The sequence below is a fragment of the Modicisalibacter tunisiensis genome, assembly GCF_020148005.1.
Taxonomy (GTDB): domain Bacteria; phylum Pseudomonadota; class Gammaproteobacteria; order Pseudomonadales; family Halomonadaceae; genus Modicisalibacter; species Modicisalibacter tunisiensis.
Map to the genome: position 1 here is coordinate 2006956 of NZ_JAGXFD010000001.1, position 114919 is coordinate 2121874.

The following is a 114919-nucleotide window of genomic DNA, read 5'->3' on the forward strand; positions in this document are numbered from 1 at the left end:
GCCCCGAGTTCCGCGCCGCCGAATTCCGCGAGGGGGTCGAGACGCTGAACGACCTCGAGCCGGGGATGATCCTCGAAGGCAGCGTCACCAACGTGACGCACTTCGGCGCCTTCGTCGACATCGGTGTGCATCAGGACGGCCTGGTGCATATCTCGGCGCTGTCGGACACCTTCGTCGAGGATCCGCGACAGGTGGTCAAGGCCGGCGATATCGTCAAGGTCAAGGTGATGGCGGTGGATATCGAGCGCGGCCGGATCGGCCTGTCGATGCGCCTGCACGATCAGCCGGAGCCCGAGACCGGCCGAAAGGAGACGGGCGGCGAGAAACCGGCGCGTCGCGGCAAGGGCGGCGGGCGACGCGGTCGCGGCGGTGCGGCGAGCGGCCAGTCTCAGGGCGGGCAGATGGGCGCGCTGGGCGAGGCGCTGCTCAAGGCCCGCGACAAGACGCGCTGAGGCGGGCTGGAATGATTCGCCTTGAAACGGCTGTTTCCGGCACCATAATCTGAGGTTTCACCGGCACGTCGGGCGTGCCGGCGGCGGTCTTCAACATGGGGTGTTCAACTTGTCCGAGCAATTCGTCAATGCCATCGCGAGGCTCCGTGGCGCGGCGCGCCAGGGCGCCATGGGACGCCTGCGGCGGGGTATCGAAAAGGAAGGGCTGCGCGTCGACGCCGGCGGCCGGATCGCGCAGACGCCGCATCCCCGGGCGCTGGGGTCCAAGCTGACCCATCCGCACATCACCACCGATTATTCCGAGTCGCTGCTGGAATACATCACCCCGGTCTACTGCCGCCCCGAGGACGCGCTGTCGTTCCTCGCCGACCTGCACCGCTTTTCCTATCGTCACCTCGGGGACGAGCGGATCTGGCCGGCAAGCATGCCCGGCCGGCTCGACGGCAACGACAGCGTGCCGATCGCCGACTACGGCCCGTCCAATGTCGGCTTCATGAAGCACGTCTACCGCAAGGGCCTCGACGTGCGCTACGGGCGGATCATGCAGTCGATCGCCGGGGTGCACTACAACGTCTCGCTGCCCGAGGATTTCTGGCCGGTCCTGCAGGAGCTGGAAGGGGCGACGGACACGTCGCTGACCCATTACCGCTCGGCGCGCTACTTCGACATGATCCGCAACTTCCGCCGCAACAGCTGGCTGCTGCTCTACCTGTTCGGTGCGTCGCCGGCGCTGGATCGCAGCTTCCTGACCGGGGCGGCGCCGAATCATCTGCGCGCTCATGCCCGTCACACCCTGGTGTCGCCCTACGCCACCAGCCTGCGCATGTCCGACCTGGGCTACCAGAACAAGGTTCAGGCCCAGCTCAAGATCTGCTTCAACTCGCTGTCCAACTACGTCGGCACGCTGCGCCACGCCATCACCACGCCGTGGCCGGCCTATCAGCGGCTGGGGGTCAACGAGGGCGGTGACTGGCGCCAGCTCAATGCCAACATCCTGCAGATCGAGAACGAGTACTACAGCGACATCCGCCCCAAGCGCGTGGCGCGCCATGATGAGACGCCGTCCCAGGCGCTCGAGTCCCGGGGCGTGGAGTACATCGAGGTGCGCTGTCTCGATCTGAATCCCTTCCTGCCCCTGGGAATCGACGCGACCCAGATGCGCTTTCTCGACATCTTTCTGATGTGGTGTCTGCTGGCCGAGAGCCCGTGGATTCCGGATGAGGAGTGCGACCGCCTGGACGACAATCGCCGCGCCGTGGTGGAGCAGGGGCGCAAGGCGTCGCTGGCCCTGGCCGTCGACGGTCAAGAGCAGCGCCTGGCCGACCGCGCGGCGGCGATCTTCGCCGAACTGCGCGAGGTGGCCGAGCTGCTGGACATCAACGAGGAGAGCGGCGTGCATGTCGCGGCGCTATCGGCCCTCGAGCCGTTGCTCGATAATCCCGAGCACACGCCGTCGGGGCGCCTGCTGGGGGAGCTGGAAACCAGCGGCAGCGATTTCGTCGAGCATGTGCTGGGGCTGGCCAATGCCCAGGCCGAGCAGTTCCGTGCCGAGCCCATGGATCCGGCACGAGAGGCCCTGTTCAACGAGCTCAGCGAGACCTCGCGTCAACAGCAGGCGGAGATCGAGGCGGGCGAGACCCGGGATTTTGCGGCCTTTCTCGATAGCTACTTTGCCCGGGCCCGCGAAGCGCGGCCGGCACCGACCTCGTAATGCCCACGGCGGCCCGGCGGGCCGCCATGAATCATGGAGTGATCAGCGATGTCCGTCAGCCTGAGCCGCCTGTCGGTTCGTCAATGGAGTCTGGCCGGTCTGGCCTTCTGCGCCCTGATGATGGGCGTCGCCCTGGCCCTGCAGTACGCAGCGGGGCTGGAGCCGTGCCCGTTGTGCATCTTCCAGCGCATCGCGGTGATCGCCGCGGCCGGGGTGTTTCTGGTCGCGGCGATTCACAATCCGCGCGGCTGGGGCGGCCGGGTCTACGGCGTGCTGGGCCTGCTGGCGGTGGGCGGCGGCATCGCCGTCGCCGGCCGGCATGTCTGGCTGCAGTCCCTGCCGCCCGATCAGGTGCCCAGCTGCGGGCCGGGGCTCGATTACATGCTCGAGGTGCTACCGCTGTGGGACGTGCTGTCCCGGGTGCTGTCGGGGTCGGGCGAGTGCGCGACCATTGACGGGTACTGGTGGGGCCTGACGCTGCCTCAATGGACGCTGATCGGCTTCGCGCTGCTGGCCCTGGTACCGCTCGGTCTGCTGCTGATGCCGCGCCGCGCCCGTCACACCTGACCCCACCTCCCTTCCCGGTAGTGGCCGCGAGCCTGCGCGCTTGCGGTCCTCTCTTTTCCCCACTGGCTGTCTTTCCGTGCCTGGCCGCTCACCTGCATCTTTAGTCGCAGGGGAAGTGTCGAAAGCTGTCGGCAGCCGCGTCGTGATTTCCTCATAAGCTCCTTTGAATCAGGCGGTTGGCTTTCCTCTTCCTGCATTGTCGCGCGGTCGCGACGCTTGGGAGTGGCAGGGGAGCATTTTGTCGCCCGGGTATTTTGGTATACGGTTTAGTCTGTTTATTGTGTACAAATAATCCAACAACACAACGGATCCGTAGCGCATGAACTCCGCGAGCCAACGTCAGTCGGTTTTCGACTTCCACGGCAAGCCGCCGCTTCTCAAGGCCTTGCCGCTCTCTCTCCAGCACATTCTGGCCATGATCATGGGCACGGTGACGGTGCCGATCATCGTGGTCGGGGCCGTGGGTGCCTCATTGGCGGACAAGATGGCGCTGATCCAGATCTCGCTGATCTTTTCCGGCGTCTCCACGCTCATCCAGCTCTATGCCATCGGCCGTTTCGGGGCCCGCCTGCCGGCGATCTTCGGGGTGGGCTTTGCCTATGTGCCGACGCTGACCGCAGTCGGCGCCCAGTATGGCCTGAGCGGCATCCTCGGGGCACAGATCGCCGGGGGTGTGGCGATGATGGTGGTAGGGCTGTTCACCCGGCACCTTCGCCAGTGGTTTCCGCCGGTGGTCGCCGGGGTCGTGGTGCTGGTGATCGGCCTGTCGCTCTATGACATCGCCATCAACTACATGGCCGGCGGGGTGGGCAGCGCCGACTTCGGCGCCCCGGTCAACTGGTTTCTGGCGCTGGCCACCTTGCTGGTGGTGCTGTTCGTCTCGCAGTTCTGCCAGGGCTTTCTCAAGCTGGCCTCGATCATCTGCGGCATCGGTGTCGGCTACGGGATGGCGCTGGCACTGGGGCGAGTCGACTTCACGCCGGTGCTGAACGCGCCCTGGTTCACCCTGCCGCAGCCACTGAGTTTCGGCTTGTCGTTCCACGGCCCGGCCATGGTGTCGATGGTGATCATCTGCGTCATCAACTCGGTGCAGACCATCGGCGATCTCTCCGCCACCACGGTCGGCGGCATGAATCGCGAGCTCGAGACTCGCGAGCTCTACGGCGGCCTGCTGGGCAACGGCCTATGCACGGCGCTGGGCTCGTTCTTCGGTGCGCTGCCGACCTCCTCGTACAGCCAGAATGTGGGCATCGTCGCCATGACCAAGGTGATCAGCCGGTATGTGCTGGCGCTGGCGGCGCTGTTCATGTTGGCGGCGGGCTTCGTACCCAAGTTCGGGGCGCTGATGACCACCATCCCGCTGCCGGTGCTGGGCGGGGCGACGGTCATGGTTTTTGGCATGATCACCGTGACCGGGATTCGCCTGATCACCAAGGACGAGATGTCCTCGCGGAACATCACCATCGCCAGCCTGGCGCTGGCGCTGAGCATGGGTGTCTATGCGGTGCCGGAGTCGATCGCCCGGTTTCCGGAGGTCGTGCAGCTGGTGATCGGCGGCTCGCCGATCGTGATCGCGGCGCTGGTGGCATTCACGCTCAACGTCATCCTGCCGCGCCGCTCCTTGGCCGACGAGGAGGCCGAGCGCGAGGCGGTCGAGGCGCGGCTGAGCGAAGGCTGACGTGCCGCAAGGGATTGCCTTGCCGGCGCGGGTAAAGATTGACAGGTGGCGCCGTTGGAGTGACGCTGGACCCTCGCTGCCGGACGACGACACAGGGAGGCGAACCGATGCTGGAAGACTGCAAGACCGCCCAGGAACGCTGGGGTGGTGTCCACCGTCTGATCGATCGCTGGCTCGAGGAGCGACGGGTGATGCTGGTCGTGTTCACGGAGCTGCGCCAGGCCTGCGAAGTGGACCCCGAGGCCATCGGTAAGTCACAGATCGACCGGTTCAGCGAGCTGCTGATGGACTACATCAGCGCCGGGCACTTCGAGATCTATCCCCAGCTTCGCGAGGAGGCCCGGCACTTCGAGGACGAGGCGGCGCTGGCCCTGGCCGGCCGGCTGCTGGAGCGCCTGGAGATGTCCACCGCGATGGTGCTGGATTTCGACCGCGACTTCTCGACGCCGACGCGCTGCCAGCACTTCGCCACCCGCCTGCCCGCCTGGCTCCAGCGGCTCGACCGCGGCCTCTCCGAACGCTTCTCGCTCGAGGATCAGCTGATCGCCCGGCTGCACGCCGCGCATTCCCCGCAGCTGGCGCCGAGCGCGGCGCCCCGCGCCACCCTGTAACGACCGTCGTCGCCCGACAATTCCCGCGCCTCGCCGAATGACTCGACGAGGCGCTCTGCTTTACTCCCCCTTACTTGCGACGCCACCGCGCGCCCATGCGCGCCCCCAGCTCCAGCATGCAGGGCGTGAGCAGCAGCGTCAGCCCGGTGGCGAAGGCCAGGCCGCCGGCGATGGCGCTGGAGAGCTGGGTCCACCACTGGGTCGAGGGCGCGTGCCAGCCCAGGCTGGGCGTCAGCAGGTCGACGTTGACCCCCAGCACCATGGGGATCAGCCCCAGCACTGTGGTGATCGCGGTGAGCAGCACCGGTCGCAGCCGTCGGCAGCCGGCTTCCAGCGCTGCCTGGCGGGCCGGCAGCCCGTCGCCGCGCAGCTGGTTGTAGGTGTCGATCAGCACGATGTTGTTGTTCACCACGATGCCGGCCAGGGCGATGATGCCCATGCCCACCATGACGATGCCGAAGGGCTGGGCGTTGAGCAGCAGACCCAGCAGCACGCCGGCGGTCGAGAAGACGATCGCCGAGAGCACCAGCGCGGTCTGGTAGAGGCTGTTGAACTGGGTGACCAGAATGATCGTCATCAAAAACAGGGCGACGCCGAAGGCGCTGACTAGAAAACGGCTGGTTTCGGCCTGGTCCTCGCGCTCACCGGCCAGGTTGGCGCGCACGCCCTCGGGCAGCTCGGCCAGGCTCGGCGCCAGGGCGCGCAGCCGTTCGTCGACCTGACGGCCGGGCTGCACGTCGGCTTCCAGGGTGATGGCGCGGTGGCCGTCGATGCGGTGCAGGATGCCGACCTTGGGCGCGGGCGTGAGCCGCACGAACTGACGGATCGGCAGCTGGCCCCGGTTGGTATGCACGGTCAGGCGTTCGAGCTGGTCGAGGCTGCGCCGTACCGCCGGCAGACGGACCCGGATGTCCACCTCGTCGTCCACCTCGGGCGGCCGGTAGGTGGCCAGGGGCAGGCCGTTGGTGACCAGCTGTACGGCGCTGCCGATGGTCGCCACGTCGGCACCGAAGCGGGCCGCCGCCTCGCGATCCACCTCGATGCGCCACTCCACGCCCGGCAGGCTGCGATTGTCCTGAATGTCCCGGAAGCCGCCCAGGCGCTGCATGGCCGTGCGCAGCTGTTCCACGGCCGCGTCCAGTGTGTCCGGCTGGCGGCCGGTCAGCTCGATCTGGATCGGCTTGCCGCTGGTCGGGCCGCGCTCCTGTTCCTGAAACGCCAGGCGCACGCCGGGCAGGTCGCGGGTGCGCGCGGCCATGTCGTCGAGAATGGCACCCGCGGAGCGCCGCTTGTCCCAGTCGATCAGCGAAAAGTTGAGCTGGCCGATCACGTCGGCGGCCATGCGGGTGTCCGGCGCGGCGAAGGAGCGCGCATAGAGCGCGTCGATTTCGGGCATGCCGGCGACCCGGGCCTCGACACGACGCACGATGGCGTCCTTTTCGTCCACCGACAGGTCGCCGCGGGCGTGCACCAGAATCTGCGCGTTGTCGGGTTCCACCTCGGGAAAGAACACCACGCCATGATTGAAGCGTGCATAAGCGGCATAGATCACGGCCATGATGCCCAGGGCGCCGAGCAGCGCCAGGCCCGGGCGAGCCAACAGGCGGTCGAGGAGTCGGCGATAGAGCCGGGCGCCGACGTGCAGGCTTTCGCGGGTGGCGGGCGCATTCCGGCGGCGCAGCAGGTTGCCCAGGGTGGGCAGGAAGATCAGGGCCATCAGCAGCGAGGCCAGCAGGCACAGCACCACGGTGGCGGGCAGGTATTTCATGAACTCGCCGACCACGCCGGGCCAGAACAGCAGCGGCACGAACACCGCCAGGGTGGTGGCGGTCGAGGCGATCACCGGCCAGGCCATGCGTCCGGCGGCTCCCGCCCAGGCGTCCCGTGATGACAATCCCCGGGCGAGGTTGTAATCGGCCTGCTCGCCGACCACGATGGCGCCGTCCACCAGCATCCCGGCGACCAGGATCAGGGCGAACAGCACGACGATGTTGAGGGTGTAGCCGATGCTCCAGATCAGCAGGATGCCGGTCAGAAAGGCGCCGGGAATGGTCAGGCCGATCAGCAGCGCCGAACGCAGGCCCATGGTGGCGAGAATCACGATCAGCACCAGTACCACCGCGGTTAGCACGTTGTTGAGTAGGTCATCGAGCAGGGAGACGACGGTGGTGGACTGGTCCATGATGGTGCGCAGCTGCAGGGTATTCGGCAGGCTGGGCCGGGCCTCGTCGAGCACGGCGTGGACGGCCCGGCTCGTGGCGATGATGTTGGCCCCGGCGCGCTTGGCGATCTCCAGCACGACGGCGGGCTGGCCGTCGATCCGGGCATAGCCCTGCGGGTCCTTGAAGGTGCGATGGATGACCGCGACGTCGCCGAAGGTGACCACCCGGTCGCCGTCCACCTTGATCGGCATGGACAGCAGGTCGTCGAGGTTCTCGATCAGCCCGGGCACCTTGATCGCCAGGCGGCCGGCGCCGTTGTCGATGCTGCCGGCGGCGACCAGGCGATGATTGCGCGAGACCAGGTTGAACAGGGTGTCGAAGTCGATGCCGTAGCCGGCCAGTACCTGCGGGTCGACGACGATTTCCATCAGGTCCTCGCGCTCGCCGGCGATATCGACGTCGAGTACCTGCGGCAGCCCCTCGATGGCGTCCCGGAGGCCACGCGCCGCCAGCATCAGCTCGCCGGCGGAGAGCGGGCCGGAAAGTCCCACCGAGAGCACCGGAAACCGCGAGACGTTGACTTCCATGACCCGCGGTTCATCGGCCTCATCGGGCAGCGAGCTGCGGGCGATATCGACCTTTTCGCGCACGTCGGCCAGCGCCTGGCGCGGGTCGAAGCCGGCATCGAACTCCAGGGTGATCGAGGCATAGCCCTCGGCCGCCTGGGCGGTCATCTTGCGTACGCCCTCGATGGCCTGCAGTTCCTGCTCCATGGGGCGTACCAGCAGGCGTTCGGCGTCTTCCGGGCTGACGCCCTCGAGTGTCAGCGACACGTAGATGGTGGGGATCGTGACGTCCGGGTTAGCCTCCTTGGGGATGGCCAGGTAGGCCACGCCGCCGCCGATCAGCAGGAAGAGCAGCACCAGCAGGGTGGTCCGGGTGCGGTCGATGGCGGCGTCGATCCAGCGGCGCATCAGGAGCCCTCGGGGGTGTCGGCGGGGACGGGGGTCACCCGCTGGCCGGCCTTGACGAAACCGCCGCCCAGCGTGATCAGCCGCACCGGATCGGGCAGGCCGCCGACCCAGGCGTGCTCGGCATCGGCGCTGATCAGCTCGACGGGGCGAAAGCGTACGCGATTATCGGCGTCGACGGTCTTCACCCCCAGACGGCCCTGCTCATCGAGCACCAGCCGGGCCGGCGACAGGCGGTGCGCCGGTCGGGGCGGCAGGGAAAGGGTCAGGGTGGCGCTGGCCCCGGCGACCCGCCAGCCTTCGGGGTTGGGCACGTCGGCTTCCAGGGCGAAGCGCCGAGTGGCCTCGTCGGCCTCGCTGGCCACGAAGCTGATTCGCCCCTCGAGGTGGCGGCCGTCGAGCAGGGCGAGACGCACGGGCATGCCGGCCGCAATGTCGGCGGCGCGCTGCTGCGGCAGCCAGGCGGTCGCCTTCAGGTGGCCGACATCCACCAGCCGGCCCAGCGTCTCGCCGACCTCGACGTAGGCCCCGGGGTCGATGTCGAACCGCTCGAGCGTTCCCGCGAACGGCGCGTCGATGCGGGTATCGGAGAGTGACTCCTGCAGGGTGGCCAGCGTGGCCTGACTGGCGGCCAGCTTGCTCTTCAGCCGCAGCAGTTCGTTGTTCGAGACCAGCTCGCGCCCGCGCAGCTGGCGCGCGCCCTCCAGCTCGGCGCGGGCCAGCGCCAGATCGGCCCGGGCCTGCTCGAGGCGGGCGGGCAGGTCGCCGGCGTCGAGGGTCGCCAGACGATCACCGGCGTCGACCCGGTCGCCCTGGGCGTGCGGCAGCGCCTCGACCCGTCCGGCGCGCCGCGCGCGCAGGACCACGCTGCGGCGAGGCTCGAGCTGGCCTTCCAGAATGACCTGCGGGGCATGGGGTTCGGCGTGTGACAGGCGAACCTCGACGCGGGGTGCCTCGGCGGTGGTCGTCTCGGTGGCGGAAGCGGGCGGTGTGTCGCGGAAATGCCGGCTGTCTCCGAAGGCGAGCCAGAGCAGCAGACCCAGGCTCAGCAGCAGCGCCAGCCAGGCGGGAGAGAGCATCGCTCGTATGCGCATGACGGGATCCTGGTAAGGCCAAGCGGCGGCCACATGACAGACCGCCCCGGCGCGAACGTCGAGGCGGTCAGTCTAACAGGTGGCGGAAGGCCCGAAAGCCTCCCGCCTGTCGGTAGGGATCAGCAGGCCGGTTCGGCCTCGGCGGGCGCACTGGCGGCCGTCCGGCGCGTGCGAAGCCCCAGGGCTTCATCACTGGCGGCACGGATGCGGCGCAGCAGGGCGGCATCACCGGCCAGGGCGTCGGCCCGGGCGGGGACCAGCCGCTGCAGCCGTGCCCGCCACTCGGGCGAGGCGAACTTCTCGGGGAAGCAGCGCTCGACCAGTTCCAGCATGATCGAGGTCGCCGTCGAGGCACCCGGGGAGGCGCCGAGCAGCGCGGCCAGCGAGCCGTCGCCGGCGGTGACGATCTCGGTGCCGAACTGCAGGACGCCACCCTTCTGCGGATCCTTCTTGATGATCTGCACGCGCTGGCCCGCCACTTCCAGCCGCCAGTCGCCGGGCTCGGCCGACGGGTAGAAGGCGCGCAGCTCCTCGACCCGCTCCTCGTGGGACAGCCGTACCTGATCGACCAGGTACTTGACCAGGCTGGCGTTGTGGCGGGCCACCGACAGCATGGGGCTGAGGTTGGACTTGCTGACCGACTTGACCAGATCGAAGACCGAGCCGTTCTTGAGGAACTTGGTGGTGAAACCGGCGAAGGGGCCGAACAGCAGCGAGGGCTTGCCATTGACGTGGCGCCGGTCGAGGTGCGGGACCGACATCGGCGGGGCCCCGATGGCGGCCTTGCTGTAGACCTTGGCCTGGTGACGCGAGACGATCTCCGGGTCGTCGCAGCGCAGCCATTGCCCGCTCACCGGGAAACCGGCATAGCCACGTCCTTCGGGGATGCCGCTCTTCTGCAGCAGGCGCAGCGAGGCGCCGCCGGCACCGAGGAACACGAAACGCGAGCGCAGCTCGCGGCGGTCACCGTTGCCGAGATGAATCGTCAGGGTCCAGGTGCCGTCGGCATTGCGCTCGAGGTTCTTGATGGTCTGGCCGGTGCTGACGCGCACCCGGTCGTTGTCCACGGCATGCAGGCGTGCCAGCAGCTGGTCGGTCAGCGCACCGAAGTTGACATCGGTGCCGCCCTCGGCCCAGGTGGCCGCCACCGGTTCTGCCGGGTCGCGGTCGGCCATCAGCAGCGGCGCCCACTCGGCGATGGTGCGGGCGTCCTGCGTGTAGTGCATGCCCTCGAAGCAGTGGTGCTGGGTCAGCGTCTCGTGGCGGGTCCGCAAGAAGCGCACGTTGTCCTCGCCACGCACGAAGCTCATGTGCGGGACAGGGGTGAGGAAGCCGGCGGGGTCGCCGAGATTGCCCTGCGAGGCGAGGTGGCTCCAGAACTGCTTGGATTCCTCGAAGAGGGTGTTGATGCGAATGGCCTTGGCAATGTCGACATCGCCATCGGCGGTCTCGGGCGTGTAGTTGAGTTCGCAGAGGCCGGCGTGGCCGGTTCCGGCGTTGTTCCAGGCGAACGAACTCTCGCTGGCCGTGGAGTCGAGTCGCTCGATGATCTCGATGCGGGCGTCGGGCTCCAGCTCGTGAAGGAGTGTCGCCAGCGTCGCGCTCATGACACCGGCCCCTACCAGTACGCAATCAACCGTCTCGTCCATAGTGGATATCAGCCCTTTGGCGATTCAGATGACGGGATTATATCATATTGCAATGCAAAAACGACCGGCGCAGAAGGGATGTATTATGCTGGGAGGCCTTTCCATAAGGGAAAGGTTTGTTCGGGATGAGCGAAGAAGCCCGTCTTCCCAGGCACTTATATTTAGTCTGCGAACATTTTGCGCGTAGTCCTGCGCCGGGTTTCAGGAGCATTTTCAGTCATCGCAGGCTGATGATCCGCCAGCCCCGCTCCCGGGCGACCTCGGCGAGGGCGGCATCGGGGTCGACGGCGACGGGGTGATCGACGCGCTCCAGCAGGGGGATGTCGTTGTGCGAGTCGCTGTAGAACCAGGCGTCGTCCAGGGTGACGTCGCGGGTGGCCAGCCACTGCTCGAGCCGGGTGATCTTGCCTTCGCGGAAGCTGGGCACGCCGCTCACGCGGCCGGTATAGCGTCCCCCGGCGGTTTCCGGTTCGACGGCGATCAGCTCGTCGACGCCCAGGCGGCGGGCGATGGGGCCGGTGATGAAGCGGTTGGTGGCGGTGATGATCAGCAGGGTGTCGCCCCGTGCCCGATGGCGGGCCAGCAGTTCCTCGCCCCGGGGCAGGATGTGCGGTTCGATCTTGCTGGCCATGAACTGCTGGTGCCAGGCGGCCAGCTGCTCCGGACTGTGCTCGGCCAGCGGCTTGAGCGCCAGGGCCAGGTAGGCGTGGATGTCCAGGGTGCCTTCCTGATAGGCCGCCAGGAAGCGTTCGTTGGCCTCGCGGTAGCTGATCGGGTCCACGGCGCCCTGTTCCACCAGGAACTCGCCCCAGGCATGGTCGCTGTCGATGCCCAGCAGCGTATTGTCGAGATCGAAGATGGCCAGGCTCAATGCGCTCTCCTCAGGTCTGGTTGGTCGCTCATCGGGCGGGTGGCGAAAAGGCGGCGGCGATTATTGCAGAACTCCGACAGGCTTGCACATCGCGGCGCCGCCAAGCGTGTATTGATGCGCTTTCAGCGTTTGTGGAAGAATGGCAGCAATACTGGATTTCATAAGGTGAAGCCCGTGATCGACGCTGACGGCTTCCGCCCCAATGTTGGCATCATCATCGCCAACCCGGAGGGCCAGCTGCTGTGGGCGCGTCGGGTGGGGCAGAACGCATGGCAATTCCCTCAGGGGGGCATCAAGGCCTACGAGACACCGCAGCAGGCGCTCTATCGCGAGCTGGAAGAGGAAATCGGCCTCACGCCCGATGACGTCGAGGTGCTGGCCTGTACCCGAGGGTGGTTGCGCTATCGTCTACCCCGACGCATGGTCCGTACCCAATCGCGTCCGGTGTGCATCGGTCAGAAGCAGAAGTGGTTTCTGCTCAAGATCCGCTGTCAGGACAACCGCATCTGCATGGATACCACGGCCAAGCCGGAGTTCGATGGCTGGCGCTGGGTCAGCTACTGGTATCCGCTGGGGCAGGTCGTGCCCTTCAAGCGCGAGGTCTATCGGCGCGCGCTGCGCGAACTCGCGCCCCGGGTGCAGCGCCTGGCCCGGGGGGGCGGCTGACATGCGGCCGCTGTCACACCGACAACAAGAAGAATGCTCATGCTCGATGTACTACGTCGTATCGTCCAGGAGGTAAACGGCGCGCGCAGCCTGGATGCCGCGTTGGCCACCATGGTCCGGCGGATCCGCAAGGCCATGCATACCGACGTGTGCTCCATCTACCTCTTCGACGCCGCTCAGGACCGCCTGGTCCTGATGAATACCATCGGCCTGCGCAGTCAGGCCGTTGGGCATGTCAGCCTGCGCCTGGGAGAGGGCCTGGTGGGCCTGGTCGGCCAGCGCGAGGAACCGCTCAACCTCGAGGACGCCCCGTCCCATCCCGGTTTCCGCTATTTCGAGGAAACCGGCGAGGAGCGCTTTTCCAGCTTTCTGGGGGTGCCGGTCATCCACCAGCGCCGGACGCTGGGCGTGCTGGTGGTGCAGCAGCAGGAAAAGCGTCGTTACGACGAGGGCGACGAGGCCTTTCTGGTGACCATGGCGGCCCAGCTGGCCGGGGTGCTGGCGCATGCCCTGGCGACCGGCACGCTCAACCGGCCGACCCGCACTCCCGGCATGGCGACCTTCACCGGCGTGGCGGCCTCGCCCGGCATGGTGATCGGCGAGGCGCGGGTGATCGCGCCGCCGGCCGACCTGGACAGCGTGCCGGACCTGGTACCCACGGATACCGACTATGAGATCCGCCGTCTGGGCGAGGCGATCGAGCGGGTGCGCGGCGAAATTCGTGCGGCGGGCGCGCGCCTGTCGAGCCGTATTCCCAGCCAGGAGCTGGCGCTGTTTGATGTCTACGAGCAGATGCTGGCGGATGCCGCCCTCGGTCAGGAGGTGGAGAAGCGCATCCGCGAAGGGCAGTGGGCGCCGGGCGCACTGGCCGACGTGGTGCGCCGGCATGCTCAGTATCTCGAGCGGGTCGACGATGACTACCTGCGCGAGCGGGCGGCCGATGTCCGTGATCTGGGCCGGCGGGTGCTGGCCCACCTGCAGCAGGAGACCAGCGACGGGCCCCACGAATACCCCGAACAGTGCATCCTGGTCGGCGACGAACTGAGCGTGACCATGCTCGGCGAGGTACCCCGCGAGCGCCTGGCCGGGCTGGTGTCGCTGAAGGGCTCGAGCACCTCGCACGTGGCGATTCTGGCGCGGGCCATGGGCATTCCCACGGTGCTGGGCATGGTCGACCTGCCGTTGCCCAGGCTCAACGGGGCGCCGGTGATTCTCGACGGGCATCGCGGACGGCTGTTCGTGCGCCCCGAAGAGGATCTGATCGGACATTACCGCAAGCTGATCGACGAGGAGCGGGCGCTGGCCGAGGTGCTCGAGCACGAGCAGCATCTGCCGAGCGTCACGCCGGATGGACACACCATGCCGCTGATGGTCAACACCGGACTGGCGGTCGACGCGGTGGCATCGCTCAAGCCGCGCATCGCCGGGGTCGGACTGTATCGCACCGAAGTGCCCTTCATGATCACCGAGCGCTTCCCCGGGGAGCAGGAGCAGTCGCGACTCTATCGCGACCAGCTCGAGGGCTTCGCGCCGCTGCCGGTAGTGATGCGCACGCTGGACATCGGTGGCGACAAGGATCTGCCGTACTTCCCCATCCACGAGGCCAATCCCTTCCTCGGCTGGCGGGGGATCCGGGTGACGCTCGACCACCCCGAGGTGCTGATGGTGCAGTTGCGCGCCATGCTGCGCGCCTCCGTCGGGCTGGACAACCTGCGCATCATGCTGCCGATGATCACCAACGTCGACGAGGTCGACATGGCCCTGCGGCTGCTTGATCGGGCGCTCAAGGAGCTCAACGAGGAGGGGGTGTCGATCCGGCGGCCCGAGGTCGGGGTGATGATCGAGGTGCCGGCGACCCTCTACCAGCTGGGCGCGCTGGCCGAACGGGTCGACTTCTTCTCGGTAGGCAGCAACGACCTGACCCAGTATCTGCTGGCGGTGGACCGCAACAACCCGCGAGTGGCCGACCTCTACGATGCCTGCCATCCCGCGGTGCTGTCGGCGCTGGCGCAGCTGGCGGCGGAATCCCGGCGCCTCGAGATGCCGGCCACCGTGTGCGGCGAACTGGCCGGTGACCCGTGCGGGGCGCTGCTGCTGACCGGCATGGGCTTCGTCGGGCTGTCGATGAACGCCCCCAGCCTGCCCCGGGTGCGGGCGGCCATCCGGCGGGTGCCGCTGTCCGATGCCCAGGCGCTGGTCGACGAGACCCTGGGCCTGCCGACCGCCAGGGCGGTGCGCGCCCACCTGATCGAGCGCTTCGCCCAGTGGCAGTTGACGCATCTGCTGCCGCCGCGCGACGAACAAGAACGCTGAGCCGACGTGCCGGGGCTACCGGGCGCGGTGCAGTCGCTCGGTGGGCAGGTGCTCAGTGTGGGTGTCTTCCTCGCGCCCCAGGGGGCCGAAACGACGCTCGACCAGCGTCAGCTCGCCCGTGGCGCGCCATTCCACCAGCGTCGTGGCGCGCGTGCCGTAATCGCGGCCGAGGATGAAGGGCGCCGACAGCCAGCGTTCCCGCTCCAGCCCCACGCCGGTGTCCGGCAGTTCGGCGTCCGGTGCCTGGCGGGTATCGGCCATCAATGCCCAGGCCCGGTGTTGAAACGTCTCCCACGGGGCGTCGTGCAGGGCGCTCACTCCGTGCCGCACGCGGCACAGCTTGGGCCAGGGGGTGTCGAGACTGGCGTTGGAGACGCCGTGCACGCCGGGCGCCACGCGCTGCAGGCGCGTTTCGTGACGGCCGTGGTGCACATGCCAGAGCGTCTCGCCGTCGCTGACCAGCAGGTTGAAGCCGGCGTAGGCCCCGGCCTCGTGATCGGCCAGGCGTGACAGCCAGGCCGGCAGGGACGGGCTTTCCAGTGCCTCCCGCACCAGATGTCCGCGGCTGGGGGCATTCGGCGGCGGGGAAAACCCCGGATCCCGGACATTGGTCAAGGCCGCCAGACGCCCGCCGACCCGAGCCGCCAGCCAGGTACCGCCGGCTTCCAGGTCACGGCCGCCGACGATGTCCGGGGCGTCCTTCCACGGGGCGAGCGGCGCGCTGGGGCGGTCGTGACGCTCGTCGCGGTTGGCCGCCAGGCGCAGTGGCACGGGCGCGTGCGGGCGCCAGTCGAGAACGATCAGGCACATGGCATCTCTCGTTGAATGGCCGGGGCCATGACAGGCCGGTGACCGGCGATGTAAACTCGCTCCATTGTCGACGGCAGGGACGCGGATGCAAGACCTCGAGGCGGAGCGCAGACACCAGCGAGGCCCCGGTCGTCGCCCCTTGTGGCTGGGGGCGGCGTGGGCTGTGCTGTGCCTGCTGGGGGCGCTGGGCGTGGCGCGCTTCCTGCCGGTATCGACGCTCTGGGTCGCCATCGTCGGCGGATGGGTCTGGCTGGTGGGCGGCCTGTTGCTGATGCTGGGCTTCTGCGGGCTGCCGCGTGAGCACTGCCGGGTCGTGATGGGACGGCGATTGCGACGCCTGGCCGACGTGCTCGAGAGGGCGGAGCGTCCCTCGGGCCTGGCGTCCGAAAAGCCGGGCGGGGCGCCGGCCGATGCGACTCGGCCGCGTGGCGGTGTTGCGCATCGCCGAATGCTGCAACAGTGCGTCCGGGAGCGGGATCGGGCCCGCGAAGAGGCGGAACTGCTGATGCGTTACCTGCGTCAGGTGCGTCGCGAGCTGGAAGCGCTGGAAGGGTGGTCGCCGGAGGTGGAAGCCGGGGCGGAGCGTCGCCTCGCGGACGTGCTGGCGTTGCTGCGGCAGTTCGATGGGCCGGACGGCCCGCGCGAACTGGCCCGCACGGATGGCGAGCCGCCGCGGGTGCTGATCGTCGACGACGGTCCCGTGAATGCGGCGCTGGCCCGGCGCGTGCTGGGCGCGGAAGGCTTGCAGGTCGATATCACCGCCGATGGCGAGGCGGCCCTGGCCCTGATGCAGCAGCACGATTACGCCCTGGTATTCATGGACATCTTCATGCCCACGCTCGACGGGGTGGAGACCAGCCGCCGCTGGCGCGCGCTGGAGCGCGAACGCCGGGCGGTGCCGAGCATCCTGATCGCGCTGACGGCCAATGCCAGCGAGGCGGATCGCCAACGCTTCTTCGCCGCCGGCATGGATGATTACCTCGCCAAGCCGTATCGTCCCCAGGCGCTGGTCGAGCGTGTGCATCGCTGGCTGCCCGGCCGATGGCCGCACGATCCCAGCGTTCCATGATCCCCTTTTCACCCTTGTTCAGGAATCATCATGCTTGAGTATCCGCAAATCGATCCCATCGCTGTGGCGCTGGGTCCGCTGAAGGTCCACTGGTACGGGCTGATGTATGTGGTGGGGTTCGTCGGCGCCTGGTGGCTGGGACGGCGGCGTGCCGCCCGGGTCGGCCTGACCGCCGATGATATCGGTGACTTGCTGTTCTATGGCGCGCTGGGGGTCGTGCTGGGCGGCCGCCTGGGCTATGTGCTGTTCTACGGCTTCGAGCGGCTGGCCAGCGACCCCCTGTGGATCTTCCAGGTCTGGGATGGCGGCATGAGCTTCCATGGCGGGCTGCTCGGGGTGCTGATCGCCGCGGCGCTGTTTGCCCGCAAGCATCGCCTGGCGTTCTTCCAGCTCACCGATTTCATCGCGCCGCTGGTACCGATCGGTCTGGGGGCCGGGCGCATCGGCAACTTCATCAACGCCGAGCTGCCGGGTCGGGTCAGCGATGTGCCCTGGGCGATGGTGTTTCCCGGCGGTACCCAGCCGCGCCACCCCTCGTCGCTCTACGAGTTCGCGCTGGAAGGCGTCGTGCTGTTCACCGTGCTCTGGCTGGTGTCGCACCAGCCGCGTCGGCGGGGTATGATATCCGGCCTTTTTCTGCTGCTCTATGCCCTGTTCCGCTTCGGCGTGGAATTCGTGCGCCAGCCGGACCCGCAGCTCGGGTTCATCGCCTTCGGCTGGCTGACCATGGGGCAGCTGCTGACCGTGCCGATGGCGCTGGCCGGCATCGCACTGATGCTGTGGTCGCGGCGTCAGCCGGTGGATGGGGCCGCAACCCCGCAGCCGGCCTGAGCGGCGTGTCACGCCGACATTCGATTTTTCTGGTGAGTATTCCCTCGACATGCAGCCCTATCTCGACCTGATGCGCCGCGTGCTGGACAGCGGCGTGAAAAAAGACGACCGCACCGGCACCGGCACCCTCAGCGTATTCGGCCATCAGATGCGCTTCGACCTGGCCGACGGCTTCCCGCTGGTGACCACCAAGAAGCTGCATCTGCGCTCGATCATCCACGAGCTGCTGTGGTTTCTGCGTGGCGACACCAATATCGCCTATCTCAAGGCACATGGAGTACGCATCTGGGACGAGTGGGCCGACGAGAACGGCGAGCTGGGGCCGGTTTACGGCTACCAGTGGCGCAGCTGGCCGCGGCCCGACGGCGGTCACGTCGACCAGATCGCCAATGTGGTCGAGCAGATTCGTCGCAATCCCGACTCGCGGCGACTGATCGTCTCGGCCTGGAATCCGGCGCAGGTCGACGAGATGCAGTTGCCGCCGTGCCACGCCCTGTTCCAGTTCTACGTCGCCGAGGGGCGGCTGTCCTGCCAGCTCTACCAGCGCAGCGCCGACATCTTCCTCGGCGTGCCGTTCAACATCGCCAGCTACGCGCTGCTCACGCAGATGATTGCGCAGGTCTGCGACCTGGCGCCCGGCGAGTTCATCCATACCCTGGGCGATGCCCACCTCTACCTCAACCATCTCGATCAGGCCCGCGAGCAGCTGACCCGAGCGCCGCGCCCGCTGCCGCGACTGGTGCTCGATCCGACGGTCGATGACCTGTTTGCCTTCCGTTTCGAGCACATCGCCATCGAGGGGTATGATCCGCATCCCCACATCAAGGCACCGGTGGCCGTATGAACGAATCGCAACCCCTCGACGCCCGGCACGAGACGCTGGTGCCGGTCGCCATGATCGCTGCCGTGTCACGCAACGGCGTGATCGGCGTGGACAATCAGCTGCCCTGGTACCTGCCGGAAGACCTCAAGTTCTTCAAGCGCATGACCCAGGGCAAGCCGCTGGTCATGGGGCGCAAGACCTTCGCCTCCATCGGCCGGGCGCTGCCGGGGCGGCTCAATATCGTCGTCACCCGCGACCCGGACTTCCGGGCCGAGGGCGTTCGCGTCTGCCACGACCTAGTCGAGGCGCTGTCGCTGGCCGACGACCAGGCGCTGATCGATGGCGTCGAGGAAATCATGGTCATGGGCGGCGGCGAGATCTACGCCCAGGCCATGCCGTGGGCCTCGCGGCTGTATGTCACCGAGGTCGACCGGGAGGTGACCGGCGATGCCCGCTTCCCCGACATCGACCCGACGCTGTGGGAAGAGGCGCAGCGACAGCCCGGCGAGCACAGCGGCGAGGCCGACCAGCCGGGGTACGCCTTCGTGGTCTACCGCCGCCGGCAGGCGGGCTCCGACGACGCCTGAGCCCGGTTGCCAAGGGCCGCGGGGTGACACAGACTGGGTGCAGGGTCGTTCACGGGGTGCCGTGACGGGATCGAGGGGTCGAGCCAGGGGAGAGCGTGCCTTGTTGTCGGAACGCACGGGAGCACTATTCGAGCGACTGGAACGTCAGGCCGGTGACGCGGTGGCGGAAGTGGCGCGTCTGCGCGCGCACCTGCGTCGGCTGGAAGCGGAAAACGCCCGGCTGCGCGAGGCTCTGAGCCGCGTGGAGGAGGGCATCGCCGCAGCCAGCGAGTCGGCTGCCGCATCGCGCCAGGCCGTTTCCGAAAGCCACGACCGGCACACGGCGACAGCCGTTCCCGCGGCAGGGCCATCCACCCATCTCGTGGACTCCGAGCCCCCCCCTTCGCCCCGTGCCCTGTTGAATCAATGGTACCAACGCTATCCGCAGGCCTTCTTCAAGGGGCACACCCGGCCCTTGAAGGTCGGCATCCATCAGGACCTGCTTGCCCGTGAGCCGTGGCCGGAGAAACTCGTTCGGCGCGCGCTGGCCTGCTATGTGCACCTGCCGCGCTATCTCAAGGCCGTGCGAGCCGGGGCCGAGCGGGTCGACCTCGACGGCCGGGCGGCCGGTGCCGTGGGTGACGAGGAGGCCCGGCACGCCCGCAGCAAGCTGGACGCCCTGCGCGCCGACAAGGCGGCCGAGCGCGAGGCGCGTCGTCGCGAGCGTCTCGATCGCAAGCTCGGCGATCTGCTGGCCAAGCACCATTCGTCGTGAGGGGCCACGGCCGGTGTGGCACCGGCAGTGGCCAGGCCTTCGTTCCTCCGTTAACCAGCCGTTGGCCACGGCCGCTTGCCCGCGGTTTCAGGGTGCTTGCAATGGTCGTGACCTCGACCCATCATGAACGCCGTTCGCGTTGGTCACGCTTTCGTCATACAGCGGCGTTAGGGTGCTTCGTGACGCGGTCTCGTGCCGTTGCGAGGCCAGCCGTATCGTAGGAGAGACGGCCGAGGAGACGCCTCGGGCGACAGGATTAAAAACAGTGTTTTTTCTTGTTGCGTTCGTGCAGAACCCGGTATAAGGTTCCTCCTGCGAGCATTGGATAATAACAAGGCTTGGCCGAGGCGGATCGCTCATGCATCCACTGGGCGCAGTCCGGCAAGCCGCTTTTAGATAACGATCGAAAAAGTAAGCTAGTTAAGGAACTATCGCGATGAAAAAGACGCTCCTAGCGACTGCTATTGCTGGTGCCCTGGGCGCCTCCGCTGCACAAGCCGCCACCGTTTACAACCAGGACGGCACTCAGGTCGACCTGTACGGCAACATTCAGATCGGTTACCGCTCTGTTGAAACTGCAACTGATGCTAACAACGACGGAACAGTTCAGCCTGGCGAAGGTGTAAGCTCTCAGGACGATATCTTCGATAACGGTACTACCCTGGGTGTCGCCGCCCAGCATCAGGTCAACCCGGGCCTGGTCGCCTACCTGAAGCTCGAGCTGGACGGTTTCCAGGCCGACGAGCTCAAGAAGCGCAACTACGACTCCGGTGACACCGCCTACGCCGGCCTGAAGGGCAACTTCGGTGACGTCAAGATCGGCTCCTACGATGTGCTGATCGACGACTGGGTCAAGGATCCGGTCGACGGCTCCTGGTATGTCGGTGTCTGGAACTCCAGCCACTACATCGGTGACGGCAAGACCAGCGCTTCGGCACAAAACGACACGTTCAATGACGACCGGGAAGGCGACCAGATTCGCTATCTGTCTCCGTCCTTCGCTGGTCTGCAGTTCTCCCTGGGTACCCAGTACAAGGGTGACGCCGAGGCCGAACGCAATGGCGACGGCAGCGCCGCATCCTTTGTCGGTGGCCTGAAGTACACCGTGGGCGCCCTGCAGCTGGCAGCCGTCTACGATGATCTGAACACCTACGACTACCGCAGCTACGATGCCGGCGATGCCTACGGTCTCTCCGCCATGTACTCCATGAACGCGCTGACCCTGGGCGCCAAGTGGGAGCGTTACGACGGCAGCAACGACACCGCGACCGACAAGTCCGACATGTATGCCGTCAAGGCCAACTATGCCTACGGCATGGGTAATGTCTACGCGACCTACCAGTACGTCGACGAGCAGAACAATGTGTCGTCGAACAATCCCAATGGTAGCGACGAGACCTACAACCAGGTCATGCTGGGCGCCGACTACAGCCTGACGCCGGCAGTGACCTACTTCGTCGAGTCCACCATGTACGACCAGTCTAAGGACGAAGATGACTTCGTCGCTACCGGTCTGGCCTACACCTTCTAAAAGCCCCCTGCGCTTTTGGATGGACAGCGAAGCCGGCCCCTCGGGGCCGGCTTTCTTGTGGGTGGATGCTTGATGCCCGGGCCGGGGCGGTGCAGACTCGTGATCACCGTCTTTAAAGACAACCCCCTCTTTTTCTTGTGAAACAGGACAAGCAGCTATGAATCATCGGCTTCTGGCTCCCCTCGTGATCGGGCTGGGCCTGTGTGTCGTCGTGCCGGCCGCACAGGCCGACATGCCGCCCAATTACGATAAATCGTCATCTCTGGACCTGAGCCAGTACCTTCAGCAGCGCACCGACGCGCAGAGCCAAAGCTTCAATTTCGGCGGCTGGAACGAGCACAAGTTCACCGTGAAGAAGGCCGGACGCTACCTGATCGAGAGCGCGTCGCGGGCGGGCATGTCCGATGAATATCGGATCAAGGCCCGGCTGCTCGATGCCCAGGGCAATGTCGTCGCCCGCAGCGAGGCACTGGGCACGAACGGTGGCCTGCACATGACAGAGCAACTGGAGCCCGGCGATTACGTGGTCAAGGTCTATGCCCGGGAATTCGGCAACACCAAGCTGAAGGGCAATCGCTACACCATTTCGGTATCCGGGCTGGGCGCGCAGGGTCAGCGCCTGAGTGGGTCCCAGAGCGGTATCGATAGCGGCAGCGGTATCCTCTTTGACAAGGATGCCGAGGCGAAGGGGCCGACGACGGCCTTCGTGCGCTCGCCGGAAGCCTCGGCAGCCCTGGCGGCACCGGCGGTTGCGGGTTCGTCGTCCAAGGCGTCGGCTGCCCGGCCGTCCGATACGAAGGCGGCCACGGCGAACGACAGTCAGTCGGCGAGCCAGGCAAGGCCGAAAGACGAGTCGCGTCGCTTCAAGGAGGTCGTCACCGACGTCGACATGAACTTTGAGGGCAAGGCGCTGAGCTTCGACGTGGTTCAACGCGGCACGGTGGCCGTCAATACGTCGACCATGGTCGGTGCTGAGGGGTCCTTCCAGATCGAAGCGCGGGTTCTCGATGACCAGGGCAATGTCGTGGCCAGCGACGAGGGCTCGCGTTTTGCCGGCAATGTTCACATCAAGCAAGTCTTGCCGCCGGGGCATTACACGGTCTGGGTCAAGGGGCATAACTACGGCAATGCCAAGGACTCGGCCAATAATTTTGCGCTGCGCGTCAAGCAGCTGGACACCCGCTGATCGTTCCAAGATCGTCCTCCTTCGAACCACGCCGGCCCGTCAATGACGGGCCGGCGTGGTTTAGGGCCGCATTTTGTTCCCGTCAACGCCTGGCAGGCTCAAGGTTGCCTTTCTCCGGCCGATACTGGATACACACCTCCTCCCAGGAGACCGACGGTTTTTAAACGGCCTTGTGGACGAGGCCACCTGGTCCTGACGGCCCGCAGGGGCGGGCAGAGTGAATCCCCACGGCGATTTGCATCTCGCGGAGCGCGACACCATGACACAAAGCGGAAGACGAACAGGTCGGCGCTCGCTGCGCCGCCGCCTGCTGATCGGCCTGGGCATGGGCTGGGCGGTGATCGTCTGCGTGTTGATGGTGGCGCTCTGGTACTCGGGGCAGGACCGGATTCGCGACGTCAATGACACCCATCTGGAGTATGAGGCCCGCCTGATCGCCCAGCAGATCGACCAGGAGGTCGAGCTGCGGCTGGCGGCGTTGCAGCAGCTGGCGGCGACAATGGCCCCGCGTGCGGTGCCGGACGCGGCGTCGCTGCAGGCGCGCCTGCGTAACGAGAGTGGCTTGCTGACGCTGTTTGACGGGTTGATCGTGACCGATGCCGAAGGCCGGGTGCAGGCGGCCTGGCCGCGTTCGTCGGGGCGACGCGGTACGGATGTCAGCGATCGGCTGTCGTTTCGCTTCCAGCAGCAGGTGGGGCGCCCCCACGTCAGTGAGCCGTTCACCGAACAGCCAGGCGGCACGCCCTGGATTCTGTTCAGCGTGCCGCTGGCGGATGCCTGGGGGCATTTCGCCGGCATGGTGGGCGGGCTGATCAGTGTCGAGAATGGCAGCCTGTTCGCCAAGTTGCGGCGTATCCGCCTGGGGCGGCAGGGCTTCGCGGTAGTGATGACCGCCTCGGGCAAGGTGCTGACCCACCCGCGGCAGGATCACCTGCTGGCCCCGGCGGCCTCGGTGGTGCCGTCGGCCTGGCGCGAGCTGGTGCTGGATGGCTGGCAGGGCACGCTCACCGGTGCGCTGCCCAGCGGTAAAACGGCGCTGCAGAGCTACCGTCAGATCTGGACGCCCGGCTGGATCGTGGGGGTGTTCCTGCCGGCCGATCAGGCCTTTGCGCCGCTGCGCACCTTCCTCAACCAGCTGTGGCTGGCGGGAGGATTGACCATCCTGCTGATGCTGCCGATGCTGGCGTGGCTGATTCATCTGCTGCTCAGGCCGCTTCGCCGCCTGACCCGCCAGATCGAGGCGGTGCGTCACGGGCACCGCGATTACCTGGACGTGCCTGACGCCAGCCACGAGATCGTCCAGCTGATCGAGGCGTTCAACCGCATGGTGGACACCAGCCTCGAGGCACGCCAACGGTTGCTCAATCGGCAGGCCTTTCTGGATGCCGTGCTGGATTCCTCGCCGGTGGGCATGTTCGTCTACGACATGCAGGGGGAGCTGCTGTACGTTAGTCCGGCACTCACGGAAATGACGGGGCATTCGCTGGTGGACTATCAGGCGGACTCGATGCATTCGCACATTCACCCCGACGACCGTCAGCGCGTGCTCGATTACTGGCTGGCGAGTCGCCTCAGCGAGCATGATTTCCAGTGCCAGTATCGGTATGTCACGGCCCGGGGCGAGAGCATCTGGATGGACGTGCACGCCAGTCTGGTCCGGCTCGAGACGGGCAAGGCCCTGGGCTTCGTCGGCACCATGAAGGACATCACCGAGCATCGGGAAAACGAGGCCCTGCAGCGCTGGGAGGCCGAGCACGATCCCTTGACTGGCCTGCTCAATCGGCGCGGCTTCGAGCGGCGTATGGAAGAGGCCCTGGCCGATTGGCTCAAGGGCGCGGTTCCGGCGGCACTGATCGCCTTCGACCTGGACCACTTCAAGCCGATCAACGACGAGGGCGGTCATGCCCTCGGGGACCGGATGCTGTCGCTGATCGCCCGGACGCTCGCGGCGCGGATTCGCCGCAGCGACTTCGCGGCCCGTTACGGCGGTGACGAGTTCGCGATCCTGCTGCCCGGCTGCGGGGTCGAGCAGGCACGCCGGACCGCGGAAGCCCTGCGCAAGGCGGTAGGGGCGCTGAGCGTCACTCACGAGGGACGCAGCTACCGGGTTTCACTGAGCCTCGGGGTGACGGCCCTGGCCCCCGGTGACGAGACGATCGGCCAGGTCATGCAGCGCGCCGACGATGCCAGCTACCGGGCCAAGGCGGCGGGGCGCGATCGGGTCGAGGTCGAGGCGGCGCCCGCCGGCTGACCGAGGGTTTCCTGATCGGCGTCAAGGCCGTTTCGCCGCCGGGGCGCTACACGGAAATGAGGACCGCCACCCGGAGCAACGAGCCATGAGCGATCGCCGTGCCACGCTGGAAGCCCTGCGGGCGACCTTGCAGACGCGCCTGCATGCCTATCGGGAGCACAAGACGCGCGCGCTCGACAGGGATGCCGACGAGCAGTCGCTTGAGATCGAGAACGACGAAGTGGTGGAGCGTCTGGACGAGGAAGCCTTCGCGGAACTGGAGCAGGTCGACCGGGCGCTCGCGCGCATTGCCGACGGCGAGGGCGATCGCTGCGAAGCCTGTGGCGAGGCGATCGACGCGCGGCGCCTTCAGGCCCTGCCCATGGCGACCCTGTGCATTGATTGCGCCGAGCTGGAACGCTGACTTTCAGAACGGGACAGGTCGGGTTGCGCCGGTCTGCAAGGCGTATTGCGCGCAGTTTATGCTCGTGTTACGCGACCTGTGTTTATCGATTTAATCCATTGTTTTTATTGGCTATAGCGCCAGGCTGGGGGTCAAGTTTGCCGACTCATTTTCCTTGGTTATCTTTCCGAGGATTATCGATAAAAAACCGTACAGGATAACGTGGGTTAATTACGCCGGCGGGAGGGCGTGCGACATTGTGCGCGTCGACTCAGGAAGGGGCGACACACGGGCGAACACCGTGACAGGGACGTTTCGGGCAGGGACGCCCGATGGCCAGGGATGGTCCGCTTGTGGGCCCGGGGCTCTCGTCAACAGGAGGTTGTGACTGCCAGGGAAGGGCCCGCTTCGACGTGTTGTCGGGTCGCGAGCCGGCGCCGCCTTCGGGGGGCGCCGGCTCGTTTCGTTGCGTGCTCGGCCGGGCCTACAGGTCAGGCGAGGTGGGCGGCTCACGGCCGACGAAGGCCGGGTTGAGGGTGTCGCTGAAGCGTTCGGGGCGGAAGTTGGCGATCCGGGCAAGCTCCTCGAAGTCGAGGATGTCGATGCTCTGTCGCTGGCGAAGCACCAGACGGCGTTCGGCAAGTTCCGACAGCGTGCGACTGACATGGACCTCGCTCATGCCCAGCAGCTGGCTGAGGCGCCGTTGCGTCAGGGGCAGGGTGAAGCGATTGCTGACCTCCATGCCGGTGCCTGCCAGGCGATGATGGATCTCCAGGGCGAAATGGGCGATGCGCGAGCAGGCATCGTTGCCCAGTACGTTGACGAGACGCTGGGTAATGTTGCGCTGCTGGCGTGCGGTTGCGGCCTGAAGGGACATGGCCACGCGCGGGGCTGCCTGGAAAAGACGATGGATGCCAGCGATCGGGATCGCGCGCACGACGCCGTCAGTCAGCATTTCCGCCGTGGTGTAATGGGTCGTGAAGGTGAAATCGAGCAGGCCCAGGACATCGCCGGGCAAGTGCAGGTCAAGCACCTGCTCGGCATCGTCTTCGGAGCGATGCAGCGTGCACGCCCATCCTCGATGCAGGGAATACAGGTGGCGGGGCACTTCGTCCGGGTGCCAGAGCGTGTCACCCCGGGCGACGGCGAAGGGTTCGCTTTCCAGAGCCGAGATGAGCCGGTGTTCGCGCTCCGTGAACGCAATATGTCGATCGAGATTCTGCATGACGCTTCGTACGGGTGAGGACACCGGCTCCATTCCCGGAACCCGGTCTTCAGCGCGAATGGGGGCCTTCCCTGGGGCAAAGACGCCTAATTTATTATCTTGTACCAGTATTGTTCAATAGCAACCGCGTGCAACTATTTTTGTAAAATTATTGTGCATGAAAGCCTTGTTGGTAAGCGGTCACTATAAGGCTCGCGACCTGCCACGGCAATGTGCACCCGCCACCGGACCGGGCGATGGTGGTTGCACAAGACGCGGGCGCCGAGTGCATCCCGGGCCGTGTGCCGCAGCCCCGGGGACGGTGGGAGTTGACGCGAAAATCACTTGCGGCCAGCCTCTTGGGGGGCCATCATCTGCGCCCTCTCGCCGGCCTCTCGAGGTCCGGGCGAGGCCAAGACCGGGGTGGCATCGGGTCGGGGGCGGCGTGCGCATCCCACCACCGATAAGACCCTTACCACTGTTGACTTTTCCCGATCTGGAAGCGAACCCATGAGCAAAGTCCTGATTATCGGCGCTGGTGGCGTCGGCGGTGTCGTCACTCACAAGTGTGCCCAGCATCCCGAAGTGTTCAGCGAAATCTGCCTGGCCAGTCGCAACGAAGCGAAATGCAAGGCGATCGCCGCCCAGCTGGATCGCCCCATTCAGACCGCTCAGGTCGATGCCGATGACGTCGAGGCGCTGGTCGCGCTGATCGAGTCGTTCACGCCGGACGTGCTGATTCACGTGGCCTTGCCCTATCAGGACCTGACCATCATGGAGGCCTGCCTGCGCACCGGCGTGCCCTATCTGGATACCGCCAACTACGAGCATCCGGACGAGGCCAAGTTCGAGTACAAGGAGCAGTGGGCCTTTCAGGAGCGCTACAAGAGCGCCGGCAACATGGCCACCCTGGGCTGCGGCTTCGATCCGGGCATGACCAACATCTACTGCGCCTACGCACAGAAGAACCTGTTCGACGAGATCCACACCATCGACATCCTCGATGCCAACGGCGGCGACCACGGCTATCCGTTCGCCACCAACTTCAACCCGGAGATCAACATTCGCGAGATCACCGCGAATGGCCGCTACTGGGAGAAGGGCGAGTGGAAGGTGACCGCGCCGCTGGCCGAGAAGCGCACCTTCGACTTCGACGGCATCGGCGAGAAAGACATCTACCTGCTCTACCACGAGGAGCTCGAGTCGCTGTCGCAGAACATCAAGGGGCTGCAGCGCATCCGCTTCTGGATGACCTTCTCCGAGAAGTACCTCACCCACCTCAAGGTGCTCGAGAACGTCGGTATGACGAGCATCGAGCCGATCAAGGTGGGCGACAGCGAGATCTCGCCGCTGGAATTCCTCAAGGCGGTACTGCCCGATCCGGCCTCGCTGGGCCCGCGCACCAAAGGCAAGACCAACATCGGCGTGATCGTCGATGGCATCAAGGACGGCAAGCGTCGCAAGGTGCACATCTACAACATCTGCGACCACCAGCAGTGCTACCAGGAAGTCCAGTCCCAGGCGATCTCCTACACCACCGGCGTGCCGGCGGTGACCGGTGCCATGCTGATGCTCGAGGGCGTCTGGAAGGGCGAGGGCGTGTTCAACGTCGAGCAGCTCGACCCGAACCCGTTCATGGAGCGTATCGGCGATATGGGGCTGCCGTGGCAGGTGGTCGAGCTCGACCCCGAAGCCGATCCGCTGGCCTGATCGATGGCGATGACGGACAACACGGGATACCCGTTCGATATCCATGCCTGCCCGTCGCCGGCCTACGTGGTCGACGACGCCCTGCTGCGCCGTAATCTGGAGTGCCTGAAGGCGGTTCAGGAGCGCAGCGGCGCGAAGGTCCTGCTGGCCCTCAAGGGCTTCGCCATGTGGGATACCTTCCCGCTGGTCAGCGAATACCTGGTGGGCACGACCTCCAGCGGCCAGGACGAGGCTCGCCTCGGCGCCGAGACTTTCGGCGGCGAGGTGCATGTCTATTCGCCGGCCTTCACCGCGCCAGAAATGGACGTGGTGCTGCGCTATGCCGATCACCTGAGCTTCAACTCGCCGGGGCAGTGGCGGCGCTTCCGCGAGACCGTCGCGGCGGCGCCGCGACGCATCTCCTGCGGGTTACGGGTCAACCCCGAGCACTCCACGGGCGAGGTTGCGCTCTATGACCCCTGCGCGCCGGGTTCGAGGCTGGGTACGCGGGCGGCCGATCTCGAGCCGGGTGATATCGACGGTCTCGAGGGGCTGCACTTCCACACCCTGTGTGAGCAGAACAGCGACGCTCTGGAGGAAACCCTCGACGCCTTTGAAGCGAAGTTCGGGCAGTATCTGGCGGGCCTGCGTTGGGTCAACTTCGGGGGCGGTCATCACATCACCCGTGCCGACTACGATGTCGATCGGCTGGTGCGGATCATTCGTGACTTCAAGTCACGTCATCCGCATCTCGAGGTCTACCTCGAGCCGGGCGAGGCGGTGGCGTTGAACACCGGCTTTCTGGTCGCCAGCGTGCTGGATATCGTCGACAACGATGGACCGATCGCCATCCTGGACACCTCCGCCACCGCGCACATGCCGGATGTACTGGAGATGCCGTACCGTCCGGAAATCATCGGTGCCGGGCGGCCCGGCGAAAAGCCGTACACGTATCGTCTAGGGGGCACCACCTGCCTGGCCGGCGACGTGATCGGCGACTACTCGTTCGGCAAGCCGCTCGAGATTGGTGACCGCCTGGTGTTCACCGACATGGCCCACTACACCATGGTCAAGACCACCACCTTCAATGGCATTCGCCTGCCGGCGATCTGCCGGGTCGACGAGACCACCCGGGCGGTGCGTACGGTGCGGACCTTCGGCTACGTGGATTACATGCAGCGCCTGAGCTGAACCTCCCCGTGACCGGTTCGTGGCCCGACGCCCCGCCCTCGCGCGGGGCGTCGTGTGTCGTGCCCGGTCGTTGTACCGGCCGAAGCCACCGTAGAGACTTTCCCTGTTCATCCCCGGACGCAAGGAACCGATGGCATGACTTCGAAGCGCCTGTTGCCACAGCCTCGGGCAGCTTCCGCCGTCAACGGCTCGCCGCGCCGAGTCGAGCGATGCCGGATCGATGGCGGTCGCCTCGGAAAAACGGCAACGTGTCCCCGCCGAGCTTGATACGGGTCATGTTTTCCATCGTGATTTTGGCCTAGCCTGAGATTGGCACGACATCCATGGAAAGGAGCAGCAAGGGACGGCTTTACCAGGGATGCATCCGCAGGGGGCGGGTGGAAGAATGCGACAGGACACAGCGCCATGCAGCCCGGCCGAGCGCCGGGCTTTTCTTTGTCGTTTCCCGTGGCCACGGTACTGACGGATTTGCGTACCATGGCCCTCCGGCTCAGTGCTGCACGTCTCCAGCCGTAGGAACCATAGGCCCTGTATTCGCCTGCTTCAGGCCCCTCCGGGCGTCGTCAGGGCGTTCATTCCGGCAACACCGCTTCTGCCTGTCTTCCTGACAGATAAACTTCCGACGTTTCCGCTCTTCTGCATGCCGTTATGCCTCGCCATGACCTCGGCGTTATTGCCGTTGACCCGGTCTCTATTGAGCTGGGTCAAGTCGCGGAATGAGGGTGATGGTACTATTTGGTTGTTGATTTATATTATTTTGATATAAATCGCATGAGAGCGTATCAACCTGCGTGTTGAATGCCTCATTAATGTGACTAGGAGCAGAGGTGCCTGATGGAAAAAGTCCCGAATCTTTCACTATGGCGTGGTGGAGTTGCCTTGCGTGCTTCCGCGATCTCCATGGGCTTCGTGTTCCTGATGGGCGGGTGGCGTCGATTCGTCAATGTACCCGCGAAGCACGATATCAATACGCCGGCTTCGCTGGCCAGCAAGCTGGTGGAAGCGGCACCGGGGTCGCCTATAGAGCCGGTTATTCACTGGGTCCTGGCGCATCCTGTGGTAGCGGAGTGGTCGATTTATGCCATGTCCACTGCCGAAGTACTGGTGGGGCTGGGGCTGATCCTGGGACTGCTGACGCGCCTCGCGGCCACCGGGTCGGCCTTGCTGAATATTGCACTGATGCTGATTTTCGGCTGGATGGGTTACGAGTGTCTTGACGAGTGGACGATGGCGGCCCTGGGTTTCGCTATTTCGGTCAGTGTCATGATCCATGGTGCTGATACGTATTCCCTCGATCATGCGCTGAAGCGCGACGATTTTTCGGGGGTGTTCACCCGAAATGTCTGTCTGGGACTTACAGTCATGTCCGTGATTTTCACCGTGGGATTCTACAGCTACTATTTTGGGATTTTCGACTTCGGAAAGCTTACCAGTACAGGAAGCTACCACATTTCCGTGGTTGAAAGTCCCGGGTCTGCCGGTCAAGAGCGTCTCTATGTGGATGCCGGTCCTTCCTCCGCCTTTGCCTACGTGACGTCCATCACATATACCCTGGATGGTGGCAGCAAGAAGACCGTCGATGCTTCGGATATCGACGTCCTGAAAAGTCACTTCGAACCTTGGGCGCACAACTCCGGAAGTCTGGTCGATGGCGTCATGAAGCTGCGCCTTGGCTCAATGGTCGATATTCGGGTCCCCGAGGCGGCGGTATCGGCAACGATTCATCTGCTCGACAACAAGGATTCCGTGGTCCGCTTCCGGCCATAGCCGGGGGCACCATCCTGCATGCGCCTTTGGCATGGCGTTTACCCGGGTCGGCGCACGGCCCGGGTAATGCGTTGGGTACTCCGGCTTTCATGCCCTCCCGGGGTTCGAGGCGTCCGGACGGCAAGTGGAGTCGGCGGTACGGAGCATCGATGGTGGTCTGACGCTGATATCTCCGAACACCCTGCACGGTCCGGGCGTCACGAGTCATGTCGGTATATTTCCGGGGGCGAGGCAGGGGGCGAAGTGTGGTTTCGGGTCGAACCGGAGAGGGAGGGTTGCTGCAAGCCATTGATTCCCTTGGCGCCCCCGATAGGATTCGAACCTATGACCTACCCCTTAGGAGGGGGTTGCTCTATCCAGCTGAGCTACGGGGGCGCGATGGAACGCGTCGCATTATAAGCGCCTGACCGGCCAAGATAAACCCGCAGGACGAGCCGCGCAGGCCGGAAGGTGTCAGGCGCGGACGGCAGGGCGGCGCTGCAGCGGGTAGTCGGGGCGAGCGGTGGGGTCGAGGTAACGCCGGGTCAGCTCGTCGGCGGGCATCGGCTCCCCCAGCAGGAATCCCTGGGCCAGGTCGCAGCGGCAGCGGCGCAGTTCGTCGAGCTGGGCCTGACGTTCCACCCCCTCGGCCAGCACCTTGCGCTGCATGGCGTGGGCCATGTTGATGATGCCGCCGACGAACTGGCGCTGGCTGGCACGCGTGTCGATGCCGTTGATGGCACTGTGGTCGATCTTGAGCGTGTCGATGGGCAGCTGGCTGGCGTAGGTGATCGAGGAGATGCCGGCGCCGAAGTCGTCCAGCGAGACGGAGGTACCCAGTTGCTTGGCCTCGAGGAGCTGGCTGCAGGCCAGGTCGAGGTCGTGAAACTGGCTGGACTCGAGGACCTCGATCGTCAGGTAGGGCGTGGACAGGCGCAGTGCTTCGCGGGACTCGCTGATGGCGCGCAGGAAGCTGCCCGTTTCGATCTGGTCCTGGGACAGGTTGATGCTGACGCCGACAAGGTACCCATGATCCTGCAGGCGCTTGGCCATTCGGCTGGCTTCCTGCACCAGCCAGCCTCCGAAGGGCAGGCTCAGCGACGAATGCATGATCACGTCGATGAAATGATGCGGTGCCAGCACGCCTTCCTGCGGATGCCGCCAGCGTGCCAGCGCTTCGAAGTACAGTGTCCGGTCGGAGGCCAGGTCGACGATGGGTTGGTAGTAGAGCTCCAGCTCACCTGTCTCGAAGGCCTGCCTGACGCGCTGGAAGGTATCCTGGGAGCGGGACTCGACGAAGCGCTGGGCCCGGGCGATGCGGTTCTTGCCGCTGAGCTTGGCGTCGTACATGGCCTGGTCGGCACTGTCGATCAGCGTCGCGGTACCCAGCCGGTAGTCGTTGGTGAATGCCACGCCGATGGACACCGAGATGCCCACCGACTCGCCGTTGTCGAGCTGGAAGGGCTGGACCAGATCATCGACGATCTTCTGGGCGACCTTGACCGCCTTGTCGCCATTGCCCATGCCGGTCAGGGCGATGACGAACTCGTCACCGCCGAAGCGGGCGACGATATCGGTGCTGCGCATCAGCCGCTTGAGGCGTCGGCTGATCTCGACAAGCAGCTCGTCCCCGGCGGCATGGCCAAATCCGTCGTTGATCGGCTTGAAGTCATCGAGATCCATGAACAGCACGGCGATGCCGCTTTCCGTGTACTGCAGGCTGACCAGGTGCGTCTCGAGCGTGGCGATGAAATGCTCGCGGTTGTACAGGCCGGTCAGCGGATCGTAGATCGCCATGCGCTCGAGCCGGGCCTGGTTGAGGCGCTGCTGGGTGATGTCGCGGAACACGCTGACATAGTTGAGGAGACGGCCGTCGTTGTCGCGCACTGCCGAGATGGTGGCATTGACGATCAGCTGGCTGCCGTCCTTGCGGGTATTCCAGATATCGCCGGACCAGTAGCCCTGCTCCGCGATTGTGGCAAACAGCGCCTGATAGAAGACGGCGTCGTGCTTGCCCGACGACAGCAGCTGCGGCTTGTGGCCCAGGGCTTCCCCGCGCGTGTAGCCGGTCAGCCGGGTGAAGGCCGGGTTGGTATCGATGATGATCTTGTCGGCGTCAGTGACGATGATGCCGTCGTGGGTGTTGTCGAAGACCGCCAGGGCCAGTCCCGAACGCCGGGCTCCATCGGCGTCGCGCTGCATGCAGATCAGGTAGCGGTGGCCGTCGTGGTTTTCCACCGGCGAGACCGTCATCTCGGTCCACAGGCGCGAACCGTCGCGGCGATGACACTCGACGGTGTCGGTCATGGCGGCGCCGTGTCGCAGTACCCTGGCCATCATGGCCGGCAGGTCTGTATCGCCGTCGGGGGCGGCCAAGTGGCGCAACGGCGTACCCGCCGGGGGAGCGTCCGGGCGCCCGAGCAGGCGCCCGAAGCCATGATTGGCGAACACGAGCGAAAGATCGGTGCGCTCGCCGTCGACAATGGCCACCGCCGTGCCGGGCAGGTCCAGCACCCGGGCGAGCGAGGCAATCAAGGGCGGCAGCGAATCCAAGGCAAGACTCCTGTGGCATCGGGCAGGGTGCAATTGAGTGAATATCGGCAGGCTGTCGTCAACCTTTAGCCGCGACCCGGGGCGGTGCCGGCTGGAGCCGGTGTCACGACGCGGCTAGACTGGGCACTTTTTCGTAGCGGGGGAAGGGTGAGCGCCGAAGACCGCATTTTCGACGGCCTGGCCGACAAGTTCGCCGACAGCCTTTACGGCAAGCCGCGGGGAGCGTTGCGCCTGGCGCTGCTGGATGCACTGTTGCCGCGTACCCTGCACCTGGCGGGCCAGCCGGCGCTGGATGTCGGCGGCGGGCTAGGGCAGATGAGTGTCTGGCTGGCCGAGCGTGGCCATCCGGTGACGCTGGCCGAACCCTCGGCGGAGATGCTAGCGCGGGCCCGTGAGTCGCTGGGATGCCGGCGGGCCACGCTGCTGCAGGCGCCGCTTCAGGCGCTCCCGGAGCGGGCGCCGGGGCCCTGGCCGCTGATCGTCTGTCATGCGGTGCTCGAGTGGCTGGCCGAGCCGCGCGAGGCGATCCGCATTCTGGCCGATCTGCTGGCACCGGGCGGTCAATTGTCGCTGATGGTCTTCAACCGTGATGCCCTGCGCTTTTCCAACATCATCAAGGGCAACCTGACCAAGGCGCTGGATGACCGGCTGGCGGGCACCGGCAAGCGCCGGCGGCTGACGCCGATCTCGCCGCTGACCCACACCGAGGTGGTCGCGTGGCTGGCCGAGGCCGGGCTGGTCGTCGAGCATGTCGCCGGGATCCGTGTCTTCCATGACTACCTGCGCGAACGCGAGCCCGACGCGACGACTCTGGCACAGCTCCTGGAACTCGAGCATCGCTACTGCGATGTGGAGCCGCACTGGCGGCTCGGCCGTTATCTTCTCTACAGCGTGACAAAGCCGGGCGGCAGCACGGGCGAGTGAGGGAGTTCGCGCGGCTATCGCCAGACCAGCGGATAGTCGGGCCGGGCCCCCGGCGTCAGGTAGTGCTCGAGCAGCGCTTCCTCGGTCATGGGGCGCCCCATGAAGAAGCCCTGGGCCAGGTCGCAGCCCAGCTCGCGCAGCAGCCGGAGCTGGCCCGCAGTCTCGACGCCCTCGACGACGACCTGACGCTGCATGGCCTGGGCCATCAGGGTCACGCCGCGCACGAATTCCCGCTGATCGCGGCGATTCTCCAGGCTCTTGATCATGCTGCGATCGATCTTCAGCGTGTCGATGGGCAGTTCGGACGCATACGTCACCGAGGACACGCCGGTCCCGAAGTCATCCAGCGCCACGCTGGCGCCCAGCAGACGCGCTTCATGCAGCTGGTTGGCGGTCAGGTCAAGATCGTGGAACTGGCTGGTCTCGTGAATTTCGATGGCGATGAAGGGGGAGGCGAGCCCCAGTTCGTCGCGTACTTCGCCCAGCGTTTGCAGGAAATCACCGCCCTCGATCTGCTCCTGGGTCAGGTTGATGCCGATGACGGCCTGGACGTGGCATCTCTGCAGCCGCCGGGCGAGCCTGCCGGCACTGCGTACCAGCCATTGGGCAAAGGGATGGCACAGCGAGGAACAGGTCAGGGTATCGATGAAGTGAGGCGGCCCGAGAACCCCCTGTTCGGGATGATGCCAGCGTGCCAGCCCCTCGAAGCCGACCGTCTTCAGGTCGGCGAGCCGGATGATGGGCTGGTAGTGCAGTCGAATTTCGCCGTTTTCGAAGGCATGGCGTAGGCGCAAAAAGGTTTCGCTGGAGCGCGTGACATGGCGGTCATGGGCGGTGGCGATGCGGTTCTTGCCCTGCTGCTTGGCATCGTACATGGCGGCGTCCGCTGTATCGATCAGCGTCTCGGCGGTCGTTTCGGGGTCAACCGTGACGACGATGCCGATCGAGGCCGATACCTGCACGCGTTGTCCGTTGCTCAGCTGATGGGGGCGCATGATCTCCTTGAGCATCCGCGCGGCGATGGATTCGGCCATCTCGAGGGAGGCGACGCCGGACAGGGCCACCATGAACTCGTCGCCGCCGAAGCGGGCCACCAGGTCGGTGGTGCGCATCATGTGCTTGAGCCGGTGGCTGATCTCCACCAGCAGCTCGTCGCCGGCCGCGTGACCGTGGCGGTCGTTGATCGGCTTGAAGTCATCGAGGTCCGTGAAGAGCACCGCCAGGCCGGTCTCCGTGTAGCGCAGGCCGTCGAGCAGGTTGTTCAGGGCGTTGGTGAAGTGCTCGCGGTTGAAAAGCCGGGTCAGTGGATCATGGATGGCCAGGCGCTCGAGGCGCGCCTGACTGAGCCGGCTCTGCGTCACGTCCCGAAAGAGGCTGAAGTAATGGCTGAGCCTGCCCGAACGGGTATAGAGCGCGCTGATGGTGGTCTGGGCGATGAAGTGGGTGCCGTCCCGGCGACGGTTCTTGATGTTGCCGCTCCAGAACCCCTGCTCGGCGACATCGAAGAAGACGTTCTGGTAAAACAGCGAGGCGTGCTTTCCCGAGGAGAGAATGTGAGGTTTCCTGCCCAGCACATCTTCGCGCGTATAGCCGGTAATCCGCGTGAAGGCCGGATTGGTGTCGATGATGACCTTGCGGGCATCCGTGATCAGGATACCCTCCTGGCAATGCTCGAATATCGCCCGCATCAACCAGGGACGAAGGGCATCGTCTTCGGGATGGCCGGGGAAGCATGTGTTTTCGAGAGGCTCCGGGCCTGGGTCGGTCACGTTCACGGTTCCTTGCGATAGAATCCGGGCCGTTCGCTGGCCGGTTTGTTGTCATGGGCGCCGGCTCTTCGTCGCCATGCTGTTGTTTGCGAGATATTTCACCACGTTACTCGGCGTTTCAATACTTGAGTCTGATTCAGATCATGGAGGAAGCATGAATTTCCCTGGAGCCATGCCATGAGTCCCGTCACCCCGACATGCCAGCTGCTGGATCGCCAGGCCCTCGACTATCGCGGCTGGCTATGGGTCGCGCCACCGGATGACCCCTGGCTGGGCGACGCCGGCGGCACGGTATGGAGTACCGATGCCGCGATCGCCGCGACCTGGCGGGCGCGCGGGGTGACGGTGCATGACGACCTGAATGCCGATCCGGGCGTGCCGCCGGGGGCGGTGCTGTTCTGGCCCAAGGCCCATGCGCTGGGGGAGTGGTGGTTGCTGGCGCTGTGCCGTGCGCTGCCGGCCGGCACGCCGCTGCAGGTGGTGGGCGAGAACCAGGGCGGCATCCGGCGGGTACTGAAGGTGCTGGCGGCGCTGGGGCTGGGCTGTCGCAAGCGCGACAGTGCACGGCGCTGCACCCTCTTCGAAACCCGGGTGGGGGCGGTGCCGCTCGACCCCGACGCTGTCTGGACGCAGTTCGAGGCGGCCGGCCTGACCCTTGCGAGTCATCCCGGGGTGTTCGGCCACGGCAAGCTGGATGACGGCACTCGCCTGCTGCTCGACCACCTGCCCGCCGGGCTGGGGCAGGACGGCGAGCGGCTGCTCGACGTGGGCTGCGGCGACGGCGTGATTGCAGCGTATCTGGCCCGCCGGGGCGGGGCGGTCACCGCGCTCGACGTCAACGCCTTCGCCGTCGAGGCCACACGACGCACCTTGTCGGCCAATGACCTGGACGGGCGGGTGCTGGCCAGCGATGTCTACACGGCACTCGGCGAGCAGGAGCGCTTCGCCGCGATCGTCAGCAACCCCCCGTTTCATCAGGAGCGGCGCATCGACTACGGGCCGACTGCCCGGCTGATCGAGCAGGCGCCACGCCATCTCGAGCCGGGCGGCAGTTTGTGGCTGGTGGCCAACGCCTTCCTGCCCTATGCGGATCGGCTCGAAGCCGCCTTCGGTGGCTTCAGTATCATCACCGACGACGGGCGCTTTCGGGTCTACCGCGCCGTGCGGCGCTGAGTCGCCGAGTCAGGGTGATACCTCAGCGCGACGGGTCGCGATAGTCGATGGCAGTGATGATATAGGTGGTCTCGCCGCCGGGGGCGGCCACTGTCACCTCGTCGTCGAGCGCCTTGCCCAGCAGGGCGCGGGCCAGCGGCGCATCGACGCTGATCCAGTGCTTGCCGGTGTCGGTCTCGTCGTGGCCGACGAGGCGGATGGCCATCTCTTCGCCGTCCTCGTCCTCGAGGGTGACGAAGGCGCCGAAGTAGACGCGCCCGGTATCGGCCGGCAGACGGTCGACCACCTGCAGCTCGTCGAGCCGCTTGCCCAGGTAGCGAATGCGCGCGATGACCCGGTTGAGCTCCTTCTTGTTGTAGGTGTAGTCGGCGTTTTCGCTGCGATCGCCCAGCGCGGCGGCCTCGCCGACCTTGGTCGACAGCTCGGGACGGCGTACCCGCGAGAGATGCTCGTGAATACCCTTGAGCCGGGCGAACCCCTCGGGGGTGATGAGGTTGCTCTTCTTCTCCTGGCGCGGGTCCTTGGCCGGATCCCGCCAGCGCGTCATGTTGCGACCTTTCATGGCGGCACTCTCTATGGGGACAACGGTGGCGATGGTGACAACCTGAGTACCCTACGCAACCGCGTGCGAGCGGCCAAGCACTTGTGACATGCGAGCGAGGCTGTCTGGCGAATCATTCAAACGTTCGTTACATTGCAGGGGTCATCCATTCACTGTCGGGAGCCGTTCATGCGACTGTCCTTTCCATGGCGCACTCTGTCGGGTGCCTTCGTATTGCTGCTGGCCCTGCCGGCCATGGCCGGGGAGGCTTCGGTATTTCCCCTGATGCATCGCTGGGCGCACATCAACTATCGTATGCACGGCGAGGCCCAGGAGACGGCTTTCGCCGCTCTGGCCGATGACGCTGCCGGCCTGGCCGAGACGCATCCACGCAACGCCGAGGTGCTGACCTGGCAGGGTATCATCCTCGCCTCCGAGGCCGGCGCGAGGGGAGGGTTGGGAGCGCTCGATCTGGCCAAGCAGGCTCGGGATGTGCTCGAGCGCGCGATCGACATCGATCCGCAGGGCGATAATGGGTCGGCCTATGTGACGCTGGGCACGCTCTATGCCCGGGTGCCGGGGTGGCCGATCAGCTTCGGCGACGACGAGCGGGCGGAGCGCCTGTTGAAGAAAGCCGTCGCCATCCGCCCCGAGGGCATCGATACGCGCTATTTCTATGCCGCCTTTCTGCATGGTCAGGGGCGCGATCCGGCGGCTCTCGACCAGGCGCTCAAGGCGCAGCAGGCGCCGGACCGGCCGGGGCGCGAGGCATCCGACAAGGGGCTGCGCGAGGCGATCGGGCGTCTCGTCGCCGAACTGCGCTGAGCCGCCTCGTCGGTCGGCGGCTTGGCAGGGGCCGAATGGCCCGGGATAATGAGGCGCATTGTGCCTGAACGGGGCGCCCAGCCGGCCAGCGGAGGAATCATGACCGACGAGATCGAAGCAGGGCGCGCGCAATTCGGCAGCGAGGATGTCGAGCGCGTGGCGACCGAGTCGCTGTACCAGGGCTTCTTCAGCCTGGAGCGACGCCGCCTGCGCCATCGTCTCTTCGAGGGCGGATGGAGCGACGTCGTGACCCGCGAGGTGCACGTGCGTCGCGATGCCGTGGGGGTGCTGCTCTACGATGTCGAACGCGACCACGTGGTGCTGGTGGAGCAGGTGCGCGCCGGCGCCCTGAACGACCCGGTCAGCCCGTGGAAGCTGGAGCCCGTCGCCGGGCTGGTCGAGCCGGGCGAGAGTCCGGCCGAGGTCGCCCGGCGCGAGGCCGTGGAGGAGGCGGGCTGCACGATCGACGAGCTGATCGAGCTGTATCGCTACTACCCGAGCCCCGGGGCCTGCGATGAGCAGGTCACGCTGTACTGCGGCCTGGTCGACAGCCAGGGCATAGGCGGCGTGCACGGCCTGGCCGAGGAGCACGAGGACATTCTGGTGCATGTGCTACCCTTTGCCCGCGCCTGGGAACTGCTGCAGACGGGGCGACTCGACAATGCCATGTGCCTGATCGCCTTTCTCTGGCTGTCCCGTGAACGCGCCTCACTGCGAGCAAGGAGGTAACCCGTGGCCAGGACCGCTTATGTCACCGACCTCAAGTCACTCCAGGCCGAGTGTTCGGCCAACTATCTGCGGCTGACGCGGCTGGTCGACGATCTGGAGGCCGGGGCGGTGCGCGAGGTGCCGCTGGCCGGTCACGCCGGGCGCTTCGGCACGCTGTGGCTCGAGGTGGCCGAGTGTGCCCCGTACACCACCATTCTGCGGGTCGCCCAGACCGGTGTGCTCGACGGCATCATCGACTCGCCGCGCATGACCGTGCATCTCTACCATGATGTGCGCATGGCCGAGGTCACCGACTTCCAGCGCCAGCGCCATTTCCACGGCCGCTACCGTTATCCCAATCCGCGCATGCACCAGCCCGACGAGAAACTTCAGCTCAACCGCTTCCTCGGCGAGTGGCTGGAACACGGCCTGGCCCACGGCCATGCCGCCGATCTGACTCCGCTGCGCTGAGCCCCTTCTCCGTCTGCCGGCAAGCCGGCCGGTGGTTCCCTTCGGCACGCCGTGCCGCCCGTCCTTCCAGGAGTTGATTGTCCGATGCGGCTGATCCAGGTCACCGATTGCCACTTGCACGCCGACCCCGAGGCCCGCTCGCGGGCGGGGGTGCCGTTCCGCCAGCTCGAGGCGGTGCTCGAGCGGGTGCGGGCGCTGCGTCCGGATGTGCTGCTGGTGACCGGCGACGTCAGCCAGGACGAGACGCCCGCCTCCTATGAACTGGCCGCGCGGGCCTTCGCCGGAGTGGACTGCCCCTGGTTCTGGCTGGCCGGCAATCATGACCGGCCCCAGTACATGGCCGAGGCGCACGCACTGCTCGACGAGGTGGATCTGGGCGACTGGCGCCTGCTGCTGCTGGATTCGCGGGTCAGCGGTCAGGTGCACGGCGAGCTGGGGCAGACACAGCTGCAGGAGCTGGCCCTGCGACTCGAGATGGACGACCGGCCGACGCTGCTGGCGCTGCACCATCCGCCGGTCGAACTGGGCTCAGCCTGGATGGATGCGATCGGCCTGCTGGATCGCGAGGCCTTCTGGCAGACCCTGGCGGCCTATGCCCAGGTGCGCGTGGTGCTGTTCGGCCACGCCCATCAGCCCTTCGCGGCGCGCCACGCCGGCACCGGTGGCGAGATCGCCATCTACGGCTGCCCGGCCACGGCGGATCAGTTCCTGCCCAGCTCGCCCACCTTTGCCGTCGACGAGGCGTCGCGCCCGGGATGCCGGGTGGTGGACCTGGAGGGCGAGGTAATGACCACCTGGATCGAACGGGTGACGCCCTGAGCGTTATTCCCTCAAGAAATTAAAGGATGTTTCTTAATTCTTGGACGTTATCCAAGGTCGCTCGGTAACGTACTCTCATCCTTGTTCCCCCGGTCCGGCGGGAATGCCACCGGTCATGAGAGGTTGCAAGCCGAGATGCTTTCTCCCGAGCGACAGACCCACCTGAAGCAGCTCGAAGCCGAGTCGATCCATATCATCCGCGAGGTAGCCGCCGAGTTCCGCAACCCGGTGATGCTCTACTCCATCGGCAAGGACTCCTCGGTGATGCTGCACCTGGCGCGCAAGGCCTTCTATCCGGGCACGCCGCCGTTCCCGCTGATGCACGTCAACACCACCTGGAAGTTCCGCGAGATGATCGAGTTCCGCGATCGCATGGCGGATGCGGTGGGCATGGAGCTGATCGAGCACATCAACGAGGAAGGCCGAGCCGCCGGCATCAACCCCTTCGACCACGGCAGCGCCAAGTACACCGACATCATGAAGACCCAGTCGCTGAAGATGGCGCTGGACAAGTACGGCTTCGACGCCGCCTTCGGCGGGGCGCGCCGCGACGAGGAGGCCTCGCGGGCCAAGGAGCGGGTCTACTCGTTCCGTGACAAGTACCACCGCTGGGATCCCAGGAACCAGCGTCCCGAGCTGTGGAATCTCTACAACGGCAAGGTCAACAAGGGCGAGTCGATCCGCGTGTTTCCGCTCTCCAACTGGACCGAGCTGGATATCTGGCAGTACATCTACCTCGAATCGATCCCCATCGTGCCGCTGTACTATGCCGCGCCGCGGCCGGTGGTCGAGCGCGACGGCATGCAGATCATGGTCGACGACGAACGGATGCCGCTCGAGGAAGGCGAGGTACCCGAGGAGAAGTGGGTGCGCTTCCGCACGCTGGGCTGCTACCCGCTGACCGGCGCGGTGGAGTCACGCGCCGCCACCCTGCCCGAGATCATTCAGGAGATGCTGCTCACCCGGACCAGCGAGCGCTCGGGGCGCGCCATCGACCACGACCAGGCCGGCAGCATGGAGCGCAAGAAGCGCGAGGGGTATTTCTAATGGCACACCAGTCAACGCTGATCGCCGACGACATCGAGCAGTACCTGCACGAGCACGAGACCAAGGACCTGCTGCGCTTCATCACCTGCGGCAGCGTCGACGACGGCAAGTCAACGCTGATCGGGCGGCTGCTGCACGACTCCAAGATGATCTACGAGGATCAGCTCGCCGCCATCACCCAGGCCTCGAAGACCAGCGGCACCACCGGCGACCAGGTCGACCTGGCGCTGCTGGTCGACGGGTTGCAGTCCGAGCGCGAGCAGGGCATCACCATCGACGTCGCCTATCGCTACTTCTCCACCGACCGGCGCAAGTTCATCATCGCCGATACGCCGGGACACGAGCAGTACACCCGCAACATGGCGACCGGCGCCTCCACGGCCAGCCTGGCGGTGATCCTGATCGATGCCCGTCACGGCGTGCAGACCCAGACCCGGCGACACAGCTTCATCTGTGACCTGCTGGGCATCCAGCACCTGGTGATCGCCGTCAACAAGATGGATCTGGTCGACTACTCGCAGGCGCGTTTCGACGCCATCGTCGCCGACTACCGCGCCTTCGCCGAGAAGCTCGGCGCCCGCGACATCCGCTTCGTGCCGATCTCCGCGCTGGAAGGCGACAACGTCGTCAACGCCAGCGACAACATGCCCTGGTACGACGGCCCGGCGCTGCTCGAGGGGCTCGAGACCGTCGAGATCGCCCGCGACAGCAACCTTTCCGACCTGCGTCTGCCGGTGCAGTACGTCAATCGCCCGAACCTCGACTTCCGCGGCTACTGCGGCACGCTGGCCGCCGGCATCCTGCGGCCGGGGCAGGCCGTCAAGGCGCTGCCGTCGGGCCGGCAGTCCCGCGTGGCGCGCATCGTCACCTACGACGGCGACCTCGAGACGGCCTATCCGGGGCAGGCGATCACCGTCACGCTGGACGATGAAATTGACGTCTCGCGGGGCGACTGGCTGGTCGCCGCGGATGCCGAGGTGGCGCTGTCCAACGCCTTCAGCGCCGACATCGTGTGGATGCACGACACCCCGCTGGAGCCGGGCCGGCTCTACGATATCAAGCTGGCGACCCGGGATCTCTCCGGGCGGATCCAGTCCATCGACTACCAGGTCGACGTCAACACCCTCGAGCATCACTCGGCCGATCAGCTGCCGCTCAACGGCATCGCCCGCTGCCGGGTGGAGCTGACCGCCCCGGTGCCGGTGGACGACTATCGTCGCAGCCCGGGCACGGGCAGCCTCATCGTCATCGACCGCTTGAGCAACGTCACCGTGGGCGCGGGCATGATCCGCGAGGCGCTCGAAGGCGATGACACCGCCGCCGGCCCGGTCGACTGGGAGGCCTTCGAGATCGAGCTGAATGCCCTGATCCGCAAGCACTTTCCCCACTGGGAAGCGAAGGACGTCAGCGAACTGTTGCGACGTTAACCTCCATTGCATCGGCATCGATCGTTGCTGGCCCCGCCGTTTTTCGGCGGGGCCTTTTTCGTTGGACGATCCCCGGCGCGCAGGGCTCCTGAGCGGACGGCCTGTCACCGTGGCGTCATCATTGCGTAACAGTACGGCGTTATTTTTGTTAGCAGACAATATTTTTACCTGTTAATTTTTAGTGGTATCATTATAAATACCCCTATCAACCAGGCTGGCGATGGGTGAAGGCGCGCAAAGCCGGCATCCGGAGTCCGGGCGCGTTGCTGCATGTCCGGCTCATGCCGACAGGGGCGCCTGGTTGATTGGCTGAAGCAGGGGAAGGGCAATGACGGGCCGGCGTGCCGGCGGGTGCTCGGCCTATAGCCTCCCCGATAACACGACGCAAAAAAGGAAATCATTCATGTCTTGCAAGTGGTCACATGTCGTGCCGGGTGTCATCGGCGCCGGTGTTCTGGCGTATTCATCTCTGGCGAGTGCTGAAATCACGCTGGTTGAGCCCGATATGAACGGTTCCGCCTGGAACCGGTTCGAGGTACAGGTCGGTGGCAGCATCCGTGAGCAGTACTTCAATCGTTCAGGCGGGGGCGATGACGGCAGCTACAAGCACAAGGGCTATGACGGCGGCACCCGTTTCCGCCTGCATGCCAACTACCACGTCAACGACGACCTGACGCTGCTGAGTTATTTCGAATATGGCGTGGACACCATGCATGTCGCCGGCTGGGAAGACCATTACGTCAAGGGCAGCAAGACGACCAACCGCCGTCAGGTGTACTTCGGCTTCGACAGCTCACGTTACGGTCGCCTGACCCTGGGCAAGCAGAACAGCGTCTATTACGACACCGTGGGTGTCCAGACCGACGTCTGGGACTACGACATGCTGGCTCAGGCCCCCAGCGTGGGCGTCAGCGGCGACTACGACGGTTCCTACCGTGCCCGCAAGAGCGCCAAGTACATCTACGATCTCGGCCGCACCAAGCTCTACTTCGGCTGGCTCATCCCCGATGACGACTATCATCTGGGCAACGGGTTGAACTACCGCCGCAAGAGCGGGGGTTCGGTGGGTGTCTCCTACGACTTCACCCCGACCCTGCAGCTGAACGCCGCCTACAGCAACGTCTCCTCCGAGGTGAACAACTACAGCGGCGACCAGAAGTCCTATCGTCAGGAGCTGACCGGCGCCGCGCTGACCTGGCAGCCGGGCCAGTGGTACCTCTCCGCGGGTGGCGGCTACTACCGCAACTTCGTGCCCAGCGGCATCGACACCATGAACGACTTCTTCACCGGCGATGCCTACGGTGTGGAATACGTGGCCAAGTACACCGTGCCGGTGAACGACCTGTTCGTGAAGACGGTGTCTCCCTACGTCGCCGGCGACCGCCTGAAGATGCTCAACGGCCCCGAGTACCAGAGCAACCACCAGGCCATCGGTGTCGCGACCAAGTTCGACTACGGCTTCCGCTTCGACCTGGAGCACACCTTCGCCAACACCTCGGACAACGAAGCCGACGCCACCCTGGCGCGGGTTCGCTACGACTTCTGAGTGTTCGGGCCTCGACCTGAAAAAACCGGCCGCCAGGGCCGGTTTTTTGTGCCCGGTGGTCGGATTAGCGCCGCGTGGCGATCAGCACCGCGCGACGCGGTGCCGGGTAGCCCTCGACGGTGCGCGAGCGGTCCTGCGGGTCGAGGAAGTCGGCTAGCGACTGGAAGGTCATCCACTCGGTGGCGCGCTGTTCGTCGAGGGTGGTCGGCGCCTCGTCCACCACGCGCACGTCCGTGAAGCCGCAGCGCTCGAGCCACAGCGCCAGGGCCCGGGAGGCCGGCAGGAAGTAGACGTTGGGCATGCAGGCATAGCGTTCCTCGGGCATCAGCACGGTGGTCGCGTCGCCCTCGACCACCAGGGTCTCGAGCACCAGCTCGCCGCCCGGACGCAGGGCATCGCGCAGTTGCAGCAGGTGATCGAGCGGCGAGGCGCGGTGGTAGAGCACGCCCATCGAGAACACCGTGTCGAAGGTGGCGAGGTTCGCCGGCACGTCCTCGATACCCGCCGGCAGGAAATGCGTGCGTCCGCCATCGGCGTCGCCGACGAAGTGGCGGACCGCCTGGAACTGGTAGTAGAAGCGCGGCGAGGGGTCGATCACCAGCGTGAAGGCCGCCCCGGCACCGGCCATCCGCCAGGCGTGATAGCCGTTGCCGCCGCCCACGTCGAGCACCCGGCGTCCGGCCAGCGGCGCGAGATGCGGCGCCACGCGCTGCCACTTCCAGTCCGAGCGCCATTCGGTGTCGATGACGGTTCCGCCCAGCCGGTAGGGGCCCTTGCGCCAGGGCATCAGCGCCTTGAGCAGATTGTGGCAGCGGCGCCGATCGGCATCGGACAGGGCGACGTCGACGCTCACCGTGTCCCGGTCCAGCGCAACCTGCCGGTCGGCAGGCAGTTCCGGCAGCTTGGCCACCGCCTTCTCCCAGCCGGGCAGGTCGCCGTGGCGCCGACGGTCGAGGCCGCGGGCCAGCTGATCGGGCAGGCGCGCCAGCCAGGTGTCCAGCCCCTGATCGACGAAGGCGTGATAGAGCGCCTTGCGGGCACGCGCGTCAGGCGTCATGGGGATGGCCTCCGGGACGGGCCTTGAAGGCGATCATCGAGGCGAAGTTGAGATACTGGAACCAGGTGGTGACGCGCTCGAAGCCGAGCCCCGCCAGGCGCGCATGGTGGGTCGCCAGGCTGTCCGGACGCAGCACGTTCTCCAGTGCGGTGCGCTTCTGGCTGATCTCCAGGTCGCTGTAGCCGTTGGCGCGCTTGAAGTCGTGGTAGCGCTCCACCAGCCAGGCGTTCTCCGCCTCGTCCTCGGCGACGATCTTCTCCGAGAGGATCAGCACACCGCCCGGTTCCAGGACCGAGTACAGCCGGCCGAGCAGGGCATCGCGATCGGCGGGATCGAGGAACTGCAGGGTGAAGTTGAGCACGATCAGGCTTGCGGGGCGATAGTCGATCGTGCGGATGTCGCCCTGCTCGATGATGATCCGGTGCTCGGGGCACTCGCTGGCCAGGGTCGCCCGGGCCCGCTCGACCATCGCCGGCGACAGGTCGATCCCGGTCAGGGTGAAGGCTTCCGGCGGCAGGCGAGCGGCCAGTGCCAGGCCCACCGCGCCCAGCGAACAGCCCAGGTCGTAGACATGGCCGCCGTGGCGCAGGTGGCGTTCGGCGAGCACGCCCAGCATGCCCAGGATCTGCCCGTAGCCGGGGATCGAGCGACGGACCATGTCGGGAAAGCAGGCCACGACCTGCTCGTCGAAGGAGAAGGACGCGACCCGGTCGAGGGGTGTCGTGAAGATCGCGTCACGGTAAGATGCATCACTCATGGACATTCGCCGTGGGTACTAGGCTTTGTCTGAAAACTGGCTGCGCTCGATCGTGCGGTGTTCAAAATCAGCTCAAAATGCTCGTTTACGTCTCGTAAACTCCGCTTTTTCGCTGATTTTTGCCTTGTCTGATCGTCGCTCGACGCCTTTTCGGACAAACCCGGGGTGGCATGACAGGGCGCGGCCGGGGCCGGGAAGGCGGTCGTCGCCCGGAACGGGGCACCAGTTTACGCATCGCCCCGGCGGCTTGCACCCGCCCGCGGTGGTCCAGGGCAAGGCAGCACGAGTGTGACTAAGGACGGTTAAAGGAGAGGCCGATGAGCACCACGATGATCGATCAGCACCCCGCCTGGCAGGCACTGCGCGAACATGCCGACACGATGCGCGACATCCACCTGGCGACCCTGTTCCGGGAGCCGGGGCGCTATCCCGATTTCAGCCGCCGGGCCGCCGGGCTGATGCTCGATCTGTCCAAGCAGCGCTGGCGCCACGAGACGCTCGACAAGCTGCTCGACCTGGCGCGTGCCGCGGGCGTGCCCGAGGCGATCGCTCGCCTGCTGGCCGGCGAGCGGGTCAACATCAGCGAGGATCGCCCGGCGTTGCACACCGCGCTGCGCCTGCCGGCGGAGGCGCGCCTGGTGGTCGACGGCGAGGACGTGGTGCCGGCCGTGCACGCCACCCTCGACAGGATGGCGCACATCGTCGAGCAGTGCCATGCCGGGCAGTGGCGGGGCGCCACCGGCAAGGCGGTGACCGACGTGGTCAACCTCGGGGTCGGCGGTTCCGACCTGGGACCCCTGATGGTCTCCCACGCCCTGGCCGACTATCGCCCCCGCGACATCCATCCGCTCGAGGTGCACTTCGCCTCGACCATGGACGGCTCCCAGCTCGCCGACTACCTGACGCGCTTCAACCCGGAGACGACGCTGTTCGTGCTGTCGTCGAAGTCGTTCACCACCGTCGATACCCTGTCCAACGCCCGCACCGCCCAGGACTGGCTGATGAGCCATCTGGTCAACGGCGACGGCGACCGGGACCTGGTCCAGCGCCAGCACTTCATCGGCGTCTCGGCCAGCCCCGAGAAGATGAGCGAGTGGGGCATCGCCGAGCGCAATCAGCTGGAGTTCTGGGAGTGGGTCGGTGGCCGCTACTCGCTGTGGGGCGCCATCGGCCTGCCGATCGCCCTGGCGGTGGGGATGGACAACTTCCGCGCGCTGCTCGCCGGTGCCCACGCCATGGACCGGCATTTCGCCGAGGCCGAGCTCGAGTCCAACCTGCCGGTGCTGCTGGCGCTGGCGGGTATCTGGAACAACAATTTCCTCGATATTCGCGCCCATTCGATTCTGCCCTACGACGGTCGCCTGGAGTTCTTCGCCAGCTACCTCGAGCAGCTGGAGATGGAGTCCAACGGCAAGTCGGTGACCAACCACGGCGAGCTCACGCGCTATTCGACCTGCCCGGTGCTCTGGGGGCAGCTGGGTCCCAATGCCCAGCACGCCTTCTACCAGCTGCTGCACCAGGGGACCCAGGCGGTGGAGTGCGATTTCATCGCGCCGATGCGCCGCTACGACCGCGTCGAGGACGAGGCGACCCGCCGGCATCTCAAGAACCAGCATCGTCTGACCCTGGCCAACTGCTTCGCCCAGTCGCGGGTGCTGATGCTGGGCGACGAGGCAATCGATGACGACGGCCCGCGGCCGAGTCACAAGCGTTACCGGGGCAACCAGCCGTCGACCACGGTACTGCTCGAGCGGCTGACTCCCGAGACCCTGGGGTCGCTGATCGCGCTCTACGAGCACAAGGTCTTCGTCCAGGCGACGATCTGGGACATCAACCCCTTCGACCAGTGGGGGGTGGAACTGGGCAAGAAGATCGCCACCCAGACCGAGCGTGTGCTGGCCTCCCGCGAGGGCGTCGAGGCCCTCGACGAATCCAGTCGTGGCCTGATCGAGGCGGTCTGGGAGGCGGAGTCGCGCAATTGATGCTGTTTATCCATCCAGGTTTTGGGTATGCTGAATGACCGCCTGACCACGGCGCCGGTCGACGGCGTGCTCTACCTTCACGGCTTCAACAGCGGCAGCGCCTCGCCCAAGGCGCAGTTGATGCGCGCCGCCTGCAAGCGCCTGCGCCACGGTGCCGACTCGCTGGCCTGTCGCACGCCGCAATTGTCGCATCGTCCGGACGCCGCCCTGGCGCGGGCCGAGGCCGAACTGGCCGAACTCGGCGACAACGTGCTGCTGGTGGGCAGCTCGATGGGCGGCTTCCTGGCCAGCGTGCTGGCCGAGCGCCACGCCCTGCCGGCGGTGGTGATCAACCCGGCGGTGGCCCCGGCCCGGCTGGTCGAGGCCTGGCAGGGGCAGGCGTTCGTCAATCCCTACAACGGCGAACGTTTTACCGTCGAGGCGGCGCACCGGGAGGCGCTGGCGGCCATGACGCCGGCGCGCCTGACGCCCGAGCGCTACCTGCTGCTGCTGGGCACCGCTGACGAGACCCTCGACTGTCGCGACGCGTTTCGCGCCTATCGCGGCTGCCGCATGCTGATCGAGCCGGGCGGCGATCACGGCTTCGGCCATCTGGCGGCCTACCTGCCCGCGGTGCTGGCGCATGGCGGGCACACCTTCGTCGGCCCGGTCGACGCCGTGGCGGCGCCCTGAGTCAGCGACATCATCGACAGCTTCATGGATACCGCATGACGCAATACAGTGCCTCTTCCATCGAGGTCCTCTCGGGCCTCGAGCCGGTGCGCAAGCGCCCCGGCATGTACACCGACACCACGCGGCCCAACCACCTGGCGCAGGAAGTCATCGACAACAGCGTCGACGAGGCGCTGGCCGGCTACGCTCGGGAGATTCGCGTCCGGCTGCTCGATGACGGCGGCATCGAGGTCAGCGACGATGGCCGCGGCATGCCCATCGACATTCATCCCGAGCACGGCCTGTCGGGGGTCGAACTGATCCTCACCAAGCTCCACGCCGGCGGCAAGTTCTCGCAGTCCAGCTACCGCTTCTCGGGCGGCCTGCACGGCGTCGGGGTCTCGGTGGTCAATGCGCTCTCCGAGCGCCTCGAGGTCGAGGTCTGCCGCGACGGCAGTCGCCATGCCATCGCCTTCGCCAAGGGCGAGAAGGTCGAGGAACTCAGCGTGATCGGCAGCTGTGCCAAGCGCGCCACCGGCACGGTGGTGCGCTTCTGGCCCGAGACCGCCTACTTCGATTCGCCCAAATTGTCGCTGCCGCGGCTCAAGCACCTGCTGCGCGCCAAGGCGGTGCTGTGCCCCGGCCTCAAGGTGGTGCTCACCGAGGCCGATGGCGCCACCAGCGAGTGGCAGTACGAGGACGGCCTGCGCGACTACCTGGCGCAGACCAACGACGGCTTCGCGGTGCTTCCGGAATCGCCCTTCGTCGGCCATTTCGCCGACGACGAGCAGGGCGTCGACTGGGCGATCCAGTGGCTGCCGGAGGGGGGCGAGCCGCTGATGGAGTCCTACGTCAACCTGATCCCCACGCCGCTCGGCGGCACCCACGTCAACGGCCTGCGCTCGGGGCTGCTCGAGGCGCTGCGCGAGTTCTGCGACTACCGCAGCCTGCTGCCGCGCGGCGTCAAGCTCACGCCGGACGACCTGTGGGAGCGGGTGTCCTTCGTGCTCTCGGTGAAGATGCTCGACCCGCAGTTCGCCGGCCAGACGAAGGAGCGGCTGTCGTCGCGCACCGTGGCCGGCTTCGTCTCCGGGGTGGTCAAGGATGCCTTCTCGCTGTGGCTCAACCACCACGTCGACCAGGCCGAAGCGCTCGCCGAACTGGTGATCAGCGCCGCCCAGCGTCGCCAGAAGAGCGCGAAGAAGGTGGCCCGCAAGAAGGTCACCGCGGGACCGGCCCTGCCCGGCAAGCTGGCCGACTGCTCGGGGCAGGACCCGGCGGCCAGCGAGCTGTTCCTGGTCGAGGGCGACTCCGCCGGCGGCAGCGCCAAGCAGGCCCGGCATCGCGAGACCCAGGCGATCCTGCCGCTGCGCGGCAAGATCCTCAACACCTGGGAGGTGGATTCCCACGACATCTACAACTCCCAGGAGGTCCACGACATCGCCGTGGCGATCGGTGCCGACCCGGGCAGCGGTGACCTGACCAAGCTGCGCTACCACAAGATCTGCATCCTCGCCGACGCCGACTCCGACGGCCTGCATATCGCCACCCTGCTGTGCGCGCTGTTCGTGCGCCACTTCCCGGCGCTGGTCGATGCCGGTCACGTCTACGTGGCGATGCCGCCGCTGTACCGCATCGACCTCGGCAAGGAGGTCCACTATGCCCTCGACGAGAGCGAGAAGGCGGCGATCCTCAAGCGCTTGGAGGGCAAGCGCGGCACGCTAAACGTCCAGCGCTTCAAGGGCCTCGGCGAGATGAGTCCGCTGCAGCTGCGCGAGACCACCATGGCGGCCGACACCCGGCGGCTGGTGCAGCTGACCCGGGCCGACGGCGACGGCACCGGCGAGATGCTCGACATGCTGCTGGCCAAGAAGCGGGCCGCGGACAGGAAGAGCTGGCTGGAAGACTACGGCAACCTGGCCGATATCGAGGTCTAGTCCCTTCGGGGAGCTGCAAGCGTTAAGCCGTAAGCTGTAAGAAAAGTCCGTCGATCATGGAGTGGCTTGCCGCTTCAAGCTTACGGCTTACCGCTCTTCCCGGACGTATCGTGCGGGCACCGCCCGCGAAGTTTCCATGATGGCAGACAGGGCCCCGTACCCATGACCATGGATATCCACGTGGAGGAAGGCGACGTCGAACGCCTTTCCCTGAAGGAATACACCGAGAAGGCGTATCTCGACTATTCGATGTACGTGATTCTCGATCGCGCGCTGCCGCACGTCGGCGACGGCATGAAGCCGGTCCAGCGGCGCATCATCTACGCCATGCGCGAGCTGTCGCTGACCGCCAACGCCAAGTACAAGAAGTCGGCGCGTACCGTCGGCGACGTGCTGGGCAAGTTCCACCCCCACGGCGACAGCGCCTGCTACGAGGCGATGGTGCTGATGGCGCAGCCGTTCAGCTACCGGTATCCGCTGGTCGACGGCCAGGGCAACTGGGGCAGCCCCGACGATCCCAAGTCGTTCGCGGCGATGCGCTACACCGAGGCGCGGCTGTCCAGGTTCTCCGAGGTGCTGCTCGGCGAGCTCGGTCAGGGCACCGTCGACTGGATGCCCAACTTCGACGGCACCCTGAACGAGCCGGCGGTGCTGCCGGCGCGCCTGCCGCACGTGCTGCTCAACGGCGCCACCGGCATCGCGGTGGGCATGGCCACCGACATCCCGCCGCACAACGTCCACGAGGTGGTCGAGGCGACCTGTCATCTGCTGCGCCACCCCGAGGCCACGGTCGGCGATCTCGTCGCCCACGTCCCGGCCCCGGACTTTCCCACCGAGGCGGAGATCATTTCCTCGCGGGCCGACCTCGCCAAGCTCTACGAGAGCGGCCGCGGCTCGGTGAAGCTGCGCGCCCGCTACAGCCTGGAGGAGGGCAGCGTGGTGATCACCGCGCTGCCCTACCAGGTCAGCGGGGCCAAGGTGCTCGAACAGATCGCCGACCAGATGCAGAAGAAGAAGCTGCCGATGGTCGCCGACCTGCGCGACGAGTCGACCCACGAGACGCCCACGCGGCTGGTCATCGAGCCGCGTTCCAGCCGTGTCGATATCGAGTCGCTGATGGCGCATCTGTTCGCCACCACCGATCTCGAGAAGAACGTGCGCGTCAATCTCAACGTCATCGGCCTCGACGGCCGCCCGCGGGTGCTGTCGCTGGCCGAGATGCTCGGCGAGTGGCTGCGCTACCGGCGGGCCACGGTGCGCCGGCGGCTCGAGCACCGGCTGGGCAAGGTCGAGGATCGCCTGCACATTCTCGAGGGCCTGCTCGCCGCCTACCTCAACATCGACGAGGTGATCCGCATCATCCGCGAGGAGGACGAGCCCAAGCCGGCGCTGATCGAGGCCTTCGGCATTTCCGAGCGCCAGGCCGAGGCGATCCTCGAGCTGCGCCTGCGCCACCTGGCGCGTCTCGAGGAGATGAAGATCCGCGGCGAGCAGGATGACCTCCAGGCCGAGCGCGAGCGACTCAAGGAGCTGCTCGGCAACGACGCGGCGCTCACCGACCTGATCGAGGAGGAACTGCGCGAGGCCGATCGCGAGTACGGTGACCCGCGCCGCTCGCCGATCGTCGAGCGCGAGGAGGCCCGCGCGCTGTCCGAGGTCGAGCTGATGGGCGCCGACCCGGTCACCGTGGTGCTCTCCGAGAAGGGCTGGATCCGCAGCGCCAAGGGCCACGAGATCGACCCGGCGGGGCTCTCCTACAAGGCCGGGGACCGCTTTCATCTGGCGGCGCGCGGCAAGACCAACCAGCCGCTGGTGCTGCTCGATGACAGCGGGCGCGCCTATACGCTGAGCGCGCACAACCTGCCCAGCGCCCGCAGCCAGGGCGAGCCGATCACCGGGCGCATCAACCCTGCCGCCGGTGCGCACATGGTGGGCGTGCTGCTGGCGCCGCCCGAGACCCGCTATCTGCTGGCCTCCGATGGCGGCTACGGGTTCTGTACCTCGCTGGAGGCCCTGACCGGCAAGAACAAGGCCGGCAAGGCGGTGCTCAGCGTGCCCAAGGGCTGCAACGTCCTGCCGCCGCGCCGGGTGCCGGAGTCGGCCGAGGGAGCCCGGGTCGCGGTGGTGTCCAACGAGGGACGGCTGCTGGTCTTCGAGCTCGATCAACTGCCGGAGATGGCCAAGGGCAAGGGCAACAAGATGCTCGACATTCCCGGTGCGCGTGCCGCGCGGCGCGAGGAGTTCGTCCGCGACTGGATCGTGCTGGCCCCCGGCGCGCCGCTGGTCGTGCAGGCCGGCAAGCGCAAGCTGACCCTGAAGCCCGACGATCTGGCGTATTATGCCGGTGAGCGTGGCCGGCGCGGCAGCAAGCTGCCCCGCGGCTTCCAGAAGGTCGACCGGCTCGAGACGGACGCCTGAGAGACGGGCCGCGGGGCTCGCCCGCGGCCCGGGGCGTGTCGCGACTCATGATGTGAGGATGCAATGACACAACGATTTCTGATCCGTGCCACGGGCAGCGCCACGCCCGGCCAGCTGGCCGGGCTGGGCAAGGCGCTGGCCACCTGCGGCGCGCGGCTGCTGGACATCAACCAGAGCGTGACCTTCGGCATCGTCGACTTCGAGGCGCTGGTGGGCCTCGATCACGACGCCAGCCTCGAGGCCACGCTGGCCGAGGCCGGCGACCACCTGGGGCTCGACGTCCAGGCCATCCAGGTCGCCGCCGAGGACTATCATCGCTGGAGCGCCCAGGCCAGCCGGCCCCGGCTGATTCTCACCCTGCTGGCGCCGCGCCTGCCGGCGGGGATTCTCGCCGAGGTCGGCGCACTGACCGCCGAGCACGGCCTGACCGTGGAACTGATCCACCGCCTGTCGGGGCGTGAGCCGCTGGGCGGCACCCCGCTGGACGGCGAGGTGCCCGAGCACGGTGCCTGCGTGGAGTGCTGGCTGCGCGGCGAGGAAGTCGATCTCGAGGCTCTGCGAGAGCGGGCGCTGGCGCTGGGCGCCATGCACGGCGTGGACATCGCCATCCAGGAGGACTCGATCTGGCGGCGGCATCGTCGGCTGATCTGCTTCGACATGGATTCGACGCTGATCCAGACCGAGGTGATCGACGAGCTGGCGCGACGCCACGGCGTCTTCGAGGAGGTGGCCGCGGTCACCGAACGCGCCATGCGCGGCGAGCTGGATTTCCAGCAGAGCTTTCGCGAGCGCATGGCCAGGCTCCGGGGGCTCGACGAGTCGGTGCTGGCCGAGATCGCCGAGAGCCTGCCGCTGATGGACGGCCTCGAGCGGTTGATGGCCCACCTCAAGCGGCTGGGCTATCGCACGGTGATCCTCTCCGGCGGCTTCACGTATTTCGCCCGCCACCTCCAGCAACGCCTGGGGTTCGACGAGATTCATGCCAACGAGCTGGTGATCGAGAACGGCAAGGTGACCGGCGAGGTGCGCGAGCCGATCGTCGATGCCGATCGCAAGGCGGCGCTGCTCGCCGAGATCGCCGAGCGCGAGGGGCTGCGCCTCGAGCAGACCATCGCCGTGGGCGATGGCGCCAACGACCTCAAGATGCTGGCCACCGCCGGGCTGGGCATCGCCTTTCGGGCCAAGCCGCTGGTGCGCCAGCAGGCCCGGCAGTCGATCTCCACGCTGGGCATCGATGCCGTGCTCTATCTGATCGGCTATCGCCACGGGGACCTGGAAGCCTGATTTCGTGGCCTGATCACCCACTCATCGGGAGCGGCCGCGTCAGGGAGGCCGGGCCGCTCCGTCCCGACGGGAAACACATCCATGGAGACACTCAGCGAGACACCGACCCAGGTGGTCGATCATCCGCGGGAAATCGCCGACATGCTCGAGGGGCTGACGCAGCCCGGCGATATCTCGCTGATCTTCGAGGACCGGGCGTCGGTGCCGCACTCCGTTCTGCTGGTCGAGTACCAGGAAGGCGAGCACCTGATACTCGACGTGACGGCGGTGCCGGAGGTGGCCAGCGGTCTGGTGGCGGAGCGTCCGTTCCGGTTGTCGGGGCAGGCAAGCGGGGCGATGGTCTCGACCCACCCGATGACGGCAAGCCCCATGAACGTCACGCCCGGACGCCTGCGCTTCTGGTGCCCGTACCCCGAAACGCTCGACGTCTGGCACCGCCGCCATGCCTTCCGGGCCGAACTCAGGTCGGGCATGCAGGTGCCCGTGGAGATCACGCTCGACACCGGCGAGACGACGCGCACGATCCGCGGTGAGCTGCTGAATCTCTCGCTGGGCGGCTGCCTGCTGCAGCTGCCCCTCGGTGCGGCGGTGCACCTGGAGCAGGGCCAGACGCTCGATCAGGTCGTGGCGATCTTCCCCAGCGGCCAGCGCCTCGAGGCACGCGGCGAGGTGCGTCACGTCACCTCGGATGATCGCTGGCAGCGGGCGCTGGTCGGCTTTGCCTTCGACGACACGGCACCGCGTTTCGAGCGTCTGGTGTGGTATCTGGTCAAGGAGATCGAACGCGAGAGCGCCCGGGACGCCGTCAACGGCCGCAACCTGGCGCCGTCGCCGCTGTTCCAGGCGCCCGCCGACAAGGCGGCGTCGCTGGCGGCCCAGACCGCCACCGAGACACGCTATGCCACGCCCATGGCGCGCCGTCTGGCCAAGGTGGCCGACCTGATCAATGCTCAGGTGCTCGAGCTCAAGCAGGGCCAGCGCGTGGACAGCGCCCGGCTGTCGAAGGCCAGCGACCTGCTGCTGAGCCTGCTGGAGCAGGACCGCGAGGCGGTACTGTTCGCGACCGGCTGCCTGCATCGCGAGCCGGTGATCGTGCAGCACGGCATCACCGTGGCCGCGCGACTGGCCGACCTGGTGGCCAGCCGCCAGGTCCCGCGCGAGCTGCTCAAGGCGGTCGTGGCCACGGCGCTGGTGCACGACCTGGGCAAGGCGCTGCTGCCCGATGCGCTGCTGGCCGCCCGGCAGCTCGACGAGGCGCAGTACCGGCAGCTGACGGAACACGTCGAGACGCTGCGCGAGCGCCTCGGCGAGTGTCGCTGGCTGGCGCCGGACGTCATCAGGAGCGTGGTCGTCGAGATCAACGAGCGCCTCGACGGCAGCGGCTATCCGCGGGGGCTGTCGGGCGAGGCGCTGTCGACGCTGGGCCGGGCCGCCGCGGTGGTCGACGTCATGGATGCCATGGCGCGGCGCCGCCCGGACCGCCCCGCCCGGGGCATCGAGGCCATCTATCGCCACCTGCTGACCCACGGCGAGCAGTTCGATTCCCAGTGGGCGCAGCGCTATATCCGCCGCTTCGGCCTGCAGCCGATCGGCAGCCTGGTGGCCTATACCAGCGGCGCGGTCGGCTGGGTCCATCGGCTCGACGAGAAGGGCAACCCGGCGCTGGTGCACGTGGTGCGCAACCGCTTCACGCCTGACCGGCGCCTGGACCAGTGGGCCCGGGGGCGCGAGATCGAGCGCCTGGGGCGCTTCGAGCAGCTGCTCGACCCGGAGGGCGAAGGCTTGACCCCCTGCTAAGGCGCGGTCGCGATGGGCGAACCGGGGACGAGCAGGCTACAGTGAAGGCATCGCCACAGACTTTCCAAGAGGCTGCCATGACCTATTCGCCCGATGTTCTCGATGCGCTCAATCTGCTCTGCCTGTTCAATCTCGACACGCGCCAGGAGGGCCTCAAGGTCCACGGCTCGGCGGATCCGGACCGGGTGGCGGCGGCGCGTCGCCTGTACGATCAGGGGCTGGTGACCCAGGCCGACGGCGGTTACCTGACCGAGAGAGGGCGCGAGGCGGCGGAACAGGCGCAGGCGCTGTGGCGGTTGCTGGTGGCAGAGCCGGTGACCACGGGGTGAGGCCGGGCTGCCCCCCGACGCCCTCGTCAGGGCCGGCCGCGATTGCCTTGGCTGGGCGGGGTGGAGTTGACAAGCCCCGCGGGAATTGATTTCTTGAGGCCATGACACACGGTATTGCGACTTTCTCACTAGCGTCACGACTACGCCTGCGCGCCGGCCTCTGAAGCCGAAGCGAGGCGTGTTGCCGTCCGGACGTTCAGCCAATCACGAGAAAGCCCCATGCCGCTCCATCCTTTCCGATACCCCATGACGACCGTCACCCCGACGCCGAGCGCGGCCCCTGTCGCGCGCGTCGCCGGCCGGTGCGCGGAACGTGTCGAGCCCGCCAGCCACGCCCCGCCGACGATGCCGTCGGCGGGGCGTTGCCGTTGTGGCCCGGCTCGCGCGTCCCGTCGTCGTCACGCCGAGGAGACTACGCCATGATGTTGCCCGATCCGTCCGTCAAGTATCGTCCCTTCGAGGCCGTCGATCTGCCCGATCGCCAGTGGCCCAGTCGCCGGCTGACCCAGCCGCCGCAGTGGTGCAGCGTCGACATGCGCGACGGCAATCAGGCGCTGATCGATCCCATGGACCTGGAGCGCAAGCGGCGCTTCTTCGAGCTGCTGGTGCAGATCGGTTTCAAGCAGATCGAGGTGGGCTTCCCCTCGGCCTCGCAGATCGACTTCGATTACGTGCGCGAGCTGATCGACAACGACCGGGTGCCCGACGACGTGACCATCCAGGTGCTGACCCAGGCGCGTCCGCACCTGATCGATCGCACCTTCGAGGCGCTCAAGGGGGCCAAGCGGGCCATCGTTCACGTCTACAACGCCACCGACCCGGTGTTCCGGCAGGTGGTGTTCGGCGTCGACAAGGCCGAGTGCATCCAGATCGCCACCGACGCCACCACGCTGATCAAGCAGCGCATGGCCGAGCATCCGGAGACCGAGTGGACCTTTCAGTACTCGCCGGAGCTGTTCACCTCCACGGAGCTGGACTTCGCCGTGCAGATCGTCGACGCGGTCAGCGCCACCTACGGCCCGACGCCCGACAAGCCGATGATCGTCAACCTGCCGGCCACCGTGGAAATCGCCACGCCCAACCATTACGCCGATCAGATCGAGTGGTTCTGCCGGCATGTGGCGCGGCGCGACAGCCTGATCGTCAGCCTGCACCCGCACAACGACCGCGGCACCGGCGTCGCCGCGGCGGAGCTGGGGGTGATGGCCGGCGCCGATCGGGTCGAGGGTACGCTGTTCGGCAATGGCGAGCGGACCGGCAACGTCGACATCGTCACCCTGGCGATGAACCTCTATACCCAGGGCGTGCATCCGGGGCTCGACTTCTCGAACATCACGCCGGTCATGCGCGAGGTGGAACACTGCAACCAGCTGCCGGTGCATCCGCGCCACCCCTATGTGGGCGACCTGGTGTTCACGGCGTTCTCCGGCTCGCACCAGGATGCCATCAAGAAGGGCATGGCCGAGCGCCGCGACAACCCCGAGGGCATCTGGGCCGTGCCCTATCTGCCCATCGACCCGCTCGACGTGGGCCGCACCTACGAGGCGGTGATCCGCGTCAACAGCCAGTCGGGCAAGGGCGGCGTGGCCTACCTGCTCGAGGAGGAGTACGGCATCGAGCTGCCGCGCCGGCTGTCCATCGAGTTCAGCCAGGTGGTGCAGGCGGTGGCCGAGCGTACCGGCCGCGAGATCACCGCGGAGATGATCTATCAGGCCTTCGCCGATGAATATCTGGCGGCGGATTCCCACTACCGCCTGCTGCATCATCGCCTGAGCTCCGAAGGCGACGGGCCGCGCCTGCAGCTCGAGGCGACGCTGGCCGTCGACGGTGACACCCGCGAGGTGCGCGGCATCGCCAATGGGCCGCTGGATGCCTTCGTCAAGGCGCTGGCCGCCGACGGCCGCGACATCGAGATCATCGATTACCACGAGCACGCCCGTGGTCAGGGGTCCGACGCCGAGGCGATCGCCTACGTGGAGGTACGCATCGCGGACCGGTCGGTGTTCGGCGTGGGCATCGACGAGAGCATCACCAGCGCATCGATGAAGGCCGTGCTGGGGGCGATCAACCGCCACCTGACCGCCGACCAGGCCGTGGCGCCCAACGTCACCGCCGAAACGCTGGCTTGAACCGAGTTCAGGCAGCAGTAAGCGGTAAGCGATAAGCTGGCAGTAATAACCCCCAAGGCCTCGCCTGGGGGTTCTTGTTGCTCACGGCTCACAGGGGCGTCTTGCTTGCCTCGCCGGGGATTTCTCGCACCAGCCGCGGCAGCAGGAAGCCGGCCAGGCGATCGCGCAGGGCGCGGTGCAGGGCACGCGCCTCGCCGTCGGGCACGTCGAAGTGCGCCGCGCCGGCCACCGGGTCCAGCACGTGCAGGTAGTAGGGCAGGATGCCGGCGGCGAACAGCGCCTCCGACAGCTCGGCGAGCACGGCCACGTCATCGTTGACGCCGCGCAGCAGCACGCTCTGGTTGAGCAGGGTCACGCCGGCGTCCTTCAGCCGTGCGCAGGCGGCGATCACCGCGTCGTCGATCTCGGCGGGGTGGTTGATGTGCAGCACCATCACCGTCTGCAGGCGCGTGGCGGCCAGCCAGTCCAGCAGGGCGTCGTCGACCCGGTCGGGAATCACCACCGGTAGCCGGGTGTGGAGACGCAGCCGCTGCAGGTGCGGAATCGCCGCCAGCTCCTCGACCAGCCATGCCAGGCGCGCATCGCTGGAGGCGAGCGGGTCGCCGCCGGAAAGGATTGCCTCGCGAATGGTCGTGTCGGCGCGCAGGTAGTCGAGGCTTTCCTGCCATTGCTCGCGGGACGGCGAGTTCTCGGCATACGGGAAGTGGCGGCGGAAGCAGTAGCGGCAGTTGATCGCACAGGCCGGGCTGGTGATCAGCAGCACGCGCCCGACATACTTGTGAATCAGCCCGCGCCGCGGGGTATGCTCCGCCTCGGCCAGTGGGTCGGTGACGAAACCCGGCGGCGTGCGGGTCTCGGCCGTTACCGGCAGTACCTGGCGCAGCAGCGGGTCGGCCGGGTCGCCGAGGCGGATGCGTCGCAGGTAGGCCTCGGGCACGCGCACCGCGAACAGCGCGTGCCCGGCGTCGGCCCCGGGCAGCCAGGCCGCGTCGAGGCCGAGACGCTCGAGCAGCTCGTGCGGGTCGCGCACGGCGCGGCTCAGCTGGGTCTGCCAGGATTCGGTCCGGTGAATCGGGTTGGCGGGCACGGCGTCCGTGCGCTGCAAAAGACGCGGGCTTCGGGTTATCATTCGGGGCACCATTCGATGGGGCGAGGCCGTGCGGCCTGGCCGAAAACATTACGTGCGTGGCCGCCAGGCGGCGCGCCGAGATCATCAGCGAGGAATCATGGCGAGCTATTCTACCAACGAATTCAAGGGCGGTCTGAAGGTGATGCTGGACGGCGATCCCTGTGCCATCGTCGACAACGAATTCGTCAAGCCGGGCAAGGGCCAGGCCTTCAACCGTGTCAAGCTGCGCAACCTGATGACCGGTCGTGTCTGGGAGCGCACCTTCAAGTCCGGCGAATCGCTGGAAGCTGCCGACGTTCTCGAGCTGGACATGGAGTACCTCTACAACGACGGCGAGATGTGGCACTTCATGAAGACCGACGGCTCCTTCGAGCAGTATGCGGTCGACAAGCGGGCGCTGGGCGACACCGAGAAGTGGCTCAAGGAGCAGGTGGCCTACACGGTGACGCTGTGGAACGACAACCCGATCAGCGTCTCGGCGCCGAACTTCATCGAGCTGGAAGTCACCGAGACCGATCCCGGCCTGAAGGGCGATACCGCCCAGGGCGGCTCCAAGCCGGCGACGCTGTCCTCCGGCGCGGTGGTGCGGGTGCCGCTGTTCATCAACGAGGGCGAGGTGCTGAAGGTGGATACGCGCTCCGGCGAGTATGTCTCTAGAGCGTAATCGGCGCTATTGCGCTCGATGATACGGCGTTGAAGCCGGGCTCGGGCGCGAGTCCGATCGGCTTGCTCATTTACTGGAGTAAATTCCGCCGACTCGCCCGGCTTCGCCTTGTCTCATCGTCGCTCATGATGCGCCTGCCCAGGGGCGCTTCTCTGGGATGAGGTCTCCCGGTCATGAACAGTTATTGCCACGCTTACGGGCGTGGCTTTTGCGTTAGAGGAAGAGTATGGCAAGCGATTGGCAGCCCACAGCAGAGATCGCGACGCTGCGCGAGCGGGCGCGGCTGCTGGCCCGGGTGCGGGCGTTCTTCGCCGAGCGCGACGTGCTGGAGGTGGAGACGCCGGTGCTGGGCCGCGGCGGCAGCACCGACGTGCATCTGGATTCGCTGTGCACCGAGGCGAGGACGCCGGCGGGGCGCGAGCGGCTGTGGCTGCAGACCTCGCCGGAGTTCGCCATGAAGCGCCTGCTGGCGGCGGGCAGCGGCCCGATCTTCCAGCTGGCGCGCTGCTTCCGCGACGGCGAGACGGGGGCGCGGCACAACCTCGAGTTCACCATGCTCGAATGGTACCGGCCGGGCTTCTCGCTGGCGGCGCTGATCGACGAGACCGAGGCGCTGGTGAGAACCCTGCTGCCCGGGCGCGGCGCCTGTCGCCGGCATCGCTATCGGGCCCTGTTTCGTCAGCGGCTCGGCGTGGACCCGTTCACCACGCCGCTGGCCGAGCTGCGGCGGCTGGCGGGCGAGCGCGGCGGCCTGGACATGCGCGATGCCGATCGCGACGGCTGTCTGGATCTGCTGATAAGCTTCGCCATCGAGCCGCACCTGGGGCGCGAGGGCATCGACGTGGTGGTGGACTACCCGGCCAGCCAGGCGGCGCTGGCGCGCCACGGCGTCGACGACGAGGGCGACGCCGTGGCCGCGCGCTTCGAGCTCTACGTCGACGGCCTGGAGCTGGCCAACGGCTACGATGAACTCGTTGATGCCGACGAGCAGGCCGCCCGCTTCGCCGCCGACAACGCCGCCCGCGAGGCCGCCGGCAAGCCCGCGGTGGACGTCGACCAGCGCCTGATCGCCGCGCTCGAGGCGGGCATGCCCGAGGGCAGCGGGGTGGCGCTGGGCATCGATCGGCTGATCCAGCTGGCGCTGGGCCACCGCGAGCTGGCCGAGGTGCTGGCCTTCCCCGCGTCGCGCTGCTGAGTCTGATTCAGAACGCTTCTCGCTCCGGCAACAAGGCCTGGCGCGGGTGCCGTAACCCCCTCCCTGGGCGCTACCCTTGCCATCTACCGCCATGACGAGTGGCAATGCCGAATGGAAGGAAGTGCTTCAGCCCGAGACTGCCGGGCTGGCTCACTGGCATGGCCGGTCAGATGGCTTTCATGAGCGGCGCCTCGATGAGACGGGGCTTGCCGAGCGGGCATCCACATGCCTGCGGAACTCGGGCAATGCCTGTACGCCCAGATCGGCAGCCTCAACGGCGCCGGCGAGGTAGCCCGGGAACCCGGGTGACCACTCGCTGGCGATACCGGTCAGGCGTTCATGCCAGGGCCCGGTCGCGGCCGTGGCGGTGGGTGCCGCGGCGTGCTGGGCGACAGGTTGCCGGTCGGCGGCGGTGGCCGTGCAGGAATCCTGAGCCCAGTCCTTGATGAAGTCGACTGCCGGTGTCGCGGCCCGAGGACCGAACAGGCGCGCCATCTGCACGCGACAGTGCAGGCGAAGCTGGTCATCGGGAATGCTTTTGCGGGTCTGTGCAGGCATCCCAAGGAAGCCGAACAGCGCCGCATGGCCGCCTGGCACGGATGCGTCGTGGATCTCGCCCAGCGGGCCGAGGGCGCTGCGGGCCTCGCCGGAGAGTCCCTGTTCGCGCCAGAACGGCTGATCGTAGAGGGCGATGTATTTGGCGTGGGGCGCCATCCAGGTGGGCGTCCCGCGCCACTGTCGGGCAAGTGCCCGCGGCAGGGAGGGGGAGAAGGTGATGTTGCCCTCGGCCAGTCGTGGCGGCACTGCCAGCAGTACCCTCTCGGCGCGCTGGATCATGGTTCGCCCGGATGCGTCTTCGCTGTCCAGCTCGATGTGCGATGCTGTCGCGCGCAGGTGATGAACCCTCTGGCCGGTGAGGATACGTGTCGTATCCAGGTGCCGGTGGAGGGCATCGGCCAGCGCGCCCATTCCACCGATCAGGCGCATCGAGGGGGGTGAGTTCGCGAAGCCTTGCAGCCGTGTGGGAGGCTCATCGGGCGAGCGCTCCATCAGCATGTCTCCGGTCTCGAACTGCGCGAAACGCTCCAGGCCCAGCTCCTCGGCGAGACAGCCCAGCCGATGCTGGAAGCCGGGCCAGAACCAGGTCGGTCCGAGATCGAAGTGGTCGACCGTTTCCGGCGATGTCCCTGATGCGGATGCCGATTCAATGCGACCTCCAAGGCGATCACGGGCCTCGAGGAGCAGGTAGTCTCGAATGCCTGATTTCTCGAGCCGGAAAGCGGCATACAGGCCCGCCAGTCCCGCCCCGACGATGGCTATACGCGTGGTGCGCATTCAGAGGCCTCTGCTGTTATCCGGCTCAGATGACCGGTCTTCAAATAGAAGGTGGCACCCTCCGGGCCGGCGATTAGCCGTGGCTGATCGCCGATGGGCAGGCGGATCCAGCTATCCGGCGGATGGCCTTGCCCCTCGATGACCAGTTCACCTTTCAGTACCAGCAGCTCGGCGCCGCCCGCTGCCTCGTCGGGAAAGGCGGCGTTCGGCGCCAGGCGCTGCAGGCTGACTCGCTCGGTGCCACGGGAGAACAGAGGGCAGACGTCGCGACCCTCTTGACGGTGCCAGTTCGTCGAATCGCCTGTATCGATGCGCACCTGGCTGTCATCATCCGGCGACATCTGCCGCAGCTTGACGAAGATAGTGGCTCCCTCGTGGCTGAAGGGCTGGTGGGATGAGCCTGGCGGATTGCGTATATACCAGCCGGATGGATAGTCGCCACCCTCATCGGAGAAGATGCCGGTAAGCACCAGGATTTCTTCGCCACCGGGGTGCCGGTGAGCCGGGAAGTGGGAGCTGGCGGCGTAACGCACGAGGCTGGTGGCACGGGCCTGCTCGGCCCCGATGCGGTCGAGCATCACCCGCTCGACACCGCCCTGGGGCGAGGTGACCCACCGGTGCTGGTCCGGAGTCACGTTGACGCGACGCGTGAAGTCGGCATTGACGAGCATGATGGTTCCTCCAGGCATGGGAAGAGGGGCGGCCCCCGGCGATTCGGGAAACCGGTCGCACTACCACTGGCTTTTGGTGGCGGCGGCCATGACGCCGCCATCCACGTTTCAGGTAGCTTCGGCGGTTCAACCTGTCCAGTCTGACAGCAGGCAGGCGACCACCTCGGCGACGTCCTGCGGGGTGCCGATGCGGCCGACCGGGAGACGGGGCGGGCTTTCCCGGCGTCAAGCCCCGAGGGATCTACGCGCTGACTTCTCGTGCCGCCCCTGGCCTGGTGCAGGCTCTCAATCCGCGGTGCCGGGCAGGCGCTCGGCTTGATCGGCGGCGGCCGGCGTGCCCGGCAGCTCGCCCATTGACTGGCCCATGCGCACCAGGCTGGCATCGGCCTGCAGGTCCTGGCGGAATGCCACCGGCTCGGCGGTGCACAGGATGACCGTCGAGCCCAGCTTGAAGCGGCCCATCTCCGCGCCGCGGGCCAGCTCCACCGGGGTGTCGAAGCGGGTGCTCTGGATGCGTCCGGCCAGGGGCGTGATCTGCCCGGCCCACACGGTCTCGATCGCCGCCACGATCATCGCCCCGACCAGCACCATCGCCAGCGGCCCCTGGGGCGTGTCGAAGAAGCACACCAGGCGCTCGTTGCGGGCGAACAGGTCGGGGACATGCTCGGCGGTGGCCAGATTGACCGAGAACAGCCGGCCGGGGACGTAGACCATCTCGCGCAGGGTGGCGTCCAGCGGCATGTGCACGCGGTGGTAGTCGCGCGGCGAGAGGTAGATGGTGGCGAAGCTGCCGCCGCGGAAGGCCGCCGCCCGGTCGGCGTCGCCGCCGAGCAGCGTGGTCAGCGAGTAGTGCCGTCCCTTGGCCTGGACCAGGGTGCCGTCCTCGAGGCGCCCGGACTGCGAGAGCAGGCCGTCGGCGGGCGAGACCAGCCCCTCGCCGAGCGGCCGGGCATCGTCGCGCAGCGCACGGGTGAAGAAGTCGTTGAAGCACGGGTAGGCGCGCGGATCGGGTTCGCGGGCCTGGCTCATGTCGACGTCGAAGGTGCGGATGAAGCGCCGGATCAGCCGGTCCTTCAGCCACGGCGTGCGGCATTCGGCGACGCGGCCGATCAGGCGCGACAGCCCGTGATGGGGCAGAGGGTACTGGCTCAGGGCGAACAGCTGGGCGCGATCCACGGCAGGCATCCACGGCTGGAAAACGAAGCCGCCACGATAGTCGTGGCGGCCGGGGAGCGCAATATGCGGGCTTCGGGCTCAGGGTGTCTCGACCGGGGTGTCGTCGCGGTTCCCCCATTCCTTCCAGGAACCGGCGTAGCCGCGCATGTGTTCAAACCCCAGCGCCTTGCCGACCAGCCAGGTGAAGCCGCTGCGGTGATGGCTCTGGCAGTGGGTGGCCACTTCCATGTCCGGGGTCAGCCCCAGGGCTTCGAGTTCGGTGACCAGCTCGGCGTAGTCGCGGATGCGCAGGCCGCGGTCGGGGTCCATGGCGCGGGTCCATTCCAGGTTGACCGCGCCGGGGATATGCCCGAGGCGGCGATTCTGGCCCTTCTCACCACGGTATTCCTCGGGAGAGCGGGCATCCCAGACGGCCAGCGTCCGGTCGCCGAGGCGTTCGAGAAGCTCGTCGCGAGTGATCAGTACCTCGGGGTGGCGGATCTCGGCCTGATAGTCACTGGGGTGCGGCAGGCTCGGTTCGCGGCTGGTCTCGAGCCCGTCGGCGCGCCAGGCCCGGATGCCGCCGTTGAGGTAGGAGTAGCGGGTGTGGCCGATCAGCTCGAGGGTCCACAGCAGGCGTCCGGCCCAGCCGCCGCCCTCGTCGTCGTAGGCCACGACATGGGTGTCGCGGGTCAGGCCCAGCGACGCGAACAGCTCGGACAGCGCGGCCTCGTCGGGCACGTCGTTGGGCACGTCGCCGCTGCCGGCCATCAGCCGGCGGTGATCGAGGAAGACCGCGCCGGGCACGTGTCCCTCGTCGTAGCTCTCGGCCTTGAGCGGCACGTCGATGATCAGCAGCTGGGGGGCGTCGAGCTGCTCGGCGAGCCGGGCAGGCTCCACGATCAGCGGCAGCAGGTTGTCTTCAGAGCTCATCGGCGACTCCTTTCGGTCAGCGGATGTCCGGATGATGTCACAGCCGCCGGCGGCTGGCGACCGCCGTGGCGCGGCGTGCCGTCGCGGCTCAGCGACCGGCCTGTTCGTCGAGGATGCGGCGGTAGCTGGCGAAGCGCTCGGCGCTGATCTCGCCGGCGTCGATCGCCGCCTGCAGGGCGCAGCCGGGTTCGTCGCGATGGCGGCAGTCGCGGAACCGGCAGCGGCCCAGGTAGTCGCGAAACTCGACGAAGCCGTCGGTGATCTGTGCGGCGTCGAGGTGGCCGAGACCGAACTCGCGGATGCCCGGCGAGTCGATCAGCTCGCCGCCGGCGGGCAGGGCGTAGAGCCGGGCGGTGGTGGTGGTATGGGTGCCCTTGCGCGAGTCCTCGGAGAGCGCGCCGATGCGCAGCGCCTGGTCCGGCAGCAGGCGGTCGATGAGCGAGGACTTGCCCACGCCGCTCTGGCCGACGAACACCGAGGTGCGTCCGGTGAGCTGAGCGTGCAGGGCGTCGAGGCCGGTGTCGCCCCGGGTAGTGGCGCGTACCACCGTGTAGCCGAGGCTGCGGTAGCGCTCGAGCAGGTGCGCGAGGGCGCCGCCGTCCTCGGGCAGCAGGTCGGTCTTGTTGAGCACCAGCACCGGCGTGATGCCGGTGGCCTCGGCGGCCACCAGGTAGCGGTCGATCAGGTTGGCGAAGGGCGCGGGCTCGACCGCGAAGACGATCAGGATCTGGTCGATGTTGGCCGCCACCGGCTTGAGCAGGCCGCGGGCGTCGGGGCGCTCGAGGACGTTGTCGCGTGAGTCGCGGGCCACCACCACGCCGCTGTCGTCGGCGGCCCGGCGCCAGACCACCCGGTCGCCGGTGACCAGGCCCTCGAGGTTGGCGCGCAGGTGACAGCGATGCAGGCTCGCCCCGGTGTCGCCGCGAACGTCCAGCGTGCGGCCGAAGTGGGCGATCACGCGCCCGGGCTGTTCCGGACCGTATTCGCCGGCCTCCAGCGACCGGGTCTCGCGCTCGGCCTGGCGCTCGGCACGGGCCGCGCGTTCGGCCTGGATCTTCTCGACGCGCCAGCGCTGCTGACGGGATAGCTTGCGTTTGCTCATGGGGCCTCGGCGAAGCGTACAATGGCAGGCATTGTAACCAGCCACGCCGCCGCTGTCCGACCCCTTCGCCGGATCGGGCAGCGCCGCCACCGATCAAGGAGTCCCCGATGGCCGACGCCGCCGCCCCGCGCAACGATTGCCTGGTATGGATCGATCTCGAGATGACCGGGCTCGACCCCGATCGGGAGCGCATCATCGAGATCGCCACCCTGATCACCGACAACGAGCTGAACCCGATCGCCGAGGGGCCGGTGATCGCCGTCAGGCAGTCCGATGCCCTGCTGGCGGGCATGGATGACTGGAATACCAAGACCCACGGCGACTCGGGGCTGATCGACCGGGTCAAGGCCAGCACGGTGGATACCGCCGAGGCCGAACGCCAGACGCTGGCCTTTCTCAAGCAGCACGTGGAAGCCAGCTCCTCGCCGATGTGCGGCAACAGCATCCATCAGGACCGGCGCTTCCTGGAGCGGGAGATGCCCGAACTGCTGGCGTTCTTCCACTATCGCAACCTCGACGTCTCGACCCTCAAGGAACTGGCCAAGCGCTGGAATCCGGCGGCGCTCAAGGGCTTCGAGAAGCGCGCCAGCCATCAGGCTATGGACGACATTCGCGAGTCGGTCGCCGAGCTGCGCCACTATCGGCGCACCTTCCTCAACCTCGAGGCGCCGAGGCACGACGAGGAGGAGTGAGGGCTCAGGTGTCGCGGGAGTGCGTTTATTCGCGATGAGTCGACGGCGGAAACGCCGTTGTCGGGAATGAATCCCCTCCCACAAGGGCAAGGTGGCTACTGGCTGTCTCGGAGAGTCGATCCTTGTGTGGGAGCGACTTCAGTCGCGACTGAGTGGAATCAGCCGCTGGCGATCCGTGCCTGCCGCTTGTCGCGCTGGCGCGCGAGGGCCCAGCGCACATGCTCGCGAACCAGCTCCGAGGGGTAGGCGAGCCGGGCGCGCAGCGCGGCCTCGACGGCGCGGCTCCAGGGCGCGTTGCCCAGCCCCACGGCGAGGTTGCGCAGCCAGCGTTCATAGCCGATGCGGCGAATCGCGCTGCCCGCGGTCCTGTCGAGGAACTCCGCCTCGCTCCAGGCGAACAGGGTCAGCAGGTCGGCGCGGTCCAGGTCGTGGCGGGGGGCGAAGTCGCCCTCGCGGCTGACCCGGGTGAAGCGGGTGAAGGGGCAGACCAGCTGGCAGTCGTCGCAGCCGTAGACGCGATTGCCGATCGCCTCGCGGTACTGCTCGGGAATGCTGCCATGCAGTTCGATGGTCAGGTACGAGATGCAGCGCCGCGAGTCGACCACCTTGTCGTCGACGATCGCCCCGGTGGGGCAGGCCGTACGGCAGGCGCTGCAACTGCCGCAGTGCTCGCCCTCGAAGGGCGCATCCACCGGCAGCGGCAGGTCGGTGTAGAGCTCGCCGAGGAAGAACAGTGAGCCGGCCCGGGGGTTGAGCAGCATGGCGTTCTTGCCGAACCAGCCCAGCCCGGCCTTCTGGGCCAGGGCGCGCTCCATTACCGGCGCCGAGTCGACGAAGGCACGGTAGCCGAAGGCGCCGACCTCGGCCTCGATGCGTCTTGCCAGCTCGGCCAGGCGCTTGCGAATCAGCTTGTGGTAGTCGCGACCCAGCGCATAGCGCGAGACATAGGCCTTCTCGGGTCGGCCGAGCATCTTCGTCGTCTCGACCTCGGGCGGCAGGTAGTCCATGCGCGCGCTGATCACCCGCAGCGTGCCGGGCACCAGTTCGGCCGGGCGAGTGCGCTTGGTGCCGTGCCGGGCCATGTAGTCCATCTCGCCGTGATGGCCGGCGGCCAGCCAGCGCTCGAGATGGTGCTCGTGGCTTTCCAGGTCGGTGTCGGTGATACCGACCTGCTGGAAACCCAGTTCGCGGCCCCATTGCTTGATGCGTGCGGCCAGATCGCTCGGGTCGGCCAGGTCGCGGGCGTCGGGCTGTCGGGGATGGCTGACGGTCATGAGTCCACGTCGGGTCGCTGGTGCTGCAGGAAGGCTGCAGGTGCAGGAAGAAAGAGCCGCAGCCTACACTATTCGCCAGATTCGCCAAACCATGGTCCTACCGCGGAGGAGACAATGTCGAGCCATTCCTGTCGTTCGCTCTATCTGGCCGATCAGGTGCGTGAAATCGATCGGCGGGTGATCGCTGCCAGCGCCGAGCCCGGTGATGACGCGGCGGGCTTCGCGTTGATGCGCCGGGCGGGGCAGGCCGCCTATGCCGAGCTGCGTCGCCGCTGGCCCGAGGCGCGACGGTTGAGCGTCCTCTGTGGTTCCGGCAACAACGCCGGCGACGGCTACGTGATCGCCGCGCTCGCCGCCTGCGAGGGGCTTTCGGTGCAGCTGCTCGCGGTGCGCGAGCCCGAGGCGCTCAAGGGCGAGGCGGCCCGCGCCCACGAGATGGCGGTGCTGGCCGGGCTGCGCGCCGAGCCGTGGCAGGCCGATACCTCGCTGGACGGCGAGGTGGTGGTCGATGCCCTGCTCGGCACCGGGCTGGGCGGCGAGGTGCGCGAGCCCTATGCCGGGGTGATCGAAGCCATCAACGCCAGCGGCCGGGCGGTGATGGCCGTCGACATCCCCTCGGGGCTGGCGGCGGATAGCGGGGCGGTGCTGGGCTGCGCGGTGCGGGCCGATCTCACGGTCACCTTCATCGCCGACAAGCTGGGGCTGCACACCGGCCAGGCCGCGGATCAGGTCGGCGAGCTGGCCTTCCGCGATCTGGGCGTGCCGGCCGAGGCCCACGAGAATCTGACGCCGGCCGCCGAGTATCTGGGCGCCGGGATCGTCGGCGAGGCGCTGCCGCCGCGTGCGCGGGGCAGCCACAAGGGCGATTTCGGCCATGTGCTGGTCGTCGGCGGGGCGCCGGGCTTCGGCGGCGCCGCCCTGCTGGCCAGCCAGACCGCGGCCCGGCTGGGGGCCGGCAAGGTCAGCCTGGCCACCGCGCCCGAGCATGTTGCGGCCAGCCTAACCCGCACCCCGGAGGTGATGGCCCGGGGCGTGCGTGGCGTCAGCGATGCCCGCCCGCTGCTCGACGGCGCGGATGTGATCGTCGTCGGTCCCGGACTGGGGCAGGGCGCCTGGGGCCAGGGGTTGCTGCAGGCGGCGCTGGAGGTCGGCAAGCCACTGGTGGTGGATGCCGATGCGCTCAACCTGCTGGTGACGTGCTGGCCGGGCACGCGCCGCGACGACTGGCTGCTCACGCCGCACCCCGGCGAGGCCGGGCGCCTGCTGGACTGTTCGGGTGGCGAGGTGCAGGCCGACCGGCTGGCGGCGGTGAAGCGCCTGCAGGCCGAGCGCGGTGGCACGGTGATCCTGAAGGGCGCCGGCAGCCTGGTGGCCGGTCCTTCGGGGGTCGGGCTTTGCCCCTTCGGCAACCCTGGCATGGCCAGCGGCGGCATGGGCGATGTGCTTTCGGGACTGCTCGGGGCGCTGGTCGCCCAGGGGCTGACGCTGGAGTCGGCAGGGCGGGTCGGCGTGGTGCTGCATGCCCGCGCCGCCGACCGGGCGGCGGCCGGGCAGGGCGAGCGTGGCTTGCTGGCGGGTGATCTGGCATCCTATGCGCGAATCTTGGCGAATGGCTGAACCCGTGACGACGATGGATATCTCACTGCCCGATGAAGCCGCCCAGGTCGCCTTCGGCGAGGCCCTGGGGCGGGCCCTGGCCGGCCGGGGGCGCCTCTACCTGGAGGGTGAGCTGGGCGCCGGCAAGACCACCCTGACGCGGGGTATCCTGCGGGCCTACGGTCACCAGGGGGCGGTCAAGAGCCCCACCTATACCCTTGTGGAGCCCTACACGCTGCCCACGGCCCGGGTGAATCACTTCGACCTCTATCGCCTGGGCGATCCCGAGGAGCTGGAGTTCATCGGCGGGCGCGAGTTGCTCGACGACGCGGGTCTGAGCATCGTCGAGTGGCCGAGCCGGGGCGAGGGTTTCCTGCCCGTGGCGGATCTCGTCGTCACGCTGAGTGTGGTCGCGGCAGGGCGCCGAGCCCGGTTGCAGGCGGGCACCGAGCGCGGGAGGGCGGTGCTTGCCCGGCTCGGGGATGACGAGGTCGAGGGCCGGCAATCGTCATGAGGGAGCGTGTCGCCACATTCCGTGCCCGCCTGTCTCGTCTGGCCATGACGCTGCTCGTCGGCGCCCTGGTGCTGGGCGCCATGCCCGCCGAGGCCAACACGCTCGACAACCTGCGCCTGTGGGCGGCACCCGACCACGTGCGTCTGGTGTTCGACCTCAGTGCGAAGCCCGATGCCAACATCTTCTCGCTCGACAACCCGCGGCGACTGGTCGTCGATCTGGATGACACCCGGCTGGCCTCGGGGGCGGGCACGCCCGACGTCAGCGACAGCGCCATCGACGACATCCGTACCGGCGTCCGCCACGGCAAGGACCTGCGGGTCGTGCTGGATCTCAATCGTCGGGTCGAGCAGCGTCACTTCATACTGCCGCCCAACGAGCAGTATGGCCACCGTCTGGTGGTGGATCTCGAGTATCCCGGCGAGAGCGCGGTCAAGGATCCGATCGACCCCATCGAGGCGATGATCCGCGACCAGGAAATCTCCGCCGGGCTGGCCAAGACCCAGGCCAAGGCACGGGGGCAGGAAGCCTCGCAGACGGTCAGCGCCCGTGAGAAGGCCAAGCCGCATCCCAAGCGCGACATCATCATCGCCGTGGATGCCGGGCACGGCGGCGAGGACCCGGGGGCGATCGGCGCGGGGGGCACGCGCGAGAAGACCGTCACCCTGGCCATCGCCCGACGGCTCAAGCAGATCATCGATGCCGCGCCGGGCTTCAAGGCGGTGCTGATCCGCGACGGCGACTACTACGTGGGGCTGCGCCAGCGCACCCTGCTGGCCCGCGAGCAGAAGGCGGACTTCTTCGTCTCGATCCACGCCGACGCCTTCAAGAGCCCGCGGCCCCACGGCAGCTCGGTCTTCGCCCTGTCGCAGAGCGGGGCGACCTCGGAGACCGCCAAGTGGCTGGCCGCCAGCGAGAACCGCTCCGATCTGATCGGCGGCGTCGACGGCAACCTCAACCTGGCCGACAAGGATCGCGTGCTGCGCGGCGTGCTGCTGGACCTGACGATGACCGCCACGCTCAATGACTCGCTGGCCGCCGGCAGCCAGGTGCTCGATCGGCTCGACCGCATCAACGACCTGCACAAGTCGCGGGTCGAGCAGGCCGGCTTCGTGGTGCTCAAGTCGCCGGACATCCCCTCGCTGCTGGTGGAGACCGGCTTCATCTCCAACCCGGGCGAGGCGCGGCGGCTGACCAGCGGCGCCTATCAGCGCAAGCTGGCGCAGGCGATCTTCACCGGGCTCGACGCGCACTTCCACCAGAATCCGCCGCCCAACAGCCTGCTGGCCTGGCAGCGTGACCAGCAGCGTGGCCGGCAGGCCAACGAGTATCGCATCCAGCCCGGCGACACGCTGTCCGAGATCGCCTCGCGCCACCAGGTGTCGCTCAGCGCCCTGCGCGAGGCCAACTCGCTGAAGGGCGACGCGATCCGGGTCGGGCAGGTGCTGCGGATTCCCCGGGGGTGACGAGGCCATGATGACTGTCGAAACGCCACGACGCATACGGATTCTCGACCCGCGTCTGGCCAACCAGATCGCCGCCGGCGAGGTGGTCGAGCGGCCTGCCTCGGTGCTCAAGGAGCTGGTCGAGAACGCCATCGATGCGGGCAGTCGACGCATCGAGATCGAGCTCGAGGCCGGTGGCGCGCGGCTGATCAAGGTGCGCGACGATGGCGGCGGCATCGCCGAGGACGACCTGCCGCTGGCGCTGTCGCGGCATGCCACCAGCAAGATTCTCTCTCTCGAGGAGCTCGAGGGGGTGGCCAGCCTCGGCTTCCGCGGCGAGGCGCTGGCCTCGATCAGTTCGGTGGCGCGCCTCGAGCTGGTGTCCAACGTCACCGACGACCCGCGCGGCGGCTGGCGGGTGGTCGCCGAAGGGCGGCAGATGGAGCCGCGGGTGTCGCCGGCACCGCACCCCCGCGGCACCTCGGTGACGGTCCGCGACCTGTTCTTCAACACTCCCGCACGGCGCAAGTTCCTGCGTACCGAGAAGACCGAGTTCGGCCATCTCGAGGAGACGTTCCGGCGCCTGGCGCTGTCGCGCTACGACATCGGCTGGGTGCTGCGCCACAACCAGAAGACCGTGCATCAGCTGCGTCCCGCCGCCGACGGCGAGGCCGGCGAGCGGCGCGTGTCGGCGCTGCTGGGCGGCAAGTTCCTCGACAACGCCCTGCACCTGGATATCGAGGCCTCGGGCATGCGCCTGTGGGGCTGGGTCGGCCTGCCCACCCATTCGCGGGCCCAGGCCGATCAGCAGTACTTCTTCGTCAACGGCCGGGTGGTGCGCGACCGACTGGTGGCCCATGCCATTCGTCAGGCCTACCGGGACGTGCTCTTTCACGGCCGCCACCCGGTGTTCGTCCTCTACCTGGAGCTCGATCCCGCGGTGGTCGACGTCAACGTCCACCCCACCAAGCACGAAGTGCGCTTCCGTGACGGTCGCCTGGTGCACGACTTCCTGTTCTCGAGCCTGCACCGGGCGCTGGGCGAGGTGCGTCCCGAGACCGCCGGCGAGGAGGGCGAGCCGGCGACCGCCGACGACCCAGGCGCCGCCACGGCGCCGGCGGCCGATACCCGTGGACAGCCGGCCACCGAGCCGGCCTGGCGGCAGCAGCCCATGGCGCTGCGGGGCGCCGGCGAGCATGCCCGGGAGTCGCGCCCCGGGGCCGACCGGGTCCGCGAGTTCATGGCCGGCTACCGGGCGCTGCATCCCGACCACGAGGCGCAGCTGCTGACCCCGCAGGCCGAGCCGGAAGTGGGCGGGGCGGCGGCCGGCGTGGCGCTCGACGAGCGGCGTCAGGCCGCGGATGCCCGGCAGGCGCTGCCCGAGGACGACCCCACCGGAACGCCGCCGCTGGGCTACGCCGTCGCCCAGCTGCACGGCGTCTATATCCTCTCGCAGACCACCCGCGGGCTGGTGGTGGTGGACATGCACGCCGCCCACGAGCGGATCACCTACGAGCGCATGAAGACTCAGGTGCACGGCGGGGCCCTCGACGCCCAGCCGCTGCTGGTGCCGGTGTCGCTGGCGGTGAGTGCCAACGCGGTGGAAACCGCCGAGCAGTGCCACGAGGCCTTCCGGCGGCTGGGGGTGGAGCTCGACGTGGCCGGACCGGAAACCCTGCTGGTGCGCCAGGTGCCGGCCCTGCTGGCCCAGGCCGACGTCGAGCCGCTGGTCCGCGACATGCTCGGTGACCTGGAGCGCTACGGCCGCTCCGACCGTCTCGAGGCCCATATCAACGAGCTGCTGGCGACCATGGCCTGCCATGGCAGCGTGCGTGCCAACCGCCGGCTGACGGTCCCCGAGATGAATGCCCTGCTGCGCGACATGGAACGCACCGAACGCAGCGGCCAGTGCAACCACGGCCGGCCGACGTGGACCGAGATGTCGATGCACGATCTGGACAAGCTGTTCTTGCGGGGACAATGACACGCATGCATGAGCCACACCCGGCGGTGGAGCGCCGCCCGACGGATCGCCGCCCGACGGAGCGCCGCCCGACGATCCTGCTGCTGATGGGGCCCACCGCCTCCGGCAAGACCGACCTGGCGATGGCGCTGCGTGAATGCCTCGATGCCGAGCTGGTCAGCGTCGATTCGGCGATGGTCTATCGCGGCATGGACATCGGCACCGCCAAGCCCTCGGCCGAGGAGCTGGAACGTGCCCCGCACCGGCTGATCGACATCCGCGACCCGGCCGACCCCTATTCGGCCGCCGAGTTCCGCGACGACGCCCGCCAGGCCATCGACGAGATCCTCGCCGCCGGCCGACTGCCGCTGCTGGTCGGCGGCACCATGCTCTACTTCCGCAGCCTGCTCGGCGGGATGGGCGAGCTGCCCGCCGCCGATCCGGCGGTGCGTGCCGAACTGGAGGCCTGGGCGGCGCGCGACGGGCTCGGGGCGCTGCATGCCGAGCTGGCGCGCGTCGATGCCGAGTCGGCGACACGCATCCACCCCAACGACCCGCAGCGCCTGCTGCGGGCGCTCGAGGTCCAGCGCCTGAGCGGGCGGCCGATGAGCGCGCTGTGGCGCGAGCAGCAGGCCGAACCGCTGCCCTGGCGCGTGATCCCCATCGGCCTGGCGCCCGCCGACCGGGCGGTGCTGCACCGGCGCATCGCGGCGCGCTTCGAGGCGATGCTCGCGGCCGGGTTCCTCGACGAGGTGCGTGCGCTGAAATGTCGCGGCGACCTGCATGCCGATCTTCCGGCGATCAAGAGTGTCGGCTATCGTCAGGCCTGGATGTATCTCGACGGCCGGCTGAGCGCCGCGGAGCTGCATCACCGCGGGGTCGTGGCCACCCGCCAGCTGGCCAAGCGGCAGCTGACCTGGCTGCGCTCGTGGCCGGGGCTGCAGTGGATCGACGCCACGGCCGCCGACCCGCTCGGCGAGGCCTTGAAAATCGTGCGCCGGTGCAGCACTTAGCGTAGTATGGAGGCTTGTTCTGATGCTGGCGGCGTGCCCATCGTCAGACGCCGGCCCCGCGAGGCCAACCATTAAAATGACATCAACGAGAGACAGTTAGGGAGAGCAAAATGTCCAAAGGACAGTCCCTCCAGGATCCGTACCTGAACATCCTGCGCAAGGAGCGCATTCCGGTGTCCATCTTCCTGGTCAACGGCATCAAGCTGCAGGGCCAGATCGAATCCTTCGACCAGTTCGTCATCCTGCTGCGCAACACGGTCAGCCAGATGGTCTACAAGCATGCCATCTCTACCGTGGTGCCGTCGCGCAACGTACGCTTGCCGGCCCAGGATCCCAACGCGGCCCAGGAAAGCTGATCGCGAGGCATTGATTGTTTTTCGAACGTCCCGACGCCGGTGAAACGGCGGTACTCGTCCATATCGACTTCCAGGACGAACAGGAGCGCGAAGACCCGGGCGAGTTCCTGGAGCTGGTGCGTTCCGCGGGGGCCGAGCCGGCGACCCTCTTGCAGGGGAGCCGGCGGCGTCCCGACCCGCGTACCTTCATCGGCAGCGGCAAGGTGGAGGAGCTGCGCGAGCGGCTCGCGGTCCATCACGCCGAGCTGGTGATCTTCAACCATGGCCTGAGTCCCTCCCAGGAGCGCAACCTCGAGCGCGCCCTGAAGTGTCGCGTGCTCGATCGCACCGGCCTGATTCTGGATATCTTCGCCCAGCGCGCGCGGACCCACGAGGGCAAGCTGCAGGTCGAACTGGCCCAGCTGGAATACATGTCCACCCGCCTGGTGCGCGGCTGGACCCACCTCGAGCGCCAGAAGGGCGGCATCGGCCTGCGCGGGCCGGGCGAGACCCAGCTCGAGACCGACCGCCGCCTGCTGCGCGGTCGCATCAAGGCGATCCACAAGCGCCTGGACAAGGTGCGCAGCCAGCGCGAGCAGAACCGCCGTGCCCGCGCGCGTGCCGAGATTCCCAGTGTCTCGCTGGTGGGCTACACCAACGCCGGGAAGTCGACGCTGTTCAACGCCCTGACCGCCTCCGAGGTCTATGCCGCCGACCAGCTGTTCGCGACCCTGGACCCGACCCTGCGCCGGCTGGAGATTCCCGACGTGGGCCCGGTGGTGATGGCCGATACCGTGGGCTTCATCCGTCATCTGCCGCACAAGCTGGTCGAGGCCTTCCAGGCCACCCTTCAGGAGGCGGCCGAGGCGACGCTGCTGGTGCATGTCATCGACTGTGCCGATCCCGACCGCGAGCAGAACGTGGCCGAGGTCAACAAGGTGCTCGCCGAGATCGGCGCCGACCAGGTGCCCTGTCTGCGTGTCATGAACAAGGTCGATCTGTTCGACAGCGCGCCGCGCATCGAGCGCGACGGCCACGGCATGCCCGAGGAGGTCTGGCTGTCCGCCCGCGACGGTCAGGGCCTCGAGCTGTTCGCCCAGGCGCTGTCCGAACGCCTGGCCGAGGATCTGCTCGAGCTGGACCTGACGCTGGCGCCCGAACAGGGTAGGCTACGGGCGGGGCTGCACGCACTGGACGCGGTCCGGGAGGAGCGCTTCGACGAGCAGGGGCACACCCTGCTGTCGATTCGTCTGCCCCGGCGCGAGTTCCTGCAGCTGCTCGCCCGCCAGGGCGAGAACGCCGAGGATTACCTGCCACCGGAGGAGCTCGCGCCGCCGGCCTGGGCCGACGGCATCCGGGACTGATTCGATTGGGCGGCCGGAGCCGACCGACCATCGATGCCTATCGCAACCTTGCTTAGTGGAGACGACGTATGGCTTGGAACGAGCCAGGTGGGGGCGGCAATCAGCATGACCCCTGGAGCGGTGGCGGCCGACGCGGAGGCGGCGGCGGCAACGGCAATGGCGGCAACAACCAGGGGCCGCCCGACCTCGACGAGGCGCTGAAGAAGTTTCAGGACAAGCTCAACCGCATGCTCGGCGGTCGCGGCAAGCGCGGTGGCAGTGGCAGTGGCGGGGGGGGCGGCGGCAAGCGCAGCACCTTCGCCCTGCCGGGCCTGCTGGCGGTGGTCGCACTGGCGATCTGGGCGGCCTCCGGCTTCTATCTGGTCGACCAGTCCGAACGTGGCGTGGTGCTGCGCTTCGGCAAGTTCCAGGACGTGGTCAATCCCGGCCTGCACTGGAACGCGCCGATCGTCGATGACGTGCGCATGGTCAACGTGACCCGGGTCCGCTCGATCTCCCAGACCAAGTCGATGCTCACCAAGGACGAGAACATCGTCCAGGTCGAGATCTCCGCCCAGTACCAGGTAGCCAACCCGCGCGACTACCTCCTCAATGTGCGCACGCCGGAGCTGTCCATCGAGAACGCCCTCGATTCGGCGCTGCGTCACGTGGTCGGCGGCACCGAGATGGACGATATCCTGACCTCGGGCCGCGAGCTGCTGGCGGACACCGTCTCCAGCCGGCTGCAGTCGTATCTCAACAACTACGGCATCGGCGTGCGCATCCAGGCGATCAACGTCGAGTCCACCTCGGCGCCGGATGCCGTCCAGGATGCCTTCGACGACGTGATCAAGGCGCGCGAGGATCGTCAGCGCATGATCAACGACGCCATTGGCTATGCCAATGCCATCATCCCCGAGGCTCAGGGCCAGGCCCAGCGCATGATCGAGCAGGCCCAGGGCTATCGCGAATCGGTGGTGGCCAAGGCGCAGGGCCAGACCAACCGCTTCAACTCGCTGCTCGGCGAATACCGCCAGGCGCCGCAGGTCATGCGCGATCGCCTGTACCTGGACACCATGTCCGAGGTGCTCTCGAAGACCAGCAAGGTGCTGGTGGACATCGACAAGGGCAGTCCGCTGATGGTGCTGCCGCTGGACAAGCTGGGACTCGACGGCGGCAAGGCGGCATCGAGCGATGCCAAGGTCGATGTCTCGCCGTCGCTGCTCGAGCAGATGCGCAATGACGACACCGGCAGCCGTTCGAGCCGCAGCACCACCACGCAGTCGCAGGGTATCCGCAGGGAGGGCCGCTGATGATCAATAACCGTTCCCTGCTCATCGTCGCCGGCGTCGCCGTACTCGCCTGGGTGGGCAGCAACAGCCTCTACATCGTCGACGAGACCCAGCGGGCCATCAAGCTGCGCTTCGGCGAGATCGTCGAGGCCAACATCCAGCCGGGGCTGCATTTCAAGGTGCCGGTCACCAACACGGTGCGCACCTTCGACGCCCGGGTGCTGACGCTGGACACCGACACCAGCCGCTACCTGACGCTGGAGAAGAAGGCGGTGATCGTCGACTCCTACGTCAAGTGGAAGATTGTCGACCCGGCCCGCTACTATGAGGCGACCTCCGGCAACGAGCAGAGTGCCGAACGGCTGATTTCGCCGCGGGTCGACGAGGCGCTGCGCAACCAGTTCGGCAAGCTCGAGCTCCAGGAGATTATCGCCGAGAAGCGCGACCAGCTGATGTCGGAGCCCACCCACGAGCTTGACCAGATCATGCGCAAGGAGCTCGGGGTGGCGATCCTCGACATCCGTATCAAGCGCATCGACCTGCCCGACGAGGTGACCCAGGCGGTCTACGAGCGGATGCGTACCGAGCGCCACCGCGAGGCGCGCGAGTACCGCGCCCAGGGACAGGAGCAGGCCGAGAAGATCCGTGCCAATGCCGAGCGTCGCCGTCAGGTGTTGCTCGCCGAGGCACAGTCCAAGGCCGAGACGCTGCGCGGTCAGGGCGATGCCGAGGCGGCGTCGATCTACGCCAAGGCCTATCAGCAGGACACCGAGTTCTTCCGCTTCTATCGCAGCCTCAACGCCTACAAGGACAGCTTCGATGGCAAGCAGGACCTGCTGGTGCTCGATCCGAACAGCGACTTCTTCCGCTACCTGAACAGCCCGACCCCGTCCGGGGCCGGGCAGGCCGGCGGTTCCTGAGGCCGCGGCCGCCCCCCGGGGTACACCCGGGGGGCAAACATGGTAGAATCCATCAACCGGGCGTGGCCCGGTTTTTTTGTGGCCATTCATCTCTGGCAGGACAGGCAAATGACCATCGCAGATCGCTGGCTGCTACCTGACGGCATGGACGAAGTGCTCCCGCCGCAGGCGAGTCGCATGGAGGAGTTGCGCCGGGCGCTGCTCGACCTCTACCACCGCTGGGGCTATGACCTGGTGGTACCGCCTCCCGTCGAGTTCCTCGACTCGCTGCTGACCGGCACGGGCACCGACCTGGATCTGCAGACCTTCAAGCTCACCGATCAGCTCACCGGCCGCATGATGGGCGCCAGCGCCGACGTCACGCCCCAGGTGGCGCGCATGGACGCCCACTCCCTGAAGCGTCGCGGCCCCGCCCGGCTGTGCTACTGCAGCCATGTGCTGCGCGCCAAGGCGGACCCGTATCAGGGCGGGCGCAGTCCGGTGCAGGTCGGCGTCGAGCTGTTCGGCCACGCCGGGCTCGAGGCGGATCTGGAGATCCTGCGCCTGGCGCTGGACAGCCTGGCGACGGCCGGCGCCGACGAGGTGCACCTGGCACTGGGGCATATCGGCATCTATCGCGCCCTGGTGCAGGCGGCGGACCTGTCGCGCGAGGCCGAGGCGGCGCTGTTCGAGGCGATCGAGCGCAAGTCGCCCGCGGAAACCGAGGCGCTGGTCGCCGCCCAGATTCACGATGGCGCGGTCGCCCGCATGCTGCGGGCACTGCCGCAGCTGCACGGCGACGTCGAGATGCTCGGCGAGGCCCGCCGGGTCTTCGCCGAGTCGCCGGCGGCGGTCGGTGACGCCCTCGACCAGCTCGAGGCGCTGTGCCGGGGTGTCGCCGATGCGCATCCGGATGTCACCCTGTACCTGGACCTGGCCGACCTGCGCGGTTACCAGTACCACACCGGCATGATGTTCGCCGCCTACGTGCCCGGTTACGGCCAGGCCCTGGCCAAGGGTGGGCGCTACGACGACACCGGTCAGGCCTTCGGTCGGGCGCGGCCGGCCACCGGCTTCTCGATGGACCTCAAGCTGCTGGCTACGCTGGTCACCGACGAGCCGGCGGTGGACGGCATCTGGGCGCCGGCGGTGGCCATCGACGACGCCGCGGCGCGCAGCCGGCTCGATGCGGTGGTGACGCGCCTGCGGGCCGACGGCGAGCGCGTGGTGCGAGCCCTGCCGGGGCAGTCGACGGGGCCGGCCGAGCATCGCTGCAACCGGCAGCTGGTACGCATGGGCGACGACTGGCAGGTATCGCCCCTGGCGTGACGATGGCCGGGGAGGGCATCGCCACGCCACGGTCAGCGGATTCTTCGATCAAGAGACGAGAGTAATGGGCAAGAACGTAGTCGTACTAGGTACCCAATGGGGTGACGAGGGCAAGGGCAAGGTCGTCGACCTGCTCACCGAGTCGGCGTCCGCGGTGGTGCGTTTCCAGGGGGGGCACAACGCCGGCCACACCCTGGTCATCGACGGCGAGAAGACCGTCCTGCACCTGATCCCCTCGGGGATCCTGCGTGACGACAAGACCTGTGTGATCGGCAACGGGGTGGTGCTGTCCCCGGAGGCCCTGATCAGCGAGATTCGCGAGCTGGAGGCCAAGGGCGTGCCGGTCCGCGAGCGCCTGCGCCTGTCGCCGGCCTGCCCGCTGATCCTGTCGTATCACGTACGCCTCGACCAGGCCCGCGAGAAGGCGCGTGGCGTGGCCAAGATCGGCACCACCGGCCGCGGCATCGGCCCGGCCTACGAGGACAAGGTCGCGCGCCGTGGCCTGCGCCTGGGCGACCTGCTGCACCGCGAGCGCTTCGCCTCCAAGCTCGGCGAGGTGCTCGACTATCACAACTTCGTGCTGCAGCACTACCACGGTGAAGCCCCCGTCGACTTCCAGCAGGTGCTCGACGAGGCCATGACCATGGCCGAGGAGCTGCGGCCGATGGTCTGCGACACGGTGAGCCTGGTTCACGAGATCCGCAAGGCCGGCGACAACATCCTCTTCGAGGGCGCCCAGGGCTCGCTGCTCGACATCGACCACGGTACCTACCCGTACGTCACCAGCTCCAACACCACCGCCGGCGGCACGGCGACCGGTTCCGGTGTCGGCCCGCTGTACCTGGACTACGTGCTGGGCATCACCAAGGCCTACACCACCCGTGTGGGTTCCGGGCCGTTCCCCACCGAGCTGTTCGACGAGTTCGGCCGTCACCTGGCCGAGAAGGGCCACGAGTTCGGCGCCACCACCGGCCGGCCGCGCCGCTGCGGCTGGTTCGACACCGTGGCCCTGCGTCATGCCGTGCAGGTCAACTCGGTCTCCGGCATCTGCCTGACCAAGCTGGACGTGCTCGATGGCCTGGAGAACATCCGTGTCTGCGTGGGCTATCGCAGCAAGGATGGCGAGCACCTCGACACTCCGGTGGACTCCGAGGGCTACGAGGCGGTCGAGCCGATCTACCAGGACCTGCCGGGCTGGAGCGAGTCGACGCTGGGCATCAAGCGCGTCGAGGACCTGCCCGCCAACGCTAGGGCCTACATCAGCTTCCTCGAGGAGCAGACCGGCACGCCGATCGACATCATCTCCACCGGCCCGGATCGCAACGAGACCATCGTGCTGCGCAACCCGTTCTCCGACTGAACTGCTCGACGAACCACGCGCGAGTCATGAACCCGCCATCCTGCGATGGCGGGTTCTTTGTATTCCGGAGCCCGGCGTCGGTGTCAGTCGCTGCCGCCCGCACCGCGCCGTGAACGAATCAGGCTTGCCACGGTCGTGACCACCAGCGTCGTGACGATGATGGTCAGTGACAGCCAGATAGGCACTTCCGGCACTCCATGCAGCGGCTGCCCATCGTTGATGAAAATCAGCGTGTTTTCGTGCAGGGCGTCCAGAATCAGCTTGATCCCGATGAAGCCGAGAATCACCGACAGGCCCAGTCCCAGATAGACGAGGCGGTCGAGCAGGCCGCCGAGCAGGAAGTAGAGCTGCAGCAGGCCGAGCAGGGCGAAGGCGTTGGTGGTGAAGACGATGTAGGGTGCCTTGGTCAGCCCGTAGATGGCAGGGATCGAGTCCAGGGCAAACAGCAGGTCGGTGAAGCCCAGCGCCAGGACCGCGAAGAACAATGGCGTCACCACGGGCTTGTCCTCGACCCGGGCAAAGAGCCGATTTCCATGATACTCGCGAGTCGAGGGCAGGGTCTTGTGTGCCCAGCGCTCGAACCAGGTTTCGTGGTACTGGGGGGCGCCGCCCTGCGACTCGTCCTGGAAGCTCTCGCGGGCGAGCTTTGCTGCCGTGTAGAGCAGGAAGGCGCCAAACAGGTAGAACACCCAGCTGAACTGGGCGATGGCGGCGGCACCGAGGGCGATGAAGATACCGCGCATGACCAGGGCGATGGCGATGCCGATCAGCAATACCTTTTGCTGGTAGCGACGGGGTACCGAGAACTTGCTCATCAAGATGACAAACACGAAGAGGTTGTCGACCGACAGGCTCTTTTCGGTGATGAAACCGGCGAAGTACTCGGTGCCGTGCTGAGCGCCCCAGACGATCCACACACCACCGCCGAAGAGCAGGGCGATGGTGATGAAGAACAATGACCAGCCGGCCGCCTCCTTGAGCGTCGGTTCATGGGGCTTGCGGGCATGAAAGAGGAAGTCGAAGAAGAACAGGGCGATGATGCCGGCGATGGTCGCCAGCCAGACCCAGGTCGGGACGGACATGTCGAGAGTCTCCGTATCGATGCGATGACGTGATCGAAGGTCTCTTCCGTCTCATTCCGGCCGCCCTTTTCAGGGGCGAGCGGGGGGCGAGAAGGCAGCGCCGGGGTGGCGTCATGCCCGGCCCGTGTTGACGACGCTACCGATGCGATCTGCCATGTAGCGGCAGACCCATCAGGAATACTCCCCTTCCGTTGGTTCAGCGAGTTTGACGGTGGAGAAAGCGACAAGCAAGACGGCGAGTTCGCTTCAAGAGAAAAACCGGGGCCACACGGCCCCGGTAGGGAAAGGCCGGGTCAGCGCGGGGTGGGCGGGACCTTGCTGGCGGCCTGGGCGGCCTGGTCATTCTGCAGCAGGTCGCGCATGGTGCGCAGGGCGGCCTCGCCACGGCTCTCCAGGGTCTGGTCGAGCCACAGCAGGGCCTGATCCTGGTTGGCGTCTTCCAGCCCCTGCTGCCAGAGGTAGGCCTTGGCCAGCGCCAGCCGGGCCGTGGGGTGGCCCTGGCGCGCCGCGCGAAACAGGTATTCCGCGCCCTTGGCGGCATCCTTCTCGACGCCTTCGCCACGCAGATAGGCGCGTCCCAGGGCGGCCTGGGCGCCGGCGTGGCCCTGGTCCGCGGCCCGGGTCAGCAGCTTGATGCCCTTCTGTTCATCCTGGGTGAGGCCGTCGCGGCCATAGAGCAGCGCGCGCCCCAGGTTGGCCAGCGAGGAGAGGCTGCCGGCGTTGGCGGCGCGGGTCAGCCACTGCTTGGCCTCGGCCGGATCCTTGTCGACGCCGGTGCCGTTGAGGTATGCCTCGCCCAGCACCTGGGCGGCATAGGCGTTGCCCTGGCGCGCCGAGCGCTTGAGCAGGGCGATGCCCTTCTGCGGCTGGCGCGACACGCCCTTGCCCTGCAGGTAGGCCTGCCCCAGGGTCTGCATGGCACCCAGGTTGCCGCCGCGGATGGCCCGCTGGAGCAGCTGCACGCCCCGCTGCGGGTCGGCACTGACATGCTCGCCCCTGAGCAGCATGCCGCCGAGGTCGGCCATGGCGCCGGTGTGGCCGCGGGCGACGGCGGTCTTCAGGTAATCGAGCCCCTTGTCGACGTCCTTCGGGAAGGGGTTGCCCTTGATGTAGGCCCGTCCCAGGCTGGCGGCGGCACCGCCGTGGCCGGCGCGGCTGGCCTTGGACAGCCAGCGGTAGGCCTTCTGGACATCCATGGGCACGCCGTTGCTGCCATCGAGGTAGGCCCGCCCGAGGTCGGCCATTGCCGCGGGATCGCCGAGCCTGGCGGCGTGGATGATGGCGTCGATGTTGCCGGCGCCCTTGCCATGCTTGCGGTAGAGCCGGGCCAGTGCCAGTTCCGCGGAGTCATGCCCGGCATCGCGGGCTTTTTCCAGCCAGCGCTTGGCCTGACGAAAGTCCCGCGGTACGCCCGTGCCGTCGCGATAGGCGCGCCCCAGCACCACCATGGCGTAGTCGTCACCCTGGCTGGCGGCCCGGGTCAGCAGGGAAACCGCCTTCTCGCTCTGGCCGCGATCCGCCAGGGGCCCGTCGAGGTAGGCCTTGCCGAGCGCGGTCATGGCGGTGGTGTCACCGGCCACGACGGCCTTGCGCAGCCAGCGTTCGGCGGCGTCGGGGTTGGCGGGCAGGGTCTGGCCTTCCAGATAGGCCTCGCCGAGCAGACGGGCGGCGTAGTCCTGCCCCTGCTGTGCCGCCTGCTTCAGCAGCGATTCGGCCTTCCGGGCATCCGGTGCGACGCCGATGCCCTTGAGATAGGCCTCGCCGAGTTGCGCGGTGGCGTAGCTGCTGCCGGCCTGCTGGCCGCGCTTCAGGTAGTCGATCGCCTTGCCGGGCTGGGCCGGGAAGTCCTCCTTGCCGTTCAGGTACAGGTCCCCCAGTACGGCCAGTGCCAGCGGGTCATTCTTCTGCGCGGCACCCTGCAGCAACTGGATGCCCTGTCGGCGCGCCGGGGGGAGAACGTCACCGGCGATGTAGGCGCGCCCCAGGGTGACGGTGGCGTTGGTCGAGCCCTGATCGGCGGCCTTCGCCAGCCAGGACTCGGCCTCCTTGGGACGGGGCGTGACCGCCTTGCCGTCGAGCAGCGCCGAGCCCAGGTGGTACATGGACTCGACATCGCCGGCCTTGGCGGCCTGCTCGAGCATGGCCAGGCCACGCTGAGTCTCGCCCTGCTCGAGCAGGGCCTCGCCGACCTTGCCCAGTGCATCCGGGTCGCCCGAGTCGGCGGCCTTCATCAGCCAGCGGCGCTGCTCCTCGGGCCGGTAGCCGAGCAGGCCGTCCCGGGCATAGAGGCTGGCCAGGTCGGTCATCGCGCCGACATCGCCCTTCTGGGCCAGGGCCCTGGCATACTCGGCATAGCGCTGGGCGTAACCCTTGGCCTTGGCCGGGGCGGCCTGATACCAGCCGCCGGGCCGGTAGGCGTCGGCCAGCTCGCGCAGGGCGCTGCCGTCGCCGGCCTCGACGGCCTTCTGGTAGAGCGCGACCGCACGCTGGGGGTTGCGCTTGATCCCTTCGCCCCGCGCCAGCATGCCGGCGAGCTTGGCGGCGGCCTGGTCGGCCTCGCCGGCTTCGATGGCCTGGCGATAGAGGTAGAAGGCCAGGGTGGGGTTGCGCTCGACACCGTCACCGTCGAGGTAGAGATCCCCCAGCTTCACGGAGGCATTGCCCAGCGACGAATTGGGCCGGTGCAGGGCCTTGGCGTAGTACTTGGCGGCCAGTGCCGGATCCCGGGGCACGCCCTGGCCCTTGTCGTAGAGCTTGCCCAGGTCGTAGTAGGCAGGCAGCATGCCCTCGCGTCCCAGGGCCTTGAAGCTGGCGATGGCCTTCTCGTACTGGCCCTTTTCGGCGGCCTGGCGGGCGAAGTCCATGCGTCCCCAGTCCATGCCGCCCATGTCGACGGGGCGGCCGCCGTCGAACCAGTCGACGTAGGCGGCCGGCACCGGTGGTACCGCAGCGTCGCGCTGTACCTCGTGCGTGGCGCAGCCGGCCATCGCGAGCAGCAGCGGCGATACGCGCATCAGGTGCCGCCATGGGCTGGCCCGGCGATCTCGGCGAAGCGGATGTCCAAGCATGTCAGATTCCTCCGTGATTATGGGCGTCGCGAGTTCGTCGGGACGTCATTCCTGGTCCCGGGACGCCCGGGCCCGGCGCTTCTGGGCGGCGGTGAACGCTTGTTGCTGGGCCGCGGGATCCATGAAGTACAGGGTCACGTAGCCGCCGGCGCCACGGTTTTCGATCGGGCGCATGGTGCGCAGAAACGGCTCCAGGCGCGGCTCGTCGAAGTGGCTGAGGTAAATCTCCATCCAGGCCAGGTACTGGTCGTCCTTCAGGAAGCCCTTGTACTGCTCGTGAGGCGCCAGATCGCCGAGCGCGTCGGGATCCTCGAGGATATCGATGGCGAAGTTCACGGCATCCTTGATGGTGTGGCCATCGACCTCGAGGTTGAAGACGTCGTAGCCCTGCCGCGAGACGATCTGCAGATTGGGGATCAGGTAGAGCAGGGCATAGTTCTGATAGTGGCTGGCGCGCCGGCCGCGCTTCATCTCCAGCGGCAGGGCGCCTTCCTTGGTCAGGTCATGCAGGGCCGAATAGATGGCGCTGACGCCGAAGCGAAACAGCTCGTCGTCGTCGGTCAGCACGCCGACCATCGAGGCATACAGGGCGCGTCGATAGAAGTGGTTGTTGCAGCAGCTGTTGTTGGGCTGACCGGGAATCGCCTTGTGCTTGTAGGCCAGGTCCTTGAGCCATTGGTCCACGCGCTGTTTTTCCGCGTCCATCCCCTTCACCGCCGGACGCACCACGGAGTAGGCCTCGGCCGCCGAGAAGATCATCGACTCGGTCGAGAACCAGGCCTGGGGCTGGGACGACTCGTAGTAGAAGTTCAGCAGGGCGTCGTGACGCGCCCACTTGTCGAGAAAGCGGATCATGCACCGGCCATAGTAGACGTCACCGCTGGTGACGTAGGCCCCGGCCAGCTTGGCCACGGCCTTCTCGAACTGGAACAGCGGCCCCGAAATCTTCCGCCAGGCCTTGGGGCTGGGATAGAAGCCGGGGATGCGGATCTTGGTATCCAGCGGGGGAATGGCCAGCAGCTGCTGGCAGCTGGGCCCGGTGGAGAGCTCCTCCACCTGGGTCAGCAGCATGGGGTTTTCGGTCTGCTGCAGCAGCTTCATGCGCGCCGGGACGTCGAAATAGGAGGCGTTGGGATCATTGACCGTGTACTTCGACAGGTCGAGCTGGTTGCGCTCCTTGATCGACATGCCCATGGCGGGCAGGGCCAGGGCCGCGATCAGCAGGGCAGCGAGCGCCTGGCCGATGGCGCGGCGCAACCCGATGCCCGAGAGGATTCCGGTAATGTTGGTCATGGCGACTCGTTCACGTGCAGTGGGCGGTCAGACGCCGGCCGGTCACGGCCGGTCGGCGTAGAAACGAAAGTCGGCGAAGTCGACGTGCTGGTCCTTCGGGGTGCGCCAGCTCTTGCCGTGCCCGCCGAAGAAGGTCGAGAACATCAGGCCGTCGGCGTAGACCGTCGGCAACTTGCGGTAGACGATGCCGCGCTGCTCAAGAATCGGCCGGCCGTCGACCCAGACGCGGGCGATGCCGTTGCGACGCTGCGGGTCGTTGAGCACGATTTCCTGCTCGATGGTGACCCACTTCCCGGTGGGGAAGTGCCAGAGACCGCGCCCCACGGACTTGCCGTATTGCTTCTTCTTGTTGACCACGTATTCATAGAGCTCGCCCTTGCCGTCGCGACGCCACATGAAGCGCATGGAGTAGCCGTCACCGGTGACGGCATCGCCGCCGCTGGGCGCGTCTCCCCCGTAGAGGCCGGGCAGCTTGCCGCCCTTGACGAAGTTGAAGCCCTCGGGAAAGCGAACCCGGTAGCTCAGGCAGGCCCGCTCGGCACCATGCAGTGCGGGAATGGTGGCGTAGAAGCCGGCGCCCCCTTCCGCCTGGTCGCCGGGCGAGGAGGTGCCCGCGGGATAGGCGATGCGCATGCCGGTTTCGCCGATGCCGGTCTGGGCGGGAGAGAGAATGGTCACGTTCTTGTCGGTGGCCCAGTCGTCGTGGGTGCCGAAGGCCTGACGAATGGCTTCCTGGGTGTCGGCCAGCTGCGGCGGCGCGGGGTCGGCGACCTCGGTGTAGCGCTCGGAGCAGGGCGACAGCTGCGGGATCGGCAGGTCGGATTTGCCGGCCACGGCCTGGACCGCGAAGATGCTCAGGGATAGGCCGAGCGCCAGGCTCAGGCCGGTACGTTGCCGAGGATGGAATGCGGTCTTGCTGCTGTGATGTTCCAGCATGAGAGGCTCTCCTGGCCCGGGCGCGCCGTGGCGGTGGCCCGGGCGTTGGCAATGGCTCGATTCAGCTCGATGTCTGTGTGGCGGGCTGGCCGTTGGCGACGCTGCCGACCGGCTTGCCGGTCTCGGCGTCGTCGCCCGAACCGGTCACCGCGGCGAACAGGTCGGCGAATTCCTGGTATACCGCGCGGCCGCCCTGCCAGATCCATTCCACTGTGGTGTCGATCACCGGGGCCTCGCTGAAGCGTACGTCCACGGGCACCCCCACGGCGCTGGCCGGCAGCGGCGACTCCGGCACCAACAGCACGCTGGCGACGTTCTGCTGCTGGCGCACCCACTTCGGGAAGCCGGCGCGCGGCTGGCGCTCGACGTCCAGCGAGACGCTGCGCACCTGGGCGGCGATCGGCTCGGAGGCGTTGGGCAGGGCGATGTAGGCGCGCTGGTGCGGCTCGATGCGGTCGATGTCGTCCATGTGCACCAGGGCTTCCACCATGACGTCGTTCTCACCGGTCTGGATGAGCGTCATGATGCGTTCGCTCTGGTTGATGAAGGTCTCGCCGGCGCTGCTGCGGGCCCAGGCGACGAGACAGTTGCAAGGGCTGTAGATGGTGTTTTCCGACGCGCGCGCCTCGAGCGCATCGATACGCGAACGCTGGTAGTCGTTGGCAGTCTCGAACTGCTTCATGCGCACCCGCGCGACTTCCGGCGGCACGCTCTCGAAGTTGGTCGGCGTGCCGCTGGCGCCGCTGTCGCCGGACGGGATGTAGACCTCCTTGGTACCGGGCGCCTCGATGCGCTCCTTGAGGTTCTTGATCAGTTGGCTGTTGTAGTTCAGCGAGGCCTTGGCCAGGATCAGGTCGGTCTTGAGCTCGCTGTTCTTGACGCGGACCAGCTCCTGGTCGCGTTCGACACGGTCGCCGGCATGAAAACCGTGCTCGGCGAGAATGCCCGAGCCGGGCGCACGGATGTCGATGCGCGGGGCCGTCACCGCGGCGAAATCAGGCTCGATGAGCATGAAATTGCGGTAGGCGGTGGCGGCGACCACCGCCAGCAGGGTGAAGGCAGCCAGCGCCAGCGCGGCGTAGCGGCCCCAGGGGCGGCGTGTCTTGCTCTGCGCCTGGGGAGCGGTGGCAGCGGTCCGGCGCTTGCGGGGCGTCTGCGGGTCCTCGCTGCTGACCAGGCCTTCCACCGTGGCGTGGTTGCCGCTCAGGTAGGCGCGAATGATCCGCCGCAGCAGCTCCCGGTGGCGCCGTTCGATGCGGGCGATCTCGAAGGCTACCTCGTGCTGGCGGCCGCCGCGCTCGCCATGGTCGCGCAGCACCTTGGCATCGACGGGCACGATCAGTTCGGCGGTGCCGGCCGAGAGCAGCAGCGAGACCGAGATCACCTGATCGGCCTGCATCGGGGTGTCGCTGTAGACCGAGAAGCCGCCCATGGAGAGGTCATGGCCGACCAGGGTCGTGCCGTCGGCGAAGCGTACCTCGAAGGGCACGTCGACGCGCACGTGGCGGCGCTCGTCACGGCGTTCGTGATGGAGCTGGTCGCCGGTGGCGGGGCGCGAGGCATCGTCGCGTCGCTCGTCGCGCGGGCGACCGGCGAGGGTCGGTTCGGTCCGGCCCGGGTCGTGATTGTCGTCGTGGCTCATTCGGGGATCCTCCTTGTCCTGTAGATCCATGTCCGGTTACTGGCGGCGCTCGGGAGAGGCGCGACGGACGTCCATATCGTCGAGGGTGACCGTGCCGGAGGCGGTGTCCAGGCGGCAGGGGTTGTCGCTGCGGCAGGTCAGTGTCCGGGTCTCGCTCAGGGTGTTGCCCTGGGCATCGTGAAGGCGGCCGGCCAGGCTGGTGTTGACATACCAGGTGGTGGGCCGTTTGCCGCCGTGGCCGCGGAAGGTCCGGGCGCGCACGTCGCCGACCTCGAAGAGCTTTTCGGTAAAGCGCTTGCCGACCCGCATGTTGCCCGCCGGCAGCTGTACGGTGCCGCCTTCGGGGGCGTCGGCCAGGGCCAGGGCAAGCCAGTAGCCGTCGTCGCGTTCGGGCCCGGGGCCGTCATCGGTCAGCATGGCACTCTGATTCTCGAGCACGGCGAAGGCCACGCGATCGGGCGGTGCCACCACGCCGACCACCAGAGCCAGGGTGAGGATCAGCGAGCCGACATACACGGCATGCATGAAATGCCCCATGCGGCGTTGGCGACGGGCCGCCTTGGGGTCATTGGGCTCGCCTGCCGAGATCCCCTGGCGCGACCAGGACTGGCGGTTGAAACGGAAGCTGACGTAGGTCTTCAGCAGGGCGCCGCCCACCTGGTTGTAATACAGCATGGGAATCCACAGCAGGCTGAACCGGCCGTGCTGCAGGGCCAGCACGGTAGCGGTGACACTGCGCGTGAAGAGGATCCACAGCAGATAGGCGAAGATGAACGAGGGGCGCACGAACAGCGTCAGCATGATCGCCACCGAGGGGCCGATCAGTGTGGTCCACATCGACAGGCGCTGGTCGACCAGGCTCCACCAGGTGAACAGCCCCATGGTCTTGGGGCCCAGCGCAATGGCGCGTCCGCTGGTGCGCAGCATGTTGCCGTACCAGCGCTTCATCAGGTCGAGACTCGACGCGAAGAAGCGGTCCTTGTCGGGCAGCTCCTCGAATCCGGAGACATAGACGTCCGGAATGTAGAGCATCTTCCAGCCGTTCTTGAGCAGCCAGAACCAGGTCGACTTGTCGTCCCCGGAGAGGAACTTGAAGTTGCCGAAGCGCCAGTGCTCGATATGGTCGTTCTCGACCAGCTCGATGAAGCCCGGTTCGGTGGCCAGCTCGGCACGGAAAGCGCTGTAGCGGCCGGTCAGCACCAGCAGGCGCTCGGAAACCGACATCGAGCTCATCACCAGGTGACGCTGGGCATAGCGCAGGTCATACCATTCCTTGGTGACGTCGCCGCCGTTGACGATGGCACTGTTGTTGGTGGTCAGCGCGCCCAGATCGTCCTTGGCGAAGAAGAATGACAGCGAGCGGGCGAGGGTACCGGGCTCGATGCGGATATCGCCGTCCATGGAGACCAGCAGCGAGCGATGGCTGGGCATGCGCCGCGAGATGGCGCGCAGCACTTCGGCCATCGCCGAGCGCTTGCCGTCGCCCTTCTGGAACATGTAGGTGATCTCGACGTTGGCGGGCCAGCCGTTTTCCGCCATGACGTGATCAATCACGTCGACGTCACTGCGATCGGAGATTGCCGCGAAGATGGTGGTGGGCACGCCGTAGTCGGCAGCGTCGCGGATCAGTGAATCATAGACGGCGAAGCTGACCTCGGGCTCGATGCGAAACGAGGTACACAGCACATACAGGGCATCGGGCTTTTCGCGGGCGTCGGCGGCGTCGGCCTGCCGGCGCAGTCGAGGAAACACGCGGCGGTTGTACCACACGGAACGGATCGCGATGGTAAACCACCAAGAATAACGCCAGGCGCCGATGACCCCGATGGCGAGAATGAAGCTCTTGGAGCTGGGCGAGAAGACTTCCGGCGGCAGCTCGAAGACGAGAACGACGATCAGCGACAGCAGGAACAGCAGCGTCGTCAGCTCCGTGATCCGGCTGGCACGTGAGCCGCCGGTAAGCTCGTTCAGCGACATGACGAACCTTCCTCATCGAACGGTGGCGCGACGCGAGATGCCTGATGGTCTCGCGCGGCCCCGTTGTCTGATGGGGCGCCGCCGTGGCGGCGCCGTGACAACATGTGATCATCCGCGGTGGGTTGCCGGCCGGTTAGGCCGGCAAGCGCGGGAAGACCGGGAGCGGCGGGCCACGCCATGCAGGGCCCGCCGAAGACGGCGGCTCAGGCGGCCGCGCGTCTTGCCTGTTGCCGGTTCAGGGATTCGCCGCGGCCGATGGCGTAGTAAAGCAGGCCGGCGTCCTTGACGATCTCGGGGTCGAAGAGGTTGCGCCCGTCGACGACCACCGGGGTACGCAGCGTCTGGCGCAGGTTGTCGAAGTCGATCGCGCGGAAGATCTTCCATTCCGTGCAGATGACCAGGGCGTCGGCGCCTTCCAGGGTGTCGTCACGCCGGTCGACCAGCACCAGATCGTCGCGTTCGCCATAGATGCGGCGGCACTCGCCGGCAGCCTCGGGGTCGAAGGCCTGAACCCGGGCACCGCTGTCCCACAGCGCTTCCATCAGCTCGCGGCTGGGCGCCTCGCGCATGTCGTCGGTGTTGGGCTTGAAGGCCAGGCCCCACAGGGCGATGGTCTTGCCCTTGAGGTCGCCGTCGAAGGCCTGGTTGAGCTTTTCGAAGAGGCGGGTCTTCTGGCGCAGGTTGACGGACTCGACCGCGCCCAGCAGCTGGGCGTCATAGCCGATATTCGTGGCGGTCTGGGCGAGCGCCTTGACATCCTTGGGGAAGCAGGAGCCGCCGTAGCCGCAGCCGGGGTAGATGAAGTGATAGCCGATGCGCGGATCCGAGCCGATCCCGTGGCGCACATGCTCGATATCGGCCCCCAGGCGCTCGGCCAGGTTGGCGATCTCGTTCATGAAGCTGATCTTGGTGGCGAGCATGGCGTTGGCGGCGTACTTGGTCAGCTCGGCGCTGCGCACGTCCATGAACATCAGCTTTTCATGGTTGCGGTTGTAGGGGGCGTAGCATTCACGCATCGCCTTGCGCACGGCTTCCGAGTCGGTACCGACGATGATGCGCGCCCCCTTCGAGAAGTCCTCGATCGCCGCGCCTTCCTTGAGGAATTCCGGGTTGGAGCAGACATCGAAGTCGATGTCGGCGCCGCGGGCCTCGAGCGTGCGGCGCAGGGTGTCGCGGACCTTGTCGGCGGTACCCACCGGCACGGTGGACTTGTCGATCACCACCTTGTATTCGCCCATGTACTGGGCGATGGTTTCAGCGACCTTGAGTACGTACTTGAGGTCGGCGCTGCCGTCCTCGTCGGAAGGGGTGCCCACAGCGATGAACTGCAGCTTGCCGAAGCGAACCGCTTCCTCGGCATCGGTGGTGAAGCGCAGGCGCCCGGCGTCGCGATTCTCCGCGATCATCGCGTCCAGGCCGGGTTCATAGATGGGAATCTCGCCGCGGTTCAGTCGCGCGATCTTGTCGGCGTCGACATCGACGCAGACGACGTCGTGGCCGACATCGGCCAAACAGGTGCCGGTGACCAGGCCGACATAGCCTGATCCGAAGATGGTAATCCGCATTGTTCACCTCTCCATGGTGGTTGTCTGGTATCACGTTCTGCAATGCGTCTGGCCACGAGGCCAAATGCCACACGAGCGTGCCGGGCTGCGACTGAAATCCATTCCTTGGGGCCCGGGGCGAGAGCGGCTGCCTGCCTGAGTCTCGCCGGTAGTCTGTCATTATCGGGCAGCATCGTTACCGGGGGGTGACATACTGCCGCGACCTGATGATCTTTTCTAAATTAGTAAGGTTAATTTATGTAATCACCGGGTAACGCTGAATAGCCTAGAGGCTCCATCGCCAAAGGTCAACCTGTCATCGGGTGAATTTTTGCACACTGTTTTCTTACTCGTCACCGATGCCCGCGTCAAGGGAACTTCACATGGCCGATATAGAGGACTAAAATGGTCCTCAATGCCGACAGGCTGGAGGTTCGCGATGCTCAAGCTGTCCAAGCTGACCGATTACGCCGCCGTGGTGATGGCGCAGATCGCGCGTCATCCGGAGCGGGCGCATGCCGCGGCCGACCTGGCCGACGCCGTGCAGCTGCCGCATCCCACCGTGAGCAAGACGCTGAAGATGCTGGTGAAGGCCGGGTTGCTGACGTCGCGGCGTGGCGCGCAGGGCGGGTATCGTCTGTCACGCGCGCCCAGCGAGATTACCGCCAGCGACATCATCGCCGCCATCGAGGGCCCGGTTGCCATGACGGAGTGCAGCCAGGCCGACGGCGATTGCGACCTGGTCAGCAGCTGTGGCGTCGCCGACAACTGGCAGCGAGTGACGCTGGGCGTGCGCACCCTGCTCGACAGCGTGACCCTGGCGCACCTGGCGCGCGCCGAGCCGCTCAAGTTACCGGTGCAGTTACCCATACAAAGCGTGACCCTGGCCGCCATGGCCGAGGGCTGAGACGCCGACCAAGGCTTGATGACAGGGTGCAGTGCGATGCGCCCGGAGGGGAGGATCATGGCTACAGAGGAAATGGAGCGACTCGTTCGTCGCGAGTATACCCAGGGCTTCGTGACCGACATCGAGAGCGATACGGTGCCGCCGGGGCTCGACGAGAGCGTCATCGCCTTCATCTCGCAGAAGAAGGGCGAGCCGCAGTGGATGCTCGACTGGCGGCTCGAGGCCTATCACCAGTGGTTGAAGATGAAGACGCCCAGCTGGGCACATCTTGACTACCCGCCGATCGACTACCAGGCGATTTCCTACTATAGCGCGCCCAAGAAGCCCGAGGACCGCCCCCAGAGTCTCGACGAGGTTGATCCCAAGCTGCTCGAGACCTACGAGAAGCTGGGCATTCCGCTTCACGAGCGGGCGGCGCTGGCCGGGGTCGCGGTCGATGCGGTCTTCGATTCGGTCTCGGTGACCACCACCTTCAAGGAGAAACTCGCCGAAGCGGGCGTGATCTTCTGCTCGATCTCCGAGGCGATCCGCGATTACCCGGAGCTGGTCAAGCAGTACCTGGGCAGCGTGGTCCCGCAGGGCGACAACTACTTCGCTGCGCTCAACTCGGCGGTGTTCACCGACGGCTCCTTCGTCTACGTGCCCGAGGGCGTGACCTGCCCGATGGAGCTGTCGACCTATTTCCGCATCAACGCCGCCAACACCGGCCAGTTCGAGCGCACCCTGATCGTCTGCGACAAGCGCGCCCAGGTCTCCTACCTGGAGGGCTGCACGGCGCCGCAGCGCGACGAGAACCAGCTGCACGCCGCAGTGGTCGAGCTGGTGGCGCTGGAAGACGCCTACATCAAGTACTCCACGGTGCAGAACTGGTACCCGGGCGACGAGGACGGCAAGGGCGGTATCTACAACTTCGTCACCAAGCGCGCCGACTGCCGCGGCGATCGCTCGAAGGTGTCCTGGACCCAGGTCGAGACCGGCTCGGCGATCACCTGGAAGTACCCGTCGTGCATGCTGCGCGGCAAGGACAGCGTCGGTGAGTTCTACTCCGTGGCGGTGACCAACGGCCGCCAGCAGGCCGATACCGGCACCAAGATGATCCACATCGGCGAGAACACCAAGTCGACCATCGTCTCCAAGGGCATCGCCGCCGGGCGCAGCGACCAGGCCTATCGTGGGCTGGTCAAGGTCGGGCCGCGAGCCAGGAACGCCCGCAACTTCACCCAGTGCGACTCGCTGCTGATCGGCGATCGCTGCGGCGCGCATACCTTCCCGTACCAGGAGATCGGCAACAGCACGGCGACCGTCGAGCACGAGGCGACCACCTCGAAGATCGGCGAGGATCAGCTGTTCTACTGCCGGCAGCGCGGTATCGCCGAGGAGGACGCGGTGAACATGATCGTCAACGGCTTCTGCAAGGATGTCTTCCAGGAGTTGCCGATGGAGTTCGCGGTGGAGGCGGAGGCACTGCTGAATGTGACGCTCGAAGGTGCCGTGGGATAAGGCGCTATTGCGCTCGGTCATCCTGCGTTGGAAACCTGGCTCGTGCGCGAGTCCGATCGACATGCTCATTGAGCAACAGTCAACTCCGCTGACTCGCCAGGTTTCCGCCTTGACTGACCATCGCTCATGACGCGCCTGACGCAGTGGAAAGGTGACAACGAATTCGTCGGAGGGCGCGATGGCGCCCTCGAATCCAGATTGAAGGTGGCAACACATGCTCGAAGTCAAAGATCTGCACGTGTCGGTGGACGGCAAGGAAATCCTCAAGGGGCTGAGCCTGACGGTCAACGCCGGTGAGGTGCATGCCATCATGGGGCCCAACGGCGCGGGCAAGTCGACGCTGTCCTCGGTGATTGCGGGCAAGGACGGCTACGAGGTGACGGCCGGCTCGATCACCTTCGAGGGCCGGGACGTGCTGGAGATGGAGATCGAGGAGCGCGCCCGGGCGGGGCTGCTGCTGGGCTTCCAGTACCCGGTCGAGATTCCCGGCGTCAAGAACATCTATCTGCTCAAGGCGGCGCTCAATGCCCAGCGGGCGGCGCGTGGCGAGGGCGAGATTCCGGCGCCGGAATTCATGAAGTTGGTCAAGGAGAAGCTGGCGTTCATGAAGATGGACCCGAGCTTCCTGCAGCGCGCGGTCAACGAGGGGTTCTCCGGCGGCGAGAAGAAGCGCAACGAGATCCTGCAGATGCTGGTGCTCGAACCCCGGCTGGCGATGCTCGACGAGATCGACTCCGGTCTCGACATCGACGCCCTCAAGGTGGTGGCCGAAGGCGTCAACTCGCTGCGCAGCGAGGAACGTGCCGTGCTGATGGTGACCCACTATCAGCGTCTGCTCGACTACATCGTGCCCGACAAGGTCCATGTGCTGCTCGACGGCCGTATCGTCAAGTCCGGTGACAAGGACCTGGCGCTCGAACTCGAGTCGCGTGGCTATGAATGGGTGCAGGAGGAGTCTGCGGCGTGAGCGACAAGACCCAACCGAGTGCAGGACAGCGCTTTCTCGACCGCCTGAAGGCGCGCGATGCCGTGCGCGGGGCCGAGCCGACCTGGATCGCCGCGCGGCGTCAGGCGGCGGCGGCACGTTTCGAGGCGATCGGCTTTCCCGACAAGCGGGTCGAGCAGTGGAAGTACACCGATGTGCGGCGCATTCGTGACGGCGAGTTCGCGCTGGCCGACGACGCCGACTTCTCGCCGGCTCAGGCCGCCGCCCTGACCCTGCCGATCGAGGCGGTCCGCCTGAGCTTCGTCGATGGCGTGTTTGCCCCGGAGCTCTCCGATACCGGCGCGCTGCCTGCCGGCGCGAGCGTCGAGCCGCTGACTCGCGCGCTGAGCGACAACCACGAGGCCGTGGGCGCCGTGCTGGGGCGCCTGACCGGCGTCGAGTTTTCACCGTTCGCCGCGCTCAACACCGCCTTCGCCGAGGAGGGGGCCATCATCCGCCTGGCGCCGGGCACCGTCGTCGAGACGCCGATCCTGCTGCAGTTTCTCTCCCGGGCCGGTGAGCAGCCGGTGATGAGTCATCCGCGGGTGTTGATTCAGGCCGGAGCGCGCAGCCAGGCCACGGTACTCGAGCATTACGTCGGTGAGCCGGCGGCCGCCAACTTCACCAACGTGGTGGCCGAGGCCGTGCTCGAGCGTGGCGCCCTGCTGACCCATTACACCCTGCAGGAATCGCCGCTCGACGACCTGCTGGTGCGCAGTCTGCAGGTCGAGCAGGGGCGCGACAGCCGCTTCACCTCGTTCACCGTCAACCTGGGCGGTGCCCTGGTACGCAACGACCTGGTGGCCGATCTCAACGCCCAGGGGGCCGAGGCCAACTACTACGGGCTGTTCTTCGCCCAGGGTCGCCAGCATGTCGACAACCACACCCTGGTCAACCACAACGCACCGCTGACGTTCTCCAACGAGAATTACAAGGGCGTGCTGGGCGATCGTGCCCGTGGCGTGTTCAACGGCAAGGTGGTGGTCAAGCGCGACAGCCAGAAGATCGAGGCGCATCAGAGCAATGCCAACCTGTTGCTGTCCGATCGCGCCGAGATCGACACCAAGCCGGAGCTGGAGATCTACGCCGATGACGTCAAGTGCTCCCACGGGGCGACCACCGGGCAGCTTGACGAGGATGCCGTGTTCGCGCTGCGTACGCGCGGCATCGACGAGCAGACCGCGCGGGGCCTGTTGACCCTGGCTTTCGCCGGCGAGGTGATGGAGCAGGTGGGGCTGGATGCGGTGGCCGAGCGTGTCGAGCTCACGGTGGCCGGCAAGCTGCCGGAACGCTTCAACCTCGGTGGGCTGGTCGAGGCGGCCCTGCTCGACGAGCAGGCATTCGAGGAGGTGCCGGGCCATGACCGCAATGACTGATCTGACCCTGGATGTCGTCAAGGTACGTCGCGACTTCCCGATCCTCGAGCGCCAGGTTCACGGCCATCCGCTGATCTATCTGGACAATGCCGCCACCAGCCAGACGCCGCGGCAGGTGATCGAGACGCTCGATCACTACTATCGGCACTACAACGCCAACATCCATCGCGGGCTGCACACCCTGGCGGACGAGGCGACGGTGGCCTACGAGACCACGCGCGAAACCGTGCGCGGCTTCATCGGCGCCCGCGAGACCCGCGAGATCGTCTTCACCCGCGGCACCACCGAGGCGATCAATCTGGTCGCCAACAGCTGGGGGCGGGCCAACCTGGGGCCGGGCGACGAAGTGCTGATCTCGCGGCTCGAGCACCACTCCAACATCGTGCCGTGGCAGCTGCTCGCCGCGGAGCGCGGCTTCACCATCCGGGTGATTCCGGTCGATGAGCGTGGCGCGCTGGACATGGCCGCCTATCGCGAGCTGATCAATGAGCGCACCCGGCTGGTGGCCGTCAATCACGTCTCCAATGCCTTCGGCACCATCAATCCGGTGGCCGAGATGGCGCGCATCGCCCACGAACACGGCGCCCTGATCCTGGTCGACGGTGCCCAGGCCGCGCCGCATGAGATCGTCGATGTCACGGCCCTGGATGCCGACTTCTATGCCTTCTCGGGCCACAAGGTCTACGGCCCGACGGGCGTCGGCGTGCTCTACGGCAAGGCGGCGCTGCTCGAGGCCATGCCGCCCTGGCAGGGTGGCGGCGAGATGATCCGCACGGTGTCCTTCGAGGCTGGCACCACCTATGCCGAGATTCCCCACAAGTTCGAGGCGGGCACGCCGGCCATCGCCGAGGTGATCGCTCTGGGGCGCGCTCTGGAGTGGGTGGGCGAGATCGGCATCGGCCTGATCCGCGCCTGGGAGCACCGGCTGCTCGAGCACGCGCACCACGAGCTGGCCGCCATCGACGGGCTGCGCCTGCTGGGGACCGCGCCGCACAAGGCCGGGGTGGTCTCGTTCGTGGTGGAGGGCGCGCACGCTCAGGATATCGCGCTGCTGATCGACCAGCTGGGCGTGGCGATCCGTACCGGCAACCATTGCGCGCAGCCGCTGCTCCAGCAGTTCGGCGTCGACGCCACCTGCCGAGCCTCGTTCGCCGCCTACAACACGCCCGAGGAGATCGACATCTTCGTCGCGGCACTCAAACGCGCCATCGAGATGGTTCGCTAGGGGAGGGAGGACGCGTGTCGATGGAGCAACTGGAGAGTCTCTACAAGGGGCAGGAAATGCCCCTGCAGCGGGACGTGAACGCGATCTCGATTCCCTTCGGCAAGAGCGTCACTCTGGTCGAGGATTCAGTGGTCGGGGTGATGCAGGCCAAGGGCAGCACCGTCAGTGTCACCTACGAGGGGCGGCTGTACCTGATCGAGGGCAGTGACCTGGATGCGCTGGGCCTCGAGCCGCTGCCACGGCCGACCCTGCCGGAAGACGCCGACGATGCCGCGCTCGAGCAGTTCGTCTGGGACCAGCTACGCACCTGCTTCGACCCCGAGATCCCCGTCAACATCGTCGATCTCGGCCTGGTCTACGGGTGTCGCATCGAGCACCTGCTCACCGGCGAGCGGGTGGTCACCGTGCGCATGACCCTGACCGCCCCCGGTTGTGGCATGGGGGATGTCATTGCCGAGGATGCGCGGCGCAAGATCCTCGGGGCGCCGCAGATCTCGCGGGTACATATCGAGATCGTCTTCGACCCGCCGTGGAGCCGCGAGATGATGACCGAGGAAGCCCGGCTCGAGCTGGGGCTGTTCTGAGGCGCCCCCGGACGCCGGCGTCGTGCCCGCTTGAGGCGGGGGGAGCCCCCGGGTAGGATTCGTGCGCTGATGACTCCTTCGGATGGAGAGACGATGGCGCCGAGGCGTGCAAGGGGCTGGCTGAAACGTGCGACACTGCTGGGCGCGGTGCTGCTGCTGGTGGCGGCCGGCCTGGTGCTGGCCGCCAACCTTTGGGTGCTCGCCCGTACCCGCGATCGCATCCAGGAGGACCTGCTGCTGTGCCCCCCGGCGCCGATCGGCATCGTCTTCGGCACCTCCTACTGGTCCCGCGACGGGGAGCGCAATCCGCACTATGCCGCCCGGCTGCACGCCGCGGCCCGACTGATGCGCCTGCACCGCGTTCGGCACCTGCTGCTGTCGGGCGACAATCGCACGCGCTACTACAACGAGCCCGTGACCATGTGGCGCGACCTGCGCCGTGCCAACATTCCCGATGCGGCCATGACGCTCGACTATGCGGGGTTCAGTACCTTCGACACCCTCGTGCGGGCGCACGAGGTCTTCGGGGTCGACCGGGCGCTGCTGATCACCCAGGACTGGCATCTGCCGCGGGCGCTGTACCTGGCGCTGGCGGCGGGCATCGATGCGCGGGGATGCGTGGCGCCCTCGTCCCCGGTGGCGGGGGAGTGGCGGTTGCGGGTGCGTGAATGGCTGGCGCGGGTGGCGATGCTGGGGGATCTCTATCTCTGGCATCGCCAGCCGCACTTCCTCGGCCCGCGGGAGCCGATCCGCCTCGCCGGCGACGGCTGACGCTCAGCGCCGCGAGCGGGGCTTCTGCAGCTTGTAGAGTTCGCGGATCAGCGCCCGGCAACCCTTCCAGCAGCGCTCGATGACCGGCTCCATCTCGTCGGGCAGCGGATGGGTGTAGAGGGTCGACAGCGACTGCATGACCACGCGTTCCTGCTCGAGCAGTTCGCCGACCAGTACCTGGCTGTCGTCGCCGACGAAGCTCTTCAGTCGGCTCCACAGCCAGAGGTAGTCGTCGCGCTCGACGTCGGCGTCGCGCGGCAGGAGGTTGAGGTGCTGTTTGGCGAGTTTCTGAAGCTCGCGCATCGCCTCGCCCCGTTCCTCGTAATGGGGCTTCAGGGCGTCGCGCAGTGTGGGGCGCAGACGCTCGAGATTGTCCTGGAAGTAATCCAGGCTGTCGGCCAGCGCTTCCAGTACGTTGTCCATCGCCACCTGGCGATTATCGAGAAACATGGGCGGTCACCTCCTCCGGTGACGCAGATTGTGCGGCTCGAAACAGTGTTTTGCCACCCCCGGGACGAAGAAATTGTGTGTTTCCATTCCCGGGGCGTGTCAGGGGTATCGGCCGGTCGCGGCGAGGCTTTAATCCGGCGTCAGCCCTTGGGCTTGGGCGGGGCCTTGCGCGGCGTGGCAGCGTGCTTCTCGAGGTGCTCGATGATCAGCCCGGCGATGTCGCGCCCGGTGGCCGTCTCGATTCCCTGCAGCCCCGGTGACGAGTTGACTTCCATGATCACCGGCCCGTGGTTGGAGCGCAGCAGGTCGACGCCCGCCACCCGCAGGCCCATCGCCTTGGCGGCACGGATCGCCGTGGAGCGTTCCTCCGGCGTGATGCGGATCACGCTGGCGCTGCCGCCGCGATGCAGGTTGGAGCGAAACTCGCCGTCGGCGGCCTGGCGCTTCATGGACGCCACGACCTTGTCGCCGATCACCAGACAGCGAATGTCGGCGCCGTTGGCCTCCTTGATGTACTCCTGGACCATGATGTTGGCCTTCATGCCCATGAAGGCCTGGATCACGCTTTCCGCGGCCTGGTTGGTCTCGGCCAGCACCACGCCGATGCCCTGGGTGCCCTCCAGCAGCTTGATGACCAGCGGGGCGCCCTTGACCATGGTGATCAGGTCGGGGATGTCGTCGGGGGAATGGGCGAAGCCGGTGATCGGCAACCCGAGGCCCTTGCGCGAGAGCAGCTGCAGCGAGCGCAGCTTGTCGCGTGAACGCGTGATCGCCACGGAGTCGTTGAGCACATAGGTGCTCATCATCTCGAACTGACGCAGCACCGCACAGCCGTAGAAGGTGACCGAGGCGCCGATGCGCGGGATCACGGCGTCGAAGCGTTCGATCTCGCCGCCCTTGTAGTGGATCGACGGACGGTGCGAGGCGATGTTCATGTAGCAGCGCAGGGTGTCGATCACCCGTACCGAGTGCCCCCGGGCCTGTGCCGCCTCGATCAGGCGGCGGGTGGAGTACAGGTTGCGATTGCGCGAAAGCAGGGCGATATGCATGTCGGGACTCCGGAGCGGGCGAATGGGCAGGCGTGGCGGCTTCAGGGCTCGCCGTGGAGAAAGGCCGCGCCGGGCGCGACGAGCAGGCGACGCATGGCGCGCCGGCCCAGCAGCATCGGGTGGCGCATGTCGCTGCGGTCGGTCAGTGACAGTTCGACCGGATACTCGAGATCGCCGAGCCGCATGAGCGTGCGAATGACGTAACGCCACTCGGCATGGCCGTTGGAGCTGGTCACGCGGCGGCGATCGTGCAGGTGCAGACGGACCGCGTGCGGCGGGCTGTCGGGGCCGCTGCCGCGGGTCAGAAAGCTGATCCAGACATGACCGTGTTCCTCGAAGGTCTCGATCTCCTCGGCATGCAGGGCGGAGGTGCGGGCCCCCGTGTCGGCCTTGCAGCACAGCGTCAGGCCGACTTCCGGCAGGGTGACCATCTCGCGGCGGCCGATCACGGCCTTGGCATGGTAGGGCAACGCTTTCATGGGACGAACACCGGATCTCAGCGATGGAAGGCATGCAGACGGCGCCCGATCGGCGACCCGGGGTCGGCCTGGCGCAGCGTCATCAGCAACGGTAACCGCAGTCGCGGGATCAGGGCCAGATCGCGGACCACTTTCATGAAGGGGCCGTCGCCCTGGCCGGCGAGCACCTCGAGAAAGCGTGGCAGGCGCTGGGCATCTTCCAGGTGCGCCCAGCCGCGGGCGGCGATCGCGGCGAGCAGGTCGGGCCCGGCGGCGGCCGCGTCGGCCAGCAGGGCATCGTACCAGGGCCCCACCTGATCCGTGTCGCCCTGGCCCACGGCGCGCACGCAGGCGCAGAAGGTTTCCAGATCACCCTGCCCGGCGGCCGTCTCGCCCCGGGCGATCAGGGCCGCGGTCAGCGCGGGTGCGGGCACGACATGCTCCAGAACATGGCACAGCGGGCGCAGTGCCGCCACCGGCAGGGAGGGCACCCGGCGGGCAATCTGGCGCGCCTGCTCGGCATCATGGCGCACGCCGACGTCGGCGATCCCCTGCAGGCCCAGCGCCTGCCAGGCGTTGGCCGGCAGCTGGCCGGTCAGATAGGCCTCGGCGGTTTCGAAGTGCTCGCTGGCGCTCTGGTCGAGATCGGCGCTGGCGCGGGCGTGCAGCACGGCCCGCTGGGTGAGGTTCGGGGTGAACACCAGCGGGTTGTCCTGCATCAGGTTGTCGATACGCTCGCCGTCTCCCGTCTCGAGTCGGTCGGCGAGCCGCTCGGCGGTACGGCCCAGGGTCTCGAGAAGGCGTTGCAGGAAGGCATCCCGCGGCACCGGATCGATCCGGCCCTGTTCGTCGAGGGGCAGGGCCAGGAACCAGACCAGCGGGTCGCTGTCGGGGCTCAGCTGGAACACGCAGGCCAGCTGCGCCTGGCCGAGCCAGGGTTGCGGCCAGCCCTGCTCGCCGCTCTCGAAGGCGGCCAGGGTCTCGGCCGGGCAGGGCGCGACACGCCGGCCCATCGTGTAGAAATGCGTGCGTGCGCCGGTGCGCGTGAAGAAGTCGCTAAGCGTATGTATCGGCTGCATGGCGTCCTCATGGTTGGCGGCGCACTGTAGCGCGTCGCGGCCTGGCTTTCCAGCCTTGCGCAGCGCGGTTGATCATTCTTTGAACGATGCGCCGGAAACAGCATGAATCGGGCATCGGCGCGACTTTTCCCGCGGTTGTCCACAGGGTCTTTCAGGGCTTCTGTGCATTATCGCGATGGCGGGGTTCGGTTGGCCCCTCGGGGGTACGCGGGCGATAATGAGGTAGGTTTCACCACGGAGTTGTCATGACCACCCATCAGGAACTCGAGCAGGCGCTCGAGAATCTCGAATCGACCCTGCGCAGCGTCGACCTCTGGAACACCGCCCGGCCCGAACCCGAAGCCTTCGACAGCCGCGAGCCGTTCTGCGTGGATACCATGGCGCTGCCCCAGTGGCTGCGCTACGTCTTCATTCCGCGCCTGCAGGCGCTGGTCGATGCCCGGGCCGCCATGCCGGCGACCTGCCAGGTGGCGCCGGCCGCCGAGGCTTACCTCAAGGACTCGCGGACCAGCACGCGCGTGCTGGTCGTCTCGGCGATCGCCGAGGTGGACCGCGTCGTCACGGAGGGCTGAGATGGCGTACTACTTTGCCTATGGCAGCAACATGAACGTGGCACGGGTGACCGCCCGGATCGGCGAGACGCGCCGGGCCTTGCCCGCGGTTCTCGAAGCGTATGCCTTGCGCTTCGACAAGGCCTCGCGGATTCCCGGCATCGCCCATGCCAACGTGGCACCGTCACCGGAAGGACGGGTCGAGGGGGCGCTGTTCGAACTGTGCGAGCCCGGGCAGATCGAGCGCATGGATCCCTTCGAGGGGGTGCCGCACGACTATCGTCGCGAGCGCTGCATCGTGCAGACCGCCGAGGGGCCGATCGAGGCGTGGGTCTACATCGCCCGGCCGGAGCGCACGAAGCCGTCATTGAAGCCGGCCCGCGAATACCTCGATCACCTGCTGGCCGGCAGACCGTTCCTGTCCCGCGATTACCATGACCGGCTGGCTGCGGTGGAGGCCGTGGATGGGCTGTGCGAGGCGACGCTGGCAGTGCTTGGGCTGTCCCGGCGCTCGCCGCGCTGAGCCGACCCCGTCAACGCAGAACGCCGGCCCCGCGAGGGGCCGGCGTTGTCGTTGCGTCAGGCTTGGGTTGCCGTGGCGGGATCAGAAGTTGAGCGTCACGCCGCCGCCCACGATCACCGGGTCGGTGTCGAGCTCGCCGCTGTTGCCGGCGTAGCTGTAATCCGCATTGACATTGGCGTAGGACGCGAAACCGTTGAGCGACAGGTTCTTGGTGACCACCAGGTCGACGCCCACTTCGCCCTTCGGTGCCCAGGTGTTGTCGACATTGAGGCCGCTGCTCTCCCCGGAGAAGCGCGTGTAGTTGACGCCCACCCCGGCGTAGGGCTGGACACGCGAGTTCAGGCCGCCCAGCGGGTAGTACTCGACCATCAGGTCGATCGGTTGGCTGTCGACGCTGGCATCGAGGCCCGGGCCGGTCAGCGAGTGCTCGAACTTGTCGCTGCCGCCGAGGGTGACGCCGACCTTGTCGTGCAGCATGTAGCCGACGCTGCCCACGAAGGCGCTGTCGTCACCGATATCGACGCTGCCATTGTCGCTGTCGGTTTGGCTCTTGGCATAGCCGCCGCGGATCAGCACGTCACCGGCTTCATAGGCCAGGGCGGCCTGGGACGCGGCAACGAGACCACCGGCGAGCAGGATGGCGGAAAGCGATTTCAGCTGAGTCATGGGAATCTCCTTCTTTGCTGGGTAGGCGACGTCCGGTGTCCGAGTCGCTGTCGGTTCGTAAGAAAACGCTGTTTCCTAACTGTGGGTCGCAGTATAGGAAACGCTGTTCGAAATTGTCATGTAAAAAAATGTATATTTTTGAGCGAGTGATTTAACAGCGCCGCGAGTCACTACAGTGCCGCGGGCTGCTTGGCAAAAATCGCCCTGGAAGGCTTAACTGGAGGGGGAGGACAGGGGGAGAACCGCATGGACAGGGCGATGTATCGTCAGCTGCCGCGATTGCTGGCGCTGGGCTGGGCCACGCTGATGGCACTGGTGCTGTTGTGGCATCCGGAGGTCATCCGGGGCGTCGAGATGCCGTGGCGGCTGCCGCTGTGGCTGCTGGGCGTGGCGGCGCTGGGCATCGGCTTCGCCCATGGGGCCGGGCTCACGGCCGGGCGCGCACGCGGGCCACGGTACCTGGCAAGTCGCGGCTGCTGGGTACTGCTCGCCGTGTTCTCGCTGCTGGTGCTGTGGCGGCTCTAGGGCGGCCTGCAAGCGGTTTTCGTATCGCCAGGCGTATCACAACGGAAAAGGGCTCCCGGAGGAGCCCTTTCAGACCGCGTGGCGTCGTCAGACGCTGCCTTCAGCGAGGAATCTGCTGATATTCTCCCGCGTCGGCCGTCACGCTGCTCACCACCAGAATGGCGAGGAAGGAAGCGATGAAGCCGGGGATGATCTCGTAGATGCCGGGGCCGCCCAGGAAGGAAGCGTCCCAGCCCAGGGAAATCCAGATCATGACGGTGACGGCGCCCACGATCATGCCGGCGATGGCGCCCGTGCCGTTGGTGCGTGACCACATCAGCGACAGGATGATCAGCGGGCCGAAGGCGGCGCCGAAGCCGGCCCAGGCGTGACTGACCAGCCCCAGGACCTGAGAGTTCGGGTCGGAGGCGATGATGACGGCGACCACGCCCACCAGCACGACGCTGATCCGGCCCACGGTGACGGTTTCCTTGTCCGTGGCGTCCTTGCGCAGGAACAGCCGGTAGAAATCCTCGGTCAGCGAGGAGGAGGAGACCAGCAGCTGGCTGGAGATGGTGCTCATGATGGCCGCCAGCAGGGCGGCATAGAGGAAGCCGGTGATCAGCGGGTTGAACAGCAGGTCCGCGAGGATGATGAAGATCGTCTCGGGGTCTTCGACATTCATGCCGTTGCGGACCGCATAGGCCCGGCCGAAGATGCCCAGGGAGATTGCGCCGATCAGCGAAATGAGCATCCAGCTCATGCCGATGTTACGGGCTACCGGCACCTCCTTCAGGGTGCGGATGGCCATGAAGCGCACGATGATGTGCGGTTGCCCGAAATAGCCCAGCCCCCAGGTGACCGCCGAGAGCCAGCCGATAAAGGTCAGTCCCGAGGTCCACGAGAGCAGGTTGGGATCGACCTCGTTCAGGGTCTGCGAGGCCTGGGAGAACCCGCCGCCGCCTTCGCCGAAGAGGACGACCAGCGGCATGATCACCAGGGCCAGCATCATGATGCAGCCCTGCACGAAGTCCGTCATGCTCACGGCCAGGAAGCCGCCGACCACGGTATAGGCCAGCACCACGCCGAGGGTGAGGATGACGCCCGTCGCATAGTCGCTCAGGCCGCCGATGTTGATGACCCCCGCGAACGCGCTTTCGAACAGCTTGCCGCCCGCTACCAGCCCAGAAGCCGTGTACACCGCGAAGAACACCACGATGACGATGGCGGATACCGTGCGCAGCGACAGCGCCCGGGTCGGGAACCGGTTGGCGAGGAATTCCGGAATGGTAATGGCATTACCGTAGTGAACCGTCTGCTCGCGAAGGCGGGGGGCCACCAGGGTCCAGTTGAAGAAGGCCCCCACGAGCAGGCCGATGCCGATCCAGGCCGATCCCAGACCGGACACGAACAGCGCCCCGGGCAGGCCCAGCAGCAGCCAGCCGCTCATGTCCGAGGCGCCGGCCGACAGGGCCGCCACCTTGGGACTCAGGCCGCGGCCCCCGAGCATGTAATCTTCCGATGAAGAGGTCGCCTTGCGCATTGCATAGATGCCGATGGCAATCATGAGCACAAAGTAAGCAATTAGACTGATCCAAACACCAATAGCCATGGAGCGTCTCCAGTTAATCAGGACGGACTAGCGTCGACCGGTCAGCGGGTTTCCCGTGCAGAATCCGGCAGTGGCAAGCATTGTTTCTTTAAGCCTTTTGCGATTCAAGACAGGCGATGACGCCGGTCCGGTTTCACCGCCGGGAGGCGCATGGAGGTAGTGTCGGTAGTCAGCTTTTTTTTAACCATGGTGAGTCGTCCTTCTTCCGTTATTGTTGTCAAGCGCCGAAAGGATCCTGCGTTTCGGGAAGGCGATCGGCAAGACCTTTTCGCACGCCCCCGTCCAGCGGGCGAGGCACGGGGCCCCGCCCGACGGCCTGTCGCTCGGGTCAGTCATCACCCAGCGCGAGCAGGGACGCATTGCCGCCCAGGGCGGCGGTATTGATGGTCAGCGCCTTTTCGGTGGCGAAGCGCAGCAGGTAATGCGGCCCGCCGGCCTTGGGGCCGGTTCCGGACAGCCCCTGCCCCCCGAAGGGCTGGACGCCGACCACGGCCCCGATGATATTACGGTTCACGTACACATTGCCTACCCGAACCTTCTGCGCGATGGCTTCGGCGAAGGATTCGTTGCGGCTGTGCACCCCGAATGTCAGGCCGTACTGCTTGGCGTTGATCGATTCGATGACCCCTTCGATGTCGCTGGCCCGGTAGCGCACGATGTGCAGGATCGGGCCGAACTGCTCGCGCTCCAGCGCGTCGATGCCGTCGATCTCGAAGGCGGTCGGCGCGACGAAGGTGCCCTCGGCGGTCTTGGCCGGGTCCAGCTCGGTCTCGGCGATCAGCCGGTTCTCGCCCTTGAGCCGCTCGATGTGGGCCTGCAGCCCCTGGCGGGCGTCGTCGTCGATCACCGGGCCGACATCGGTGCCCAGGTGGCGGGGGTCGCCGACGTGCAGCTCGGCCATCGCGCCCTTGAGGATCTGGATCACCCGGTCGGCGATATCTTCCTGGAGGTAGAGCACGCGGAGCGCCGAGCAGCGCTGACCGGCGCTCTGGAACGCCGAGCGGATGACGTCGGCCACCACCTGTTCGGGCAGGGCGGTGGAGTCGACGATCATGGCGTTGAGGCCCCCGGTCTCGGCGATCAGCGTGGGCAGCGGCGCGCCTTCACGGTCGGCCAGCGAGCGGTTGATGAGCTGCGCGGTATCGGTGCCGCCGGTGAAGGCCACGCCGGTGATGCGGGCATCCGAGGTCAGCACGCTGCCCACGGTGGGACCGTCGCCGGGGAGCAGCTGCACCACGTCGCGCGGCATGCCGGCTTCGTACAGCAGCTCGACGACGCGGTGGGCGACCAGCGAGGTCTGTTCGGCGGGCTTGGCCAGCACGCTGTTGCCGGAAACCGCCGCGGCGACCATCTGGCCGCAGAAGATCGCCACCGGGAAGTTCCACGGGCTGATGCAGGCGAAGACCCCCTTGCCGCCCATGATCAGCTGGTTGGATTCGCCGGTGGGGCCGGGCAGCGCCATGGGTTCGGCGAACAGCTCGCGGGCCCGGTTGGCGTAGTAGCGACAGAAATCCACCGCCTCGCGGATCTCGTCGACGCCGTCGGTGAGCAGCTTGCCCCCCTCGCGGGAACACAGCGTCATCAGCTCGGCGAGGTTGGCCTCCATCAGGTCGGCAAAGCGTTCGAGAATCTGCGCGCGCTCCTCGACCGGCGTGGCCTCCCAGCGCGGGAAGGCCGCCCAGGCGGCCTCCACGGCCTGCTTCGCCTGCTCGGCGGTGGTCCACTGCACGCTGCCCACCACCTGACGCCGATCGTAGGGGCTGAGTACCTCATGGCGCTGGGCATCGAGGGTATCGACCTCGAAGGCCAGCAGCGGCTTGACGTGGTACTGCGTGTCCATGAAGCCGTCCATGGCGCTGGTCAGCGGCCGGTAGTGGCTCCAGATATTGAGGTTCACGCCGTGGGAGTTGCGCCGGCCGGCGCCATAGATGTCCCTGGGCAGCGGAATGCGCGGGTTGGCATAGGTGTCGTACTGGCGCAGGCTTTCCACCGGATGCACGCACAGCGATTCGACAGGCACCCGCGGGTCGACCAGCTGGTGAACGAACGAGGAGTTGGCGCCGTTTTCCAGCAGCCGGCGCACCAGGTAGGGCAGCAGGTCCTTGTGGGCACCGACCGGCGCGTAGATGCGGCAGTAGGTGCCCTTGGGGGCGCGTTTCAGGGCGGCGTCGTAGAGCGCCTCGCCCATGCCGTGCAGGCGCTGGAACTCGAAGGCGCGGTCGGCGTCGTTGGCCAGCTCCAGGATGGTGCTGATGGTGTGGGCATTGTGCGTGGCGAACTGCGGGAAGATCCGCCCGCGGGTGTTCTCCGAGAGCAGGAAGTGGGCACAGACCAGGTAGGCGACATCGGTGTTGGCCTTGCGGGTGTAGACCGGATAGCCGTCGATCCCCAGCTGCTGGGACTCCTTGACCTCGGTGTCCCAGTAGGCGCCCTTGACCAGGCGCAGCGGAATCTCGTCGCCCTGCTGGTCGGCGAGGCGGTTGATGTAGTGAAGCACCGGCAGCGCGCGCTTGGCGTAGCCCTGCACCACCAGGCCGAAGTGACCCCAGCCCTTGGCGGCGTCGCTCTCGTAGACGGCGCGGAAGACCTCCAGGGACAGCTCGAGGCGGTCCACTTCCTCGGCATCGATGGTGACCGCCACGTCACGCTCGCGGGCCATGGCGACCAGCTGCTTCACGCTGTCGACCAGCTCGACGAGGATCTGCTCGCGACGCCCGAACTCGTAGCGTGGATGCAGCGCCGAGAGCTTGATCGAGATCGACGGCGCCGGCGTCCTGGCGTCGAGCTTCTGGCTGACCGCGCCGACGCGCTCGATCGCCTTGGCGTAGTCGTCGAAGTAGCGCCGGGCGTCGTCGCGGGTGCGCGCCGCCTCGCCGAGCATGTCGTAGGAGTAGGTGTAGCCCTTGTCGAACAGCGGCTGGGAGCGCTTGAGCGCCTCGTCGACGGTGCGACCGAGCACGAACTGGCGGCCCATGATCTTCATCGCCTCGACCATGGCGCGGCGGATCACCGGCTCGCCCATGCGATTGACCAGCTTGTTGATGAAGGTGGCCGGCTTGCCCTCGCGGGGCTTGTCGAGCTGGATCACCCGGCCGGTCATCAGCAGGCCCCAGGTAGAGGCGTTGACGAACCAGGACTCGCTCTGGCCGACGTAGGATTTCCAGTCGGCCGGCCCCAGCTTGTCCTCGATCAGGGCATCGGCGGTGGCCTTGTCGGGGATGCGCAGCATGGCCTCGGCCAGGCACATCAGCATCAGCCCCTCGTGGGTGTCGAGGCTGTACTGCTGGAGGAGTTCGTCGATGGAGTCGACGGCGGTGTCCATCTCGCGGACTTCCCGAACCAGGTCGGCGGTCTTGTCGGCGATGCGCTGGAAATCCTCGTCATCGGCCTGGAGGAAGGCGACCAGCTCGCGCATGAAGGCGTCTTCGTCGACGATGTAATGCTCGCTCACTCGGTCGAGCAGCGCGTTCAGGTCCTGTTGCCAGGTCCGCTGGTCCAGCATGGTCTTGGCTTCGAGCATGAGAAGACCCCGTTATCAGGTAGTGACTCGGGCGCAGCCGGGCCCGACGGTGGCAATGCCGTTCCCCCGTCGTCCTTGACGAGCTCTGCAACGCCGGAATCCCCGGCTGCGAACACCAGGGTGCGAGAAGCAATTCTGTAATGGCTTGAATTTAGAGTGGGAGAGATTGCGGCGTCTTGCCAATTTCTTGGCCGGCATTGTCAAAAAGCCGGAAAGTTTGTCCTGTTGCGGCTTTTTTTAGACCAAGGTCGAAGCTGATCGTGGCCGATCGCGCCGTATTCCCGACGGGAAGGGCCGGGGCCCGGGCACGGTGGCAGCGGCTTGCGCGGCGACTCAGCGGCTCAGCCGCCTGGGCGAGGTGGTGGCGACGCGGGTCAGGCGCTGATGCCGGCGCAGGCGCCCCGGCGGCTCGTTGAAGACGCGCCGAAAGGCGCGGGAGAGGGCGCTCTGGCTGGCGAAGCCCGTGCGGGCGGCAATCTCGTTCAGCGGCAGGGGCGAGTCGGTCAGCAGCGTCCGGGCGGCCTGAAGGCGCTGACGCAGTACATACTGGTAGGGGGTGACGCCGGTCTGCTCGCGGAAGCACTCGCTGAAGTGGGCCACGCTCAGGCAGGCACGCTCGGCCAGATCGGCCACGGCGAGGCGCCGGTCGAGGTTGTGCTGGATGAAGGTATCGATGTCCGCCAGGTCGATGCGTCGCCGTGGCATGGGCACGGTGGCGGCTTCGGGGAGGCGGGCGCGCAGGCAGCCCAGGAAGGTCGCCGCCAGCAGGTCGCCCGGCGCCGGGCGGGGCTGCGTGAGTTCCTGGATCAGGAAGGTCAGGTAGGCGCGCAGGGGCTCGTCGAGCGCGAAGAAGCGCGGGGCGTCGAACAGCCGGGCGTGCTCGCGGTGGGCCCCGGACAGCGCCGGGGCATCGTCCGGCAGGTCGAGGATCAGCTGCCGGTTGGTGCCGATGCCCTCGTAGTAGTGCACGTAGTTGGCCGGCACGATGCAGCCGGAGAGTGCCTCGATGCGCCCGCCCAGGCCTTCGATCTCGAAGTCGGCGTGCCCGTCGAGGCCGATCACGATCTGGTGGAAGTCATGATCGTGATGCTTGATGGTGTTGTCGAGTGGCGTCAGTCGCAGCGTGCTGGTCATGGGCCGACCTCGTGACGACGGGAGTGCCATTGTAAGCGCTCGGCCGCGGCGACGGTAGGCTCAGAACTCGCGGCGGCCCTCCTCGAGGGCCAGGCGGGCGGCCAGGTGGTCGCGCAGCGCGGTCAGCTCCTCGCGTCCGGTGCGCGACAGCAGCGAGCCGCCCTGCTGGGACCGCAGGGAGCGGCCGTGCTCTTCCATGATGCGCTGCGCGCTGCGGCGCACCCCCTCGAGATAGGCGTCGTGACGGATCGGATAGCCGACCACGGTATGCCATTCGGACTCGGAGGCCTGGCCGTTGAGCACGCGCTCGAACAGGCGCAGCAGGTGCTGCGGTTCGGTCCGGTAACGCGGAGTGCGCGCCAGCATCAGCATGGCGATGCTGCCGCCGACGACGAGCAGGGTGACGAGGAAGATCAGCAAATATAGCGCCATGGAGACAGGCCGAAAAGTTGAGAGCGGGCGACGGGAGTCGATCGGGTGGCGCACCACCGGGCTGGCGCACCAGATCGCGACCCTTGGGATTATGCAAGGAATCTGGAGCGGGCAACGAGATTCGATCGGATGGCGCACCACCGGGCTGGCGCACCAGATCGCGACCCTTGGGACTATGCAAGGAATCTGGAGCGGGCAACGAGATTCGAACTCGCGACCCTCAGCTTGGGAAGCTGATGCTCTACCAACTGAGCTATACCCGCTCGGCGGCTCGATCATAATGAAAGTACGCCCGCCAAGGCAAGCCCCGGTCGTCATTGTTACATTGTGATACAAAACAGTTCGTCCCGGGAGGGAGAAATCCGGCGAGGCTGTGGTCACAGGAATGAGCGCAATTTTCCAGCAGTCGCGGAAAATGGCGTCTTTGCTTACTTTATTCGATCCCTTGACCGCCACATCATCCCGATGTGGCGGTTTTTTTCGCGAGGATGCTCGGCGGGTCAGTGGCCGCGCATCTGCAGGATGGCGCTGACCACATCGCGCCGGGTCACGATCCCGACCAGCCGTTCGCCCTCGACGACCGGGTAGACCTTGGGCTTGGTGCCCAGCATCTCCTGGGCCAGGTCGGCGATGCTCTTGTTGGGCGTCACCGTCAGCACCTCGTGGCGCATGAGATCGCGTACCGGCGCGGGTTCATCGTCGAAGTAGGCACTGTCGAGCAGCTTGCCCATGACGTCCATTTCCGAGATGAAGCCGATCAGGTGGTCGCGCTCGTCGACCACGGGGGCGCCGGGGAGCCGGTGCAGGGCCAGGCCGGCGACCAGGGTGGCCACGGATGTGTTGCCGGTGACCCGGTAGCAGTCGCGGGACATGATGTCGCGCACGACGGTGGGTGCCTTGTTGCTCATGGCAAAGCCTCCTGCCGAGGGGGCCGTGGCCCCATGGCTGTATCCGGCCGGCAGTGGCGCCGGCCGGTGGAACCCGTGGGCCGGACTCAGTCGCCCGGGCCGCATTCCATGCAGTGCTCGAGAATCGCCGGACCCAGCTGCAGGTCGGCGTTGAGGTTGCGCAGGCCCGTGCGCAGACCCTCCTCGACCACCGGGTGATAGAACGGCATGTCGAGCATCTGCGAGACCGTGAGCCGCTGCTGCAGCGACCAGGCCAGCAGGTGGGCGAGGTGTTCGGCACGCGGGCCGAAGATCTCGGCACCCAGGAACAGCCCGGAGCCATGCTCGGCATAGAGCCGCATCAGCCCCCGGTTGGCGCGCATGACCCGCGAGCGCCCCTGATTCTCGAAGGAAACCTCGCCGGTGGCCAGGCAGTCGCAGCCGCCGTGGCGCGTCTCGAGCTCGGCGTAGCTGGGGCCGACCGTGGCCATCTGCGGATCGCTGAACACGATGCTCAAGGGGGCTCGGCGGTGGCCGACGCGCACTTCGGGAAATCGCCCGGCATTGTCGCCGGCGATGCGCCCCTCGTCCGAGGCTTCGTGGAGCAGGGGCAGTTCCTGGTCGGCGTCGCCGGCGATGAACACGGGCGCGGGCTCGCCGTCGCTGATGCGGCACTGCATGGTGTAGCGGTTGAAGCGCGGGATGCCGCGCGAATCGAGCAGCAGGCCGGCATGCTCGAGCGCCAGGCGATCGGTGTTGGGGCGGCGTCCGGTGGCGGCCAGCAGGTAGTCGAAGCGTTCGATCAGGCGCTGACCGGTGTTGCGTTCGATGAAGGTCACCACGACCTGGTCACCGTCCCGGTCGACCCCCTCCACGGTGGCATCGGTGTCCACGTAGAGCGACTCGTTGAGGGTGCGCTCGGCATAGTCGCGAACCGCGGCATCCTGCAGGGGGCCGAGGGCGCCGCCGACCCCGAACAGGC

Annotated in this window: 96 protein-coding genes, 2 tRNA genes and 1 pseudogene (2 of these 99 running past the window's edge); 60 read left to right on the forward strand and 39 right to left on the reverse strand. The window is 67.1% G+C overall.

What is annotated here, in order from left to right:
• The 5 genes from KGQ91_RS09345 to rsd all read left to right on the forward strand — a co-directional run.
• Positions 1–452, forward strand: the 3' end of a protein-coding gene (locus KGQ91_RS09345; protein WP_224420861.1) for a Tex family protein. It extends 1915 nt beyond the left edge of the window; only the last 452 of its 2367 coding nucleotides appear in the window; its start codon lies off the left edge, out of view; it ends in the stop codon at positions 450–452.
• A 109-nt stretch (positions 453–561) separates the two neighbouring features.
• On the forward strand, positions 562–2163 hold the full coding sequence (gene gshA / locus KGQ91_RS09350) for a glutamate--cysteine ligase (RefSeq protein WP_224420862.1): 1602 nt from the start codon (positions 562–564) through the stop codon (positions 2161–2163).
• Positions 2164–2211: 48 nt separating this feature from the next.
• Positions 2212–2730, forward strand: coding sequence for a disulfide bond formation protein B (locus KGQ91_RS09355; RefSeq protein WP_224420863.1), 519 nt, complete (start codon positions 2212–2214; stop codon positions 2728–2730).
• Between the two features lie 319 nt (positions 2731–3049).
• Complete coding sequence (locus tag KGQ91_RS09360) at positions 3050–4408, forward strand: uracil-xanthine permease family protein (RefSeq protein ID WP_224420864.1); 1359 nt, start codon at positions 3050–3052, stop codon at positions 4406–4408.
• A gap of 107 nt (positions 4409–4515) precedes the next feature.
• On the forward strand, positions 4516–5019 hold the full coding sequence (gene rsd / locus KGQ91_RS09365) for a sigma D regulator (RefSeq protein WP_224420865.1): 504 nt from the start codon (positions 4516–4518) through the stop codon (positions 5017–5019).
• A 70-nt stretch (positions 5020–5089) separates the two neighbouring features.
• Here the strand turns inward: rsd and KGQ91_RS09370 are convergent, their stop codons facing one another.
• The 4 genes from KGQ91_RS09370 to KGQ91_RS09385 all read right to left on the reverse strand — a co-directional run bounded on the left by KGQ91_RS09370 (position 5090) and on the right by KGQ91_RS09385 (position 11766).
• Positions 5090–8155, reverse strand: coding sequence for an efflux RND transporter permease subunit (locus tag KGQ91_RS09370; RefSeq protein ID WP_224420866.1), 3066 nt, complete (start codon positions 8153–8155; stop codon positions 5090–5092).
• Positions 8155–9246: an efflux RND transporter periplasmic adaptor subunit gene (locus KGQ91_RS09375; RefSeq protein WP_224420867.1), complete on the reverse strand. Its 1092-nt coding sequence runs from the start codon at positions 9244–9246 to the stop codon at positions 8155–8157. Before KGQ91_RS09375 ends, KGQ91_RS09370 begins: the two co-directional genes overlap by 1 nt.
• 119 nt (positions 9247–9365) lie before the next feature.
• The gene (mqo, locus tag KGQ91_RS09380; protein ID WP_224415349.1) at positions 9366–10895 is read right to left on the reverse strand and encodes a malate dehydrogenase (quinone); all 1530 of its coding nucleotides are present in this window, start codon (positions 10893–10895) and stop codon (positions 9366–9368) included.
• 217 nt (positions 10896–11112) lie between these two features.
• Complete coding sequence (locus KGQ91_RS09385; RefSeq protein ID WP_224415348.1) at positions 11113–11766, reverse strand: histidinol-phosphatase; 654 nt, start codon at positions 11764–11766, stop codon at positions 11113–11115.
• A 174-nt stretch (positions 11767–11940) separates the two neighbouring features.
• Between KGQ91_RS09385 and KGQ91_RS09390 the strand changes: the two genes are divergently transcribed.
• Together KGQ91_RS09390 and ptsP are read left to right on the forward strand one after the other, a co-directional pair.
• Positions 11941–12432, forward strand: a complete 492-nt coding sequence (locus KGQ91_RS09390) for an RNA pyrophosphohydrolase (protein WP_205596179.1) — start codon at positions 11941–11943, stop codon at positions 12430–12432.
• Between the two features lie 39 nt (positions 12433–12471).
• Complete coding sequence (gene ptsP, locus KGQ91_RS09395; protein WP_224415347.1) at positions 12472–14745, forward strand: phosphoenolpyruvate--protein phosphotransferase; 2274 nt, start codon at positions 12472–12474, stop codon at positions 14743–14745.
• 15 nt (positions 14746–14760) lie between these two features.
• Here the strand turns inward: ptsP and KGQ91_RS09400 are convergent, their stop codons facing one another.
• Positions 14761–15555, reverse strand: a complete 795-nt coding sequence (locus tag KGQ91_RS09400) for an NRDE family protein (protein WP_163647564.1) — start codon at positions 15553–15555, stop codon at positions 14761–14763.
• Positions 15556–15640: 85 nt separating this feature from the next.
• Between KGQ91_RS09400 and KGQ91_RS09405 the strand changes: the two genes are divergently transcribed.
• From KGQ91_RS09405 to KGQ91_RS09445, 9 genes are all read left to right on the forward strand, one after another.
• The gene (locus KGQ91_RS09405) at positions 15641–16624 is read left to right on the forward strand and encodes a response regulator (protein ID WP_224415346.1); all 984 of its coding nucleotides are present in this window, start codon (positions 15641–15643) and stop codon (positions 16622–16624) included.
• 30 nt (positions 16625–16654) lie between these two features.
• The gene (gene lgt, locus KGQ91_RS09410) at positions 16655–17455 is read left to right on the forward strand and encodes a prolipoprotein diacylglyceryl transferase (protein ID WP_224415345.1); all 801 of its coding nucleotides are present in this window, start codon (positions 16655–16657) and stop codon (positions 17453–17455) included.
• A 49-nt stretch (positions 17456–17504) separates the two neighbouring features.
• The gene (locus KGQ91_RS09415) at positions 17505–18299 is read left to right on the forward strand and encodes a thymidylate synthase (protein ID WP_224415344.1); all 795 of its coding nucleotides are present in this window, start codon (positions 17505–17507) and stop codon (positions 18297–18299) included.
• A complete protein-coding gene (locus KGQ91_RS09420) occupies positions 18296–18865 on the forward strand; it encodes a dihydrofolate reductase (protein ID WP_224415343.1) in 570 nt (189 codons plus the stop codon). Before KGQ91_RS09415 ends, KGQ91_RS09420 begins: the two co-directional genes overlap by 4 nt.
• A 100-nt stretch (positions 18866–18965) precedes the next feature.
• Positions 18966–19619, forward strand: coding sequence for a ProQ/FINO family protein (locus tag KGQ91_RS09425; RefSeq protein WP_224415342.1), 654 nt, complete (start codon positions 18966–18968; stop codon positions 19617–19619).
• 436 nt (positions 19620–20055) lie between these two features.
• Positions 20056–21150 (forward strand): porin, encoded by a 1095-nt coding sequence (locus tag KGQ91_RS09430; protein ID WP_224415341.1) that lies wholly within the window; start codon positions 20056–20058, stop codon positions 21148–21150.
• 157 nt (positions 21151–21307) lie between these two features.
• Positions 21308–22336, forward strand: coding sequence for a hypothetical protein (locus tag KGQ91_RS09435; RefSeq protein WP_224420868.1), 1029 nt, complete (start codon positions 21308–21310; stop codon positions 22334–22336).
• 259 nt (positions 22337–22595) lie between these two features.
• The gene (locus KGQ91_RS09440; protein ID WP_224420869.1) at positions 22596–24587 is read left to right on the forward strand and encodes a diguanylate cyclase; all 1992 of its coding nucleotides are present in this window, start codon (positions 22596–22598) and stop codon (positions 24585–24587) included.
• An 85-nt stretch (positions 24588–24672) separates the two neighbouring features.
• Positions 24673–24990, forward strand: coding sequence for a TraR/DksA family transcriptional regulator (locus KGQ91_RS09445; RefSeq protein ID WP_224420870.1), 318 nt, complete (start codon positions 24673–24675; stop codon positions 24988–24990).
• Between the two features lie 463 nt (positions 24991–25453).
• Here KGQ91_RS09445 and KGQ91_RS09450 read toward each other — a convergent pair whose 3' ends face one another.
• A complete protein-coding gene (locus KGQ91_RS09450) occupies positions 25454–25846 on the reverse strand; it encodes a Crp/Fnr family transcriptional regulator (RefSeq protein WP_224421400.1) in 393 nt (130 codons plus the stop codon).
• A 78-nt stretch (positions 25847–25924) separates the two neighbouring features.
• Positions 25925–26227 (reverse strand): annotated as a pseudogene (locus tag KGQ91_RS16855) (cyclic nucleotide-binding domain-containing protein); the annotation flags it as partial.
• A 456-nt stretch (positions 26228–26683) separates the two neighbouring features.
• Between KGQ91_RS16855 and KGQ91_RS09460 the strand changes: the two are divergent.
• The 3 genes from KGQ91_RS09460 (at position 26684) to KGQ91_RS09470 (ending at position 30820) form a co-directional block, all read left to right on the forward strand.
• Positions 26684–27883, forward strand: coding sequence for a saccharopine dehydrogenase family protein (locus KGQ91_RS09460; protein ID WP_224420871.1), 1200 nt, complete (start codon positions 26684–26686; stop codon positions 27881–27883).
• Positions 27884–27892: 9 nt separating this feature from the next.
• Complete coding sequence (gene nspC / locus KGQ91_RS09465; RefSeq protein WP_224420872.1) at positions 27893–29053, forward strand: carboxynorspermidine decarboxylase; 1161 nt, start codon at positions 27893–27895, stop codon at positions 29051–29053.
• A gap of 834 nt (positions 29054–29887) precedes the next feature.
• Positions 29888–30820, forward strand: coding sequence for a TQO small subunit DoxD (locus tag KGQ91_RS09470; RefSeq protein ID WP_224420873.1), 933 nt, complete (start codon positions 29888–29890; stop codon positions 30818–30820).
• 298 nt (positions 30821–31118) lie between these two features.
• Here the strand turns inward: KGQ91_RS09470 and KGQ91_RS09475 are convergent.
• Both KGQ91_RS09475 and KGQ91_RS09480 read right to left on the reverse strand, forming a co-directional pair.
• A tRNA-Arg gene (locus tag KGQ91_RS09475) sits at positions 31119–31195 on the reverse strand.
• 78 nt (positions 31196–31273) lie between these two features.
• Positions 31274–33352, reverse strand: coding sequence for a putative bifunctional diguanylate cyclase/phosphodiesterase (locus KGQ91_RS09480; RefSeq protein ID WP_224420874.1), 2079 nt, complete (start codon positions 33350–33352; stop codon positions 31274–31276).
• 147 nt (positions 33353–33499) lie between these two features.
• Between KGQ91_RS09480 and KGQ91_RS09485 the strand changes: the two genes are divergently transcribed.
• The gene (locus KGQ91_RS09485) at positions 33500–34276 is read left to right on the forward strand and encodes a methyltransferase domain-containing protein (protein ID WP_224420875.1); all 777 of its coding nucleotides are present in this window, start codon (positions 33500–33502) and stop codon (positions 34274–34276) included.
• 14 nt (positions 34277–34290) lie between these two features.
• On the opposite strand, the gene KGQ91_RS09490 is transcribed toward KGQ91_RS09485, so the two are convergent.
• Positions 34291–36045: a putative bifunctional diguanylate cyclase/phosphodiesterase gene (locus KGQ91_RS09490; RefSeq protein ID WP_224420876.1), complete on the reverse strand. Its 1755-nt coding sequence runs from the start codon at positions 36043–36045 to the stop codon at positions 34291–34293.
• 177 nt (positions 36046–36222) lie between these two features.
• Here KGQ91_RS09490 and KGQ91_RS09495 point away from each other — a divergent pair, with 177 nt between their 5' ends.
• Positions 36223–37218, forward strand: coding sequence for a class I SAM-dependent methyltransferase (locus KGQ91_RS09495; RefSeq protein ID WP_224415333.1), 996 nt, complete (start codon positions 36223–36225; stop codon positions 37216–37218).
• A 22-nt stretch (positions 37219–37240) separates the two neighbouring features.
• Here the strand turns inward: KGQ91_RS09495 and greB are convergent, their stop codons facing one another.
• Positions 37241–37780 (reverse strand): transcription elongation factor GreB, encoded by a 540-nt coding sequence (greB, locus tag KGQ91_RS09500; RefSeq protein ID WP_163647546.1) that lies wholly within the window; start codon positions 37778–37780, stop codon positions 37241–37243.
• A 168-nt stretch (positions 37781–37948) separates the two neighbouring features.
• Between greB and KGQ91_RS09505 the strand changes: the two genes are divergently transcribed.
• From KGQ91_RS09505 to KGQ91_RS09535, 7 genes are all read left to right on the forward strand, one after another.
• Entirely contained in the window at positions 37949–38584 is a 636-nt protein-coding gene (locus tag KGQ91_RS09505) for a tetratricopeptide repeat protein (RefSeq protein WP_163647545.1), read from the forward strand.
• 99 nt (positions 38585–38683) lie between these two features.
• Complete coding sequence (locus KGQ91_RS09510) at positions 38684–39313, forward strand: NUDIX domain-containing protein (protein ID WP_224415332.1); 630 nt, start codon at positions 38684–38686, stop codon at positions 39311–39313.
• A 3-nt stretch (positions 39314–39316) separates the two neighbouring features.
• The gene (locus KGQ91_RS09515) at positions 39317–39763 is read left to right on the forward strand and encodes a DUF1249 domain-containing protein (RefSeq protein WP_224415331.1); all 447 of its coding nucleotides are present in this window, start codon (positions 39317–39319) and stop codon (positions 39761–39763) included.
• 84 nt (positions 39764–39847) lie between these two features.
• The gene (locus tag KGQ91_RS09520; RefSeq protein WP_224415330.1) at positions 39848–40582 is read left to right on the forward strand and encodes a phosphodiesterase; all 735 of its coding nucleotides are present in this window, start codon (positions 39848–39850) and stop codon (positions 40580–40582) included.
• Between the two features lie 135 nt (positions 40583–40717).
• On the forward strand, positions 40718–41629 hold the full coding sequence (gene cysD, locus KGQ91_RS09525) for a sulfate adenylyltransferase subunit CysD (protein ID WP_163647541.1): 912 nt from the start codon (positions 40718–40720) through the stop codon (positions 41627–41629).
• Positions 41629–43056, forward strand: a complete 1428-nt coding sequence (gene cysN / locus KGQ91_RS09530; protein ID WP_224415329.1) for a sulfate adenylyltransferase subunit CysN — start codon at positions 41629–41631, stop codon at positions 43054–43056. Before cysD ends, cysN begins: the two co-directional genes overlap by 1 nt.
• Positions 43057–43561: 505 nt before the next feature.
• Positions 43562–44602 carry a porin gene (locus tag KGQ91_RS09535; RefSeq protein WP_224420877.1) on the forward strand — a complete coding sequence of 347 codons (1041 nt, stop codon included), beginning with the start codon at positions 43562–43564 and terminating at the stop codon, positions 44600–44602.
• A gap of 64 nt (positions 44603–44666) precedes the next feature.
• Here the strand turns inward: KGQ91_RS09535 and cmoB are convergent, their stop codons facing one another.
• Together cmoB and cmoA are read right to left on the reverse strand one after the other, a co-directional pair.
• A complete protein-coding gene (gene cmoB / locus KGQ91_RS09540) occupies positions 44667–45659 on the reverse strand; it encodes a tRNA 5-methoxyuridine(34)/uridine 5-oxyacetic acid(34) synthase CmoB (RefSeq protein ID WP_224420878.1) in 993 nt (330 codons plus the stop codon).
• The gene (cmoA, locus tag KGQ91_RS09545) at positions 45649–46416 is read right to left on the reverse strand and encodes a carboxy-S-adenosyl-L-methionine synthase CmoA (protein ID WP_224420879.1); all 768 of its coding nucleotides are present in this window, start codon (positions 46414–46416) and stop codon (positions 45649–45651) included. Before cmoA ends, cmoB begins: the two co-directional genes overlap by 11 nt.
• A 317-nt stretch (positions 46417–46733) precedes the next feature.
• Between cmoA and pgi the strand changes: the two genes are divergently transcribed.
• The 8 genes from pgi (at position 46734) to leuA (ending at position 58943) form a co-directional block, all read left to right on the forward strand.
• The gene (pgi, locus tag KGQ91_RS09550; RefSeq protein WP_224420880.1) at positions 46734–48398 is read left to right on the forward strand and encodes a glucose-6-phosphate isomerase; all 1665 of its coding nucleotides are present in this window, start codon (positions 46734–46736) and stop codon (positions 48396–48398) included.
• 27 nt (positions 48399–48425) lie between these two features.
• Positions 48426–49070, forward strand: a complete 645-nt coding sequence (locus tag KGQ91_RS09555) for a YqiA/YcfP family alpha/beta fold hydrolase (RefSeq protein WP_163647536.1) — start codon at positions 48426–48428, stop codon at positions 49068–49070.
• 35 nt (positions 49071–49105) lie between these two features.
• Positions 49106–50986: a DNA topoisomerase IV subunit B gene (gene parE / locus KGQ91_RS09560; protein WP_224420881.1), complete on the forward strand. Its 1881-nt coding sequence runs from the start codon at positions 49106–49108 to the stop codon at positions 50984–50986.
• Between the two features lie 162 nt (positions 50987–51148).
• On the forward strand, positions 51149–53404 hold the full coding sequence (gene parC, locus KGQ91_RS09565; protein ID WP_224420882.1) for a DNA topoisomerase IV subunit A: 2256 nt from the start codon (positions 51149–51151) through the stop codon (positions 53402–53404).
• A 63-nt stretch (positions 53405–53467) separates the two neighbouring features.
• A complete protein-coding gene (gene serB, locus KGQ91_RS09570; protein ID WP_224420883.1) occupies positions 53468–54688 on the forward strand; it encodes a phosphoserine phosphatase SerB in 1221 nt (406 codons plus the stop codon).
• An 81-nt stretch (positions 54689–54769) separates the two neighbouring features.
• Positions 54770–56485 (forward strand): HD domain-containing phosphohydrolase, encoded by a 1716-nt coding sequence (locus tag KGQ91_RS09575; RefSeq protein ID WP_224420884.1) that lies wholly within the window; start codon positions 54770–54772, stop codon positions 56483–56485.
• A gap of 77 nt (positions 56486–56562) precedes the next feature.
• Complete coding sequence (locus tag KGQ91_RS09580; RefSeq protein ID WP_224420885.1) at positions 56563–56814, forward strand: TIGR02647 family protein; 252 nt, start codon at positions 56563–56565, stop codon at positions 56812–56814.
• A 419-nt stretch (positions 56815–57233) separates the two neighbouring features.
• Positions 57234–58943, forward strand: a complete 1710-nt coding sequence (gene leuA / locus KGQ91_RS09585) for a 2-isopropylmalate synthase (RefSeq protein ID WP_224420886.1) — start codon at positions 57234–57236, stop codon at positions 58941–58943.
• 88 nt (positions 58944–59031) lie between these two features.
• Here the strand turns inward: leuA and epmB are convergent, their stop codons facing one another.
• Positions 59032–60072, reverse strand: coding sequence for an EF-P beta-lysylation protein EpmB (gene epmB / locus KGQ91_RS09590; protein ID WP_224420887.1), 1041 nt, complete (start codon positions 60070–60072; stop codon positions 59032–59034).
• 97 nt (positions 60073–60169) lie between these two features.
• Between epmB and efp the strand changes: the two genes are divergently transcribed.
• Together efp and epmA are read left to right on the forward strand one after the other, a co-directional pair.
• The gene (efp, locus tag KGQ91_RS09595; RefSeq protein WP_224420888.1) at positions 60170–60736 is read left to right on the forward strand and encodes an elongation factor P; all 567 of its coding nucleotides are present in this window, start codon (positions 60170–60172) and stop codon (positions 60734–60736) included.
• Positions 60737–60962: 226 nt separating this feature from the next.
• On the forward strand, positions 60963–61931 hold the full coding sequence (gene epmA, locus KGQ91_RS09600) for an EF-P lysine aminoacylase EpmA (protein WP_224420889.1): 969 nt from the start codon (positions 60963–60965) through the stop codon (positions 61929–61931).
• 177 nt (positions 61932–62108) lie between these two features.
• Here epmA and KGQ91_RS09605 read toward each other — a convergent pair whose 3' ends face one another.
• The 5 genes from KGQ91_RS09605 to rsgA form a co-directional block, all read right to left on the reverse strand.
• Positions 62109–63266 carry a flavin monoamine oxidase family protein gene (locus tag KGQ91_RS09605; protein WP_224420890.1) on the reverse strand — a complete coding sequence of 386 codons (1158 nt, stop codon included), beginning with the start codon at positions 63264–63266 and terminating at the stop codon, positions 62109–62111.
• Entirely contained in the window at positions 63248–63937 is a 690-nt protein-coding gene (locus KGQ91_RS09610; protein ID WP_224420891.1) for a cupin domain-containing protein, read from the reverse strand. The genes KGQ91_RS09605 and KGQ91_RS09610 overlap by 19 nt, the downstream gene beginning before the upstream one ends.
• A gap of 285 nt (positions 63938–64222) precedes the next feature.
• On the reverse strand, positions 64223–65113 hold the full coding sequence (gene asd / locus KGQ91_RS09615; protein ID WP_224420892.1) for an archaetidylserine decarboxylase: 891 nt from the start codon (positions 65111–65113) through the stop codon (positions 64223–64225).
• 78 nt (positions 65114–65191) lie between these two features.
• Positions 65192–66025 (reverse strand): sulfurtransferase, encoded by an 834-nt coding sequence (locus tag KGQ91_RS09620; protein WP_224420893.1) that lies wholly within the window; start codon positions 66023–66025, stop codon positions 65192–65194.
• Between the two features lie 88 nt (positions 66026–66113).
• Complete coding sequence (rsgA, locus tag KGQ91_RS09625) at positions 66114–67127, reverse strand: small ribosomal subunit biogenesis GTPase RsgA (protein WP_163647523.1); 1014 nt, start codon at positions 67125–67127, stop codon at positions 66114–66116.
• 107 nt (positions 67128–67234) lie between these two features.
• On the opposite strand from rsgA, the gene orn reads away from it, so the two are divergent.
• Positions 67235–67819 carry an oligoribonuclease gene (gene orn / locus KGQ91_RS09630; protein ID WP_163647522.1) on the forward strand — a complete coding sequence of 195 codons (585 nt, stop codon included), beginning with the start codon at positions 67235–67237 and terminating at the stop codon, positions 67817–67819.
• Between the two features lie 158 nt (positions 67820–67977).
• Here orn and queG read toward each other — a convergent pair whose 3' ends face one another.
• Positions 67978–69093, reverse strand: a complete 1116-nt coding sequence (gene queG / locus KGQ91_RS09635) for a tRNA epoxyqueuosine(34) reductase QueG (RefSeq protein WP_163647521.1) — start codon at positions 69091–69093, stop codon at positions 67978–67980.
• Between the two features lie 114 nt (positions 69094–69207).
• On the opposite strand from queG, the gene KGQ91_RS09640 reads away from it, so the two are divergent.
• The 11 genes from KGQ91_RS09640 (at position 69208) to KGQ91_RS09690 (ending at position 82182) form a co-directional block, all read left to right on the forward strand.
• A complete protein-coding gene (locus KGQ91_RS09640) occupies positions 69208–70710 on the forward strand; it encodes an NAD(P)H-hydrate dehydratase (protein ID WP_224420894.1) in 1503 nt (500 codons plus the stop codon).
• Between the two features lie 13 nt (positions 70711–70723).
• Entirely contained in the window at positions 70724–71203 is a 480-nt protein-coding gene (gene tsaE / locus KGQ91_RS09645) for a tRNA (adenosine(37)-N6)-threonylcarbamoyltransferase complex ATPase subunit type 1 TsaE (protein ID WP_224420895.1), read from the forward strand.
• Positions 71200–72669 (forward strand): N-acetylmuramoyl-L-alanine amidase, encoded by a 1470-nt coding sequence (locus tag KGQ91_RS09650; protein ID WP_377172920.1) that lies wholly within the window; start codon positions 71200–71202, stop codon positions 72667–72669. Before tsaE ends, KGQ91_RS09650 begins: the two co-directional genes overlap by 4 nt.
• 10 nt (positions 72670–72679) lie before the next feature.
• Positions 72680–74632: a DNA mismatch repair endonuclease MutL gene (gene mutL, locus KGQ91_RS09655; protein ID WP_377173041.1), complete on the forward strand. Its 1953-nt coding sequence runs from the start codon at positions 72680–72682 to the stop codon at positions 74630–74632.
• A gap of 5 nt (positions 74633–74637) precedes the next feature.
• The gene (gene miaA, locus KGQ91_RS09660) at positions 74638–75624 is read left to right on the forward strand and encodes a tRNA (adenosine(37)-N6)-dimethylallyltransferase MiaA (protein ID WP_224420897.1); all 987 of its coding nucleotides are present in this window, start codon (positions 74638–74640) and stop codon (positions 75622–75624) included.
• 110 nt (positions 75625–75734) lie between these two features.
• Positions 75735–75980, forward strand: coding sequence for an RNA chaperone Hfq (gene hfq / locus KGQ91_RS09665; RefSeq protein WP_129141100.1), 246 nt, complete (start codon positions 75735–75737; stop codon positions 75978–75980).
• A 14-nt stretch (positions 75981–75994) separates the two neighbouring features.
• Positions 75995–77323, forward strand: coding sequence for a ribosome rescue GTPase HflX (gene hflX / locus KGQ91_RS09670; RefSeq protein ID WP_224415303.1), 1329 nt, complete (start codon positions 75995–75997; stop codon positions 77321–77323).
• Positions 77324–77391: 68 nt separating this feature from the next.
• Entirely contained in the window at positions 77392–78615 is a 1224-nt protein-coding gene (gene hflK, locus KGQ91_RS09675) for an FtsH protease activity modulator HflK (protein WP_224420898.1), read from the forward strand.
• On the forward strand, positions 78615–79514 hold the full coding sequence (hflC, locus tag KGQ91_RS09680; RefSeq protein ID WP_163647514.1) for a protease modulator HflC: 900 nt from the start codon (positions 78615–78617) through the stop codon (positions 79512–79514). The genes hflK and hflC overlap by 1 nt, the downstream gene beginning before the upstream one ends.
• A 108-nt stretch (positions 79515–79622) precedes the next feature.
• The gene (locus KGQ91_RS09685) at positions 79623–80822 is read left to right on the forward strand and encodes an ATP phosphoribosyltransferase regulatory subunit (RefSeq protein WP_224420899.1); all 1200 of its coding nucleotides are present in this window, start codon (positions 79623–79625) and stop codon (positions 80820–80822) included.
• Between the two features lie 64 nt (positions 80823–80886).
• The gene (locus KGQ91_RS09690) at positions 80887–82182 is read left to right on the forward strand and encodes an adenylosuccinate synthase (RefSeq protein ID WP_224420900.1); all 1296 of its coding nucleotides are present in this window, start codon (positions 80887–80889) and stop codon (positions 82180–82182) included.
• 83 nt (positions 82183–82265) lie between these two features.
• On the opposite strand, the gene KGQ91_RS09695 is transcribed toward KGQ91_RS09690, so the two are convergent.
• The 7 genes from KGQ91_RS09695 to KGQ91_RS09725 all read right to left on the reverse strand — a co-directional run bounded on the left by KGQ91_RS09695 (position 82266) and on the right by KGQ91_RS09725 (position 93745).
• Positions 82266–83264, reverse strand: a complete 999-nt coding sequence (locus KGQ91_RS09695; protein WP_224415298.1) for a TerC/Alx family metal homeostasis membrane protein — start codon at positions 83262–83264, stop codon at positions 82266–82268.
• A gap of 293 nt (positions 83265–83557) precedes the next feature.
• The gene (locus tag KGQ91_RS09700) at positions 83558–86278 is read right to left on the reverse strand and encodes a tetratricopeptide repeat protein (RefSeq protein ID WP_224420901.1); all 2721 of its coding nucleotides are present in this window, start codon (positions 86276–86278) and stop codon (positions 83558–83560) included.
• A gap of 99 nt (positions 86279–86377) precedes the next feature.
• Positions 86378–87625, reverse strand: a complete 1248-nt coding sequence (locus KGQ91_RS09705) for an alginate lyase family protein (RefSeq protein ID WP_224420902.1) — start codon at positions 87623–87625, stop codon at positions 86378–86380.
• A 42-nt stretch (positions 87626–87667) separates the two neighbouring features.
• Entirely contained in the window at positions 87668–88561 is an 894-nt protein-coding gene (locus KGQ91_RS09710) for a polysaccharide lyase (protein ID WP_224420903.1), read from the reverse strand.
• Positions 88562–88622: 61 nt separating this feature from the next.
• Positions 88623–90203 (reverse strand): PilZ domain-containing protein, encoded by a 1581-nt coding sequence (locus tag KGQ91_RS09715; RefSeq protein WP_224420904.1) that lies wholly within the window; start codon positions 90201–90203, stop codon positions 88623–88625.
• A 36-nt stretch (positions 90204–90239) separates the two neighbouring features.
• Positions 90240–92180 (reverse strand): glycosyltransferase, encoded by a 1941-nt coding sequence (locus KGQ91_RS09720; protein ID WP_224420905.1) that lies wholly within the window; start codon positions 92178–92180, stop codon positions 90240–90242.
• A 203-nt stretch (positions 92181–92383) separates the two neighbouring features.
• Entirely contained in the window at positions 92384–93745 is a 1362-nt protein-coding gene (locus KGQ91_RS09725) for a UDP-glucose dehydrogenase family protein (RefSeq protein WP_224420906.1), read from the reverse strand.
• A gap of 418 nt (positions 93746–94163) precedes the next feature.
• Between KGQ91_RS09725 and KGQ91_RS09730 the strand changes: the two genes are divergently transcribed.
• From KGQ91_RS09730 to KGQ91_RS09760, 7 genes are all read left to right on the forward strand, one after another.
• Positions 94164–94631 (forward strand): SUF system Fe-S cluster assembly regulator, encoded by a 468-nt coding sequence (locus KGQ91_RS09730; protein WP_224420907.1) that lies wholly within the window; start codon positions 94164–94166, stop codon positions 94629–94631.
• A 57-nt stretch (positions 94632–94688) separates the two neighbouring features.
• The gene (gene sufB / locus KGQ91_RS09735) at positions 94689–96131 is read left to right on the forward strand and encodes a Fe-S cluster assembly protein SufB (protein WP_163647506.1); all 1443 of its coding nucleotides are present in this window, start codon (positions 94689–94691) and stop codon (positions 96129–96131) included.
• A 214-nt stretch (positions 96132–96345) separates the two neighbouring features.
• The gene (gene sufC / locus KGQ91_RS09740; protein ID WP_224420908.1) at positions 96346–97098 is read left to right on the forward strand and encodes a Fe-S cluster assembly ATPase SufC; all 753 of its coding nucleotides are present in this window, start codon (positions 96346–96348) and stop codon (positions 97096–97098) included.
• Positions 97095–98492, forward strand: coding sequence for a Fe-S cluster assembly protein SufD (sufD, locus tag KGQ91_RS09745; RefSeq protein WP_224420909.1), 1398 nt, complete (start codon positions 97095–97097; stop codon positions 98490–98492). The genes sufC and sufD overlap by 4 nt, the downstream gene beginning before the upstream one ends.
• On the forward strand, positions 98476–99717 hold the full coding sequence (locus KGQ91_RS09750) for a SufS family cysteine desulfurase (protein ID WP_318010275.1): 1242 nt from the start codon (positions 98476–98478) through the stop codon (positions 99715–99717). The genes sufD and KGQ91_RS09750 overlap by 17 nt, the downstream gene beginning before the upstream one ends.
• Positions 99718–99737: 20 nt before the next feature.
• A complete protein-coding gene (sufT, locus tag KGQ91_RS09755; protein ID WP_263479067.1) occupies positions 99738–100301 on the forward strand; it encodes a putative Fe-S cluster assembly protein SufT in 564 nt (187 codons plus the stop codon).
• Positions 100302–100394: 93 nt separating this feature from the next.
• Positions 100395–101072: a SanA/YdcF family protein gene (locus tag KGQ91_RS09760; RefSeq protein WP_224415288.1), complete on the forward strand. Its 678-nt coding sequence runs from the start codon at positions 100395–100397 to the stop codon at positions 101070–101072.
• 3 nt (positions 101073–101075) lie between these two features.
• On the opposite strand, the gene KGQ91_RS09765 is transcribed toward KGQ91_RS09760, so the two are convergent.
• The 4 genes from KGQ91_RS09765 to KGQ91_RS09780 all read right to left on the reverse strand — a co-directional run bounded on the left by KGQ91_RS09765 (position 101076) and on the right by KGQ91_RS09780 (position 104108).
• The gene (locus KGQ91_RS09765) at positions 101076–101522 is read right to left on the reverse strand and encodes a hypothetical protein (RefSeq protein WP_163647500.1); all 447 of its coding nucleotides are present in this window, start codon (positions 101520–101522) and stop codon (positions 101076–101078) included.
• A gap of 140 nt (positions 101523–101662) precedes the next feature.
• The gene (gene rimK, locus KGQ91_RS09770) at positions 101663–102571 is read right to left on the reverse strand and encodes a 30S ribosomal protein S6--L-glutamate ligase (RefSeq protein ID WP_224415287.1); all 909 of its coding nucleotides are present in this window, start codon (positions 102569–102571) and stop codon (positions 101663–101665) included.
• A gap of 41 nt (positions 102572–102612) precedes the next feature.
• Positions 102613–103050 carry an ATP-dependent zinc protease family protein gene (locus KGQ91_RS09775; protein WP_224415286.1) on the reverse strand — a complete coding sequence of 146 codons (438 nt, stop codon included), beginning with the start codon at positions 103048–103050 and terminating at the stop codon, positions 102613–102615.
• A 17-nt stretch (positions 103051–103067) separates the two neighbouring features.
• Positions 103068–104108: a DUF3549 family protein gene (locus KGQ91_RS09780; protein WP_224420911.1), complete on the reverse strand. Its 1041-nt coding sequence runs from the start codon at positions 104106–104108 to the stop codon at positions 103068–103070.
• A 245-nt stretch (positions 104109–104353) separates the two neighbouring features.
• Here KGQ91_RS09780 and KGQ91_RS09785 point away from each other — a divergent pair, with 245 nt between their 5' ends.
• On the forward strand, positions 104354–104680 hold the full coding sequence (locus KGQ91_RS09785; RefSeq protein ID WP_224420912.1) for a YqcC family protein: 327 nt from the start codon (positions 104354–104356) through the stop codon (positions 104678–104680).
• A gap of 1 nt (position 104681) precedes the next feature.
• A complete protein-coding gene (locus tag KGQ91_RS09790) occupies positions 104682–105182 on the forward strand; it encodes a gamma-glutamylcyclotransferase family protein (protein WP_224420913.1) in 501 nt (166 codons plus the stop codon).
• A gap of 81 nt (positions 105183–105263) precedes the next feature.
• On the opposite strand, the gene KGQ91_RS09795 is transcribed toward KGQ91_RS09790, so the two are convergent.
• Positions 105264–105848 (reverse strand): OmpW/AlkL family protein, encoded by a 585-nt coding sequence (locus tag KGQ91_RS09795; RefSeq protein WP_224420914.1) that lies wholly within the window; start codon positions 105846–105848, stop codon positions 105264–105266.
• 246 nt (positions 105849–106094) lie between these two features.
• Between KGQ91_RS09795 and KGQ91_RS09800 the strand changes: the two genes are divergently transcribed.
• Entirely contained in the window at positions 106095–106373 is a 279-nt protein-coding gene (locus KGQ91_RS09800) for a hypothetical protein (protein ID WP_224420915.1), read from the forward strand.
• Between the two features lie 100 nt (positions 106374–106473).
• Here KGQ91_RS09800 and putP read toward each other — a convergent pair whose 3' ends face one another.
• From putP to KGQ91_RS09835, 7 genes are all read right to left on the reverse strand, one after another.
• Positions 106474–107964, reverse strand: coding sequence for a sodium/proline symporter PutP (gene putP / locus KGQ91_RS09805; protein ID WP_224420916.1), 1491 nt, complete (start codon positions 107962–107964; stop codon positions 106474–106476).
• Positions 107965–108292: 328 nt separating this feature from the next.
• On the reverse strand, positions 108293–111484 hold the full coding sequence (gene putA / locus KGQ91_RS09810; RefSeq protein WP_163647491.1) for a bifunctional proline dehydrogenase/L-glutamate gamma-semialdehyde dehydrogenase PutA: 3192 nt from the start codon (positions 111482–111484) through the stop codon (positions 108293–108295).
• Positions 111485–111817: 333 nt separating this feature from the next.
• The gene (locus KGQ91_RS09815; protein ID WP_163647490.1) at positions 111818–112618 is read right to left on the reverse strand and encodes an AraC family transcriptional regulator; all 801 of its coding nucleotides are present in this window, start codon (positions 112616–112618) and stop codon (positions 111818–111820) included.
• Between the two features lie 60 nt (positions 112619–112678).
• Positions 112679–113050, reverse strand: a complete 372-nt coding sequence (locus KGQ91_RS09820; RefSeq protein WP_224420917.1) for a hypothetical protein — start codon at positions 113048–113050, stop codon at positions 112679–112681.
• A gap of 187 nt (positions 113051–113237) precedes the next feature.
• A tRNA-Gly gene (locus KGQ91_RS09825) sits at positions 113238–113313 on the reverse strand.
• Between the two features lie 237 nt (positions 113314–113550).
• Positions 113551–113958 carry a CBS domain-containing protein gene (locus KGQ91_RS09830; protein WP_163647488.1) on the reverse strand — a complete coding sequence of 136 codons (408 nt, stop codon included), beginning with the start codon at positions 113956–113958 and terminating at the stop codon, positions 113551–113553.
• Between the two features lie 86 nt (positions 113959–114044).
• A protein-coding gene (locus tag KGQ91_RS09835; protein ID WP_224420918.1) for a dihydrolipoyl dehydrogenase crosses the window boundary here: on the reverse strand, positions 114045–114919 show its 3' portion. Its footprint extends 595 nt past the window's final position; 875 of the gene's 1470 nt are visible here — the last part of the coding sequence; its start codon lies beyond the right edge, outside the window — the gene reads right to left on this strand; the stop codon is at positions 114045–114047.

Bases quoted from the DNA above. Each gene is read 5' to 3' on its own strand.
- KGQ91_RS09355 (WP_224420863.1), top strand. From the start codon at position 2,212: ATGTCCGTCAGCCTGAGCCGCCTGTCGGTTCGTCAATGGAGTCTGGCC.
- KGQ91_RS09360 (WP_224420864.1), top strand. From the start codon at position 3,050: ATGAACTCCGCGAGCCAACGTCAGTCGGTTTTCGACTTCCACGGCAAG.
- rsd (WP_224420865.1), top strand. From the start codon at position 4,516: ATGCTGGAAGACTGCAAGACCGCCCAGGAACGCTGGGGTGGTGTCCAC.
- KGQ91_RS09370 (WP_224420866.1), bottom strand. From the start codon at position 8,155: ATGCGCCGCTGGATCGACGCCGCCATCGACCGCACCCGGACCACCCTG.
- KGQ91_RS09375 (WP_224420867.1), bottom strand. From the start codon at position 9,246: ATGCGCATACGAGCGATGCTCTCTCCCGCCTGGCTGGCGCTGCTGCTG.
- mqo (WP_224415349.1), bottom strand. From the start codon at position 10,895: ATGGACGAGACGGTTGATTGCGTACTGGTAGGGGCCGGTGTCATGAGC.
- ptsP (WP_224415347.1), top strand. From the start codon at position 12,472: ATGCTCGATGTACTACGTCGTATCGTCCAGGAGGTAAACGGCGCGCGC.
- KGQ91_RS09400 (WP_163647564.1), bottom strand. From the start codon at position 15,555: ATGTGCCTGATCGTTCTCGACTGGCGCCCGCACGCGCCCGTGCCACTG.
- KGQ91_RS09405 (WP_224415346.1), top strand. From the start codon at position 15,641: ATGCAAGACCTCGAGGCGGAGCGCAGACACCAGCGAGGCCCCGGTCGT.
- lgt (WP_224415345.1), top strand. From the start codon at position 16,655: ATGCTTGAGTATCCGCAAATCGATCCCATCGCTGTGGCGCTGGGTCCG.
- KGQ91_RS09415 (WP_224415344.1), top strand. From the start codon at position 17,505: ATGCAGCCCTATCTCGACCTGATGCGCCGCGTGCTGGACAGCGGCGTG.
- KGQ91_RS09420 (WP_224415343.1), top strand. From the start codon at position 18,296: ATGAACGAATCGCAACCCCTCGACGCCCGGCACGAGACGCTGGTGCCG.
- KGQ91_RS09430 (WP_224415341.1), top strand. From the start codon at position 20,056: ATGAAAAAGACGCTCCTAGCGACTGCTATTGCTGGTGCCCTGGGCGCC.
- KGQ91_RS09435 (WP_224420868.1), top strand. From the start codon at position 21,308: ATGAATCATCGGCTTCTGGCTCCCCTCGTGATCGGGCTGGGCCTGTGT.
- KGQ91_RS09440 (WP_224420869.1), top strand. From the start codon at position 22,596: ATGACACAAAGCGGAAGACGAACAGGTCGGCGCTCGCTGCGCCGCCGC.
- KGQ91_RS09445 (WP_224420870.1), top strand. From the start codon at position 24,673: ATGAGCGATCGCCGTGCCACGCTGGAAGCCCTGCGGGCGACCTTGCAG.
- KGQ91_RS09450 (WP_224421400.1), bottom strand. From the start codon at position 25,846: ATGTCCCTTCAGGCCGCAACCGCACGCCAGCAGCGCAACATTACCCAG.
- KGQ91_RS09460 (WP_224420871.1), top strand. From the start codon at position 26,684: ATGAGCAAAGTCCTGATTATCGGCGCTGGTGGCGTCGGCGGTGTCGTC.
- nspC (WP_224420872.1), top strand. From the start codon at position 27,893: ATGACGGACAACACGGGATACCCGTTCGATATCCATGCCTGCCCGTCG.
- KGQ91_RS09470 (WP_224420873.1), top strand. From the start codon at position 29,888: ATGGAAAAAGTCCCGAATCTTTCACTATGGCGTGGTGGAGTTGCCTTG.
- KGQ91_RS09495 (WP_224415333.1), top strand. From the start codon at position 36,223: ATGAGTCCCGTCACCCCGACATGCCAGCTGCTGGATCGCCAGGCCCTC.
- greB (WP_163647546.1), bottom strand. From the start codon at position 37,780: ATGAAAGGTCGCAACATGACGCGCTGGCGGGATCCGGCCAAGGACCCG.
- KGQ91_RS09505 (WP_163647545.1), top strand. From the start codon at position 37,949: ATGCGACTGTCCTTTCCATGGCGCACTCTGTCGGGTGCCTTCGTATTG.
- KGQ91_RS09510 (WP_224415332.1), top strand. From the start codon at position 38,684: ATGACCGACGAGATCGAAGCAGGGCGCGCGCAATTCGGCAGCGAGGAT.
- KGQ91_RS09520 (WP_224415330.1), top strand. From the start codon at position 39,848: ATGCGGCTGATCCAGGTCACCGATTGCCACTTGCACGCCGACCCCGAG.
- cysD (WP_163647541.1), top strand. From the start codon at position 40,718: ATGCTTTCTCCCGAGCGACAGACCCACCTGAAGCAGCTCGAAGCCGAG.
- cysN (WP_224415329.1), top strand. From the start codon at position 41,629: ATGGCACACCAGTCAACGCTGATCGCCGACGACATCGAGCAGTACCTG.
- KGQ91_RS09535 (WP_224420877.1), top strand. From the start codon at position 43,562: ATGAACGGTTCCGCCTGGAACCGGTTCGAGGTACAGGTCGGTGGCAGC.
- cmoB (WP_224420878.1), bottom strand. From the start codon at position 45,659: ATGACGCCTGACGCGCGTGCCCGCAAGGCGCTCTATCACGCCTTCGTC.
- cmoA (WP_224420879.1), bottom strand. From the start codon at position 46,416: ATGAGTGATGCATCTTACCGTGACGCGATCTTCACGACACCCCTCGAC.
- pgi (WP_224420880.1), top strand. From the start codon at position 46,734: ATGAGCACCACGATGATCGATCAGCACCCCGCCTGGCAGGCACTGCGC.
- KGQ91_RS09555 (WP_163647536.1), top strand. From the start codon at position 48,426: ATGCTGAATGACCGCCTGACCACGGCGCCGGTCGACGGCGTGCTCTAC.
- parE (WP_224420881.1), top strand. From the start codon at position 49,106: ATGACGCAATACAGTGCCTCTTCCATCGAGGTCCTCTCGGGCCTCGAG.
- parC (WP_224420882.1), top strand. From the start codon at position 51,149: ATGACCATGGATATCCACGTGGAGGAAGGCGACGTCGAACGCCTTTCC.
- serB (WP_224420883.1), top strand. From the start codon at position 53,468: ATGACACAACGATTTCTGATCCGTGCCACGGGCAGCGCCACGCCCGGC.
- KGQ91_RS09575 (WP_224420884.1), top strand. From the start codon at position 54,770: ATGGAGACACTCAGCGAGACACCGACCCAGGTGGTCGATCATCCGCGG.
- KGQ91_RS09580 (WP_224420885.1), top strand. From the start codon at position 56,563: ATGACCTATTCGCCCGATGTTCTCGATGCGCTCAATCTGCTCTGCCTG.
- leuA (WP_224420886.1), top strand. From the start codon at position 57,234: ATGATGTTGCCCGATCCGTCCGTCAAGTATCGTCCCTTCGAGGCCGTC.
- epmB (WP_224420887.1), bottom strand. From the start codon at position 60,072: ATGATAACCCGAAGCCCGCGTCTTTTGCAGCGCACGGACGCCGTGCCC.
- efp (WP_224420888.1), top strand. From the start codon at position 60,170: ATGGCGAGCTATTCTACCAACGAATTCAAGGGCGGTCTGAAGGTGATG.
- epmA (WP_224420889.1), top strand. From the start codon at position 60,963: ATGGCAAGCGATTGGCAGCCCACAGCAGAGATCGCGACGCTGCGCGAG.
- KGQ91_RS09605 (WP_224420890.1), bottom strand. From the start codon at position 63,266: ATGCGCACCACGCGTATAGCCATCGTCGGGGCGGGACTGGCGGGCCTG.
- KGQ91_RS09610 (WP_224420891.1), bottom strand. From the start codon at position 63,937: ATGCTCGTCAATGCCGACTTCACGCGTCGCGTCAACGTGACTCCGGAC.
- KGQ91_RS09620 (WP_224420893.1), bottom strand. From the start codon at position 66,025: ATGAGCTCTGAAGACAACCTGCTGCCGCTGATCGTGGAGCCTGCCCGG.
- rsgA (WP_163647523.1), bottom strand. From the start codon at position 67,127: ATGAGCAAACGCAAGCTATCCCGTCAGCAGCGCTGGCGCGTCGAGAAG.
- orn (WP_163647522.1), top strand. From the start codon at position 67,235: ATGGCCGACGCCGCCGCCCCGCGCAACGATTGCCTGGTATGGATCGAT.
- queG (WP_163647521.1), bottom strand. From the start codon at position 69,093: ATGACCGTCAGCCATCCCCGACAGCCCGACGCCCGCGACCTGGCCGAC.
- KGQ91_RS09640 (WP_224420894.1), top strand. From the start codon at position 69,208: ATGTCGAGCCATTCCTGTCGTTCGCTCTATCTGGCCGATCAGGTGCGT.
- tsaE (WP_224420895.1), top strand. From the start codon at position 70,724: ATGGATATCTCACTGCCCGATGAAGCCGCCCAGGTCGCCTTCGGCGAG.
- KGQ91_RS09650 (WP_377172920.1), top strand. From the start codon at position 71,200: ATGAGGGAGCGTGTCGCCACATTCCGTGCCCGCCTGTCTCGTCTGGCC.
- mutL (WP_377173041.1), top strand. From the start codon at position 72,680: ATGACTGTCGAAACGCCACGACGCATACGGATTCTCGACCCGCGTCTG.
- miaA (WP_224420897.1), top strand. From the start codon at position 74,638: ATGCATGAGCCACACCCGGCGGTGGAGCGCCGCCCGACGGATCGCCGC.
- hfq (WP_129141100.1), top strand. From the start codon at position 75,735: ATGTCCAAAGGACAGTCCCTCCAGGATCCGTACCTGAACATCCTGCGC.
- hflK (WP_224420898.1), top strand. From the start codon at position 77,392: ATGGCTTGGAACGAGCCAGGTGGGGGCGGCAATCAGCATGACCCCTGG.
- hflC (WP_163647514.1), top strand. From the start codon at position 78,615: ATGATCAATAACCGTTCCCTGCTCATCGTCGCCGGCGTCGCCGTACTC.
- KGQ91_RS09685 (WP_224420899.1), top strand. From the start codon at position 79,623: ATGACCATCGCAGATCGCTGGCTGCTACCTGACGGCATGGACGAAGTG.
- KGQ91_RS09690 (WP_224420900.1), top strand. From the start codon at position 80,887: ATGGGCAAGAACGTAGTCGTACTAGGTACCCAATGGGGTGACGAGGGC.
- KGQ91_RS09695 (WP_224415298.1), bottom strand. From the start codon at position 83,264: ATGTCCGTCCCGACCTGGGTCTGGCTGGCGACCATCGCCGGCATCATC.
- KGQ91_RS09700 (WP_224420901.1), bottom strand. From the start codon at position 86,278: ATGCGCGTATCGCCGCTGCTGCTCGCGATGGCCGGCTGCGCCACGCAC.
- KGQ91_RS09705 (WP_224420902.1), bottom strand. From the start codon at position 87,625: ATGACCAACATTACCGGAATCCTCTCGGGCATCGGGTTGCGCCGCGCC.
- KGQ91_RS09710 (WP_224420903.1), bottom strand. From the start codon at position 88,561: ATGCTGGAACATCACAGCAGCAAGACCGCATTCCATCCTCGGCAACGT.
- KGQ91_RS09715 (WP_224420904.1), bottom strand. From the start codon at position 90,203: ATGAGCCACGACGACAATCACGACCCGGGCCGGACCGAACCGACCCTC.
- KGQ91_RS09720 (WP_224420905.1), bottom strand. From the start codon at position 92,180: ATGTCGCTGAACGAGCTTACCGGCGGCTCACGTGCCAGCCGGATCACG.
- KGQ91_RS09725 (WP_224420906.1), bottom strand. From the start codon at position 93,745: ATGCGGATTACCATCTTCGGATCAGGCTATGTCGGCCTGGTCACCGGC.
- KGQ91_RS09730 (WP_224420907.1), top strand. From the start codon at position 94,164: ATGCTCAAGCTGTCCAAGCTGACCGATTACGCCGCCGTGGTGATGGCG.
- sufB (WP_163647506.1), top strand. From the start codon at position 94,689: ATGGCTACAGAGGAAATGGAGCGACTCGTTCGTCGCGAGTATACCCAG.
- sufC (WP_224420908.1), top strand. From the start codon at position 96,346: ATGCTCGAAGTCAAAGATCTGCACGTGTCGGTGGACGGCAAGGAAATC.
- KGQ91_RS09750 (WP_318010275.1), top strand. From the start codon at position 98,476: ATGACCGCAATGACTGATCTGACCCTGGATGTCGTCAAGGTACGTCGC.
- sufT (WP_263479067.1), top strand. From the start codon at position 99,738: ATGGAGCAACTGGAGAGTCTCTACAAGGGGCAGGAAATGCCCCTGCAG.
- KGQ91_RS09760 (WP_224415288.1), top strand. From the start codon at position 100,395: ATGGCGCCGAGGCGTGCAAGGGGCTGGCTGAAACGTGCGACACTGCTG.
- KGQ91_RS09765 (WP_163647500.1), bottom strand. From the start codon at position 101,522: ATGTTTCTCGATAATCGCCAGGTGGCGATGGACAACGTACTGGAAGCG.
- rimK (WP_224415287.1), bottom strand. From the start codon at position 102,571: ATGCATATCGCCCTGCTTTCGCGCAATCGCAACCTGTACTCCACCCGC.
- KGQ91_RS09775 (WP_224415286.1), bottom strand. From the start codon at position 103,050: ATGAAAGCGTTGCCCTACCATGCCAAGGCCGTGATCGGCCGCCGCGAG.
- KGQ91_RS09780 (WP_224420911.1), bottom strand. From the start codon at position 104,108: ATGCAGCCGATACATACGCTTAGCGACTTCTTCACGCGCACCGGCGCA.
- KGQ91_RS09785 (WP_224420912.1), top strand. From the start codon at position 104,354: ATGACCACCCATCAGGAACTCGAGCAGGCGCTCGAGAATCTCGAATCG.
- KGQ91_RS09790 (WP_224420913.1), top strand. From the start codon at position 104,682: ATGGCGTACTACTTTGCCTATGGCAGCAACATGAACGTGGCACGGGTG.
- KGQ91_RS09795 (WP_224420914.1), bottom strand. From the start codon at position 105,848: ATGACTCAGCTGAAATCGCTTTCCGCCATCCTGCTCGCCGGTGGTCTC.
- KGQ91_RS09800 (WP_224420915.1), top strand. From the start codon at position 106,095: ATGGACAGGGCGATGTATCGTCAGCTGCCGCGATTGCTGGCGCTGGGC.
- putP (WP_224420916.1), bottom strand. From the start codon at position 107,964: ATGGCTATTGGTGTTTGGATCAGTCTAATTGCTTACTTTGTGCTCATG.
- putA (WP_163647491.1), bottom strand. From the start codon at position 111,484: ATGCTCGAAGCCAAGACCATGCTGGACCAGCGGACCTGGCAACAGGAC.
- KGQ91_RS09815 (WP_163647490.1), bottom strand. From the start codon at position 112,618: ATGACCAGCACGCTGCGACTGACGCCACTCGACAACACCATCAAGCAT.
- KGQ91_RS09820 (WP_224420917.1), bottom strand. From the start codon at position 113,050: ATGGCGCTATATTTGCTGATCTTCCTCGTCACCCTGCTCGTCGTCGGC.
- KGQ91_RS09830 (WP_163647488.1), bottom strand. From the start codon at position 113,958: ATGAGCAACAAGGCACCCACCGTCGTGCGCGACATCATGTCCCGCGAC.